Raw genomic sequence first — 113,315 nt, 5'->3', positions numbered from 1 at the left:
GCGCGGCACGGGTGGTCATCTGGGACATCGACGCGGCCAAGCTCGACGCGGCTGCCGAGGAGCTGCGCCAGCTCGGCGGCACTGTCGAGACCCATGTGGTGGACCTTGCCGACCAGAGCCAAATCCAGCGCTACGCCGCCACGGCGGTGGAGGGCGGGGGAATCGACGTGCTGGTCAACAACGCCGGGGTGGTCACCGGCACCTCCTTCGCGAAGCACAGCACCGCGCAGATCACCGCGGCCATGCAGGTGAACGCGCTCGCCCCGATGTACTTGACCCACGCCCTGCTTCCGCAGCTGGGCCGACGGGGCAAGGGCCGGGTGCTGACCATCGCCTCGGCGGCCGCGCTGGTGTCCAACCCGAATATGAGCGTCTACGCGGCCTCCAAGGCTGCGGCCCTGTCCTTCAGCGATTCGCTGCGGCTGGAGCTGGAAGGCAACGACCAGATCGCCGTGAGCACCATTTGCCCGACCTATATCAGCACCGGCATGTTCGCGGGCGCCTAGCCGATGCTGCTGACCCCGATCCTGGAGCCGGAAGTCGTGGTGGACCGGGCGTGGCGGGCGATGCTTGCCGGCACGCCGCTGGTGCTGATGCCGTGGACCAGCAAGCTGGGCCAGCTGCTGCGCGGCGTGCTGCCGCGGCCGGCCTGGGATTTCGTGGCCGGCAAGGTTATCGGCGTATACCGCTCGATGGACGAGTTCACCGGGCGAACAACGCGGGACGAGCAGATGAATCGGGGCTGAAAGTTCGCTGGCCCATCTGTTGCTGGAGGGCCCTGCGGGGTAGCTTTGGAGCATCGCCCAGCTAGGAGGACCGTCATGCAAAAGCTCACCGTCAATTTATGGATGCAAGGCACTGCAGAGGAAGCGGGGGAATTCTATGCCCGCGCCCTGCCGGAGGCAAAAACCGAAGTCGAATCGCGCTATCCCACCGAGGGCCTGCTGGAATTCCAGGAACCCTTCGCCGGCAAGGCGCTGACCGTTTCGCTGTGGGTGCGGGGAACCAAGATCACGCTGATCAACGCGGGCCAGGAATTCATGCCCAATCCGGCGATCTCGATCATCGTGGTCTTCAACGCCGGCCAGCGCGAGTCCCTCGATGCCACCTGGGCCGCGCTGCTGGAGGGCGGCACGGCGCTGATGCCGCTGGACACCTACCCGTTCAGCGCGCGCTACGGCTGGGTGAACGACAAGTACGGTGTCTCCTGGCAGCTGATGGAGTCCGATGAGCCCGTTGAGCCGCGCGCCTCGGTCTTTCCTGCGCTGATGTTCGGCGGTGCGGCCCAGAACCGCGCGGTCGAGGCCATCGAGTACTACAGCCAGGTGCTCGGCGCGAAACTGGACAGCGCCTTCCCGTACGGGGAGCCGACCGAAGCCGCTACCGCTGAAGCGCTGATGTACGCCCAATTCACGCTCGGCGAGGATTGCGTTGCGGCCATGGATTCGGCCGTGCCGCAGGACTTCACCTTCACTCCCGGCGTCTCGCTGGAATGGCCATGCGATGGCCAGGCGGAGATCGACCGCGTCTGGGAGGCGCTGTCCGCGGTGCCTGAAGCCGAGGCCTGCGGCTGGCTGACCGACAAATTCGGGGTGAGCTGGCAGATCGTGCCCTCGAACATGGGCGAGCTGATGGAGCGACCCGGCGCATTCGAGCATATGCTGAAGATGAAGAAACTGGTGATCAACGACTTCTGAGCGGGGAACGATGCAGAGCGCTGCACGGCGGGCGGTAGTGGCAGGAGCCAGCGGGTTCATTGGCGAACGGCTGATCGCGCAGCTGCGCGGGGCTGGATACCAGGTGGCGGTCATCGGCCGCGGCCGTACAGCGGATGCGCAGTGGGGCGATGGCCCGGCGCTGGCGGCACTCATCGATGGTGCAGAACTGCTGGTCAATCTGGCCGGGAAGAATGTCGGCTGCCGCTATCACGAAGCGGCGCGCAACGAGATCCTCGCCTCGCGCGTGGACACGACCCGCGCGCTGCACGAGGCAGTGTCCCAGGCAGCTGATCCGCCGGCGCTTTGGCTGAACGCGTCCACCGCGACCATCTACCGGCACAGCATGGACGCGCCGAACACCGAGGACGGCCGGATCGGCGAAGGGTTCTCGGTGGATGTGGCGCGCAACTGGGAACGCGAGTTCTTCCGCGGCGAGCTGCCCACGCGCCGGGTCGCCCTGCGCATGGCCATCGTGCTCGGCGACGGCCCGGCCACGCGCAAGCTGCTTGCCGTTGCACGGCTCGGGCTGGGCGGGGCGCAGCATGATAGCTGGTGGCCGGCGCATCGGCGCTACCGCGGCATCGGCCCGGATCCGAGCGGAGCCGAACGCAGCGGCTGGCACCGCACGCGCGGGAACCAGCGCTTCAGCTGGATCCATGTCGATGATGCGATCGGCGCGATCGGGCATATCATCGACCACCGCGAAATCACCGGCCCGGTCAACCTCAGCTCGCCGAACCCGGTTGCCAACCGGGCGCTGATGGCCTCGCTGCGCCGCGCCACCGGCGCGAAATTCGGGCTGCCCGCGTATCGTTGGATGCTGGAGCCGGCCATGTTCGTGCTGCGAGTGGAACCGGAAATGCTGCTCAAGTCCCGCTGGGCGCTGCCCGGGGTGCTGCAGGGGACCGGGTACGAGTTCCGCTGGCCGCACCTGGATGCGGCACTGGATGACGTGGCCGGGAACCTGGCTGCGAAGCAAGCACTTTAAGGACGCGCATTGGCACCGAGAATCCGACGCTTCACCCTGCCCGAACTGGCCCCTGGCTACCGTGGGGATCTGGGCGACGACTACGTTGAACTGCTGCACTTCAGGGATTTCGATGAGCCGCTGGCGGCCGATGGCGCGCGGCTGGAGGAATGCCGTTTCAGCTCCGTGCAGATCGAGGCCTTGCGCAATGCCCGGCTGATCCAGTGCGAACTGGACCAATCCGGGGCTCCCGCCCTGCAAGCCGCTGGTGCGTTCCTCAACGATGTGCGGGTGACCCACAGCCGCTTCGGGTCTGCGGATTTCGCCGAGGCCCAGCTCGATGGCGTGGTATTCGAGAACTGCAAATTCGGCTGGCTGAATTTGCGCGGTGCAACGGTGCGCGATGTGCTCTTCGTCAATTGCCAATTCGAGGAGATCGACCTGGGCGGGCAGATCCAGCGCCTGGGCTTCGTCGATTCGCGGGCCGGGCAAATTACCGCTGCCGGGGCGCAATTGCGCGAGGTCGACCTGCAGGGGCTGGACTTCGCCCAGGTTGAGGGGGTCGACGGGTTGCGCGGGGCACGGATCAGTGCGCTGCAGCTGAGCCTGCTCGCCGAGGCGATGGCCAGCCACCTGGGGATCAAGCTAGGGAGTTGATTTGCCCGTGGCCGGCGGCCAGCTGCTGCGCGGTTTCGGCCAGCAGCTGCGCCATGGCCGCGGCGGCTCGGGTCAATGAGACATCGCGCCGGTGCGCCAGCCCGATGGTGCGGGCCAGCGGTTCGCGCAAGGCAATGGAGCGCACTCCCGGAGCGTCCAGCGCCACCGTCGCCGGAACCACGGCGACTCCGAGCCCGCGCTGCACGAAGCGCAGCACCGCGTCCATCTCCCCGCCTTCCACGACGATATTGGGCACCAGGCCGGCGTTCTTGTAGGCCAGGGCGGTGCTGGCGCGCAGATCGTAGCTGTGCGAGAAGGCCAGCTGGGGCACCGGAGCCAACGCGCGCAAATCAAGCTCCTGGCCAGCTAGGTGCGGGTGCTCCAGTGCGTCGATGACCACCAATTCCTCTTCGAGCAGCGGCAGGTTCTCCAGATGGTTGTCGTTCACCGCATGCTCCGAGGTCACGATGAGCGCCAGATCCAGTGCGCCGCCGTCCAGCTGCTCCAGCAGCTTGTGCGAGCCCGCTTCGAAAATCTGCAGTTGCACCCCGGGGTAGTAGGTGCGGAAGATGGACAGCGCCTCGGCGACCAGCGACACGCACAGGGTAGGCGGGGCGCCCAGGCGCACCCGCCCGCGATGCAGCCCGGCCAGGTCGGCCATTTCGGTGCGGATGGACTCCTCGTCGGCCAGCATCCGGCGCGCACGGGGCAGCAATGCCTGCCCGGCGGCGGTAAGCGTGATGTTGCCGCGGGCCCGGTGGAACAGCTCGGAGCCCAGTTCCTGTTCCAGCGTGGCGATCTGCCGGCTGAGCGATGGCTGGGCCAGGTGCAGCTGCTCGGCGGCCCGGGTGAAGTGCCCCACTTCGGCGATGGCGGTGAAGCCGCGCAATTGCTCTAGGTTCATGGTGCATAGCCTACTGCTATCAACATCATGCCAATAATTCATTGGACGTATTCTGGGCGCGGGGCGATGCTGGAAACCATGAGAAACGAACAGCAGATATCCACCTCCGTACTGGTCATCGGCACCGGTGGTTCAGGCTTGCGCGCGGCCATCGAGCTGGCAGAATCGGGCACCGACGTGCTGGCCGTGGGCAAGCGCCCGCGCCACGACGCGCACACCGCGCTGGCCGCCGGCGGCATCAACGCCGCACTGGGCACGATGGACGCCGAGGACAGCTGGCAGCAGCACGCGGCGGACACCATCAAGGAAAGCTACTACCTGGCCGATCCGCGCACCGTGCAGGTGGTCGCCCAAGGCGCGGCCCGCGGCATCGAGGACCTGGAACGCTACGGCATGAACTTCGCCCGCGAAACCGACGGCCGGATCTCCCAGCGCTTCTTCGGTGCCCACAAATTCCGGCGCACCGCCTTCGCCGGGGACTACACCGGGCTGGAAATCCAGCGCACCCTGGTCCGCCGTGCGCAGCAGCTGCAGGTCCCGATCCTGGACTCGGTCTATATCACCGAGCTGCTGGTCGCCGAGGGGCGGATCTTCGGCGCCTACGGCTTCGACGTCAACGACGGCACCGGGTACCTGATCCATGCCGACGCGGTCATCCTGGCCGCCGGCGGCCACACCCGCATCTGGCGGCGCAGCAGCTCGCGGCGCGACGAGAACACCGGCGACGCCTTCCGCCTGGCCGTGGAGGCCGGTGCCCGGCTGCGCGATGCCGAGCTCGTACAATTCCACCCCTCGGGCATCATCGAACCCGAATCGGTGGCCGGGACTCTGGTCTCCGAGGCGGCCCGCGGCGAAGGCGGGATCCTGACCAACGCCCTGGGCGAACGCTTCATGGAGCGCTACGATCCCCAGCGCATGGAATTGTCCACCCGCGACCGGGTCGCCCTGGCCGCCTACACCGAGATCGCCGCCGGGCGCGGCACCGCCAAGGGCGGGGTCTGGCTGGATGTCTCGCACCTGCCCCGCGCCACCATCATGGAACGGCTGCCCCGGGTCTACCAGACGCTGCTCGAGGAGCAGATGCTGGACATTACCGAGCAGAAGATCGAGATCGCCCCGACGGCGCACTATTCCATGGGCGGGGTGCAGGTGGACCCGCTCACCCATGAGACGGCGGTCCCCGGCCTGTACGCGATCGGTGAAGCCTCCTCGGGCCTGCACGGGGCCAACCGGCTGGGCGGCAACTCGCTGATCGAGCTGCTGGTCTTCGGCCGGATCGTCGGGCAGGGAGCTGCCCGGTATTCGCGTGCGCTCACTTCCCAGCCGCGTTCGCAGGCGGCCATCGAGAAGGCGCGCGGGGAAGTGGACCGGCTGCTGGCCGCCGATGGGCAGGAAAATGTCCGGTCCCTGCAGCGGGCGATCCGCGACATCATGACCCAGCACGCCGGAGTCGTGCGCGAGGAGGCGGGGCTGAAGCTGGGGCTGGAGAAACTGGCAGAGGTCGAAGCGCGGATGGCGCGGGTGGGCATCCACCCGGACATCGCCGGCTACCAGGACCTGTGCCACGCCTTCGACCTGAAGTCCTCGGCTCTGGCCGCGCGCGCCACCTTGGAGTCGGCGCTGGAGCGCCGGGAAACCCGCGGCTGCCATAACCGCAGCGACTATCCGCACACCGATCCGCAGCTGCAGGTGAACCTCATCTGGTCGCCTGAGGGCATCACCCGTGAGCCGATCCCCGAAGTGCCCGCGGAAGTGGCCGCGCTGATCACCGAGGTATCGCAGGCAGGCAAGCTCGTGGAATGACGCATCGGGCCCGGTGCATGGAAACTGCTCCCGGTCGCCCTGGAGGACCGAGCGGGAGCAGTTTCCTGCCGGAGCCATGGCTGGAAACAGGCAGGGAATCCGGAATTAAATCCCCGGGGAACGTTGCATTGTGCTGGAATGGAAAGTCGTGGCTTTTCGACGCGCTGGAGAGGTTCGGGTTGTTTTCCGTGAAAACTTCTTTGACTTGGGTGGATAAATTTTGTCAATGGTTGTTTTATGGATGGATTCCGGGTCGAAAAAACCTTTTCCGAAGGTCTGCTATTCTAGCCATATCCACAGCTGTTACGGCGTTTTCTGACCGGAATTCAGCGATCTTGGTGGACACTCTTAAACACTCTTGAACGGGGAATTGTCGATGCATTTAACGCCGAGGGAGCAAGAGAAGCTGATGATCGTCGTCGCCGCCGATCTGGCACGCCGACGACAGGCGCGTGGACTGAAGCTGAACTTCCCGGAGGCCGTCGCGGTCATCACCTACGAATTGATCGAAGGGGCCCGCGACGGACGGACCGTGGCTGAATTGATGAGCTACGGGACCACGATCCTCCGCCGCGAAGACGTCATGGATGGCATTGCGGAAATGGTGGACCAAGTCCAGGTCGAAGCGACCTTCCTCGACGGGACCAAGCTGGTCACCGTCCACAACCCCATTCGCTAGTTCCCTCTGCGCAGAAAGGCACAGATCATGATCCCGGGAGAATACATCCTGCGCGATGAACCCATCGCCTGCAATGCACAGCAGCAAACCCGCATCCTGAACCTGGTGAACCGCGGGGACCGGCCGGTGCAGGTCGGCTCGCATTACCATTTCGCCGAAGTCAATTCGCAGCTGGAGTTCGATCGAGTGGCCGCGCGCGGATTCCGGCTCGATATTCCCGCCGGCACCGCAGTGCGCTTCGAGCCGGGCGATGCACGCACCGTCCACCTGGTAGAATTCTCCGGAGCCCGCGAGGTGCACGGCTTCCAGGACCGGATCAACGGGCCGCTGGGCCTGCCGGTCCCGGCCGTTGAAACGGAAGCGATCGGCGGCACCGCAGGCATCGATGCCGAGCGCGAGGCCGAGGTCGTCGAAGACTACAGCATCGACCTTCCCAACCAGGGCGATGCGGCCTCCGGGCTGGGCACCACCTTCGGCGTGGACCCGGTCGACGAGAATCTCCCGCCGCAGCCGCATGAGGCACGGCTTGCAGCAGAGGCGGAAAACGCCGGCAAGTCCTCGGCCGCCGACGAAGAGCAGGAGAACTAGGCATGGGCTTCGAGCTGACCCGCAAGCAGTACTCGGAAATGTACGGGCCGACCACGGGGGATGCCATCCGCTTGGCGGATACCGAGCTGCTGGCCGAGATCGAGCACGACTACACCACCTACGGCGAAGAAGTGGTCTTCGGCGGCGGCAAGGTCATCCGCGACGGCATGGGGCAGAACGGCCGCGTCACCCGCGACCAGGATGTGCCCGACACGGTGATCACCAATGTGGTGGTGCTGGACTACACCGGCATCTACAAGGCCGATGTCGCCCTGCGCGACGGGCATATCTTCAAGATCGGCAAGGCCGGCAACCCGGACATCTCCGACGGGGTGGATATCGTCATCGGCGCGTCCACCGACGTGATCGCCGGGGAGCACAAGATCCTCACCGCCGGAGCGATCGACACGCACATCCACTTCGTTTCCCCGGACCAGGTGCCAGTCGCCTTGGCCAACGGCACTACCACGCTGATCGGCGGCGGCGCCGGTCCTTCGGACGCGTCCAAGGCAACCAGCCTCACCCCGGGCCCATGGCACATCGCAAGGATGCTGCAGGCGGTGGAGAACCTGCCGATCAACATCGGGCTGCTGGGCAAGGGGCACGCCAGCGACCGCGCACCGCTGGCCGAGCAGATCCGCGCCGGCGCGATCGGCCTGAAGATCCACGAGGACTGGGGTGCGACCACCTCGTCCATCGACAACTCGCTGAAGGTCGCCGACGAGTTCGACGTGCAGGTGGCCATCCACGCCGATACGCTGAACGAATGCGGCTTCGTGGAGGACACCATCGAAGCGATCGCCGGCCGGGTGATCCACACCTTCCACACCGAAGGCGCCGGTGGCGGGCACGCCCCGGATATCATCCGCATGGCCGCGCTGCCCAATGTGATGCCGGCCTCGACCAATCCGACCCTGCCGTTCACCACGAACACCGTGGACGAGCACCTGGACATGCTCATGGTGGCCCACCACCTGAACCCGGACATCCCCGAGGACGTGGCCTTCGCCGATTCGCGGATCCGCCCCGAGACCATCGCCGCCGAGGACGTGCTGCACGACATGGGGGTCTTCTCCATCACCTCCTCTGACTCGCAGGCCATGGGCCGCGTGGGCGAAGTGGTGCTGCGCACCTGGCAGGTGGCCGACGCGATGAAGCGCCAGCGCGGCAAGCTGGAAGGCGACCCGGAGATCGGCGATAACCAGCGGCTGAAGCGCTATGTCGCCAAGTACACCATCAACCCGGCCATCGCCCACGGCATCGCCGACTCCATCGGCAGCGTCGAGGAAGGCAAATTTGCCGACCTGGTACTTTGGGATCCGGCCTTCTTCGGCGTCAAGCCGGAAATGGTGATCAAGGGCGGGCTGATCGTCCAGTCGCTGATGGGCGATTCCAACGGCTCGATCCCGACCCCGCAGCCGCGCACGCTGCGGCTGAACTTCGGTGCCCTGGGCAGCGCGGTCCACGCCTCCTCGATCACCTTCCTGTCCAAGGCAGCGATCGAAGAGGGCATCCCCGAGCGCCTGCGCCTGCGCAAGGTGATCCGCCCCTGCCACGGCATCCGCGATTTGGTGAAGTCCGATCTGAAGCACAACGGAGCCACCCCGGATATCCAGGTGGATGCGCAGACCTACGAGGTATTCGTCGACGGGGAACTGGCCACCTGCGAGCCCTCGGACGAGCTGCCCATGGCCCAGCGCTACTTCCTGTTCTAGCCGGCCCGCCAACCACCAAGGAGATAGATGATTATCGACGAACTCGTGGGCAACCTCCACGAGCAGCCCGAGCAGCTGGCCGGGCGGCACCACGAAAAGGTCGTGCTGCCCAGCGCCGAGCTGGTCAAGCGCATCCAGCGCGTGAAAACCGACCACGGGCGGGAGCTGGGCCTGCGCCTGGCCCCGGGCCCGGACCTGCGCGACGGGGACATCCTGTTCCTCTCGGACACCGAAGTGATCAGCGTGTCGGTGCTGCCTACCGACGTGCTGGTCATCGCCCCGCGCACGGTGCTGGAGATGGGAGCGGTCGCCCACGCGCTGGGCAACCGGCACCTGCAGGCGCAGTTCTTCGGCGCCGGCTCGGAGTACGGTGCCGAGGTGATGGTGGTGCAGTACGACCACACCGTCGAGGACTTCCTCAAGCACCACGACGCGCCCTACCAGCGCCAGGAACGGGTTATGCCCGTGCCCTTCCGCCATGCCGAGCACACCCACTAGCGCCCGGCACCTGCTCACGCTGCTCCAGCTATCGGACTCGGCGCTGCCCACCGGCGCGTTCAGCCACTCCTTCGGCATGGAGAGCTACCTGGAGTCCGGGCAGGTGCACGACGAGGCCAGCTTCGCGACGTGGCTGCACCAGTTCCTGTCCCAGGCCCTGGCCTATACCGACGGGCTGCTGCTGCGCCTGGCCTATGAGGCGCCGGACCAGGAGCGGATCGCGCAGCTCGACGCGCTGATCCATGCCTCGGCCCTGCCGCGCCAGCTGCGCGAGGCGGCCACCAAGATGGGCGCGCGGATGCTCGCCGTGGCCAACTCGGCGTTCCCCACCGGGGACGTGACGGCCTATGCGCGCAGCGTGCGCAGCGGGCAGTGCGCCGGGCACCCGGCCATCGCCTTCGCCCTGGGTGCCCGCGGGGCCGGCGCCCCGGTGGCCGACGCGCTGGGCAGCTACTTGTTCTCCACGGTGACCAGCCTGACGCAGAATGCGATCCGCGCCATCCCGCTGGGCCAGGACGCCGGCCAGCGGGTGATCCGGGCGATGCACGAACCGGTGGCGGACGCCGTCGCGGCGATCTTCACCCTGGAGGAGATGGATCTGGGTGCCGCGGCGCCCGGGCTGGAAATCGCCCAGATGCGCCACGAGCACCAGCGCGCCCGCATGTTCATGTCCTGACCCCGCCGCGCACCTGCGGCCCCAACAGATTCGAGGAAGTACCCATGGAACCCATCAAGATTGGCATCGGCGGACCGGTTGGTGCCGGCAAGACCCAGCTGATCGAACGCATCACCCGCGCCTTGGAGCACGAGATCTCCATGGCAGCGATCACCAACGACATCTACACCATCGAGGATGCCAAGATCCTGGCCGCCAACGGCGTGCTGCCGCTGGATCGGATTGTCGGCATCGAGACCGGCGGCTGCCCGCACACCGCGATCCGCGAGGACACCTCGATGAACGCCGCGGCTATCGAGGAGCTGAAAGCCAAGCACCCTGACCTGCAGGTAATCTTCGTCGAATCCGGCGGGGACAATCTCTCGGCCACGTTCTCCCCGGAGCTGGTGGACTTCTCCATCTACATCATCGATGTGGCCCAGGGCGAGAAGATCCCGCGCAAGGCCGGGCAGGGCATGATCAAGTCCGATTTGTTCATCATCAACAAGACCGACCTCGCCCCGTATGTGGGGGCGGATTTGTCGGTGATGGAGTCGGATTCCAAGCAGTTCCGCGGGGACAAGCCCTTCTGCTTCACCAACCTGAAGACCGACGAGGGGCTGGAGAAGGTCATCGCGTGGCTGAAGCACGACGTGCTGATGACGGACCTGGCGTAGTGGCCGCTTCGAGCCCGGGCTTGGGCTCCGGGCTGGAGCCCAGTCCGTTCCCGGATGGCCTGGTCGGCGAGCTGCGGCTGCACGTCGGCTCGCGGGCCGGGAAGGACATCGCGCTGCGGCAATACCACCAGGGGGCGCTGCGCGTGCTGCGCCCGCATTACCTCGATGACACCGCCCAGGTCTGCTACACCATCGTGAACCCCGGCGGCGGCTACCTGGGCGCCGACAAGTACGGCATCGAGATCCGTGTGGCCGAGGGCAGCAGCCTGCTGCTGACCACCCAGTCCGCCACCAAGGTCTACCGCACCCCGCAGGGCCCGGCGCAGCAGGACATGCGCATCAGGCTGGAACCCGGCGCGGTGCTCGAATACCTGCCGGACCAGCTGATCGCCTATAAGGACGCCAGCTACTTCCAGCGCACCGAGGTGCACATGGCCGCCGATGCCTCGCTGGTGCTGTGCGAGGTCCTCACCCCGGGCTGGAGCCCGGACGGCAGCCGGTTCAGCTACGAGCAGCTGCGCCTGCGCACCGAGGTCCACCTGGACGGGCGGCTCGGGGCGCTGGATAACCTGTGGGTGAAGCCGGGCAAGGATTCCATCGACTCGCTGCTGTACTTGCAGGAATCCACCCACGTGGGCATGCTGCTGGCCATCGACCCGCGCATCGACGCGGCAATGGTCGCTCGCCTGCGCGAACTGGCCTACGAGATCGCCGGGCAGCAGCGCGACGGAATTTCTGTGGGCATTTCCCAGGCCCCGGTGCCCGGTCTTGCGGTACGCACCTTGGGAGGCTCCACGGAATCGGCGAATGCGGTGCTGCACGCCCTCGTGAACCAGCTGCGCATCGAGCTGCGCGGACAGCAGCCGGTGAACCTGCGCAAGTACTAGCCTGTTCCGGAATAGATCCAACGGCCGCCGACGTTCCTCCCGCAGGGGATCCCGGCGGCCGTTTCGCATCCCGGCGAGGTCACAGGGCGGCGGTGCGCCGGCACAAATCGCCAATAAATGCCGTACCTGCGCCTGTCCGGAGCGCTGAGCGACGCGGGCCAACCGCAGCTTGACGCTATTGCTGATCATTTTGGTGTCCTTGACTAGCCCCGGACCCCACAAGTCAATCCGATAAACTGGCCATGGTGGTGCATCGCAAAATCCCGAGCTGATTCCACTCTTTGGCCGCCGGGTGCGCAGGCTGCATCAGGAACGGATGCTAGGGGACAACAAGCGCTCCGACCGCGATTTCATTCTGGCTTGGCTGCCAGAGGTGCAGGCTGATCTGCAGGGCCACCACGAATTCTGGCTGGAAATTCCCCAGTTGGTGGAGCCCGACGTGCCGATTACACCGCTACCTGCGCTCGACATCATCGCTTGGCATTTGGGCGGGGAGTCCAAGTAGTGCCTCTTGGTCTGGGCGCCGCAGCGCCGACAGCTGGTGGATCGAATCGCAGTGCTCGGCCAGCGAGGCATTGTCGTGGGAGGCGATGAGCACCGCCGCCCCGGCTCGAGCCCGCTCGCGCAGCACCGTGAAGATCTGCGCAGTGGTGCCGGGATCCAGGGCTGACGTCGGCTCGTCGCACACCAGCAGCGCCGGGTCCAGGGCCAACGCCCTGCCCAGCAGGGCTCGTTGCAGCTGCCCGTCGGAAACCTGCCCGGGCTTCCGCTCCAGCAGCGCCGGTTCAAGGCTCGCCTCCCGGGCCAGTTCCTCCAGCTCGCGGCGATAGCGGCCCGGACGGGGGAACGCCAGCCCGTCGCGCAGGGCTAACGGCTCGGCCATGATCGCGCCCAGGGTGAGCCGGGGGTTCGCGAAGCTGCGCGGGTTTTGCGGCAGGATGCCGATGCGCTGGCGCAGTTCGGCCGGGACGTGCCCTCGGGCAGGTACCGCTTGGCCGTCGATGCGCAGCTTGCCCTCTGTCGGGGCCAGCATCAGCGAGGCGATGGCCAGCAGGGTGGACTTCCCGGCACCCGAGGGCCCGACCAGACCGATCACCGAGCCGGACGTGACCTCCAGGTCCAGTTGATCCAGGATTCTGGGGACGTTCTTGGCATAGCGGTGGCTCACCGCAGACAATTCAAGGCTCATGGGGTGCTATCCTCCAATTCCGGGATGACCTGCCCGTCGCCGGAAGCGGATGCGAGCACTTGCCCATCACTGACCACGGTCAGCGTGTCGGCGAGTTCCGCGGCCAGTTCAGCGTCGTGGGTGACCATAACGATGGTGCACCCGGTGTCCGCCAAGCGGCGCAGGATCCGAGCGATGGCCGCCGCGGTATCCGCATCCAGGGCGCTGGTGGGCTCGTCCAGCACAACGCAACTGGCGCGGGATGCCAAGCCCAGGGCCAGCACTACACGCTGGGCCTGGCCTCCGGACAGCTCGTGCGGGTAGCGATGGAGCAGTTCGGGAACCAGTTCGAAGTCCTTGAACACCGCCGCCAGCGCGGCCGGTGAGCTGTCCAGGCCGTGGCTCCGGCGTACGCGGCGCAAGGCGGTGCCCACGCTGAGCACCGGGTTCAGCGCCGTGGCCGCCGACCCGGGAATGAAAACCAGATCTTCACCCAGCTTGGGGGCATGGCAGAGCCCGCCAGCGGTTCCCGGCACGAGGACGCTGCCGGTGGATTCCAGCGATTGAGGCAGTAGCCCGGCGGCGGCGCGCAGCAGCATGGTCTTTCCTGCGCCCGAAGCACCCATGACCACGTTGACCGCTCCGGCGGCGGCAGTGAAGCTGACGTTATCCAGCAGCACGGAGCGTTCTGGGGAATCCTTGCTCCATACCGACAATCCCCGCAAGACCAAGCCTGCGCCCCGTGGAAGCGGATGCCCATCGGCTTTTTCTGCGGCACCGCCCTTTCGTCGCGGAGCGAGAGAATCGAGGCGCCGCGCGGAGCGGCGGCGTTGCGGCTGTGGGTGCGCCAGGGCGGCAAAGGACCAGCTGAGCAGCACCAGCAGCGCGGCCGGGAACACCAGCATCCACCAAGCGCCGACCAGGATGCCTGTGCGGGCGTCCTCCAGCAGCAAACCCAGCGACGCGGATTGTGGCGGCAGCCCCACGCCTAGGAAGGACAGCGCGGATTCGTGCCAGATGGCATGGGGCAGCTGCAGGACCACGGCGATGCCCGCCTGCGGGAGCACCGCGGGAATCAGGTGCGTGCACCACAGCGCCAGCGGCCGGGCGCCGGAGGCCCGGCTGAGCTTGACGTATCCGGCCTCCCGTTCGGCCAACAGCCTGGCCCTAACGATACGCGCCACCTGGGTCCAGTGGGTCAGCGCGATGGACAGGATGATCGCCCACCCCTGCCCGGGCCACAGCGCCAGGATCACCACACCCAGCAGCAGGTGCGGGATCGCGCTGACGCTGTCTACCAGCCGGGTGGTGATCCGGTCCACCAGCCCGCCGGCGGTGGCGGACAGGGCTCCGGCCAGCACCCCCAGCAGCGTGGAGGACAGCGCCGATGCGACGGCGAGCAGCATCGACAGCCGCAGCGCGGCCGCGGCCCGCACCCACACGTCGCGCCCGAGCTGATCGGTGCCGAAGAAATGCTCGGCCCCCGGCGGCAGGTACACCGCGGCCAGGTCGATGTTCTCCACCGCCTCGGGGGAGAAGAACGGAACGAGCACCGCATAAACCACGGCCAGCAGGATGATGCCCAGCGGCAGCAAGCGGGAATCACGGATGATGCTAGACATCGCCCACCCGCGGATCAAGCAGCAGGTAGCCGGCGTCGGCCAGGGCATTGCCCAGGAACACGGCCAGCGCCGAGCAGGCGGTCACCGCGGCCAGCAGCGCGAAGTCCGCGGACACCGCGGAATCGATCACCGCCGAGGCAATCCCGGGCCAGCCGAACACCGTTTCAACCAGCAGCGCTCCGGTGATCAGTTCGCCCAGGCGGGAGCCGATCACCGTGATGAAGGGCAGCAGGGCGCCGGGCAGCACCTCGAGCACCAAGATCCGTCCGGCTCCCTCGCCGCGTCCCCGAGCCGCGAGAACCGCATCCGAGTCCAGCAGATCGAACATGGAGGCCCGCAGGTTCAGCACCAGCCAGGGCAGCAGGCTGATGGCCATCACCGTGGCCGGCAGCAGCAGGTGCACGGCCAGCGACCCGGCGGTCGGCTCCTGCCCTGGAGGCGCCACGCCGCCGGTGGGAAGCCCGAGCCGCAGCGAGAACACAGCGATGAACACCAGCGCCAGCACGAAGGGCGGGATGGCCTGGGCCAGCTGGGCGATCCAGGTGGTGGCGCGGTCGGCCAACCCGCCGCGGCACAGACCAGCGGCACAGGCCAGCAGTACCGCGAGCACCACGGCAAGCAGCAGCCCGGCAAGCATCAGCAGCAGGGTATAGGGCACGCGCTCGGCGAGCACCTCGGTGACCGGCCGGGCCAGCATGCGCGAGGTGCCCAGCTCGCCGTGCACCGCCGAGCCCAGCCAGCCGAGCCAGGCACCGAACCAGGAGTCGTCCAGGCCCAGCTCGGCGCGCAGGGCCGCGCGTTCGGCGGCGCCGGTGTGCTCGTAGCGGCTGCCCAGATAGGCAGCCAGCGGATTGAACGGGGCGACGGAAGCCAAGAAGAACACCACTGCGGTCAGCCCCGCGGTCAGCGGGATGGCCAGCAGCATCCGGCGGAGCACCAGCAGCCCGGCTCTTGGCAGCCGCGGCACGCCTCGCGGGCGCAGGACGGTCAGGCTCATTTGCCGGTCCACTGGCCGATTTTCACCCACGGGCCCCATGCGGTGCCGTGGTCATGGGGTTCGAGCAGGGTGCCGGCGGTGTTCCACGTCTCATGGACGTCGCTGCGCTGCACGTAGTTGTGGTCGGTGAAGGCCAGCAGCAGCATCGATGGCTGCTTGACGTAAAGTTCCTGGACCTTGCGGTAGGCCTGGTCGCGGGCCGTTGGGTCGGTGCTGGTCCGGCCGATGTGCAGCAGCCGGTCCATCGCCGCGTTCGCGTAGCGGCTGGGGTTGTCGTAGTAGGCGCCGTCCTCCGGGTAGCTTGAATGCAGCATCTTGTAGAGCTGGGTGTCCACATCGTAAGGGGTGTCGCCGCCGCCCAGCATCAGCGCGTCCGTGCCGATGCGCGGCTCGGCTTCGTCGAAGGTGGCGGGCACGACCTCGGCGGTGATGCCGTGCTCCTTGAGCTGGGCGGCCAAGGCCAAGGACAGGTCCCGTCGCAGCGTGTCGCCCGGGTTGTACATGATCGTGAATGCGGCGTCCTGGCCGTCCTTGGAGCGCATCGAGCCGTCCAGCGTCCACCCCGACTGCTCCAGCAGCTGCTCGGCCCGCTTGGGGTCGTGGGCGAACACGGCGTCAGAGTTGTAGGCCTTGCCGTACTGGGCCGGGACGAAGGTGTAGGCAGGGCGCCCGGAGCCCGCCAGCACCCCGTCGATCAGCGCTTGGCGGTCCACCAGCAGGTTCAGCGCCAGGCGCACGGAAGGATCGGCGGTGAACGGGTGGTCGGCGGGCAGCGAGATGCCGCGCCAGTCCGCGCTGGTTGCGGTGACCACCTCGAAGCCGTCGCGATCCGCGAAGCTGGCCGCTAGCCGCGGAGGCAGCACGGTGCCGGTGTAGCCGCCGCCTGCCAGTGCCTGCGAGCGGGCGTTGTCGTCGGCTGACTGCTCGTAGACCACCCGGGCCACGTCGGGGGCGCCGGAACGGTAGTCGGGATTGGCACCCAGCACCAGCTGGGCGGAATCGAATTTCTGCACCGTGTAGGGGCCGGTACCCACCGGGGTGCGGTTCAGGCTGGAATTGCTCACCGGCCCGTCGGCGATCAGTTCTTCAGGGGCGATGCCGATCAGCAGTGCGGTCTTGAAGGAGACCTGGGGCTCCTTGAGCGTGAATTCGACGGTGTGCTCGTCCACGGCACGCACCGTATCGAGGTTTTCCAGCACGCCGGCGATGGGCGAGGCACTGGCGGGGTCCAGGATGGCCCGGTAGCTGGCGGCCACATCCCCGGCGTCGAAGCCGCTGCCGTCGCTGAAGCTGATGCCGGGCTGCAGCGCAATGCTCCAGCGCAGCCCGTCGGCGCTGATCTGCGGTTCGCCCTCGGCCAGCAGCGGCACCAAATTCGGCAGGCTGCCAGTTTCCCCGTCCAGGGTATACAGCGATTCGTTGATCTTGCCCGTGCCGTTGTTGTCGAAACCTGCCAGCGGATTCAGGGTTTCGGGCAGCGCAGGGGTCAGCAGCAGCACGTCGTCGCTGGGGACGGCGGCCTGGCAGCCTGCGGTGGCCAGTAGGATGGGGAGCATCAGTGCGGCGCGCCGGACGTAGCTGTGCACGAACGAGGTCCTTCCGAGCGGTGCGTGGGGTAGATGTTCACAGACTACAGGTGTTTGATCACACAGATGAGGGGTTGCGTGGTGATTTTGCCAACCACTATTTCGCGGGGGCGGCATGCCTGAGTCCGAGCGCGGCCAGGTGGGCGCCAACGCCCTGGAGGAAGTGCAGGAATCGCTGCAGGACTGGATCGACGTGTTCGCCCTGTGCGCGGATGCCACCCGCATGAAAATACTGATTGCCATGCACGCCGCGCCGCTGTCCTCGGTCACCCAGCTGGCCGATGCCGCGCAGCTGGGCGCAAACACCGTGACCCAGTCGTTGGCCACGTTGCGCAAGGCCGGGGTAGTTCAGGTGCAGCGGGATGGAAAGTACCGCCGCTGGGAGCTGGTGCACCCCGGCGTGCATCAGCTGCTGCACCAGATGGACGCCCCGCATTCTCACCTGCACCCCGAGCATTAGTCCCGCGTGCAAACGCGCCGCAGAACGCAGAAGGCGCAACTGAAGGCACGGGCTTGGCATCATATTGTGCCGGACCCATGCCCGCGGGCAGTTCCCTGGGATTAGCGCTTGCGCTGCACCCGGGCCTCGTCCCAGACCGGCTCGTCGGACTCGTAGACGGTGCCGTCGGAGCCGAAGACCAGGAAACGGTCGAAGCCGCGGGCGAACCAGCGGTCGTGGGTCACCGCCAGCACGGTGCCCTCGAACGCGTCGATGGCCCGTTCCAGCGCTTCGCCCGAATGCAGGTCCAAGTTATCGGTGGGTTCATCGAGCAGCAGCAGGGTCGCCCCGGACAGCTGCAGCAGCAGGATCTGGAACCGCGCCTGCTGGCCACCGGAGAGCGATTCGAACTTCTGCTCGGACTGCGCTGCCAGCCCGTAGCCATCCAGCGCTCCGGCCGCCGCCTCGCGCGGCATTCCGGAGCGGTGCTCGTCGCCGCGGTGCAGGATTTCGAGCAGGGTGCGGCCAAACAGGTCCGGGCGGCTGTGGGTCTGGGCGAAGTAGCCCGGGCGGATGCGCGCTCCCAGCTTCACCGTGCCGGCATGCGCCACCGGGGCGATCACCACATCGGAGACCGGCAGGTGCTCGCGCTCCGGGTCGGATCCGCCGGAGGCCAGCAGGCGCAGGAAGTGCGACTTGCCCGAGCCGTTCGAACCCAGCACGCCCACCCGGTCGCCGAACCAGATTTCGGTATTGAAGGGCTTCATCAGCCCGGTCAGCTCGAGCTTTTCGGCCACGACCGCGCGCTTGGCGGTGCGCCCGCCCTTCAGCCGCATCTGCACGTTCTGCTCCAGCGGGATCGCCTGCGGCGGACCGGCCTCCAGGAACTTCTCCAGCCGGGTGGTGGCCGCCTGGTAGCGGTTGGCCATGTCGGAGCGGAACGCGGCCTTGGTCTTGTACATGTTGACCAGTTCCTTGAGCTTGGCGTGCTCCTCGTCCCAGCGCTTGCGCAGCTCCTCGAAGCGCTCGTTGCGCTCCTTGCGGGCTTCCACATAGGAGCCGAACGCGCCGCCGTGCACCCAGGCGGTGGCCCCGCCGTGGCCCGGTTCCAGGGTCACGATGCGGGTGGCGGCGTTGTCCAGCAGCTCGCGGTCGTGGCTGATGAACAGCACGGTCTTGTTGGAGCGGGACATGATCTCTTCCAGCCAGCGCTTGCCGGGCACGTCAAGGTAGTTATCCGGCTCGTCGAGCAGCAGCAGTTCGTCGTTGCCTTCGAAGAGCGCTTCGAGGACCAGGCGCTTCTGCTCGCCGCCGGACAGGGTGCGCGCCAGCCGGTCCCCGGCCTTGTCGAACCCGATGCCCAAGGCGGCCATGCAGACCTTGTCCCAGGTGGTTTCCAGCTCGTAGCCGCCGGCGTCGCCCCACTCGATGATCGCCTCGGCGTAGCGCATGTGGACTTTCTCGTCCTCGCTGGTGAGCATTTTGGCCTCGTACTCGGCGACCTTGGCGGCGGCCTGGGCCAAAGCCGGTGCGGCGGTGGACAGCAGCAGGTCCTTCACCGTGGAGTCGTCGCGCACCTGCCCGACGAACTGGCGCATGATGCCCAGGGTGCCGGTGCGGTTGATGGAGCCTTCGTCGGCCTTCAGGTCTCCTGCGATGATCTTGAACAGGGTTGTCTTGCCGGTGCCGTTGGGTCCGATCAGCGCGGTCTTGGAGCCGGCGGTGACCTTGAAGGCCGCGCCGCCCAGAAGCTGGGTGCCGTCGGAAAGGAAATACTGGATGTCTGTCACGTCTATATGGGCCACCCGGCAATCCTATCGGGTAGATTGCCGAACATGCAGATCACAGTAGAAATTTACGGAGCGCTCCATGCCTGCTGCCATTCAGCGTTTTCGGTAGGAGATCACGTGCGCTGGCAGCTGGCCCAGGTGCGCAATGGGCGCGGGGAAATTTCCTTCGAGCTCGATGACCACGGCACCTTCGATGGCACGGGGGTGCCCGTGGCAGCAGTCGCCGCCCGGGTGGTGCGCATCCAGTACCGGGATCATGAACGTGCGGCGAAGGCCGGGGGACTGGCAGGTGGCCCTGTCCCGGTGGTCGATACCCTGCATGTTCCCGAAGTCACGGATTTCGACCACAACTGGATCGTGGTGGGACTGGAAGTAGCGGATCCGAAGAGCCTTCCGCCGCTGGCCGACTGGGATGAGGGCGCGCCCCTGCCTGGTGGCGCGCCCCGCGGCGGCTAGTTGTACTTGTAGAACCCTTCGCCGGCCGCTGCGCCGAGCTTGCCCTGATCGATGTACTGGGTCTTGAGCAGCTCGGCGAACTTCTGGCTGGTTGCATCGCCTGCACGGGAAATGTTGTAGGCGGTGTTCAGCCCCACGATGTCGTAGATCTCGAACGGACCATGCGGCGCTCCGGTGCCCAGCTTCCAGGTCTTGTCGATGGTCTGCGCATCGGCGACCCCGTTGACCAGCAGGTGGCTGGCGGACTGCAGGAAGGGGACCAGCAGCGAGTTCAGCACGTAGCCCGGCTGCTCCTTGAGCACCCGGATCGCGACCAGCCCGGTACGCTCGGCGAAATCGACCACTGCTTCGTAGGCTTCGGGGGTGGTTGCTGGTGTGCCCATGACTTCGCCGGTGTTGTTGGACCAGATGCGGTTGGCATAGTGCAGGGCGAGGAATTGTCCGGGGCGGCCAGTGAACTCGGCGATATCCGAGGGCAGCAGGGTCGATGAATTGGTGGCGAATATGGCCTGTTCGGGGGCCAGCACGGCCAGCTTCCGGTAGGTCTGCGCCTTGATCTCCAGATTCTCGGGCACCGCCTCGATGACTAGGTCGGCCTCCCGCACCGCGTCGGCCAGATCGCTGGTCAGTTCGATGGACTCGCGGGCGGATTGGGCCTTCTGCGGGTTCCCGAAGTACTGGGCGTACTGCGCAACCAGGGCATCCAGCCGCTGGTTTGCGGCGGCCAGCGCTTGCTCGCTGATGTCGTAGCCGATGACGGGCAAGCCGTGGTAGGCGGTTTGGAAGATGATTTGTGCTCCGAGCACGCCAGTGCCCAGAACGGTGATGCGTTGCAGTTCCATGATTCTCCTTGGGGTACAGCTTCACTCTCCGCTTTTAGTTGCGCCATTTCAACTAAATGTGAGCGGGAGAACGCCCGACACCTGCTGGTTGGCTGCCAGTTGCCGAACATTCACTTTCTGGCTAGGTGGTGCTGGAACTCTTGGGGAGTCATCCGCAACCAGCATGGGGGAGAACTACGTGCACCGCATATCCAAGAAGGCCCCGGGAGTCCTGGCCGCCGCCGTCATCGCCGCGAGCCTGTCGCCGCTAGCCGCCGCCGCGGACCCGGGGGAGTACTTCGAACGCGAGGCCACCTACCCGGTCTACCAGAACCATCCCGAGGGCGCCGCGGCCCAGACCGCCGCAGAAATCTCCACCGTATCGGCGGACGGCAACACGCTGATCTACTCCGATGCGCTCTCGCGCAGCGTCGGCTTTCTGGACATTTCCAACCCTGCCGCGCCGAAGGGCCTGGGCCTGCTGGGCCTGCACCAGCTGGGCAGCGCCGAGGACGAGCCCACCAGCGTGGCCGCCTACGGCGACTACGTGTTCGTGGTGGTGAACACCTCGGCCAGCTACAGCGACCCCTCGGGGCGGGTGGATGTGGTGCGGATTGCCGACCGCACGCTGGTGCACAGTTTTGCGCTGCCAGGCCAGCCCGATTCCATCGCGCTGTCTGCCGACGGTGCCTACGCGGGCATCGCCATCGAGAATGAACGCGACGAGGACGCTGGCGAAGGCGCGCTGCCGCAAGCCCCGGCCGGATCGATCGCCATCATGGACCTGCAAGGCGCGGACCCGGCCGGCTGGAAGCTGCGCGAAGTCCCGCTCACCTCCGGTTCCCGCACCGAACCGATTGCGCTGCCGCTGCTGGCCGCGGCCGGTCTCGACACCCCGCAAGACCCCGAGCCCGAGTACGTCACGATCAACGAGAAGAACCAGCTGGCGGCAACCCTCCAGGAAAACAACGGCGTGGTGCTGGTGGACCTGGCCTCGGGCGGGATTACCGGCGCCTTCAGCACCGGGACCGTGGATCTGGCGGGGATCGACACCGAAAAGGACGGCGTGCTCGATCCCAGCGGGGAGCTGAAGGGCGTGCCGCGCGAGCCCGATGCCATCGGCTGGATCCAGGACCGCTATCTGGCCACGGCCAATGAGGGCGACTGGAAGGGCGGCAGCCGCGGATTCACGATCTTCGATTCCGCCACCGGCGACGTGGTGTGGGATGCCGGCAATAGCTTCGAGCACCTCGCGCTATCCCAGGGCTTGTTCCCGGAGCAGCGCGCAGGGAAGAAGGGCGTTGAGCCCGAAGGGCTGGCCATCGCCGAATTCGGCGGCGTGGACTACGGATTCATCGCGGCCGAACGCGGGAACTTCGTGGCCGTGTACGACCTGTCCGAGCCATCCAGCCCGCGCTATCTGCAAAGCTTGCCGACCACCAACGGCCCGGAAGGGATCTTGCCGATCCCCGGGCGCAACCTGCTGGCCATCGCCTCGGAAACCGATGAGGGCCAGGTGCGCTCGGCGGTGTCCCTGTACTCCTTCGGCGCCGCCGCGCCGCAGTTCCCGCAGCTGTCCTCGGATGCCGCCGATCCGGTGCCATTCGGTGCGCTCAGCGGCCTGTCGGCCAACCCGGCCGATGCTTCGCAGCTCTTCGCGGTCAGCGACAACGCGTACGAACCACGCATCTACACCCTGGGCGCCGGCACCCCGGCCACCGTGGAATCCTCGATGGCGGTGACCTCGGCCAGTACCGAACTGGACCTGGAAGGCATTGCCGCCCGCGCGGAGGGCGGTTTCTGGGCCGCCCATGAAGGGGCCACCGGGGCGGAAAACCTGCTGGTGCGCATCGACGCGGCCGGTGCGGTGCAAGAAGAAGTCGCGCTGCCTGCACTGGCGGGGCTGGGCAAGCACGGGCTGGAAGGCATTGCCGCGACCGGCTCCGGGAAACAGGAAGAAGTAGTGTTCGCCGTGCAGCGCGAACTGCCCGGCGAGGACTTCGTCCGCCTGGGCAAGTACCTGCCGTCCACCGGGGAATTCAGCTGGTACGGCTACCGGCTGGACGCGGCTGCCGAAGGTGCATGGAATGGCCTGTCGGAAATCACCGCCCTGCCCGATGGCTCCTATGCGGTGATCGAACGCGATAACCAGGTGGGTCCGAACGCCAAGCACAAGGCGGTCTACCAGTTCCGGCTTCCGCAAGCCGTAGCCGGAGAGGTGCCGCTGGTCGAGAAGAAGCTGGCGGCCGATGCGTTGCCTGCCCTGCAGGAAACCAGCGGATGGACCCAGGAAAAGCTGGAGGGGCTGGCCGTAGCCGATGGCCACCTCTACATGGTGACCGATAACGATGCGGTGGATGAGGCCACCGGCGAGACCGTCTTCGCGAACCTCGGTGCGGTGGAAGAGGTCTTCGAGCTGGCCGGCCAGGCACCAAGCGACGCGCCAGGCGAAGAACAGGGTGAAGACCAGGGCGAAGAGCTAGCCGCGGAACCAACCCGGAACCCCTCGCCGCAGCCGAGCGGGGAATCGCACGATCCTTCGCAGGTCCCGGATCCGACCCGGGAAGCTGGCCAGTCCCAGGCGCCGCAGGCCGCGGATCCAGCCCAGCCGGAAGCCAGCGAACACCTCGCCGATACCGGTGCGAACAGCTTCTGGCTGATTCCGGTGGGCGCGGTGATCGCGCTGCTCGGCGCCGCGGCGGCCCTCAAGACCGCACGGGCCCGGGCGAAGTAGGCCGAGCGGAAGGAACCAGGAAAACAGCGAAGGCGTGGCACCTATGCAGGTGCCACGCCTTCGGTATTGACAGCTAGTTCTTCTTCTGCGAAATCACGACCGCGGCCACGACGGCGATGATCAGCGAGATCACCAGGAACTTGCCGCCATTGCCGGACTTCTTGTCCTGGGCGGCGAGGTTCTTCTGCGCGGCCTGCACAGCGCTCTCCACCGAGGCGCGGGCACGCTTGGCGGCCTTGGAATTCCCGCCGACATTCTCGATCAGGTTGGCGCCGGCCTTGCTGATGGCTTCGGTGTTGACACCGGAGACGGCCTCGTTCCAGCCGCCACGGATTTCCTTCGGCAGCTCTTCCTTGGCAGCCTTGGCGAGTTTCGCCAGCGACTTTTCAACTTGCTTCAAGCTCTTGGCAGTCTTCGACATGTTGTTCCTCTCTGATGGACCTTGAGTCTGGTGGACCTTGAGGTCTCAGCTCCCAGCCTAGCCAGCCGGGGGTGGGCACTCAAGGCCGCGCCGTTGCGCTGACTGCGAACTGGGAATTTACTGGGAGGCTGCGGGCGGGCGCAGCTTGCGAATGCGGGTCCGCAGCGCGCTGAGCAGGCACAGCAGCATCAGTATCGCCGCGATCGAAAGCACCGTGGCAAACCCGGGAGAGGTGGCGTGGCCGGTGTAGCGGTCCACGATGATCCAGCCGATCACCCATAGCGCGCCGGCGTTCAGGTAGATCCCCATGGGATTCTTGAAGCTCACCGCGCTGAGGAACAGCGCCAGGAGCAGCACCGACAGGGCGCAGGCGCCCTTGAACATCAGGGAGCTGGCGTCGGCCCCGGACAGGGCGGCGAAGGCGACAGTTTCGGCCAGCACGATCACCGAAAGCCACCCGGTGAACAGCCCGAAACTGGCGCGGGTAATCCACCGGTCCACTTGCTGCAGGGCAGGGGTCTTGCCGATCATCACCACGATGCGGATCAGCAATGCCAGCAGGAGCAGGCCGAACACCAGCGAAGTGCCGATGCGGTCGCGCTCCAAGAACGCCACCCACAGCGCATTGCACAGCACCGCGCCGAGCACCCAGGGGCGCAGCCGCCGATGGAACCCGGTGCGTTCTTGCGGCAGGCATTGCCAAATCGCATAGAACGCCACTGCGGCCATCAGCCCGAACCAGGGCAGCTGCCCGATGCGCGGCACCGAGGTGACGGTGGCGTCCTGCCCCATCCACCCGCCGGCGAGTGTTTCCAGCCCGGCGGCGGAAAGCACCGCCCACGCCGCCCAGCCCAAGCCGAGCAGGATGATGGCGGCATAACCGCCGGTAACCAGCCTTCTTTTCACGATTCCGAAGGTACCACGCCGCCAAGGGTTAAAACCGTTCGCCACGGTTAGAGTGGAGCCATGACAGATCTTTGGGTACGCCGTGCCATTTCCCTGCTCGACGCTGACGCGAACCGCAGCGCCGACACCCACCTGCATCGCTTCGAACTTCCCGCCCACTGGGGGATCGAGCTCTATTTGAAGGACGAGTCGGTGCACCCCACCGGTTCGCTCAAGCACCGGCTGGCACGCTCGCTGATCCTCTACGGGCTGGTCAACGGGAAGATCGGCGAAGGCACCACGCTGGTGGAGGCCTCCAGCGGATCCACGGCCGTTTCCGAAGCCTACTTCGCGCGGATGCTGGGGCTGGACTTCATCGCGGTGGTGCCCAAATCCACCAGCGGCGAGAAGATCGAGCTGATCGAGTTCTACGGCGGGCGCTGCCACCTGGTGGACGCGGCCGGCCAGGTCGATGAGGCGGCCCGCGCGCTGGCGGCCGAAACCGGCGGCTACTACCTGGACCAGTTCACCTATGCCGAGCGGGCGACGGATTGGCGCGGGAACAATAACATTGCCGAGTCGGTGTACGCGCAGATGGCCGCCGAAACCCACCCGATCCCCAGCTGGATCGTGGTCGGTGCCGGGACCGGCGGCACCAGCGCCACCTTCGGGCGCTATGCGCGCTACAAGCGGCACGAAACCAGGATCTGCGTGGGCGATCCGGAAGGCTCCTCCTTCTACGGGGGATGGCGCACCGGGGACATGGGCTACGCGACGGGGCAGGGATCGCGCATCGAGGGGATCGGCCGGCCCAGCGTGGAACCGAGCTTCGTGCCCGGGGTAATCGACCAGATGGTGCAGGTGCCCGACGCCGCCTCGCTGGCAGCCATGCATTTCCTGCGCGCCAAGACCCGCTACTTTGCCGGCGGCTCCACCGGGACCAACCTCTACGCGGCGTTCGGGATCATCGCCCAGATGCTCGAACGCGGCGAGCAGGGCTCGGTGGTGACGCTGATCTGCGACTCCGGCGAGCGCTACGCGAACACCTACTACAACGAGCAGTGGGTGGCCGAGCAGGGCCTGGACCTGGAGCCCTACGCCGCGCAGCTGGAGCGCTTCATCCAGACCGGGGCCTGGAGCTAGCTGCCACGCAGGGCGGGCATGAGCCCGGCCCGCTTCTTGCGCTGGTGCACCGAGAAGTAGCCCAGGCCCGCTTCGCCGGCCACGAAGCGCCGTTGGGAGCGGGCGGGCAGATAGATGATGTCGCCGATGGCCAGCTCGATGGATCCGCTGGCGGTATGCAGCACCCCGGAGCCGGCGAAGACGTGCAGCACCACGTCCAGCTCCGGGCCCTGGTGCTCCCCGATCTCTCCGGACGGGGCCAGCGAGATCACGTTGGCGTCGAGGTCGCGCTGCCCGGGTTCCAGCTTCCAGATCGCTCCGTTGGTTTCTCCGGCGGCCAGCTCGGTGGTATTGGCCATGCGGCGCGGTTCGGGCATCGTCTCTCCTTGAAGTTCTCTGCTGCAGCTTCCAGCCTATCCAATGGCGGGCAACGCCCCGGTCCACCGGGCGGTGACGCGGTGCGTGCCGAACTGAGCCAGTTGGCCACGCGGCCGCTCATCCTGGCCATGGCACTGGGAGCGCTGGTCAACGGGGGCACCTTCGCGGCGTTCACCTTCATCGCGCCGGTTGCGGCTATCACCGCCGGCGTGGCCGAGGGATGGGTTTGGGCCGCGCTGGTCCTGTTCGGGCTCGGATCCTTCCTCGGCGTAACCAGCGCAGGGCGGCTATCGGATCGGCGACCGGGCCTGGTGCTCTTCTCCGGAGGACCGCTGCTGCTGGCCGGTTGGGTCGTGTTGGCTTGGACCGCGTCGCATCCCATGGCGCTGCTCTGCCTTGTCTTCATCCAGGGTTTCCTGATTTTCGGCGTCGGCAGCACCGTGATTGCGCGGGTGCTCTACGCGGCCTGGGCATTGGCGGCGGCCGCTCCCTTGGCCATGCTGCTGAGCCGGCGCATGCTGTTGGATACCACGGCTGGCTCCCATCGATGATCCGCCGCGGCGCGCTTCGCCCACAGGCCCCGGGATGCCGGGAAAGAAGGCGCGGTGGACCTGGGTGCACCGGTGCGGGGTAGCCGGCGTTGCCCGGTAGGCAGCGCTCGTTGCGTGCGCCACCTGCCGGTGTGTTGGGAGGAACCTTCGGCAGCGTCAAAAACCCATGACACAAGGTGGCTGGCGCAGTAGGGTGAAGAATAGACCTACTGGAAAATTGTGTGCAGGAGGAATGTTTTGCCTACCGTAGCCGACCACCTGATTGAACAGCTCGATACCCAGGGAGTGCGCCGGATTTACGGCCTTCCGGGGGATTCCCTGAACGGCTTGACCGATTCATTGCGGGAGAACGGGCGGATCGAATGGGTCCACCACCGCCATGAGGAAGCCGCTGCCTTCGCCGCGGCGGCCGAAGCCGGAATCACCGGAGAGCTGACGGTATGCGTCGGCTCTTGCGGTCCGGGGAACCTGCACCTGATCAACGGGCTGTACGACGCGAACCGCTCGCGCGTGCCGGTGCTGGCGATTGCAGCGCACATCCCTACCGAGGAGATCGGTTCCAACTACTTCCAGGAGACCCACCCGGTGGAAGTCTTCCGTGGCTGCTCGGTCTATGCCGAACAGGTTTCCGACCCCAAGCAGATGCCGCGCATGCTGCGCATTGCGATGCGCGAGGCCATCGAGAAGCGCGGCGTGGCAGTACTGGTGATTTCCGGCGATGTCGCGTTGGCGGAGATGGAACGCACGCCCACCCAGGAAATCACCAAGACCAACCCGCGGGTGCTGCCCAATGAAGACGAGCTCGAGCGCACCGCGGAGATCCTCGAAGGCTCGCGCAAGGTCACCATTCTGGCTGGTGCGGGCGTGGCAGGAGCCCATGATGAGGTGATCGCGCTGGCTGGCAAGCTCGGCGCGCCGATCGTGCATGCGATGCGAGGCAAGGAGCATATCGAGTACGAGAACCCCTTCGATGTGGGCATGACGGGCCTGCTGGGTTTCGCTTCGGGCGCCAAGGCGATTGCCGAATGCGACGTGCTCCTGATGCTGGGCACCGACTTCCCCTACCAGCAGTTCTACCCGCAGGACGCGACCATCATCCAGGTGGATATCCGCGGCGAGCAGATCGGCAAGCGCACCCGGGTGGACATCCCGCTGGTGGGCACCGTGAAGGACACCGCGGCGGCTCTGGATGCGCTGCTGCCGGTGCAGACCCACCGCAAGCACCTGGAGACAGCGGTGGAGCATTACCGCAAGACCCGTACGAAGCTCGACGAGCTCGCCACGCCCTCCAAGCCGGGTGCTGCAATCCATCCGCAGTATCTGGCCCGGCTGATCGACCAGCACGCAGATGAGGATGCGATTTTCACCGCCGATGTGGGATCTCCGGTGATTTGGGCAGCCCGCTACCTGACCATGACCGGCAAGCGACGGGTGCTCGGCTCCTTCAACCACGGTTCCATGGCCAACGCACTGTGCCATGCCCTGGGCGCCCAGGCAATTGACCGGCAGCGCCAGGTTATCGCGTTCGCCGGTGACGGCGGATTGGCCATGATGCTCGGTGAGCTGCTGACCGCCACGCAGAACAAGCTGCCGATCAAGATCGTGGTGTTCAACAACTCCTCGCTGAATTTCGTGGAACTGGAAATGAAGGCCGCCGGGTTCGTCACCTACGCCACCGATCTGCACAACCCCGACTTCGGGGCCGTAGCTACCGCCTCGGGGCTCAAGGGCTACCGGGTAGATGATTCGGCGCAGCTTGAAGCCACGGTGCAAGAATTCCTGGCCCATGACGGTCCTGCGCTGCTGGATGTGGTGACCGACCGCCAGGAGATGTCGATGCCACCGGAAATCAAGTTGGAACAAGCCAAGGGATTTGCCTTGTATGCCATACGCACCGTGCTCTCCGGGCGTGGCGACGAGCTGCTGAATCTGGCTAAAACCAATTGGCGGCAATTGTTCTAGTCCTTTTATGCCTATGCTTGTTGCTGGTGCCCTTGGCACCAGCAACACGTTTGTGACATCAAGAAAGTTGGCGCTTTGGCTTCGCAACCTGCCGCTACCCACGCGGCCACCATCGAGGATTTCACCCGCAACCTGGCTGCTGTCAACCAGAAGATCGCCGCGGCGGCGCTGGCTGCCGGCCGCGACGCTGGCTCGGTTCGGCTGCTGCCGGTCACCAAAACCATCGATTTCGAGCGCTTGGCATTGGCCATTGCTGCCGGTGTGGACACGCTGGGGGAAAATAAGGTCCAAGAGGCCCAAGGCAAGTACGAGCACTTCTGCGAGGATTTCCCGCACCTGCGTTATGCGATTATCGGTCCCTTGCAGACCAACAAGGCGAAGTTCGTGGCGAAGTTCGCTGATGAGTTCCATGCCTTGGACTCGCTGAAACTGGCACAGACCCTGCAACGCCGTTTGGAGGCAGAGGATCGGACGCTTGAAGTCTTCATCCAGGTCAATACCTCCGGCGAGGAAAGCAAATCAGGCATCGAAGCTGCTGGGGCAGCGGACTTGCTTGGCGGGTTGGCGCCGCTGGATCGGTTGACGCCAGTGGGCTTGATGACCATGGCCGCAAATACCAAGGACGAAGCATCTATCCGTGGCAGCTTTGCGTTGCTGCGCGAAACCCGTGACCAATTGCAGCAGGATGCTCCTGAAAGCTTCCAGCACCTGTCCATGGGCATGAGCGGAGACTACGAGCTGGCCATCGCCGAGGGGGCCACCATCGTGCGTGTAGGCCAGGGAATCTTCGGTGCCCGCACCTACCCGGACTAAGTCGCTTCTGCGTCGCCACTGAGCTTCGTTGCAAGGGCAGCTGGCAAATCGCCAGCTGCCCTTGCTGCGCGTTCTCCACAGCCGGTCGTGCGTCGGCCAAACTGTGGGTGCCAGGGGCGACACTACATGTAGTGGTGCACACCGTGTACCCCGAACTACATGGAGGGTGCAGAACACGCCGACGAACATCTCACAAGAAGAATTTTTAACCCACAGCGGACTTCTGCCAACCTGTGGACAAAGGTCTCGAGTCCGCGAGAAATCGCGGTTTAAACGGGGGTTAATATCCACAGTTCCTGTGGACGTTGCCGTGGATGAATGACATACTTGTAATACATCATGTTGTGGCCGCTTGACCCGCCAAACACAAGATGTAGTATTGAACCCGTCGGTGCGGCTCGCACCAGAAGCACCTCGAAACAGTGGTTTTGAGGCATCCGAGAGGATGGCTAGGACTTTTCCGAAAATCCGGGATCTTAGCCGAAACCAAGACTTTTTAAAGGGGATCAGGGACATGGCCATCACGGTTTACACGAAGCCTTCCTGCGTTCAGTGCAACGCTACGTACCGCGCGCTGGATAAGAAGGGTGTCGAGTACAACAAGGTAGACATCTCTCAGGATGCGGCAGCTTTGGAGCACGTTCGTGGCTTGGGCTACATGCAGGCACCTGTCGTAATCACCGATGACGATCACTGGTCGGGCTTCCGCCCAGACAAGATCGAGCTGCTGGCTCCAGCCAACTAATCAAGAATTCCATCCGCTAGCTTGTAGTGGAGGCGAAAAGCAATGTCACCTGCAGCGCTTGCCGATAGGCAAAATGCTGAGGCCCAGGAACCGCTGGAACTCACCGATTCGAAACTGATCTATTTTTCATCTGTTTCGGAGAACACCAAGCGTTTCGTGGACAAACTTGAGATGGATGCCGCACGGATTCCGGTCTATGCGACCGAACCGCAGCTGATCTCAACTGCACCGTACGTGCTGCTCATACCCACTTATGGCGGAGAGCGTGGCAAGCGCTCGATCATGCCGCAGATCATGAAGTTCCTGCGGCATGAAGCGAACCGCGTGAATCTTCGCGGCGTGATCGGTGCAGGGAACACAAACTTTGGCGAGTACTACTGCATTGCGGCAAAACGCATTGCCGAGAAATGCAACGTACCCGTGCTTTACACATTCGAAATTATGGGAACCTCAGAAGACGTTCTCAACGTCAAAGAAGGGCTTGAAACCTTTTGGACACCAGCGTCGCAGAACCGGCAGCAACGATGAATAGCTCAAAGGAGCTCCCAGCCCAGTTCCAGGGCTTGAGCTACAACGACCTCAACGCCATGCTGAACCTTTACGGACCAGATGGAAAGATCCAGTTTGAGGTGGACCGCTACGCGGCTCGCCAGTACTTCTTGGACCACGTGAACAACAACACCGTGTTCTTCCATGACCTCGATGAGAAGCTTGAATATCTGGTCAAGCACGAGTACTACGAGCGTGAAACCCTCGATCAGTACTCGATGAACTTCATCCGGGATTTGTTCAAGCACGCCTTCGGCAAGAAGTTCCGTTTCGAAACCTTCTTGGGCGCCTTCAAGTTCTACACCTCGTACACGCTGAAGACCTTCGATGGCAAGCGCTATCTGGAACGCTACGAAGACCGCGTATGCATGGTTGCCCTGCACCTGGCACGTGGCGATGAAAAGCTGGCCATGCACCTGGTCGATGAAATCATTGAAGGCCGCTTCCAGCCTGCCACCCCAACCTTCCTGAACGCCGGCAAAGCACAGCGTGGCGAACTCGTCTCCTGCTTCCTGCTGCGCATCGAAGACAACATGGAATCGATTGCCCGCGCAGTCAACTCGTCGCTTCAGCTGTCCAAGCGCGGAGGTGGCGTTGCCCTGTCGCTGACCAACCTGCGTGAGCACGGTGCGCCGATCAAGCAGATCGAGAACCAGTCTTCCGGCGTCATCCCGGTGATGAAGCTTCTTGAAGATTCCTTCTCCTATGCAAACCAGCTCGGTGCACGCCAGGGCGCAGGTGCCGTTTACCTGAACGCACACCACCCGGATATCTACCGCTTCTTGGACACCAAGCGCGAAAACGCTGATGAGAAGATCCGTATCAAGACCCTGTCCTTGGGTGTTGTTATTCCGGATGTCACCTTCGAGCTGGCTCGCAAGAACGAAGACATGTACCTGTTCAGCCCGTACGACGTCGAGCGCGTCTATGGCGTACCGTTCAGCGAAATCTCCGTCACCGAGAAGTACTACGAGATGGTAGACGACGCTCGGATCAAGAAGACGAAGATCAGCGCCCGCGAGTTCTTCCAGACCCTGGCCGAGATCCAGTTCGAGTCCGGTTACCCGTACATCATGTTCGAAGACACCGTGAACAAGGCCAACCCAATTGCCGGCCGCATCACCATGTCGAACCTGTGCTCGGAAATCCTCCAGGTTTCCTCCGCTTCGGAGTTCTCTGACGACCTGAGCTATAAGACCGTCGGCAAGGACATCTCCTGCAACCTCGGTTCGATGAACATCGCCAAGGCCATGGACGGCAAGGATCTGGCTACCTCGGTAGACATCGCCATCCGTGCCCTGAGCGCAGTCTCGGACATGTCCTACATCGCCTCGGTTCCTTCGATTGCTGACGGCAACAGCAAGTCGCACGCCATCGGCCTGGGCCAGATGAACCTGCACGGCTTCCTGGCCCGCGAGCACATCTACTACGGCTCCGAAGAAGGCATCGACTTCACCAATATCTACTTCTACACGATCCTGTTCCATGCACTGACTGCATCGAACAAGATCGCCATGGAGCGCGGCGAGACCTTCGATAACTTCGAGAACTCGAAGTACGCCTCGGGTGAATTCTTCGACAAGTACACCGAGCAGGAATGGGTTCCAGCTACCGAGCGCGTGCGCGAACTGTTCGACGGCATGCAGATTCCTACCCAGGAAGACTGGAAGGCGCTGAAGGCTTCTGTCATGGAGCACGGCATCTACAACCAGAACTTGCAGGCAGTTCCTCCCACCGGTTCGATCTCGTACATCAACAACTCGACTTCCTCGATCCACCCGGTCGCAGCGAAGATCGAGATCCGCAAGGAAGGTAAGATCGGCCGCGTTTACTACCCGGCTCCTTACATGAACAACGAGAACATCGACTTCTACGAAGACGCTTACGAAATCGGCTACGAGAAGATCATTGACACCTACGCTGCCGCAACCCAGCACGTAGACCAGGGCCTGTCGCTGACCTTGTTCTTCAAGGACACTGTCACCACCCGTGACATCAACAAGGCCCAGATCTACGCATGGCGCAAGGGCATCAAGAGCCTGTACTACATCCGCCTTCGCCAGCTTGCGCTGGAAGGCACCGAGGTTGAAGGCTGCGTTTCCTGCGCACTGTAAGACCTTGATCCATTGACCGGTTAGCCGGGCAATGGCATCACGCAACAGCTGCCGCATGGTTTCGTCCAACGGCAGCTGTTGCATATCAAAACGACCTCAGATCGTGTCAGCGATCTGACAATAACTTGGGGCCTTGCTGTACAGGCGGCGTTCGAAAGAACGGTAGAGTTGTAAGCAAAGTTCTTAATACGATTTAGCTTTTCGATGAGGGGCAATGACCGAGAAGATTCAGCTCACCAACAAGGTTGAGGCAATCAACTGGAACCGTATCCAGGACGACAAGGACGTAGAGGTCTGGAACCGCCTCGTCAATAACTTCTGGCTGCCGGAGAAGGTGCCGCTGTCCAACGACATCCAGTCGTGGGGAACCCTGACCGAAGACGAGAAGCTGCTGACCATGCGCGTCTTCACCGGTCTGACCCTGCTTGATACCTTGCAGGGCACCGTTGGCGCTGTTTCGCTGATTCCAGATGCGATCACCCCACACGAAGAAGCCGTGTACACCAACATTGCCTTCATGGAATCGGTGCACGCAAAGAGCTACTCCTCGATCTTCTCGACCTTGGCATCGACCAAGGAAATCGACGAAGCCTTCCGCTGGTCCACTGAAAATGTGAACCTGCAGAAGAAGGCTCAGATCATTGAGAGCTACTACCACGGCGAAGATCCACTGAAGCGCAAGATTGCTTCGACCCTGCTCGAATCGTTCTTGTTCTACTCGGGCTTCTACCTGCCAATGCACTGGTCCTCGCATGCGAAGCTGACCAACACTGCAGACCTGATCCGCCTGATCATCCGCGACGAAGCTGTTCACGGTTACTACATCGGATACAAGTTCCAGAAGGGTCTAGAAAACGAGACCGAGGAGCGCAAGCAGGAGCTGAAGGACTACACCTTCGAGCTGATGTATGAACTGTACGAAAATGAAGTCCAGTACACCCACGATCTCTATGATCCGGTAGGCCTGTCCGAGGACGTCAAGAAGTTCTTGCACTACAACGCCAACAAGGCGCTGATGAACCTGGGCTATGAGGCGATGTTCCCATCGACCGTGACCGACGTGTCGCCAGCGATTTTGGCTGCGTTGAGCCCGAACGCTGATGAGAACCACGACTTCTTCTCCGGCTCCGGTTCGTCGTACGTGATCGGCAAGGCAGTGAACACCGAAGACGAAGACTGGGATTTCTAATCTAGAAAATCTTCAGCCTAATTGGTGATGGCCAGCAGGACCGGACTCATGCAGAGTCCGGGCCTGCTGGCATTTAAGCTGTTCCGAAGTTGACGAATCCGGCTGGGCTAACGGTACGTCAGCGGTGGACCGAGCAAGATCTTGGGGAGCCTGTGGTGTTGGAAACGCCAATGGTTATCACGTGCGAACCCGGTGCGTGGACAAATGTCCCGTTTGCGCGGTGAGCAGCGGTTATGAAATCTGGAGTTCGTTCTCGCAGTATCCCCATCGAGACAAGGACAACCGCCAGATCGCGGGGAATTATGGCTTGGGCGGAAGCAACCTGGCCCGCAACCGCAGATGAACGCGAAATGGCGAGATTTCGCAGGTATCGTGAGCAACGGGGTTTGACTAGCATCCACGCGAGTCCAGCCTCTTAAGGCAAAAACTCCTTCGGCCACAAAAGCAGAAGAGAGAGACCTCAGCACGGCGGTCGAATAATCAGATCGCTGCATCATTATGGTTCTCTGCCAAAGCAAAATGGGGGTCCAAATGCCTAGCTTGCCAGGCAAACTGGAGCGATTGAAACACCAATTATCGGGGCTTGGCGAGGTCTTTATTGTGCCTCCTGCTGAAGATGGATACGTATTCTTGCGGTATGCCGACTCCCAAGAGCTATACGCATTCGACTGCACTTTCGAAGAAGTGCTCAATCACGCGGCTCAACCTGGTGGCGAAGAGTTCTGGCCTCAAATGGAACCATTTGAAGCTCAAGTGGCGCTCTTCGCGGTGCACGTCATGGAAACGATCGAGACTGCGCCGGACAAGGCACGTATTTTGAGCTTTGGAGGCAGTGGTCTTGAGGCAGCGAAAGGTAAGCTGCCTACGGCAGCGATTCGTGAAAACGAGTAACTTGAGTAGGCGTAATAGCAATCTCGGTATGCTTCCAGAGAAGCATGCGCCGCCGTTGCCCTATTCGAAAGGACCGATCTCACATACGGGTCCGAAATTTTGCGCCTTCGCCGACGGCTCAGCCAAACTGGGGTCTGAAGACCGCGAGATGGACTCCAATCCGGAGCCGCAGAGGTGTTCGCTGTTGATGTGAACCGTGAACTTAAAGTGGGACTGCCTGCTGACCCGGCAGAGCGATACGCCAGTATTATTCGAGCGTCGAAAGATGCGGATCCGCAATCAAGGTGAGTTACCTAGCCCATTGAATTGGAAATTCATGGGGATGCGACCACTCCGGCTATAGCCCAGCTTCGGTGGGTCCATAGTCATGCACAGCGGCGCACTCAACGCTCGGAGATAAATAGTAGATACTTAGACAGTACAGGTAGCTATAAATGCGGGGGAGTCAATGTGCAGATCGAATCCACTTCGGATGAACAGCGTTCATTGGATGACCAGCAGATTCAGCGGATTCGACGCAAGTCGATTTCCGTCCTCGCTGCGGGACAAATTCTTGGAGGTCTAGGCGGTGGCGCAACCCTGACTTTGGGGTCGCTGCTGATCGTAAGCATTTCCGGACTCGATGCATTGGCTGGCATGGCCGCGACCATGAATACTTTAGGTGCTGCCATCATGGCGTTGCCTTTGGCATTGCTTGCCCAGAAGTTCGGCCGGCGTATTTCGCTGTCGACCGGCGCATTGCTGGCAGCCAGCGGTGTTGTCGTCATCATTGCCGCAGCTTTTCTGAGATACTGGCCGTTGCTGCTGCTTGGAATGCTGGTTCTGGGAACAGGTTCGGCAATGAACCTCCAATCTCGATTCGCCGCCACCGACTTGTCCACCACGGCTACACGAGGCCGTGACCTTTCCCTGGTTGTGTGGTCAACAACTGCGGGTGCAGTCATCGGCCCGAATTTATTTGAACCTGGAGAAGAGCTAGCGCAGTTCATTAGCCTTCCACCGTTTACCGGTGGCTTTCTTATTGCGATGTGCGCCCAGCTGGTAGGGGTTCTTATTTATTGGCTGGGCTTGCGTCCCGATCCGTTGCAGATCGCACAGCGTCAGGCGGCTGCCCAAGCGAGCGAGGTTCAGCTTCGCCGCCGCGGCTGGAGCATCCTAAGAAACACTTCTGCTGCCAGGTATGCCGTGCTTACCGTCGCCTTGACTCATCTTTATATGGTGTCCATGATGTCGATGACTCCAATTCACATGCAGCATCAAGGGGCAAGCCTCACGCTCATCGGGATCACCATTTCGGTCCATGTTGCGGGGATGTATGCGCTCTCACCAGTCTTTGGCTGGCTCACAGATATGCTAGGTCCACGAACGGTCATCTTTACCGGGCAGGCGTTGCTAGTTACCGCAAGCATCTTGGTATGGAGCAATGCAGAGAACCATACCGTGACAACTTTGGCGTTGCTTAGTCTAGGCCTCGGTTGGTCGGCGTCGACGGTTGCAGGCGCAACGATGATTACTGGATCAGTTGGCCTTGCCGAACGTCCGAAGTTGCAGGGCACGTCGGACCTCTGCATGAATCTGGCTGGTGTGCTTGGCGGTCTCACCGCTGGCCCAATTTTGGCAGCTGTAGGGTTCCGCGGACTGGCCGTGGTGCTGTTGATTTTCGCGATGTTCATGATCGCTGTGAATATGAAGTCTAATAGCGCTGGAACTGTTCACGAGTAGGGTGCAAATCCAATTCGGTAATAGGCACTTCAAATGAAGGAGAGCATATTCATGGCAGGCAGAAGGCAGTGAATCAAAGTTGGGGGAGGGCCGGCTGGAATGGCCGCCGGTTTAATGCTGCTCGCAGCGGTGTGACAGTAGCGGTTCATGAAAAGCACCGTGAGTTCCTCAGGGACTTTCGCGGTGGCACCATCTGTCCGTCAACTTTGCACGTGCTCGATGAACTGGGACTGGTGGGCGAATTCTTAGAATCGGGTTCAGCAAAGTTACCCAGGCAAGTAGTCCGGTCTCCAACGGATCGCCGGCAACCGTTCCTAACCTGTCGCGAATGCAGCTCCCTTTTCGATTCATTGCCGTGGCGCCACAGTGGAGTTTCCGCAATCTACTAGCCCGTGCAGTTGATAGTCGAATTCCGAGCTGAATTCCGGCTACCGATGCCGATAGCTGCTGCTTTCCGCTTGCCCCCGAAGCAGACGGAACTGCCAGGTAGATTGCTTGGCGTTGGGGTTCTTCGCGAACGACCTCCGGTCGAAGCCTGCAGCTAAGAACCGGTTAAAAGCAACAAAGGTGCAGTTCCAACCTTGCGGGGAACTACACCTTTGAAGAAAGTCTCTTAGCGAGCCTGGATGTTGGTTGCCTGTGGGCCCTTTGGACCAGCTTCCAGGGTGTACTCAACAGTCTGGCCCTCTTCGAGGCTACGGAAACCGAAGCTCTGGATTGCGCTGTAGTGTGCGAAGACGTCAGCCGATCCATCCGAAGGAGCGATGAAGCCGAAGCCCTTTTCAGCGTTGAACCATTTCACGGTGCCAGTGGCCATAGTGTTATATCCTTATTTATTGATTGGCCACGATGTGGCCTGGTTGCCGATCCGAAGTTCCGAATCGGAAAATTTAGGGGTTACCTCGCGCAGAGCTGCCGAGAACGATTCGCCTGCCGTCGATACGGAGAATCGAATACTGATTTTGCCGGTATCGGCCAAAACGGGGGTCGCTGCACTTGCTTAAACATCGTCGGATTCCAGGCTGCTAACGGGTAATGACCCCACGCTAGCGGAGTAGAACAAGGAATCCACAGAAAAGTGACGTACGGAGTCGTCGAGATGTTTTATCTGCAGTGAAGAAGAGAAGATGAAGAATTCGTTTCGATAGGAGCTCATTCGATCTGAAGATCGATGAACCGATTTGTAAAGCACAGACGATTTGTTGGCTGTGCTACAAATCCTACTGCTAACAATTACTGGCGGGGACTCACACCTGCAACCGTTGAGGTAACAAATCAAGCGTACCATTGATCGTTGGTCCGTGGGGCGTGATGCGTGATACTTGGGCGTTTTGGCAATGCAAATCGTTGCATCGACATTCGTTATTTGCCTGTTGACTAGTGTTTTAGTAAATATTATTTTTCCGGAAAATTGATGCGGGCTATTTTCATGCTCACCCAGCGGCCCTGGCTCTACCCCGTTTGGGCCGGTGCCCGAAGGGGTAGAGCCAGCAGTTACGGATTCGCTTGCGCCTGGACCTTAGCTAGCTGATTTCCGAGCAGATCCGCATTTACGGCTGCTCCGGCGATCGTTCCGGCTGCGGCTGCTGCCATGACCATCGCGCCTAGGTTGCTGGCATTCCCTGCCGCATAAACCCCTGGCAGGGCTGTGGCACCCATTTCATTGACCTGGATGAAGGTGCCAAGCGGGTGCTCGGCAAGCTGTCCGCCGAGCTTGAGATAGAGCGAGGCTTGTGCGTTCATTCGGCTTGCAACTACCAGAGCTTGAGCGCTGATCTTCTGGCCGTCTGCCAGCGTGACTGAATCCAGAGTCCCCTGGGTGTCGAAATCGATTGCTTTCACTGGCTGCTCAACCACCGGTATTCCCAATGCGGCAAGTGTCGCGCGATTTTCATCGTTCAATGCATCCGGGGTGTGGTTGACGAAGGTGATCTTCGAGCTGAGCTGGCTGAACATCATTGCTTGGTGCGTGCTCATGGGGCCGATTCCGAGTATCAGGATCTCCTGGTCACGCACTTCCCAGCCGTGGCAGTATGCGCAATGGATCGCGGTATCACCCCATGCTTGGGCCAGCCCCGGAATCGACGGCAAATCATCAATGAGGCCCGTTGCCAGCACGATTCGTTCGGCGCTAAAGGTATTCCCTTCAGCTGAGACGTTGAATCCGGTGTCCAGTGAACCGGTGAGGTTCTCCACCTCGCCTTCGATGATCCGCGCGCCATAGCTAATCGCTTCCTGCCGTCCGCGGGCCAGGAGGTCCAGCGGGTTGATGCCTTCGTTTCCCAGAACGTTGTGGGCATGCTGCGCTGCCGCGTTCCGCGGATTTCCCTCGTCGATGACCAGGACAGTGCGCCGTGAGCGGCCCAATGCGACTGCGGCCGCGAGCCCGGCACTGCCGCCGCCGATAATGATCGCTTCGAAATGTTCCATGATTCCTCTCCCTGCTATTTGTGATGTTGTGTCCACGGTATCGACGTTTTGCGCTGTGGGGTGTACCGTTTTGCGCATGACGCAAGAATTCGAAGTTGACCAAGTTATCCGCCAGCGCATAAGAACGTTGCGGCAGAACCTCGGCTGGTCGTTGGAATCGTTGGCGAGCAAGGCTTCCCTGAGCGTTTCCACGCTCAGCAGGATTGAAACGGGAGGCCGGCGTATTGCTCTTGACCAGCTGGTTCCAATAGCCAAGGCACTGAATACCAGCTTGGATGAGCTCGTATCGACCTCTGAAGCCGAGATTATTATCCGCCCGGAGCCGATTTCGATGCCCGGGATAACCATGTGGAAGCTGTCCACCGATGACGCAGTTAACGGGGTGAATGTGTCGAAAATGCGTTTCGACCCTTCGCAGGCGCCTGCTCCCACCGAGCTGCGTATTCATCCGGGCAAGGAATGGTTCACAGTGCTCCTCGGAGAAATCCAGCTAAAGCTAGGAGATCGCACCTATCACGTGAAGGCGGGGCAATCTGCGCAGTTCGACACAATGACTCCTCATGCCCTGTGGGCGGTCAATGGCATTGCCGAGGTGCTCGGAATCATGGATAATGCAGGCCAACGAGCCCATGAGCACGACACAGCCAGCTAGTTTAGTGATTTCAATTACTCTTGGATAACCTGAGGGCAGAGTATTGAACACTGCGATGCCAGGAGGGCAACGATGACGCACCAGCTCAACGAGGAGCTTGAACAGGTCCTAGCTGATGGCGATTTCTATTTCGAAGCACTCGGTGAAGGCCGCTATCGCTCGTCGTGGCATTCCCAAGGTGCGTGGAATCCCCATGAGCAGCACATGGGTCCCGCCTCTGGAATCTTGGCCTACGCCTTGGAAAATTTCCAGCCTCGTGAAGACATGCGCATCGCACGGATCAGCTATGAGATCCATGGCCTTATTCACGCCGGAGAATTCGAGATCTCAACGCGAATGGTCCGTCCCGGCCGGACGATCGAATTGATCGAGGCCGAAATGACGGCCAAGGGCCGCACCAGCATCGTTGCGCGCGCGTGGCGGGTGATTACGGGTGACACCAGTGCTGTTGCAGGGGTTGAAGACAAGGAAATCCCAGGCCCAGAGGCCTGCGCGGTGCGCGAAATCAGTGAGCAGTGGCCCGGCGGCTACATCAAATCCATCGAGATGCGCGCCAATGATGAGCTGCGGCCGGGTCGAGGTTTTGCGTGGCTGCGTACTCCTTATGACCTCGTCGACACAGGAGACGCCACAGCGTTGTCCAGCTTGGTGGGAATGATCGACACGGCAAACGGTGTGGTGCCGCGCGTGGATCCGGGTGAAGGAACCTGGATCTACCCGAACGTGGATCTGCAGATCCACATGTACCGCAAGCCCGAGGGCAAGTGGCTGGGCCTGGATGTCCAGCAGAGCTTCGGCACAGACGGCATCGGCCTGACCTCAACGGTATTGCACGATGAAGCAGGCCCTTTCGGCCGTGCTGAACAGATCCTGACGGTCCGTTCGCGCTAGCTCGATGCGCCGGTTGAAAGCTTGGCCAGCAGCTTCTTGAGCTCTGGCTTGGACTTCAGCGTGAACTGGCGCTGGCGGTACTTTTCCCGGTCTGCACCGTGGGCCCGGAAAAGTGCATAGCCGCGCTTGACCAAGAACAGGACCGGTTTCCGGCGCTGTGCTACATCGCGCACGAACCGTCGAAGAGCAGTTACCAATGCAGGTTCGTCGACGTAATACGCTTGGACGTTAATGCCCTTGGCGCGCAGCGGATCAAGGATTTCGTAGAGGAAGATGCCTTCGGCGACAATCGGCCCGTCTGCGCAAGCGATTTCACGATGCCCGTTGTAGCTCGAGGTCGTGATCGAGTAGTTGGGGACCAGAGTGGTACCGTGGTGGAGCAAATCATCGATAGCCTGCAGTGCGGCTTCCTGATTCCAGGTAGCCGAATTGTCCCAATCGATTTCGCCGTAATCGGTACGGGGGAAATCAACGGGATTCCCGTCTTCGCTGATCTGGCGGTAGAACTCGTCAAGCGGCAGGTGGGGTCGGCCGAATTTCGACGCGAGATAGGACTTGCCGGAGCCGGACGGTCCGCCGATCAGGATGACAGGGGTAGAAGAATTTGGCACGCCTTTTATTATGGCCCAGAAACCTCGGCCATCGGCAATCGGATGCTGTGACATCTACTCCGCCTGGAGCGAATTGCTGAATTAGACTCAGATTTATGAGTTTGTGGAACCCCCAGTCAGATGCGCCGTTATCTGTGGAAATCGAAAATCCTACCGGAGACCCGGCTGCTGACCTAGAACGTGGAGTGCAACTGCTGCGCAGCGTCCAATCTGGCGAAAGCGGCGCGCTGCTACGGCTCTATCGTCCGGACCCGACCCTGGCCTTCGGCCAGCGCGATGTGCGGCTAGAGGGCTATGAGGCGGCTCGTGACGTAGCGCAGCAGCAAGGCTTTGCTCCTTTGGTGCGCAAAGCTGGAGGCCGGGCCGCCGCGTATCACCGGGGTACATTGATCGTTGATCATATTGAGCCCGAAGCCGAGGCGGTGATGCGCCAGCAGAATCGCTTCGAGGTCTTCGCGCGGGTGTATGCCAACGCTTTCCAGCGCCTTGGCGTGAATGCGCAAGTCGGGCCAATCCCGGGGGAGTATTGCCCGGGAGATCATTCGGTGCATGGCCTCCCTGATGGGAAATCGCCGCGCAACTATCCAGTGAAGCTGGCAGGCACAGCTCAGCGTGTGGTTTCCGGGGCATGGCTGTTCTCTTCGGTCTTTGTTGTCGAGGATTCCGCGCCATTGCGGCAAGTCCTCGATGGGGTCTACCAAGCAATGGGCATTCCAATGGATCCCACGACGGTAGGCGCGGCTAATGATCTGCTCGCCGCTGTCACCACCGAAGCATTTATTTCAGCGCTGCTCGACGAATATAGCGAGCACGCCACGCTGCAAGGCATCTAGCACAGCTTAAAAAAGAATCGGCACCCGATGCGGGTGCCGATTTTGGTTCGCGGCCGGATCTAGGCGCCGACTCGCTCAACAACCTCGTCAATGCGCGGGTTGGTGGCTGCGGTGCCGTCCGGGAAGATCAGGGTTGGCACGGTTTGGTTGCCGTTGTTGAACGCCTCGACGATCTCTGCGGTGCCTTCGACTTCTTCGATATTCACCTCGGTGTATGCGACACCCTTCTGGTCCATCAGGCGCTTGAGGTTGCGGCAGTAGCCGCACCAGCTGGTGGTGAACATGGTGACTCCGCCGGCAGCGGGAACGTAGTGGTCAAGGTTCAATTCGTTGCTCATACATGGTGTAACGGCAATGGTGTTTACTTTGTTCCCGGAGGGGTAGAAAAAGTTCGCTGGATTCTTTTGCTCCGCTCGCTAGACTGGGGAGCAGATTTTCCTTGATGCCGGTTCGAAGGGGTAGGCGATGTGCGGACGATATGTGATGGCCAAAGCCATCGGCGATCTGGTGGCAGAGGCCGAGGCGGAAGCGGACGCCAATCTGGAACTGCGCCAGTCCTGGAACGTTGCTCCGACTACCGACGTGCCGGTTGTGCTCGAGCGGCTGATCGACGATGAGCTGCACCGCCAGATCCATGTAGCACGGTGGGGGCTGGTGCCAGGATGGGCCAAGGAGCTCGCGGTCGGGGTGCGCGCCTTCAATGCGCGCAGCGAGACGGCCAGCACCAAGCCGACCTTCCGTTCGGCGGTGAAGAAGCGCCGTGCCGTCGTCCCGGTGGAAGGGTATTACGAATGGAAAAAGGAAGGCAGCAAAAAGCGCCCCTTCTACGTGCATCGCGAGGATGGAAAGCTGATCTTCTTCGCCGGCCTCTACGAATGGTGGAAGGACCAGGACGGGTCCTGGATTCTTTCCACCTCGATCATGACCATGGATTCGCCTTCAGCGGAAGAGCCCGGGGTGCTCGGCGAACTTGCGGGCCTGCATGATCGCCTGCCCATTCCGTTGGGCAAGGAGATGATGGGCCGGTGGATGAACCCTGCCGAGGAAGACGGTGAAGGGCTGATCGAGCAGATTCGCGCCGAAGCTTTCGATGTGGCTTCCCAATGGACCATGCATGAGGTCGATACCGCTGTTGGCAATGTGCGCAATAATTCGCCGGAGCTGATTGCGGCGCACAACAACTCGCTGTTTTAGCCGCGGATGGCTGAGCCGCTGGGCTTGGACCCGAGCCGGAACCCCAGGTAGCTGCTGGCCAGCAGGATTCCTGCCACAAGTCCCAGCTCGCCCATGACGTGGGCTGCGCTGTCAGGAACGAATGCTGCTTCGCTCAGCGGGGCATAGGCGAACCAGCCGAAGGTTCGAACCTGGTTGTAGTCCCATAGCAGTGCTCCGATGCCACCTGCTGCCAACAGCAGTCCGGCGATCAGGAACCAGGCCTTGAACCGAGCGAGCTGGCGAAGCGATAAGCCGCCGGCAACCCCCAGCGCGCCAACGCCGAGCAAAGCCAGCACCCAACCGAGAACTTCGGCGGGACCCGGGCCAAAGTAGATTTCAGAGTCTTCGACCAGCGGTACATAGGATCCAGAGTAGAAAACTACTTCTTGTTGACTGTCCCACCACAGCACGACGATGCCGACGATGATGAATACTGCTGCGCCCAGGAATAAGGCAGTGGCGGACTTGTAGCGTTTATCTGAAGGCATGTATTTAATCTTGCCATCACCAGATGTTTTGCGCATCAACTTTAAACACGAGCGGCAGCCGGCTCTAATGGCCTGCTGCCGCTCGATGCGTGGTGCTTAGTGACCGCGCTTGATCCATTCATCCAGGTTCGGCGCTTCTGCACCGATGGAGGTGGCATCGCCGTGGCCGGTATTGACCACGGTTTCAGCTGGCAGGACCAGCAGCTTGGTGCGGATCGACTCGACGATCGTCTCGAAGCTGGAGTAGCTGCGACCGGTAGCCCCCGGGCCGCCGTTGAACAGGGTATCACCGCTGAACAGTACACCGAGGTCTTCAGCGTAGAAGCAGGTTGAGCCCGGAGAGTGCCCCGGGGTGTGCAGGGCGGTCAGCGTGGTGCCGGCGATGGTGAATGAATCGCCTTCGCTGATTTCTGCGTCCACATCGCGCTCGGGGTAGACAGCTTCCCAGAGCATGCGGTCTTCCGGGTTCAAGAACAGCGGTGCATCCACGGCGTCGGCGAATTCGCCAGCCGCGCGGATGTGGTCATCGTGCCCGTGGGTAAGCAGCACGGCCATGACTTCTCGATCGCCCACAGCTTCGCGGATCTTGGCTACATCATGTGCCGGGTCGATGACCATCACCTCGGAATCATCGCCGACGATCCAGACGTTGTTATCGACATCCCACGTCCCGCCATCCAGGGAGAAGGTGCCGGAAGTGACGACGTTCTCGATGCGGGCGGCCACTAGAGCTCCACCACCGAACGAAGCACGGTGCCTTCATGCATCTTGGTGAACGCTTCTTCGATTTCATCGATCGTGATGCGTTCGGTGACAAAGGCATCCAGATCCAGGCGGCCGAGCTTGTACTGCTCGACAAGCATCGGGAAGTCGTGGCTTGGCAGGCAATCGCCGTACCACGAGCTTTTCAGCGAGCCGCCGCGGCCGAAGACATCGAGCAGCGGCAGCTCGAGCTTCATCTCCGGAGTCGGCACGCCCACCAATACGACGCGGCCAGCAAGGTCGCGGGCGTAGAAGGCCTGCTTGTAGGTTTCGGGGCGGCCCACCGCGTCGATGACGACGTCAGCGCCGAAGCCGCCGGTGAGTGCCTGGATGGCTTCCACGGCGTCGACCTTGGAGGAATCCACGGTGTGGGTGGCGCCGAACTTCTTGGCGCCTTCCAGCTTGTCCGGGTTCACGTCCACCGCGATGATGGTGGTTGCGCCGGCCAGCTGCGCGCCGGCGATGGCAGCAGCGCCGACGCCACCGCAACCGATCACTGCGACGGACTCGCCGCGCTTGATCTCGCCGGTATTGATCGCTGCCCCGATGCCGGCCATGACACCGCAACCGAGCAGGCCTACTGCGGCCGGGTCGGCTTCTTCATCCACGATGGTGCACTGGCCGGAGTGGACCAGGGTCTTTTCGGCGAAGGACCCGATGCCCAGCGCCGGGGAAAGCTCGGTGCCATCTTCCAGGGTCATCTTCTGGGTGGCATTGAAGGTGTTGAAGCAGTACTTCGGCTCGCCCTTGGCGCAAGCGCGGCACTGGCCGCAGACTGCACGCCAGTTCAGGATCACGCGGTCGCCGACCTTGACGTTGGTGACGTTCTCGCCGATCTGGCTGACTACTGCGGTGGACTCGTGGCCCAGCAGGTACGGGTACTCGTCGCCAATCCCGCCGAGCTTGTAGTGCAGGTCGGTGTGGCAGACACCGGTGGTGAGCACATCGACAACTACTTCTCCGGGACCTGGATCCGGAACGATGATATCGACGACCTCTACGGGTGCGTCCTTAGCGCGCGAAATGACGGCTTTGACCTTATGGGACATGGGATTTAGCTCCTGGAACGATTGGCTAGTGCTCTCTCGATGCTATCGGTGTCTCAGGTGCTAATCGAGCATTCGAGACACAATGACGCAGGCAGTTTCGCGCAGAGCCAATTTGTGCAGGTCGATCACGGGTTGCCCCCGGAATGGATGTGACGGGGCAGGAGTGCTGCATCCAGCTCAAACACCGCTGAGCAGGAGGACAGCGCCTAGGCCGGAACCCAGTGCTCGCGCGGCATTGGCCCTGATTCACCGTGGCTCATATTTCGCCCAAGCCAACGAATTCTGTTCCAGTCGCCGATTGAGCGGACCATTGACTCCGATAGTGAGCAGGGCACCGCTAAGCACCAGTGCCGCTCCGATCGATATGCGGATATTCTCGTGGACGATGGAGAGGGCAAGGCATCCGGTGCTGGCGAGCAAGCCGAGGAAGAACAAGCTCAGGAATGGGGGCCGTTGGGCGTATCTGTTCACGTGGACCATGAACGTGCTTGCGGAGCGATCATCCATTCGCGCTAGCGCAGGGAAGACCACGAGGGTGAAGGAAACGTAGAATCCGGCAATGATCAAGCCGGTGGCAATTGTCAGCAGCGGCAGGAAAATAGTAAGCAACGGCAGGTTCATGATTTCATTCAACAGATGTTGGGCAGGATTTTGAATGCTCAAGGCTCGACAATGCATACGCAATCGTCCAGAGTGGTGGCGTGAGACCCGATGCATTTTTCCCTTCTGGCCCACGGGCTCGTGAAGCCTTCATTCTCCGCATGTGCATGGAGGACCAGTGGAGTGTTGCTGTTCGCGATCTTTGCCCGCTGACGATTTTGGCGGTGCGCTCGGGATCCTGCAGGGTGCAACGAGGACAAAAGTCCGTGGTGGCGCGGCAAGGGGAATTGGTCGTCATTTGCGGATCAGCCTCCTATGAGGTTCGCTCGGCCAGTGCCCAGACCCTTCCGGGCGCGGCGCCTGGCAACTATGCCATTGCCCCGGGCCAGCAATGCCTGGGGCCATCGGGTCGAGCCATGGTCCAAGAGTTGCGCCATGGGGTGCGTGCATGGGGCAATTCGCCTAATGGCCCCGACCAGCTACTGGTTGGCACCTTCACTACGACCAGCGCTGTCGCTGATCTTGTCTGCGAGGGTACCGATCTGGCAGTTATCGATGACGATGCGGCGTGGCGATGGGCTGAACTGCTGGCGACCGAAGCCGAAAGTGCGGGTCCCGCCCAGCAGGTGGTATTGGACCGGCTGCTGGACATTCTGGCGATCTGCGCCTTGCAGCACTTGCCGGGAACCAGGGTGCTTCGCTCGGCGGCGCCAGGCATTGGGTTGGCGGTGGGGGCGATGTGGGCGCAACCAGCTCGAGCGTGGAGCGTGGAGGGGCTGGCCAGAACAGCTGCGATGTCCCGTTCGGCTTTTTCGCCAGCCTTCCGCCAGGCCATGGGCACCGCACCCATGGGGTACCTCACCAAATTGCGTCTGGGATTGGCTCATGATGCGCTGCTCGCCAGCGATGCACCGCTGTCGCAGATTGCCCGTGATGTCGGATACTCTTCACCCTTTGCGCTCAGCGCTGCCTTTCGCAGGGCTTATTCAACCAGTCCGTCGGCGCTGAGATCCGCTGCACTTGGCTAACCCAAACTGTCGGTCGCGCTGACTAGTGTAACTGTCATTCGAACACGTGTTCGAATAGAATGGTTCTACTAAGTAAGGAGTGCACACGTGGGGATGTTCACCGAGTCGATCGAGGTTACTCGTGCAGCTGATGGAATGCCGTTGCGCGTGAGCTGGCAAGGGCAGGACTATCGCTTGGTGGCCGAGCCTCAGCGCTGGTTCGAACGCCGCAAATGGTGGGATGAAAACCTGCGGATTCCTCGCGGAGCCGGTGCGGGGATTGCCGACTATGAGATGTGGCGCCTGCAACTGGTCGCGGTGCGCGGATCCCGGCAAGTGCACAGCGTTGATGTGAGTTTTGATGCGCAAACCGAACGGTGGCGTCTGGTGCGTGTGCATGAGTCGCTGGCCCGCAGCGCCTAATTCCCCTGCAGGGGAACATATATTCGAAGGACCTCCATGAGCTTCACCCACCTGAACGTCAGTTCTTCCTATAGCGCCCACTACGGAGTCTCGCACCCAAAGCGGCTGGCCCAAGCGGCCAAAGCGCAGGGTGCCCAGATGCTCGCGCTGACTGACCGGGATGGGCTCTATGGAACGGTCAAGCATGTGGCGGCCTGCATGGCAGAAGGGCTGCACCCGATTCTCGGGGTGAACCTTGCCGTGCTCGATAACCACGGAGAAACCCAAGGGCGGATTGTCCTGCTGGCCCGTGGGCGCTGCAATGGCGCAGGGTATGCGGCGCTGTGCCGAGCCATCACCCTCGCGCACAGCACTGCGCACGGGGTTCCGGGGCTGAAAACCGAGCAGCTGGCACACCTGGGTGCTGCCGGGAACCTGATGATCCTGCTCGGCGGCGAATCAGACGTGGCCCGCGCAATCCTCAAGGGAAGCTACGCCCAAGCCCGGGCACTGCTTGCCAGCTGGAAGAAGCGGCTGGGAAAGATGCTGCGAGTGGAAATCACCACGCACCTCTCCAGCCCTGGATCGCGCTACAGCCTCGGTGAAGCAGCCCGCTTGCTGCGCTACGCCCAGGAGCGGGGGATCAGGGCCGTGCTCACCAACGCCGTGCGCTACGTGGACCCCGATGGAGCGGTTACCGCAGACATCCTGGACTCGGCGCGCGCCCTGCATAGCCTGAAGAACCTGGACTCCTGCCAACCCAATGGCCAAGGGTGGCTGAAAACCCCGCCCCAGATGCGCCAGCTGGCCAAGGAGATCGGCCAAGCCACAGAAAGGAGCTGGGCGCAGCAGCTTTTGCGGGAAACTGAAGCGCTCGCCGAATGGGCAGCGGCGGACCCGGTAGCCGATCTTGGATGGAAGCAGCCGGTGATCCCCGAAGCGAAGATCATCGGCCTGCACCGTCCGGCCATGCAAGAACTCACCGAGCGAGTCCATGCAGCGGTGCCTGGGCTCTTGCCGCACGCCAATCCCAGCCTCATTGAAAGACAGCTGGCTCTGGAACTTGGGGTGATCGACCGGCTGGACTTCGCCGGGTATTTCCTGACCGTCGCCGAAACCGTCAAGCTGATCACCGGCATGGGAATCCGCGTGGCCGCCCGCGGCTCCGGTGCTTCCTCGCTGGTGAACTACCTGCTGGGCATCAGCCAGGTGAACCCGCTGGCCCACGACCTGGTGTTCGAACGCTTCCTCTCCGATACCCGCACCACCCTGCCGGATATCGACATCGACGTGGAATCCGCACGCCGCCACGAGATCTACCGCGAGATCTTCTCCAGCTTCGGGGAAGAGCGCGTCAGCCTGATGAGCATGCAGAACGCCTACCGTGCGCGCGGCGCGGTCCGTGATGCAGGAGCCGCCCTCGGGGTAGAGCAGGAGCAGGTGGATGAGATCGCGAAGCAGCTCTGGCGCTTCTCCGCATCCTCTTTCCGCGAAGCGCTCACCGAGAAGCCGGAGCTGGCCGCATTGGCAGAACGCATTACCGATGACACCCAGCTCGATATCCTCATCGACGCTACCGAGCGCCTGGACCGGCTGCCCCGGCATATCTCCATGCACCCCTGCGGGGTGATCCTCTCCGACGCGAGCCTGCTGGACCGCACCCCGGTCCAGCCCTCGGGCATCGGACTGCAGATGAGCCAGTTCGACAAGCATGACATGGACCTGATGGGCTTGATCAAGCTCGACGTGCTCGGTGTGCGCATGCAATCGGCCATCGCCTACACGCTCGAGGAGATCGCCCGCATGCACCCGGATAAGCAAGCGGCCGCCCGCGCCGGAGGGCACGCCGACGACAGCTATATCTCCGCTACCGGAGCGATAGACCTGTCCAGGGTGCCACTGGATGACGAACCCACTTTCGAATTGATCCGCTCCACCCATACGCTGGGCTGCTTCCAGATCGAATCCCCGGGGCAGCGCGAACTGATCGGCAAGCTCGCGCCCCGCGAATTCAACGACCTGATCATCGATATTTCCCTGTTCCGCCCGGGTCCCATGCAGTCGAATATGGTCAAGCCCTACCTGGAGCACCGCCACGGATTCGCCCCTGCCCAATACCTGCACGAGGATCTGATTCCGGCGCTCGCCGAAACCCACGGGGTGACCGTCTTCCATGAACAGGTGCTGCGCATGCTTGATGTGCTCACCGGATGCGGATTGGGCATGGCCGATGTCTACCGGCGCCTGCTGGGCAACCCGGAGAAGGAACCAGCCGTAGAGAAGTATGTGCGCGCCGAGGCGGCCAAACGCGGTTATAGCCAGGAAACCATTGACCAAGTCTGGGAGGTGCTCTCCGGCTTCGGCTCCTTCGGCTTCTGCAAGGCCCACGGGGCTGCCTTTGCCGTACCTACCTACCACTCGGCCTGGCTCAAGGCGCACCACCCCGAAGCTTTCCTTGCCGGGATCTGGGAGCACGACCCGGGCATGTACCCCAAGCGGCTGCTGGTCTCCGAAGCACGCAGAATGGGCGTTCCCATCCTCCCGCTGGATATCAACCGATCCACCGGGCACTACCGAGTCGAACGAATATTCGAATCCGCTCCAGTGAAGGTTCCTGTGGTGCCCCGCGCACCCAGCTCGCTGCGCCCTGGGCGCTATGGAATCCGCCTGGCCTTCCGCGACATCCACCAGATGAGCGAACGCGAAGTGCAACGCCTGGTCGCAGGCCAGCCCTATGAGCACCTCGCCGATGTCCGCGCCCGCGCAGGACTCTCGCGACGCACCTACCAGAACCTTGCAGCGCTCGGAGTGTTCGATTCCCTATTGTCCGGGACCTCCCGTGCCGACACGATCGCCCACACGCAATCCATGGCGCACAGCTCCCTTCCGGCCAAATACCGGCCGGGACCCGGACAACTTGCCCTGGATCTGGGGCAGATCGAATATATCGACCAGACCGGCAAAGCACTGGATCCCGCGGAAGTAGTACGTACCGAATTGGACCTCATGCATCTGGACGCCAGCGAGCATCTGATCACCTCGTACCGCCAACGGCTGGCGCACCTGCCCATTACGCAGGCAGCTGAGCTGCTGCACCTGCGCAACGGAACCGAAGTTCTGGTCGCCGGGGTACGGGTGGCCACTCAGACTCCTCCCATGCGCGGAGGCAAGCGTGTGGTCTTCATTTCCGTGGATGATGGGACTGGCTGCATCGACGCCACCTTCTTCGATGACACGCAGCAGAGCACAGCGCCCTTGCTCTTCTCCACACGCATGCTGCTCATCCACGGGGTCACACGCCGTACCGGACCGCGCGGCATCTCCCTCCAAGCGCTGAACGCCTGGGACCTGCATCAGCCGGAGACTCTGCCTGCTGCAGGCTACCTCGCGGAGCTCACCCGGCCGCAACCAAGCTATCGGCCAAACCTCGGCGAGGGAGCACGCAAGATCGAAAGTGTCGGGGAACTTGCCAAACGGATGGAAGCTGAAGGCCTGGACCAGAGAGGGGCCTGATGAGCTAGTTCGCTGACAGGGTTTACCTAACAGATACATCGGGTCCAATAGGAGAGATACCTGATGTGAGGGGAGAACGGGCGTAAGCGCAGATGATTGGTGGCTCACTGCAGGTGCACTATCCCAAACAGTTTGGAACGTGCTCGAAGGCAAAGATCCGCAAAGAGGAATTCGTGACTACGACTTCATCTACTTCGATGAAGATACGTCCTGGGAGGCCGAAGATGCGCTCATTCGTGGAGCCAAAGTCCTCTTCAAGGGCATGGACGCAGAAATCGAAGTACGCAACGGAGCATGCGTCCAACTTTGGTACGAAGAGCCCTTTGGGGCGCTGGCTATTCCATTCCTCAGCGTCACGGACGCCATCGACCATTTCGCAGCGAAGGCCTGCTGCTTTGCAGGCACTAGTGATGAGCTTGGGCAAATTAGCACCTATGAACCCTGGCCTGAACGGGAACCATCAAGGAAGATCACTGAAAACTGATAATTCTCAAACCGAGGAAACATGCCCATCGGCGTCGACGACAAATGACGGGTTGTGCACAAAATCCCAGCGGAAGCCATCCGGATCAGCCACACAGGCACTCTTGCCGCCCCACGGCTGCACCGTCGGTTCGGTGACAGAAGTCGCTCCCGCATCCAGCGCTCGCCGGTAGTGTCGGTCCACTTCTGCGTCAGAGTGCACGTTGTGTCCCAGTGAGATCGGTGGCGCCAGCTGGCTGTGCCCGACGTCGCCGTACTCGCTGGGCATCTGCTTCACATCCCAGAGGGCGAGCATCAAGCCATAGCCGGCACGGACAAAAGCGATTTCCGGGTGAGCTGGCTGGACCAGCTCAAACCCCAGGCCCTCGGTGTAGAACTTCGTGGAAGCACCGACATCGCGCACTCCGAGGGTAATAGCACTGATGGCAGGTGGGGCCAGTTTGTTCATATTACTAGGGTAGGAGGGGTTGAAAATGAAAGCCATGGGTTTGCGGATCTTCCAAGACTTTTCCTGCCTCCTTATAGATAGATCCATTGCTCGTTGAGCAGCGCTTGATACCTCGCCTGGGCAATTGCATCGTCGGCTTGGTGCGTCAATGCAGAAGCATGGCGGTATCTTTTTTCGCTGCTGAAGATTCGCTTCCGGGCTGATCGCTTGAGCCGGAAATCGCTGGGCGACGTGGGATCGGAATTCACTTTGGATACTCCTATTCGGTGGAGGCCGCTGGGGCGGGGGATTGTTGAGGGGCGGATGCGCTGGTGAGTTCGGGCGATGCCGCCATCCAATGCTCAGGACGGGGTATGCGCCGTACCTGCGGTGAGAGCCAGGCCAAGACTGCTGCTAAGGAAACGAATGCCCCGAAAAATATCAGCGTTGGTCCCATGCCGACCGATTCCAGACCAAATCCGGTAAGCAGCGGAGATAAGGGCAAAGCGGCCAGTGCCATAAAGGTGATTAGGGAATTAGCGCGCCCAGACATTTGCTTCGGAATGGAGGCCATGAAGTATCCACCCACCGCAGCGTTGAGAGCTGGAACGCTGAGGAAGCTGATCATCAGCATGGTCCCCATCCAGAGCAGGTTCGTATTAAACCCGATGAGCAGCATGGCTACACCCAAAATGGTGAGACAGGTGCAGGTCAGTAAACCACTGCGGAATTTATCGATGAGCTTCGTTGCGACCAACGATCCGAGCAGCATTCCAGCGCCCATGAAGGTAGAAGTTAACCCGATAACCCAGGGTTCTTCGGAACGCTGTTGAAGTCCGTAGATCAGCGTTGTCATCAGCCCGTTGACGCCGATGTTGACGACCGTAATCAAAATCAGCAGAGCGCGCAGCTGTGGCCGGGAAAAGCACCAGTGCATGCCTGCCAGAATTCCGTGGGCCACTTCCTCTTCGGAATCATTGCTGGTGCCATTGGAATCTTGCCCAGATAGCTTGGCTGCCCGCAATGGACGACGCAGTGCAAATCCACTGGCCGCAGCGATCAGATTCAGGACACTGACGATGAGCAGGGCAATGCCACCGCCTAATCCCAGAAGCACGCCGCCCAGGGGAGCGGAGCCGAGCATCAGCACCGAGTCGCGGCCTTGATTCGCCGCCATCGCGCGGCCGAGCTGTTTGGGGTGTACAAGATCCTTTAGGGCGGCATTAGTTGTCGACCCAAAGTACCCGCCGCGCAGTTCCATAAGGATGTGGGCAAGGCATAAGGAGGCAACCGGCAGTGAACCGACGCTGCTGCCCAGGGCCATGGCTGCCGTGATTGCAGCACCGGCGAAACTTCCTATGAGAATCATCCGAGCCTTGTCGGTACGATCCGCCATGGCTCCGCCGGCCAAAATTACGCTCGCCCGTGCTGCCATTCCCACTGCGGCCAGGGTTCCGGCCAAAACCGGGGACCCCGTAGCGGACAGCAAGATCAAAGGAAAGATGAACCCGTAAATACTGCCCGACAGCAAAGCCGTTGAGTCCGCCAGCAGCCACATCCGGTAGTTGCGCTGCACGCGCAAAGGCGGCAAAGGCTCCGTGATAATCGCTGTGGTGCCTGATGGATCGTTGGCCTGGATGCTGGTCATGGCACCAACTATAGATTCGCAAATAAAGTTGCGCAATAGAATTTGCGCAACTTTATTTGTGGGATTGCTATGCTGTGCTTATGAGCAACCATGAGCCACCGGTCACATTCACCACCCCCATGCTCAAGGCCATCGCAAACCCCTTGCGTCGGCAAATCCTTGACGCGCTTTCGGCAATGGAAACCGCACGCGCGGCAGACCTCGCGCAGGCTCTTGGCGTACCCGCGAACAAGGTCAGTTTCCATCTGCGTGAGCTGGCCAAAGCCGACATGATCGTTGAAGTTCCGGAACTGGCGCGCGATAGGCGTGACCGCGTATGGAAACCTGCGGCTCGCGGCTATACGACCGGCAAAGTGGGAGAGCGCCCGGAGGACCAGACCGGGACGGCCATGGATGCCTACCTCAGCCAAGTGGTCCATGACGAGCAACGCCGCCTGCAAGCGACGCTTCGGCATGCAGAAAGGCACTATCGCGGCGAAGAGCCCGGGGAGATTAAAGCGCAGATGCAAACGAGCAACCTGATGCTTACCCAAGATGAATGCGACGAACTCATGCGCCGCATGGAAGAAGTGATTCCGGCTTTCCGCGAGGATCTGAAAAACGGCAAAGTCACCAGTTCGCAGCCCGCGGGCGATCGTGAAATCTGGCATGTCATGAGCCTGTTCAACGCAGATTCGCTGTTGAACGAGTCACAAGAGGGCGATCAATCTTCGTAAAACCCGAGGTAAACGCACGCTGAGGTGGGGTCCTGAACTAAACTGGATTCTGGCTGGCTGTGGCCAAGGTATGCCACAAGCTATGAAGCCATCACAGATTGAAAGGTAGAACCCGATCTCATGAGCGAGCAGCTGACTCTCACCATTGACGGCGAGCAGGTACAGGTGGACGCGGGAACGACCGGTCTGCAGCATTTTGCCAACGATAAAGACGTGGTTGTCATGCACGTCGATGGCGTATTGCGCGACCTGGCCCGCGAACTGGAAGCCGGAACCACTGTCACCCGCGTAACCATCAATGATCCAGAAGGATTGGAGGTGCTGCGCCACTCGACCGCCCACGTGATGGCCCAGGCTGTGCAGCAGCTGCGCCCGGACTCCAAGCTGGGAATCGGCCCCTACATCACCGACGGTTTCTACTTCGACTTCGATGTCGAGGACCCATTCACCCCAGAAGACTTGAAGCAGCTGGAAAAGATGATGCAGAAGATCATCAACCAGAACCAGCTCTTTGTCCGCCGCGAAGTTTCCCCGGAGGAAGCCAAGGCTGAAATGGCCAACGAGCCATACAAGTGCGAGCTGTTGGCCAAGGCCGACTCCGCCGACACTTCCGGCGAAGGCGTCACCGTTGAGGTGGCCGCTGGCGAAACCACCATCTACGACAACGTGGACCGCAAGTCCGGCGACACTGTCTGGAAGGACCTGTGCCGCGGACCGCACCTGCCGAACACCAAGCTGATCAAGAACGCCTACGCGCTGACTCGCTCGGCTGCCGCCTACTGGCTGGGCAGCGAGAAGAACAAGCAGCTGCAGCGCATCTACGGCACCGCATGGCCAACCAAGGACGACCTGAAGGCCTACCAGGAGCGCCTGGCCGAAGCCGAGCGCCGCGACCACCGCAAGCTCGGTGCCGAACTGGACCTGTTCTCGTTCCCCGATGAGCTGGGCTCGGGCCTGCCGGTGTTCCACCCCAAGGGCGGCATCATCAAGCGCGAAATGGAAGACTACGTGCGCGACCGCCACGTCGAAGAAGGCTTCCAGTACGTGGGCACCCCGCACATCTCCAAGGATGGGCTGTTCCACACCTCGGGCCACCTGCCGTACTACGCGGACACCATGTTCCCGGCGCTGCACATCGATGAAGAGCGCGATGAAGATGGCAACATCACCAAGCAGGGCCAGGAATACCGCCTGAAGGCCATGAACTGCCCGATGCACAACCTGATCTTCCGCGGCCGCGGACGTTCATACCGTGAATTGCCGCTGCGCCTATTCGAATTCGGCCACGTCTACCGCTACGAGAAGTCCGGCGTGGTCCACGGCCTGACCCGCGTGCGAGGTTTCTCCCAGGATGACAGCCACTCCTACGTCACCAAGGAGCAGGCACCGGCCGAGGTTGAGCACCTGCTGAACTTCATGCTCTCGCTGTTGCGCGACTTCGGCATGGACGACTTCTACCTGGAGCTGTCCACCCGTGATCCGGAGTCGGACAAGTTCATCGGCTCGGATGAGCAGTGGGATGAAGCTACCGCCGTGCTGGAGCGCGTCGCCACCGAATCCGGCGTCGAACTGGTTGCCGACCCAGGCGGAGCCGCATTCTACGGTCCGAAGATCTCGGTCCAGGCCAAGGATGCCATCGGCCGTACCTGGCAGATGGGCACCGTGCAGTACGACTTCAACCAGCCAGCGCGCTTCGGTTTGGAGTACCAGGCTGCCGACGGTTCCCGCCAGGAACCAGTGATGATCCACGCTGCGAAGTTCGGTTCCATCGAGCGCTTCCTGGGCGTGCTCACCGAGCACTACGCAGGTGCCTTCCCCGCATGGCTCTCGCCGGTACAGGTTCGCGCGATCCCAGTGGCCGAGGCTTTCAACGACTACCTCGGTGAAGTTGTTGCCAAGCTCAAGGCGCAGGGTGTCCGCGTGGAACTGGATGACTCGACGGATCGCTTCCCGAAGAAGATCCGCAACGCGTCCAAGGACAAGGTTCCATTCGTGCTCATCGCCGGTGGCGAAGATGCCGATGCAAACGCCGTGTCCTTCCGCTTCCGCGATGGCAGCCAGGAGAACCAGGTTCCAGTCGACGATGCGGTAGCCCGCATCGTTGAAGCCATCAAGAGCCGCGACAACAACAACTAGTTCGGATAGGGAGTCCACCAAGCATGCAGGAACAAGCAGACCGGTCCGTCACCGACGACTTTGAACTCGCCGGAGTGCCGGATTCGTTCCAGCGCCTGTGGACTCCCTACCGGATGGCTTATATCAAGGGCGGACAGGACCAGGTCAAGGATGAGGCCAGTTGCCCATTCTGCGCCGGTCCTGGGCGTACCGACGAAGAAGCGCTGATCGTGCACCGTGGCAAAACCTGCTACGTGATCCTGAATCTGTTCCCGTACAACCCGGGCCACCTGCTCGTGTGCCCGTACCGCCATGTGCCCAACTACACCGATATCACGGTGGAGGAAACGGCCGAAATGGCAGCGTTGGCGCAGCAGTCAATGCGCGTGCTGCGCAAGGTCTCCAACCCCGCCGGTTTCAACCTGGGCATGAACCAGGGCGAAGCCGGGGGAGCAGGCATCGCCGCGCACCTGCATCAGCACATCGTGCCGCGCTGGAACGGGGATGGGAACTTCTTCCCTATCATCGCGCAGACCAAGGCAATCCCGCAGACCTTGTCCGAGGTTCGCAGTGCCATTGCCGAAGCGTGGGACAGCGAAACCCCGAACTAGGCAATAGCTGGTACTTGGGCCCGGCAGAACATGGAAATGTTCTGTCGGGCCCAACGTCATTTAATGCAAAAGCCACGATGTTGGCCTGCTGCAATGCAAGACCAAATAGACTGTTGCGGCATGTTGGAGCAACTTCTTCCTGAAATGAGCATCGTTGAATATTCCCAGGTCCCCTGAACCAATCGGCACCATCGAAGAAATCCGCGACTGGATTATTAGTGGATCCGAGCATGAAATGCGTTTCGCCATCCAAGGTGCAGCCCGCTACTCAATCGGCATGATTGATCAGCTGCTTGAAGACCTGAGCTACGAGCATGATGCAAACTGCGACAGGTTCCTGCGCGGTTGGCTCGATACCCTGGATCCGCTGGAACGGCTCGCGGCGGCTGTGGCCACCGAGCACCACTACCAATTGAGCCTAGTTGCGATCTCGCAAGCGGCGGACCGGGCATTGGTGCAGGTGATGGAGTCAGTTAAACCGGCAATCGAGGACCTTGCCAAAAATTTTGAATCCGTCCATCAGCGTGCCAGCGACCCGGACCCCTCCTACACCAAACACTTCACTCCGCGATTGCTGGCATATGCGCAGCAATTGCGCTCCGTAGCCGAAGATATCAACGGCGACGTTCCGCTGGTGCAATTTATGTCTGAGGAAGTGGCGCGCATTGAAGCAGCTAATCCTGAAGGCTACGGTCAGCCAGCAAAATATCAAGTGTCGGATGCAATAGCGTCACGCCAAATATTCACCGGCAAAAAGCACTCTGACTAGTTGTTTAGTAGAGATTGCCAATGTTACGCACTAACTCGTAACTGGTGGATAAATCTACTATCTGCCAATTATGACGCAACACGCGAGGTAATAAAGCAAAGCGATCCTACGATTACTGGCGTACCACCTCGCTTATATCCCCGAAATTCTGGGGCAAAAACGAGTCACCGCAGTGTCGAAAGGAACCCCTCCTCACCATGTCTACGAACAACCAGAACTCCGTCGTCGGTTCGGACCGCGTCAAGCGCGGCATGGCCGAAATGCTCAAGGGCGGCGTCATCATGGACGTAGTCACCCCAGAGCAGGCACGCATCGCTGAAGATGCAGGTGCCGTGGCCGTCATGGCTCTGGAGCGCGTTCCTGCGGACATCCGTGCCCAGGGCGGCGTCTCGCGCATGAGCGACCCGGACATGATCGACGGCATCATCGCCGAGGTCTCCATCCCGGTAATGGCCAAGGCGCGCATCGGCCACTTTGTCGAGGCGCAGATCCTGCAGTCCCTCGGCGTCGACTACATCGACGAGTCCGAGGTCCTTTCGCCAGCAGACTACGAGAACCACATCGATAAGTGGCCTTTTACCGTTCCATTCGTTTGCGGTGCCACTAACCTCGGTGAGGCATTGCGCCGAATCAACGAAGGTGCCGCAATGATCCGCTCGAAGGGCGAAGCCGGCACCGGCGATGTTTCGAACGCCACCGGGCACATGCGCAAGATCCGTGCAGAGATCGCCAAGCTGGCCGCATTGCCGGAAGATGAGCTGTACGTGGCCGCTAAGGAGCTGCAGGCACCGTATGAGCTGGTCAAGGAAATCGCGCAGACCGGCAAGCTGCCGGTAGTGCTGTTCACCGCTGGCGGCATCGCCACCCCGGCCGACGCTGCGATGATGATGCAGCTGGGCGCCGACGGCGTGTTCGTCGGCTCGGGTATCTTCAAGTCCGGCAACCCAGTGCAGCGCGCCGAGGCCATCGTGAAGGCAACCACCTTCTTCGACAACCCGGACGAGCTGGCTAAGATCTCCCGCGGTCTGGGCGAAGCAATGGTCGGCATCAACGTCGCCGATGTGCCGGTACCGCACCGCCTCTCGGAGCGCGGCTGGTAAGCGCCGACGTTCCCAGCATTGCAGGCCCACGCCACCGAATTCCCGGTGGCGTGGGCTTGACGTTCCCAGAGCAGTGAGTCGGGTGGAAACCGTAGTCTAAACGGCGTATCCGTCGATAAAGTTGTCTACAGTTGCATCTTGACAAGCAGTCACATACTAACGCTCCCACCGAGCCAATAAACGTCTGCTGAACATCCATCTCATGTGAGCAGATCGAGTGGGTCATTCCGCATTTTGGACTGAAACAAGGTGTATTGTCCGAGATTCATCGCTGTGTCGTGGAACCTCAGGCCAACCAAGGTCCACTGTCTTGATCTGTGTCGATCCAAAAATGAGTGGGCGTTTGTTCCACACTTTGCGAGTCATCTCGGAGAGACATCCAATTGCTGTTTCTATGAATGGACCAGCCTTCGTCTGGTATGTCTGAGGTGTCACTTGGACAGTCCAACTGATGGGTTCGCTTCATCTGTCGTATATGTTTTCCATGGCACCGTTACTCAAAGTGGCGCTTCGATTGCTTCCGCGATTGCTCGTAGACCTAATGCCGAGGAGCGAGGGCTACCAAGCTCGAAACTAGAAAATTTGGGATCGTTGTTCTCGTTTGTCTTCCGGACCGCACCCGGTGCGAGTTCTTGCAAGGTACTAAGGGCCGAGAGAACTTCACTAACCGAAGGCTTGACTTCACTTCGGCGGCCATCTCTAGATATGTCGCGAGGCGTGATCGGGTCACCTGATTCCTTTGCCTCTTCGGCAAGCTGCCCGACCACGTATGTGAGGACTGCGAGCTCACGTTGTTTGTCGGCAATCGCCTTCATAGTTGCGTCGACACCGCCGTTGGACTCAAATAACGCTCCCGATAATTCAGGTCCGATACCTAGCGCTAGCGCCTTGTCCGCGATGGCTCCAAGCATTGATGCGTCGATGAGAGTCCAGTTACGTGCCCGCGCCATATTCTTGATCGTGTCGCCGACAAACGCTGGGGCAATTACCGCAACGTGATCAGCATGATGTTGAACTTTATGTGATTCAAGTGCAACATCACTGACATCCGTGTGCGAGATGCTACCGCTGGAACGCGATTTGGCTTCGACAATTGAGGTACGTTTTGCACCCTTGTGGTCTCGCCATTTTACGAGTACGTCTGTGGTGCCTGAACCACTAAGTACGCGGGCATCGAATCCCATGAGAGTGAAGGCGTCACTGATTGCCCGTTCAAAGGCCTTCCCAGCCCCTCGTTCTTTCGCCATAGGCGTGCGGGAAAGTTCGTCTAATGACTCGGATAGGCTCGAAGAACAGAAAGCTGACTTGTTGTCTGATGCAGGAATATTTTCTGGATCAGAATCGGGCTGAACTTCTGGTTCTGCCAGGGGTAGCTCTTCGAGAAGAGCTACCCCTGTGGGAGTCGTCCGCAGGCTGCCATATTTCGGTGGCACTATGAGCCCCGTGTCCATAAGGAATGCCGCGATCCAGCGGGACTTATCCACATTTAGACCATGGCGTTTTGCTTCAGCATAGACATCGGCTCGAGTCGCGCCGCCCTCCGCCGCAAGGATCATCTCACCGACGAAACGCATATTGGCGTGAAGAATCCGGATGAAGTTAATGTTGCTGCCTGACTGGAGCCATGCACGAGCCGTAGGGGATGCTTGATATATACCTAGACCCACCTCGACGATGAGTCCCGAAGCTCGTAGGAAGGGCAACATTGAGTCCACGCTGGAACGTCGAAGACTGAATGTGTTGGCGATGAATCCGAGGAGTTCGGAACGACTGAGTGGATCGATCAACGCATTCACGATGACACGTAGATTTTCCACCTTGTTTGAATGAGTAGCCGGGCTCGGCACCCAGATATTGTAAGTGCTCCGAGACGACTGCAAACGAGTTCCATCGCTCAGTTCAGCCAGCAAGTTTTTAATCTGTATTGGCGCGGGCTCTATTGTTTCAACTGGAGCTGCTTCGATTTCAAGTGCTTCCGGGGTGACCAAGCGACAAGCCATCAACATCTCTTGGCCAATAGAAGTGATCATCCACCGTCGACCCGCGGTCGCCTCAATTGCACCGAGGGCATCGAGCCAATCTAGGCGCGCACGAACGCCACCAAGGCTTTTCCAGTCGGTGTGGTAAGCAGCTTTGAGGAATTCATCAACTTCCTCCACGGTTTCTGGTGAACTTGCAATAAAATTCAGTGATTCTGAGAGTAGCCGGAAACATCTTGCTAGTGACGTACCCAGAACGGATGGTGAACCGGTGATTAGATACTCATGGCCGACACCGGTGAGCACTAGTTTGGCGTCTTCCGCTCGAACGAGGCCTGCAGCCTTGAGGAATCTGCTGTACTCGCCCCACGTCAATGGCTCTCGTACGGCTGATGCTCCTGATCGTGATTCGGAATCCTTGAATACTGTGTCAGGTATATTCGGACGGGCATTCATCATGATATCCGCACCCGCTGCTTGCACTTGTGATACCAGCTCGAAAATAAGCTTTAGCCATGCGCGCTTCCCACCATGGAGCGAAGGTAAGCTCGCAGACTGTCTACGCCATAGGGCCCGTTGGTCTTCCACGGGAAAGTTCGCTTCGGTGATTGTCGATGACATGGATCAAGTCTATGGGAAATGATCACAATAATTATGGAAGTCATTTATGTAATCTCGAAATTGATTTGTGAATCTCGAAATGCGCATGAATAGATTGGATTTTGAAGATTGTTTACATGCCTGTTGAACCATAACCGCATGTCGGGAAAGGCATCAAAAGATTTGGGTAAGGCACCAGACCAATCTGTCTAGTTACGATTGGATCGCTGGGAACCGCTGAAGATCTGTTCATTGAACCGATCAGCGCCACGGCAACCGAATGGGCCCCTCGATTAGTCGGTGCCTACATTGCTGCTGTGGGAACAGCTAGGCCTGTTAGTCTCACGGGGCCGCTCGGCAGCGAATGGAGTGAGTCTACGAATTCTTCGAGTTCAACCTCCCGCTATCGGTTTGCCTGGCCCCTACACGACCTAAGAATCTGCCTAGATCGTTGGTCGCTTGTAGCCTTTCGCTTCCCACCCAGAAGCGTACCGTGGCCTGCCGCCGAAGTTTGACCAGGGAAATCAATTGGAGAGCGGATCGCCAGATGCTCGAATTAATTCGTAGTATTGGATCATGCCAACCTATGACTGGCCGCTGATTCAGCAGCGAAGTGGCGACTCGATCGAGTCCCTTATTGCAACCCTCCTGCGCCGCGAATTCGTCGACGCGCGGCAGATTAATCCTTCGCAGGGGGATGGCGGGATCGACATCCTCCGCACATTACCCGACGGAGTTGAGATTTGGCAGGTCAAAGGCTTCACGACGTCGATTTCCAGTAATCAATTCGGCCAGGTCAAGAACTCTTGGAAACGATTCCTTGAGGAGCATGTCAGACCCGGTGGGAAGCCAATTATCCGCTATCACCTGGTCACGCCGTGGACCCCTACTGAGGAACGAGTCGCGGACTTCGACAAGCTCACTGCGGGCGTTGCATTCCCCTGTCAGTGGGCCGGTGATGCCTTCATTTCGGGGTTGGCAGACCGCTTTCCCGAGACTATGCAGCGGTTTACTTACGGTGAGGCGGTGTTGGAACAGTTCATTAGCCAGAAAGCCATGCTCGCTGCCTCGCCAGTTGAAAGGGGAGAGCCGTTGAAGATGCTTGATGCCATAGAGACCCGACAGGACGCACTCGATGCCCTCCGCAACACTATCCACGACAACTATCGGATGGAGCACGGCACCCGCACCGTATCCAGCAATCAGGAAATACCACTGCCTCACGAAGGCGATCCAGCGGTCTTTCACAGGATGACTTACCTTGGAGATTGCCGCTGGAAATACGAATCCGTTGTGCCTCGCACGCCCGAGGCCTCGAAAATTGACCCGATCTTCATGGACGTTGAGTTCCTGACGATTCCCGGGACACCCGAGCATGCCGCAGTCCAGGCTTGGGAAGCGTGGGGTACTGCGTTCAAAGACGTGCGGGTCCGGATAACAACCACAGGTGGTCCATTCGCTCATGAGGAAGCGGTGGAGTCCACAGTCTCCATTTTCGAAAGAAGTCATGCCAACATCCCCTTGCTATATCTGCGGTGTACAGAGAGCAACGGGCAACGCCGGTTCAGGATGCCACTGGAAGTTACCTCCCAAACTGTCGGTTCACAAACGGGCTGGCTGCGTCTGGTTCTCGATACGCCAGAGCGGTCGCTGAACTTAGAGCTGCGTTTCAAACCGGGAGATAACGCAGAAGCGAAAGTTCAAATGGGAAACGTCGATGGGCGTAATCCGGAGTCGGTCTGTGATGAGCTCGAGGAGTTATTTGGCATTCGCGAGAGCGACGTCATGTCCGTGGAAACTGAGGCAGGGAGCGCACTTCTCAGAGCGCATGGTGCTGTCCTCCCCTCTGCACTGGAAGCGATCTATCTTCCCGTCGCCCGTCACCGGACCCTGCTTCAAACACATACGTCTCCTGCACTTGTCATGCCTTCGGTCGTTGAGATCACCGACCGTCAATTCCGGCATCTCTCGCTCCTTGCCACTACGTACGGGGGCATTCCTCATCGCTGGAATTGGACGGAACTTACGTTCCAAGTTCCCGAGGGCGGTTTAGAGGTAGCATCCATTAAGAACGTAGTAACCAACGCTATCGCCGGCCGTGGCACCATCGTGCAGGTGGAAGCGCCCGTCTTCGCTCTCGGGAACCGGACTTACACCGTTGATCATCCCCTCGCGAGTAGTGTGCATTCAGTTCAGCTCGAACAAGGTGTTGACCTTGCAAGGCTAAAATCGGGGGACACGTTCCGGCTCGTGCCCGGAGCGGATGACTCGGTCACAACGGCGAAGGTTGTCGATTGGACTCCTGGAAGCATCCAGTTCGGCTAATTCTCTGCGAACTATTTCGTGAACAGGATGGCCGGGTCTGAGTTCAGCGTGTCCGCAGCCCACCCGTGCTCCAGTGCCAGCATGGGCCTTCGAGTGGCCATTCTGCTGTGGCGGCCCAGGCCAGGATGCACGGCGAACGTACCGAACACCGGCCAATGTCCATCGAGTCTGGCAACGGCGGAATCTGGCACGATGCAAACGGCCCAGGCCGGAATTGTCGGTGGATGCCGCCGGGCGTAGGTTGGTGGAACCCGGAATTTGCGCCGACCACAAGAAGCTGACATGTGCCGCTGGCTTCCTATCGGGGTTCCCCGATCGCCATCGCCGATATTCTCGTGCGTCCCACGCATTCGCTGATCGACCAGAGGCTGCATGCCCGCCAGCTCTACCTTCCCCTGGATGAGCTCGACTCCGGCTTCGCGGACCATGCCTTCCCGACCAACGGCGACGGGCTCGGCATGGCCTGGGCAGGGTACTCGGGAATGCTCGGACAGTACCGGCAGATCGGACCGGCCTCGGACAGCCAGAATCTGCGGCACCTGGCGGCGCAGATCGCCTTAGAATGCATCCTGGCCCATGTGTGCGCGGCGCCGGGCGGGACCATCACCGAGCAGAACTGCCAACCTTTCGTCGATAAGGGCTGGATTTTCCAGCACAACGGGTCAATTCCGGACTTCGACAGGCTCAAGCGCGAACCGACCTTCGACGTGGACCCGGTGCGCTATCCGGGAATACTGGGCAACGCCGATACCGAAGTGTGCTTCTATTCGGCATTGAGCTACGGGCTTGCCGATGATCCGATAGCTGGCCTGTCGCGCATGGTAGCCCGGGTGGAGCAGGCGCGCGCTGAGCATGCGATAGCAGAACCCTTCCGCGCGACCATCTGCGCCTCGGATGGCCATCAGCTGGTCGTGTTGCCCTGGGTTAGTCCGGACGCCGAAGACTCAATCGCGCCCTCGCTCTACCACGCCGACGGGCCGACCATGCTGCTTACCGAAGACGGGCAGGAAGACCGATTGCCGGAAAACGCCCAACTAGTGGTGTCCGAGCCATTGGAACTGCACTGGAGCCGCAATACCTGGCATGAAGTTCCTCCGGGAACCATCGGGGTCATGCGTACCGGAAGAGACCCGGTATTCGCACCCGTGGACCTTGGTATGTAGGTGCATTCCTGTGGCAAACTAAATGCCATGAGCCAGATTATTTTCGACGCGGCAGTAACCCTCAACGGCTATCTGGCAGATGAGAACCACAGCCTGCAGTGGCTCTTTGACGTGCCCGGGGCCCACGAACCCGACCCGGACCTGCTGCCCAAGAACGTCGGCGTTCATATCGAAGGCGCGAATACCTATAAGTGGCTGATCGAGAATGAGCAGTTCATCGAGAACCCGCAGAAGTGGCAGGAATACTATCAGGGGATCACCACCTACGTCTTTACCTCGCGGGACTTGCCGATTCCTGATGGTGCAGACGTGCGCCTGGTTAATGGCCCGGTCAATGAGTTCTTGCCCGAAATCCGCGAGACCGCGGGGGAGAAGAACATCTGGGTGCTCGGCGGAGGGGAGCTTCTTGGGCAATTCCTGGACATCGATGCGCTCGATTCCTTGGCATTGACCATTGCTCCAGCAGCGCTGCCAGCGGGTGCCGCCTTGCTGCCGCGAAGAATTGGCAGCGATCGATTGGAACTGGCTGAAGCAAGGCAGGCCGGGCCGTTCGCTCGACTTGTCTATAGAGTTCTTCCGAACCGGTGAGCAAGCCTTAATGAACTCAACCGGCCACGGGAAATCCCGGGGCCGGTTGGGGTCCTGCCGTATTAGATGATCCCTACTGCTTCCAGGAGCGCAAGATCATGTGGCGTCCACGACCAAGGAGCTTGAGCCCATTGGCGCTGAAGAAGTCGGCGCTCGACGGCGTGGCGGCAGCGAGCAGCTCCTGCGGTACCTCATCGTCTGGCGGCGACAGCGGATTGATCATTGATCGCGACAGGCCATGGAGCAAGGCAGTGCCAACGCCATGGCGGCGATGTTCCTTGCCTACGGCCAAGGAATGCACCATGAGCTGGCCGTTCAGGCCCTGCTGGGCAAAGCCCCGGCCCACGATCTCTCCCTCGTCGGTACGAGCCAAGGCATGCTCGACGCGGCGCAATGCCGGATGCCCGCTGGAGAGCTGGGTGCTGGTCTCGCGCCAAAGGTTCGTCACATTCAGCTCGGCCGCATCAGCTCCCGTGGCCTCAGGCACGTTATTGCCCAAGCGGATCTTGCCGGTCCAACGATCCATTGGAATGGCCAATGGGCCGGCATGCCAGGAAACCTGGGCATTATCGGAGAAGCCGGTCGCCCTCAGCTCATCCGCGTGGGCGCCTGAGTTAACCCAAGCTTCCACACGCCGGGCGCCGAGCCGATGGCCTTCGGCTAGCGCCGGACGCAGGCCCGCCTGTTCTGGCTGTTCGGGGAACAGCAGGATCAGCCGCTTGCGTACTGGCTGCCATGCCCATGAGCATCCGTGGGTGGTAAAGATCTTGCCGCCGGTGGCGACTGCAAGTGCCTGATGCCAGTGGCTTAGTGCTTCCTGTGCGGAGGCAATAGTGGTCATTATTCTGCGTTCACCAATCCTCGACGGCGCAACAACGGTTCAACCAATGCGGTGCGGCCGCGGAATAATTCGTAGGACTCAAGGGGATCGCGCGTATTTCCGCGCGAAAGCAGTTCCTCACGGAACCGATTACCATTTTCGCGCATTAAGCCCCCATTTTCCTCGAACCACTGCACAGTGTCGGCATCGAGCACCTCACTCCAGATGTAGGAGTAGTAGCCAGCGGAGTATCCATTGGCGAAAATGTGCTGGAAATAACCGGTGCGGTAGCGAGGCGGAATCATTGCGGAGTCGAAGCCGGCGCCCTGAAGCACGTCCTGTTCGAACTGCAGCGGATCCTCGATAACAGTCCCGGCGCTGATGGTGTGCCAGGCCCAATCAAGGACACTGGCGGCAAGGTACTCAGTGGTTGCAAAACCCTGGCCCCATAGCGAAGCCGCGCGGATCTTCTCGATCAGCGCATCGTCCAATACTTCGCCGCTCTGGTGGTGGATAGCATAACCGGATACGACATCCTCGTGGAGCATCCACATCTCGTTGACCTGCGATGGGAACTCCACGAAATCGCGGGGGACCGAGGTGCCAGAAAGCGAAGCGTACTTTCCGCTGGAGAACATCCCGTGCAGCGCATGGCCGAACTCGTGAAACAGCGTATTTGCCTCATCCATGGACAGCAGAACCGGATCACCCGGCGCAGACGGGGTGATGTTCAAGGTGTTGGTGACGATTGGCCGCTCGTCCAGGAACGAAGCGGCATCGCGCAGGCTGGTCATCCATGCACCGCCCTTCTTGGTATTCCTGGTCAGGTAGTCGCCGGTGTAGAGCGCCAGCGGCTTGCCATCGGCGTCGAAAACTTCGAAGACGCGAACATCCTGGTGGTAGGTGGGAAGGTCGAACCGCTCGCTGAAGGTAATGCCAAACAGCTTGGTAGCGGTCGCGAAGACCCCATCGACCAGGACCCGGTCTAATTCGAAGTAGTTGCGCAGTGCCTCGGAATCCACCGAGTACTCCTCACGCAAGACCTGGTTGGAGAAGTATTTCCAATCCCACGCGTTGATTTCGGCACCGGCGATCTTGCCCAGCACCTGGGCTTCCTGGCGGGCATTTGCGGTGGCGGCCTTGGTTAGCTCGGCCAGCCGTTCTTCCACCGCAGCGGTGGAAGGTGCAGTGGCCTGGTCGAGCACGGTTTCTGCATGGTTGGCGAATCCGAGCAGAGCGGCGCGTTCAGCGCGAAGCTGTGCCATTTCGGCGGCCACATGGATGGTCGCGTTTTCCTCGGTGCCACGGCTGATCGAGGCATTGAACACCTTGCGGCGGGACTGGCTTGACGCGAGCGACTCCAGGACCGGTTGCTGGGTAGGCGAAACCAGCGTCAGCAAGTATCCCGATGCGTGGCCTGCTTGCTTGGCGGCTTGCGCAGCGGACTCGATCGCTTGGCTGGAAAGACCTGCGAGTTCCTCAGCATCGTCGAAGTGCACAGCGTGGGCATTCTGATTTTCCAGGACGAGGTCAGCGAACTGCGTGGAAAGCTCAGCGAGTTTGGCGTTCAGTGCCTTCAACTGGTCCTTTTCGGCGTCGCCCAAGCCTGCGCCGGCCAACTGGAAATTCTTCAGTGTTTGCTCGGCTAGACGGGCATCTTCACCCTGGAGACCCTCATAATTCAAAGCTTGTAGACGCAAGTACAAGGTTTGGTTTAGGTAAATCTCATCTTCTTGCCTAGTCCAGATCGAAGAAATCTCCGACTGAATCGCCCGCAGCTCTTCGGTGCCGTGGGCGGAAATCACCGAGAAATACGTCATGAGCGCACGGCGCAGGGTCTGCCCGCTGGCTTCCAGCGCCAAGAAAGTGTTCTCAAAAGTGGGAGCCTGGGCATCGTCGATGATGCGCTGCAGCTCCTCACGCTGTTCGGCTGCGCCGAGCCGGACTGCCTCCAGGTAATGCTCAGCGGTGAGCTGGTCGAAGGCTGGCCATTGGTAGGGCCTGGTACTGGGAGTCAGAAGCGGGTTTTGCATAGGCCTAGGTTTTCATGGAAAACGTGATTTAGCTTGCATTTACACCCCAGATGCCCAGCTGAGCTAGGCTCGATGCATGCCCCAACGTGCACTGCCTGCATTTCTTCCGCTGAGCTCAACGCTGCTGGCCGCATTGCTGATTGGCGGTTGCTCTGCAGTCCCAAGCGATCACGCAGAACCAGCAACCCCGCAGCCTTCCGTCCAGGCCAGCGTTCCTGCCTCGCCGGAACCGGCTCCGAGTTCAGCCATAGCGGATGCCTCGGCCGCACCTTCGGCACCCGAAGAGCTATCGCTGATGGTTACCGGCGATGTACTGCTGCATCCGCAGCTATTGGATGAAGCGAAGCAAGCGGCTGGAGCGGAAACGGGCAACGGCGGCGACTACGATTTCAGCCCCTTGCTTGCGGGCCTGGCACCCTATGTCCAGGACGCAGATGTGGCGCTATGCAATCTGGAAACACCGATTGGTGTCCCTCCGTATTCGGGGTATCCGCGGTTCACGGTCCCAGATCGAATCCTGGCCGACCTCGGCGCTATTGGCTACGACGGATGCACCACTGCCACCAATCACACGGTAGATGCCGGGACGGCCGGAGTAGAGCGAACGCTGGACGCTCTGGAAGCGAATGGGCTTTTCGCGACCGGCTCCTACCGCAGTGAAAAAGAATCCGAGAAGCCATCGATCCTGGACATGGAAGGCGTGAAGCTCGGTGTAGTAACCAGCACCTATTCGCTCAATGGCTTGCCGGAAGAAGCTGACTGGCAAGTCGATACCGGGGTGGATGCGCAGCAACTGATCGCCAGGGGCAAGGCAACGCGCAAGGCGGGAGCGGACATCGTCGTGGCTGCCGTGCACGATGGGGCTGAATACAGCACCGAACCGACAGCGTCCCAGAAAAGGCTCGGTCGAGCCTTGGCAGAGTCCGGTGTCTTCGATTTCATCTACATGCACCACACCCACTCGGTATTGCCCATTGAGAAGCACGACGGAACCTGGATCGTCTACGGTTTGGGCAATTCCGTGGCAAAACACGCCACACCAACCATTCTCAACCGCGAAGGCATCAGCGTAAAGGCAACGTTTACCCAGGGAGCGCCCGGCGAATGGGATGTCAGCGAATTGCGGTGGGTACCGCACCAGCTCTCAAATGAACCTGTGGCCTGGTGCCAAGTCTTCGATGCTGCTGGATGCATACGGGAAGATGAAGCAAAAGCCTCCTTGAAGCGCAGCGAGGCCACAGTGAATGCCTATGGCGCATTCGACGACGGACTTCGAGAGTGGACGCTGGACTGACCTAGCGCAATGGCCAAGGTGCCCACACGCGGCTTGAGGGAAGAATTGCGCGTGCTCTGGCTAGCCGTGCCGGCGATATGTCTTCGAGGCCGCGGGACTGCTCGCCGAATCCTGTCCGGTCAACGTCGAAACAGTGCACGAGGCGGTCCATGCCTCGATCCAGGAACTCGCCGAATCCTCCGGACGCGGCGGCACTCACCTGGATCTCGAGTTCCTCAAGGATTTCTGGGACAACTTCGTCGCATCCATCGCAGCCGCACGGCGGAAATGTCGCGCGGTACAACGCGCCGAGCTCCAGGTGCACCGCGGGAAACGTGGTGAAGACCATGCCCAGTGGCGCGCAGCGCGAATCCATCGGAAATACGCGAACAGAGCGCACCACATGGCCCGGTTGAATCCGCATTTGCCTGGCCAGCCCGGGATCTTCGAAGCAACGCACCTCGAACTGCTCGCGCAGGCAATCCAGCAACGCCTGGGCTACCTGCGGCACCGGGGCAAAGCGTTGCACATGGGAGGTCAGCGAATAGCTCTCCGCTGGAGGCTGCTCATCCCAGCGCTGGCCATAGGGGATCAGCGCACCGTGCTCGTCGAAGTAATCCGCCACTTCGATATCTGGGCGCTGGTAGCCGTGAAGCATGTTTGGGTTCTCCGTTTCTGCCGCATGCAGGTATTGCGGGAATTCAGTGCCCGAACTCATCCGAATCGGTGAAGGGGCCAGCACCGGTATCCATGGCATTGATGGCGGCCATTTCCGCCTGGGTGAGCTGGAAGTCGAAAATGTCCAGGTTCTCGCTCTGCCGCCGCTGGTCTGCCGATTTCGGTGCCGCTGCCCGCCCGGACTGGACATGCCAGCGCAAGGTCACCTGCGCGCTGCTCTTCCCATGCGCTTGGGCGATCCGGACCAGGGCAGGATGTGAAAGGAGTCCAGATTTCTTGCGTCCCAGCGGGGAATAGGATTCGGTCCGAACGCCATGCTCGGTGTTGAAACCTTGCCAATCGACGCTTTGCCGTTCAGGATCAACCTGGATCTGGTTCAGCGCCGGCACGAGCCCCGAATCCAGGACGTTCTGCAGCTGGTAGGGCTTGAAGTTCGAGACTCCCGCAGCCCGGATCTTGCCCTCGTCTACTAGTTTGCCCAGCTCAGTGAAGGCTTCGACATAGGTGTTCTGCGGGGGGTTGGGCCAGTGGATCAAGAACAGATCCACATACTCAAGACCCAAGCGGTCCAGGGAGTTCTCCAACGCCTGGCGCACGCCTTGGGTCGAATGCCATTGCTTGTTGAATTTGGTGGTTACGAAAATTTCATCGCGATGAAGCCGGCTCTGTGCCAGGGCCTTGCCCACGGCGTCCTCATTCTCGTAGTTCTCCGCTGTATCAATGCGGCGGTAGCCCACGTCGAGGGCGGACAGCACCGCTGCGGCCGCCTCGTATCCACGCATGGGCCACGTGCCCAAACCGATCGAGGGCATGCTCACGCCACCGGCAAGTTCGAGGGAAGAAATATCAGCAATCATGTCCTTGAACCTACCAAGTTCCACCACTTGCCGGGAGGCGGCGTCGAAGAATCCGCGACACACCGGGAAACAAAACAGGCGCACGGCGTCTCTGGGTTTAACGTTATTTCGGCGCATTTTTCGTGCTGCCAACCACTGAACACCATGAAGGTTAGAACCATGCCGAAAATAGGCGTCCTCGCTCTGCAAGGGGATTTCCGCGAACATCTGGCCTCTTTGGAACGGCTCGGGCAGCGCACGCACATGGTGCGCACCGTCGTCGATTTGGAGCAGGTTGACGCGCTGGTGATTCCCGGCGGCGAGTCCTCGGTGATTGACCGGCTGTCCCGCAACTACGGGCTAGCTGGTCCCATCAAGGAGCGCATCGCAGCAGGCATGCCAGCCTACGGCTCCTGCGCCGGAATGATCATGCTGGCCGATCGCATCGAGAACCCTGCAATCTCGCGAGATGGCGCGGTACAGCAAAGCTTCGGCGGCATCGACATGACGGTCAAGCGCAACGCGTTCGGGCGCCAGATCGACTCATTCGAGCACCAGCTGGACTTCAACGGGCAAAATCTCGAAGCGGTGTTCATCCGCGCACCGGAAGCCGTGCAAATTGGCCCGGACGTGCAAGTGATCAGCACCGTTCAAGCGGGGACGGATCACGAACAGGGTAGAATTGTTGCAGTACGCCAGGGAAAATTGTTGGCAACCAGCTTTCACCCGGAAGTCACCGGCAGCACCGCTATCCACCAATTTTTCATCAATCTCACGCGAGGAGACGCTTAAAGCATGTCAGGCCACTCCAAATGGGCAACTACCAAGCACAAGAAGGCCGCGATCGACGCCAAGCGCGCCAAGGCCTTCGCAAAATTCATCAAGGGCATTGAAGTTGCCGCCCGTGCCGGCGGCGCCGACATGGCCGGCAACCCGGCACTGGAACTTGCTGTCAGCAAGGCCAAGAAGAACTCCGTGCCGATCAACAACATCGACCGCGCCGTCAAGCGCGGCGCAGGCCTGACCGGCGAGGTCGTCGACTACACCGAGATCATCTATGAAGCACGCGGCCCGCAGGGCTCGGCCCTGCTGATCGAGTGCCTGACCGACAACAAGAACCGTGCAGCCTCCGAGGTGCGCGTGGGCATCACCCGCAACGGCGGCACCATCGCCGACCCGGGTTCGGTCGCCTACCTGTTCAACCGCCAGGGCGTTGTCCGCCTGCCCAAGGGCGAGCTGACCGAAGACGACCTGCTGATGGTCGTGCTGGACGCCGGTGCCGACGAGATCATGGACGAGGACGAGAACTTCGCCATCGTCTGCGACCCTTCGGACCTGCGCGCTGTGGCCGCTGCGCTGGATGAAGCGGACATCGCCTACGAGTCCGACGAAATGGAATTCATTCCATCGATGAAGGTCGACCTGGACGTTGAAGGAGCTCGCAAGTTCCTCAAGCTCTACGACGCGCTGGAAGAACTGGATGATGTCCAGGGCATCTACACCAACGCTGATCTGTCCGACGAGGTTCGCGCCGCGCTGGACGAAGAGCAGTAAGGCTTGGCCTTACGTGTTGTTGGCGTCGATCCCGGCCTGACCCGTTGCGGTCTTGCCGTGGTCGACGTCGCCGCAAACAGGCAAGTTTCGCTGGTCGACGTCACCGTCGCCGGCACCCCTCCGGGCACTCCGCTCGATGCCCGGCTCTTGAAGATCGCCAACGCCATCGACGAATGGCTGGATCTGCATCAGCCCGATGTGCTCGCCTTGGAACGCGTGTTCGCATCGGCGAACGTCTCCACGGTCATCGGCACCGCGCAGGTCACCGGCGTTGTCATCACCGCGGCAGCGCGACGCGGAATACCCGTGGCCCTGCACACGCCGACCGAGGTCAAGGCGGCGGTTACCGGTTCGGGACAGGCCACCAAGGCGGCGATCGGCAAGATGGTTGCCAAGATCTGCCGGCTCGATGAACCGCCTAAGCCTGCCGACGCCGCTGATGCGGTGGCCTTGGCGATTACCCACGGCTGGCGCGGTGCGGCCACCGGCTCGAATGCCTCGGCCTCCGCGGCTAATGCCGGTGGTTCGTCGCAGCTGACCGGTGCGCAGCAGGCGTGGATTGCCGCCGAGGCGTCGGCCAAGCGCCGTGCAGTGCGCCGCTAGCCGGCCAGCACGGCAGCGGCCCCGACCCACCGGGGAACGCGGCGGATCGATATTCGTAGGTATCTTCGATAAACTGGGTTCGATCGAACATATATCCCAAGGAGTGGCATGATCAGCTCATTGACCGGCACCGTGCAGGCGGTAGCCCTGAATACCGCGGTAATTGACGTTAACGGCTTCGGGATGCTGGTCAATGCCACCCCCGGGACGCTGTCCACCCTGCAGGCAGGACGCGAGGCAACGGTATTCACCTCCATGGTGGTCCGCGAGGATTCGATGACCCTCTTCGGCTTCGCTACCGCTGAGGAACGCGATGTCTTCGAGGTCCTGGTTTCCGTATCGGGCATCGGGCCGCGCACAGGCTTGGCCATCTTGGCGGTGCACTCTCCGGAGGAAGTCCGCATCGCGGCGAACACCAAGGACACCGCCGCTTTCACCAAGGTATCGGGCATTGGCCCCAAGGGCGCGAGCCGCATCGTGCTGGAACTGAACGGCAAGCTGATCCCGACTGGCGCGCCAGTGGCTCCGGTTTCCGGCGGCGGCAACGCGAGCGTCTGGGAACCGCAGGTGATCGAGGCGCTGACCGGCCTGGGCTGGAGCGAAAAGGATGCAACCAGCACCCTGAAATCGCTGTCCAAGGCTGATCCAGATGTCGTTGCCACCGGCAACGTCGCAGAAATCTTGCGTGCTGCACTGCGCAGCATGTCCAGCGGAACCCGCGCCTAAGCGGTCTGCGAGAGGATCAACTGATCATGAATGACTCCACCGGGCTCACGAATGCCGGCAGCGAACCCGAGGAACGGGTAATCGAAGCGGCCCTGCGCCCGCGGAACCTCGACGACTTCGTGGGCCAGTCCCGAGTGCGCCAGCAGCTCTCGCTGGTGCTTGAAGCAGCGAAAATCCGCGAACGCACCGCGGACCACGTTCTGCTCTCTGGCCCGCCGGGCCTGGGCAAGACCACCTTGTCGATGATTATCGCCGCCGAGATGAACGCGCCATTGCGCATTTCCTCCGGCCCAGCGATCCAGCATGCCGGTGACTTGGCCGCGATCCTCTCGTCGCTGACCGAAGGCGAGGTGCTGTTCCTCGATGAAATCCACCGCATGTCCCGGCCGGCCGAGGAAATGCTCTACATGGCCATGGAAGACTTCCGCGTAGATATCATCGTCGGAAAGGGCGCCGGCGCCACGGCCATTCCGCTGGAGCTTCCGCCCTTCACTCTCGTTGGCGCAACCACGCGCGCCGGACTATTGCCCGGCCCGTTGCGTGACCGCTTCGGCTTCACTGGCCATCTGGAGTTCTACGCGGTCAAGGAGCTTGAACTGGTTTTGCGCCGTTCGGCCATGATGCTTGATCTGAGCGTCACTTCGGCCGCGTTCACCGAGATCGCCGGACGCTCCCGCGGTACGCCCCGTATCGCCAACCGCCTGCTGCGCCGCGTGCGTGACTGGGCGCTGGTGCATAAGCTCGAAGAGATCGATGCCCAAGCGGCCGAGGCCGCCTTGGACATGTACGAGGTCGATGCACGTGGCCTTGATCGCCTGGACCGGGGTGTGCTCGAAGCCTTGTGCACCAAATTCGGCGGGGGACCGGTGGGGCTATCGACCCTGGCCATCGCCGTGGGTGAAGAAACCGAAACCGTCGAAACTGTCGCAGAGCCATACCTGGTGCGTGAAGGGCTGATGGGCCGGACCCCGCGCGGTCGTATTGCCATGCCCGGAGCCTGGGCGCATTTGGGCTTGGCGATGCCAAAGGATGCCATCTTCGCCAGTGCGCAAAGCTATGAAAACGATGAGGATTAGGCAAGCATTACTTCACTGCCCGCGTAAATGGTCTGCCGGTTCACCGTGACGCATTAGACTAAAGACGCCCGACCTATGCCCGTTTCGGGGCGAGGTGGGGCGTCTTTGCTGTATTACGCCAGAAATAGCCGCAACAGCATCCCAGAACTTCAGATCAAATCGCAACAATTCGTTAGCAGGTAAATACGTGAATCCCCTCGTAATCGCTCAGGCCGCTGGTGGCGGCTTCAACCCTTCGCTGATCCTGATGGTCGCGCTGTTCGCAGTGCTGATCTTCATGATGTTCCGTGGCCGCAAGAAGCAGTCCGCCCAGCAGGAGAAGCTGAAGAACAACACCGTGCCAGGCGCCAAGGTGATGACCAACTCGGGTATCTTCGGCACCGTCGTCGGCGTTGACGCAGAGGATCGCGTCCAGGTCGAGGTCGCGCCGGGCGTAGTGCTGAACCTGCACCGCCAGGCCATTGCCACCTTCCTGGACAAGGATGCAGCAACCCCGGCCGTGGCCGACGGCGCTGCAGAATCCACCAGCACCACCGAAACCCCGGAAGAGTCCCTGCGTCGCCTGAACGATGAGGGCAAGGACGAGCGCAACGCCTAAGTCCCGGGCAGCATAGCGGTGGCCTGAAGGCCAAGCCACTCAAACGAGAAAGCACATTAGATGTCATCAATCAGACCTGTTAAGCAGGCGCGCAAGGCGTTGCTGTGGTTGCTGATCGTCTTCATCATCGCAGCCGGCGTGTTGGTGGGTGGTGCAGCGAACGGTAAAACCGGATGGGGACCGAAGCTGGCCCTCGACCTCGAAGGCGGCACCGAGATGATCCTGGCCCCTCGGGTCCAGGGCGACGAAGCGATCAACCAAGAGCAGCTGGACCAAGCGGTGGAGATCATCCGCCAGCGTGTGGACGGTTCCGGTGTAACCGAATCGGAAATCACCACCCAGTCCGGTCGCAACGTTGTGGTCTCGATGCCCGGCACCCCGGACCAGACCACTCGCGATTTGATCCAGGCTTCGGCCAACATGGAGTTCCGCCCGGTGCTGATCACCGGCGGCTACGCAGCCACCCCTGAGGAAGATCGCACTCCCAAGGAAGACCTGCCAAAGCCTGAGGGCAAGCCAGAGAACCCATCGGACACCAACTGGATCACCGCAGAGCTCTTCCAGGAGTTTGAAGGCTACGACTGCGAAACCGAGCTCAAGGACCGCGGCGGGGACGCTGCGGACCCAGCCAAGCCAATGATCTCCTGCGATACGGACATGGGCGTCAAGTACATCCTTGGCCCACAGGAAATCTCCGGCGACAAGATCAAGGACGCATACGCGCAGCTCGCTCGCGGCGTCAATGGTTCGGTCACCGGCGAATGGGTTGTCGTGATCGAGTTCAATGCCGAAGGCACCAAGATCTTCGCCGACACCACGCAGCGTCTGATTGCCCTGCAGGGTTCGCAGAACCAGTTCGCGATCGTGCTTGATGGCGAGACCATCTCGGCGCCAACCACCAATGCGGTGATCTCCGATGGCCGTCCGCAGATTTCCGGCGGGTTCACCCAGGACACCTCGCAGGCGCTGGCGGAGCAGCTGAAGTACGGCGCACTGCCAATCAGCTTCGACATCCAGTCAGAGCGCCAGGTTTCTGCAACGCTGGGTGCTGACCAGCTGACCGCGGGCCTCATTGCCGGTGTTATCGGCCTGGTCCTGGTATTCATCTACTCGCTGTTCCAGTACCGCGCTCTGGGCTTGGTGACCATCGCTTCGCTGCTCGTCGCCGGTGTGCTGACCTACCTCTGCCTGGTCCTGCTTGGCTGGGGCATGAACTACCGCCTGTCGCTGGCGGGCGTGGCTGGCTTGATCGTGGCCATCGGCCTGATTGCGGACTCGTTCATCGTGTACTTCGAGCGTGTTCGAGATGAGTTGCGCGAAGGCCGGCCATTGGCAAGCGCCGTGGATATCGGCTGGAAGCGTGCCAAGCGCACCATTCTGGCTTCCAAGGCCGTGAACGTGTTGGCTGCAGTAGTGCTCTACATCGTTGCCGTGGGCAACGTGCGAGGCTTCGCCTTCACCCTGGGCCTGACCGCAATCGTTGACCTCGTGGTCGTGTACGGACTGACCCATCCAACCCTGGTCCTGCTGGCACGCACCAAGTTCTTCGCCAACGGCCACCCGCTCTCGGGCATGGATCCATCGTTGCTTGGCGTCAAGCCGCTGTACCAAGGTGCAGGCAAGGTTCGCCGCTTCGATGAAAACGTTGAGGCAAACCGCGGCAAGAAGAATGCCAAGGCTTCGGTTGAAGCCGCCAAGCGCATGACAATTGCCGAGCGTCGCCGTGCACAGGCCGAGCAGCCTGCCAGCCCGCAGGCCAAGGCCCAGGAGGAGAACAATGAATAAGCTAGTCACTTGGGGCAACGAGCTCTACACCGGCAAGCGTTCCTACCCGTTCACCTCCAAGCACCGCTTGTGGTTCCTGATCGCCGGTATTCTGGTGATCCTGTCAATCCTGGTTCCAGTGGTCAAGGGCGGATTCAACCTGGGTATCGACTTCCGCGGTGGTTCTGAATTCACCGTTTCGGATGTGCAGGAAACCGATATCTCCATTGGTGAAAAGGCTGTTGCCTCGGTGGCTTCGGGCGCTGCGGCAACGGTCACCAACATTGCGCCGGGAACCATGCGCGTGCAGACCGAGCGCTTGAGCGATGACCAGACCTTGGCCATCGCCAGCCAGCTCGCGGAGAACTACGGTGTCTCCAGCGATGAAGTTACCAGTAACTTCATCGGCCCAACCTGGGGCGAAGACGTTTCGCGCCAGGCACTGGTTGGCCTGGTTGCCTTCGTGGTCCTGGTGGGCTTGCTGATGGCTGCCTACTTCCGAACCTGGAAGATGTCACTGGCCGCGATTGCCGGTCTGATCGCCGTGGTCATCGTCACTGCGGGCATCTACTCGCTGTCCGGTTTCGAAATCACGCCCAGCGCGATCATCGGCTTCCTGACCATTCTGAGCTACTCGCTGTATGACACCGTGGTGGTCTTCGACAAGGTCCGCGAAAACACCAAGGACTACACCCAGCAGTCCAAGCGCACCTTCGAACAGCTGGTGAACCTCGCTGTGAACCAGACCCTGGTTCGCTCGATCAACACCTCGGTCGTTGCCGTGCTTCCAGTGGCCGCGATCCTGTTCATCGGTTCCTATTTGCTGGGTGCCGGTACGCTCAAGGACCTGTCCTTGGCGCTGTTCGTCGGTATCATCGTCTCGGCCCTGTCGACCTTGTTCGTCCAGGCGCCCATGTTCCATTGGCTCCGCCACAAGGACGACGACGTGGTAGCGCACAATCAGAAGATGGCTGCTGCCTAAGCCGATCCGAAGATCTGAATTTGGTGCTCCCAGCATTTGCTGGGGGCACCATTTCGCTTAAGCGGGAAGATGCGTAATTAGTTGTCACCGCCCGAACGTGCTATAACGTTTGAACTAAAGAAGGTGTTTTTTCAGTGCACGGCCACCAGTGATCTGGTGGCCCGGAACTACCGTTGGATTCCTTCGGGCTTCACGCAGGCTCGGGAAAGAATCCAGCGGCAACGGGAAGGAGCGGGGCATGGCGAATACGCCTAACCTGAACAATTCGAAACGACGCTCTATCTCTCGTTTGGTGCGCTTTGCCGGCCGGGGGAGCACCCCGAGCACATCGCCGACCCTTGAACCGCTATTGCGTACGGTCAAGTCCAAGCATCCGAAGGCCGATCTGGACCTGCTGGTCCACGCCTATGAGGTCGCCGAAAAGTACCATGAAGGCCAGAAGCGCAAGAGCGGCGACCCGTACATAACGCACCCGGTCGCCGTCGCCACGATCCTGGCGGAGATGGGGATGACCGGCTCGATTCTTGCCGCCGCCTTGCTGCACGACACCGTTGAAGACACCGACTACTCCCTGGAGTCCGTTAAGAAGGAATTCTCCGAGGAAATCGCCATGCTGGTCGATGGCGTGACCAAGCTGGACAAGGTCACCTATGGCGACGCGGCCCCGGCAGAGACCGTGCGCAAAATGGTCGTGGCCATGTCCCGTGACATCCGCGTGCTGCTGATCAAGCTGGCCGACCGCCTGCATAATGCCCGTACCTGGCGCTACGTGTCCCCTGAATCTTCCTCGCGCAAGGCGAAGGAAACCCTGGAGATCTTCGCACCGCTGGCGCACCGTCTGGGCATGAACACCGTCAAGTGGGAGCTGGAGGACCTGTCCTTCGCTGCCTTGCACCCCAAGGTGTACCAGGAGATCGTCCGCATGGTGGGCGATCGCACTCCGGAACGTGAAAAGTACCTCTCCGCGATCCGCCAGACCCTTTCGGGTGATCTCGACGATGTAGCCATCCATGCCTCGGTGTCCGGCCGGCCAAAGCACTACTACTCGATCTACCAGAAGATGATCGTGCGCGGCAAGGACTTCGACGATATCCATGACCTCATGGGCGTGCGCATCCTGGTGGATACCGTCAAGGACTGCTACGGCGCCCTGGGCGTCGTGCACGCAGAGTGGAATCCACTGCCTAACCGCTTCAAGGACTACATTGCGATCCCGAAGCTGAACCTCTACCAGTCGCTCCACACCACGGTGATGGGTCCTGAAGGCAAGCCGGTAGAGATCCAGATCCGCACCCACGATATGCACGTACGCGCCGAATACGGTGTAGCCGCGCACTTCCAGTACAAGCATGGGCAGACCGATAACTCCATGCTTTCGCCGGAGCAGAATATGGATTGGCTGCGTTCCTTGATGGAGTGGCAGGCGGATACCGCTGACTCCGAGGAGTTCCTGGACGGCCTTCGCTACACGATCAGCTCCGCTGAAGTCTATGTGTTCACCCCCAAGGGCGACATCATGTCCTTGCCGGTTGGTGCCACACCGGTGGATTTCGCCTACTCGATCCACACCGACGTTGGCCACCGCACCATCGGCTCCCGCGTCAATGGCAAGCTCGTTCCATTGCATACCGAGCTCAAGCAGGGCGATGTGGTGGAGGTCTTCACCTCGAAGGCCGAAGGCGCTGGCCCATCCCAGGATTGGCAGAACTTTGTCCGCTCGCCTCGTGCCAAGGCAAAGATCCGCGGTTACTTCTCCAAGGAACGCCGCGAGGAGGCCATCGAAAAGGGCAAGGAGCTGCTGACCAAGGAACTGCGTCGCAACCAGCTGCCATTGCAGAAATTGATGACTCACGACCTGCTCACGGCGGTAGCCAACGAACTGCACCACACGGACATTTCGGCCCTGTACCAGTCCGTTGGCGACGGCCATACCAGTGCACAGAACGTCATTGAGCATTTAACGGCCCTGATTGGCCCTCCAGAAGCCGAACAGGTCGATGAGGAAGCGGTAGTCCGCCCAATGGCTCCCAGCCCGGCTACGGGCAACGACGCCGGCGTGATCGTCGAGGGCCTGGGGGATGTGCTGGTGAAGCTGGCGCGTTGCTGCACCCCAGTGCCGCCAGATGAAATCCAGGGTTTCGTAACCCGTGGCGCCGGAGTCTCGGTGCACCGCACCGACTGCCTGAATCTGACGCAGCTCGCCGAGCAGCCGGATCGACTGGTCAATGTCACGTGGGCCACCAAGCACCATGGCGTGTTCCTGGTGGAGATCCAGGTCGAAGCATTGGACCGCAAGTCGCTGCTCTCCGACGTCACCCGGATCCTCTCCGAAAGCCACTTGAACATCCTTTCGGCCAGTGTGCAGACAAGCAAGGACCGTGTGGCAATCTCCCGTTTCTCCTTCGAAATGGGCGATCCCAAGTTCCTGAGCCACGTGCTGAACCAAGTACGCCGCATCGATGGCGTCTACGATGTCTACCGCACCACCGCAGGGTCCCGCCGCTAATTGCGCGCTGCACCCCGCGGTCCAGCCTAGGCCGCTTGCGCCGTATCGGAGAAGGACTGGACTAGGCGCAGGGCCCGGGAGCGCTCGGGTGAGGGAACCTCCGATGCCAGGGCTTGTTTGATGGCGTCCAAAGTCAGGTAGGGATCTGCCAGGGCCGCGACTGTGCCCAGCACGCGGCTGGCAATGGGCAAAGGATCGTATTTCGCGCAGTCGCAGGCGCTGCGCAATGCGGTGGTCACCCTGATGCGGCTGCGGAACACCATATCCGTATCCGGCACCTGGATTTGGGCGAATTCGGCTCTCAGCCCGTGCCCGGGGTAGAACGGCCGATGGTAGCTCTTGGCGTAGATGCACAATGTGAACACTGACGGCAAGAGCCCATGGATCCAGGCTGCAGTTTGGCGAGCTAGCACCGCATCGCGGGCCAGCTCGCGGCCACAGGCGAAACCTGCAATCCGTGCCCGCACCGACGCGTTGACTCGGATGCTGCTGGGCAAAAAATAATCACCGAGGACCTCGAGCAGCAGGCCGTTGTGGGCCATGGCGTGCAGCTCGTTGCGGGTGAACATCTCACCAGCGATCCACAGGTCCCCGGGAATGCGCAACGCGGCGGCGCGAGGTCCGGTAGCTGGGGAATTTCTCGTTTCCATAGAGCTACTGAACCAGTTCGCGCCGCCGCGTTGGCGGTGTGCAAGCGATCTGTGGATTACTTACTGGAAGTCGGCAGCCGACTTCTCCAAGGTGCTCAGCCACATGCGGCGTGCATCCAGGGCTTCCTGGGCTGTCGCGATCTGCTTGGCGTTGCCCTTGGCCTGTGCTGCTGCCAGATCATCTTCCAAGGCGGAGATGGTGTCCTGCAGCTGCGAGAGCATCGAGTTGGAGCGGGCCTTGGTCTCCGGGTTGGAACGGCGCCACTGTTCGTCCTCGGCACCCTTGACCGCGTCCTCGACCTGGCGCAGGGCCGATTCAATGCGCTGCAGGTCGTTGCGCGGCACCTTGCCGGCAGCTTCCCAACGGGTGCGGATCGAATCCAGCTTGTTCTTGGCAACAGCCAGATCCTTGATGGGAAGCAGCGCGCGCGCTTCTTCCAGCAGGGCTTCCTTCACCACGAGGTTCTGGGAGTACTCTTCATCGATCTTGGCGTTGGCCGCGGCGCGGGCCTGGAAGAAGACATCCTGGGCGGCGCGGAAGCGGCTCCAGAGCTGGTCGTCGTCCTTGCGCGAGGCACGGCGCGACTTCTTCCACTCGTCCATGAGCTTGCGGTACTCGGCGGCGGTAGCGGTCCAGTCGGTGGACCCCTGCAGCACCTCGGCGCGAGCGATCAGCTCTTCCTTCACTTCCTTGGCGGCCGCGTTGGTCGAATCCAGCTGCGAGAAGTAGGCCCGGCGATGGCGGTCGAAGGTGGTGCGGGCGGAGCGGAATCGCTTCCACAGCGCGTCTTCCGTGGACCGTGGCAGGCGCACCGAGGACCGCTGCGAACCCTTCCAGGCGTCGAACAGCTCGTTCATCGCCGCCGAAGCGGTCTTCCACTGGATCTGCTCCGGGCGCTTGCCGGCCAGCTCTTCAGCCTGTTCGACGATGGCTTCGCGGGCAGCGAGCTGTTCCGCGCGAGCTTCATCGTTGGCCTTGCGCTGTTCGCTGGTCAATGCCTCGACGGCTACGCGGGCATTCTCGAGGCGCGTTTCAAGCGCCGGGATGTCGCCGACCATATGGCGTTCGGCAACGGTGGCCGAGAGCGCCTGCACAGCCTTGCTGAGCTCGCCGGCCGGGGCCTTGGCAACGACGCGCTGCTCCAGGAGCATCAGCTGCGAGAGCGCGTCGTCGTATTTGCGCACGAAGTAGCCCAGGGCTTCGTCCTGGGTTGCGTCGGGGTATTGGCCCACTGGGAATTCGGCGCCGTCAATGATCACGAAGACGTGGCCGTCCTCGGTCACACGGGCGAACTTTGCCGCTTCGTCGAGGGGAGTGGTATGTGCGACGCTTGGCGCTACAACCGGCTTTGCGGCAGGCTTCTGGGCCTGTGGCAATGGGGTCTTCTGGCTGTCGTCGGATTGCTGACTGGTGGTCACCGCTGAAACTCTTTCACTTTACGAGCACTTGCTTTAGCCAACTCTACCTGTGACCTCCGCTTCTTAGTAAGCCGACGTGCACAGGTTTCTCGGGTTTCGGGCTATAAGATGGGTAGGTAGCCCAATTTGCACTAAGGAGTTTCATGGCACGCAAGGCCTCACTATCAGGTTTCCCGGAATGGCTTCCCGCCGAACGGGCAGTTGAACAGCATGTGCTCGATACCTTGCGCCACGTCTTCGAACTGCATGGATTCGCCAACATCGAGACCCGTGCGGTGGAAACCCGAGCGCAACTTCTGCGCAAGGGCGAAATCGACAAAGAAGTCTACGGACTGTCCCGGCTGGCCGCGGAGGATGAGAAGAACGATCCCAACGCGTTGGCCCTGCACTTCGACCTCACCGTGCCTTTCGCACGCTACGTGGTGGAGAACGCAGGCCACCTGGCCTTCCCCTTCCGCCGCTACCAGATGCAGAAGGTCTGGCGTGGCGAACGCCCGCAGGATGGCCGCTTCCGCGAATTCACCCAGGCCGACATCGATGTCGTGGGCGATGGCACCTTGCCCTTCAGCTACGACGTGGAGCTGGCGCTGACCATTGCCGACGCGCTGTCCGCCCTGCCGATCGGCGATTTCCGCCTGCGGGTGAATAACCGCAAGCTGGCCGAGGGCTTCTACCGCGGCCTGGGCCTGGAAGATCCGGATGCAGTCCTGCGCGCCATCGACAAGCTGGAAAAGATCGGCGATGATGCCGTCGCCAAGATCCTGGTCGAAGAAGTCGGCGCCACCGCGCAGCAGGCCGCCGCCGCCCTGGCCCTGGCCAAGATCCGCACCATGGACACGTCCTTCGTGGAGCAGGTCCGCGCACTGGGCGTCAGCCACGAACTGCTGGATACCGGCTTGGATGAGCTCTCGCAGGTCATCGATGCCGCATCCAAGCGCGCACCGGGCAAGGTCATGGCCGATTTGTCCATCGCCCGCGGGCTGGACTACTACACCGGCACCGTGTACGAAACCGTGCTGGTGGGCCACGAATCCCTGGGTTCGATCTGCTCGGGCGGGCGCTACGAATCGCTGGCTTCCAAGGGCAAGAAGAACTACCCAGGTGTGGGCTTGTCCATCGGCGTCACCCGCCTGGTCTCGCGCATCCTTGCAGAAGAGTCCGTGACCGCAAGCCGTTCGGTGCCTTCGGTGGTATATGTCACCTTGGCCAACGACGAGTCCTGGCACGAAGCGCAGGATGTAGCCTCGCAGCTGCGCGAGCGCGGCATCGCCTGCGAGGTAGCAGCCAGCGCGGAGAAGTTCGGCAAGCAGATCAAATTCGCTGATCGACGCGGGATTCCGTTCGTCTGGTTCACCCATGCCGATGGCGCCCACGAGGTCAAGGACATCCGTTCCGGCGAGCAGGTCGCCGCGGATCCGTCCACCTGGATGCCGGCCGAAGCGGACCTGAAGATCGCCATCAGCTAGTTCTCGGGCAGGATCGCCCGCCCGCGCACCAATCACGGTGCACTAAACTTCATGGGAAGAAACTTTCCCAACCGACCGAAAGGATCGTAGTGCTACGCACTCATCAGCTGGGCGTCTTGAACGCCGAGCACATTGGACAGCAGGTCACACTCACCGGTTGGGTCGCGCGTCGCCGCGACCACGGTGGTGTCGCCTTCCTGGATTTGCGTGATGCTTCGGGCGTGGCCCAGGTCGTCGTGCGCGATGAAGAGGACTTCCATCCGCTGCGCAATGAGTTCGTGCTGCAGATTCTCGGCACCGTCGAGCGCCGCCCGGAGGGCAACGAGAACCCGAATCTGCCTACCGGGCAGATCGAGGTCATCGCTGAGACCGTGACCGTGCTGAACACCGCGGCCCCGCTGCCATTCCAGGTCGACGAGCACGTCGAGGTCGGCGAGGAAGCGCGCCTGCGCCACCGCTACCTGGACCTGCGCCGCCCGACCCCGGCCCGCAACATCCGCCTGCGCTCCGAGGCCAACCGCGTGGCACGCAACCTGCTGCACGACCAGGGCTACATCGAGATCGAAACCCCGACGCTGACCCGCTCCACACCGGAAGGCGCCCGCGACTTCGTCGTGCCGGCCCGCCTGACCCCGGGCAGCTGGTACGCCTTGCCCCAGTCCCCGCAGCTGTTCAAGCAGCTGCTGCAGGTCGGCGGCTTCGAGAAGTACTACCAGATCGCCCGCTGCTACCGCGATGAGGACTTCCGCGCGGACCGCCAGCCGGAGTTCACCCAGCTGGACATCGAAGCATCGTTCGTCGAGGAAGATGACATCATCGAGCTCGGCGAAAAGCTGGTCACCGAACTGTGGAACCTGATCGACGTGCAGGTCCCGACCCCGATCCGCCGCATGGCGTACTCGGAGGCCATGGCCAAGTACGGTTCGGACAAGCCGGACCTGCGCTTCGGCCTGGAACTGACCGAAATGACCGAGTACTTCGCGAACACCTCCTTCAAGGTCTTCCAGTCCGAGTACGTCGGCGCCGTGGTCATGCCTGGCGGCGCATCGCAGCCGCGCCGCACCCTGGATGCCTGGCAGGAATTCGCCAAGCAGCGCGGTGCCAAGGGACTTGCCTACGTGCTGATCAAGGAAGATGGCGAGCTGGCTGGCCCAGTGGCCAAGAACCTGTCCGAGGAAGAGAAGGCCGGACTGGCCGCAGCTACCGGCGCAGCCGCCGGAGACTGCATCTTCTTCTCCGCCGGCAAGAAGAACGAATCCCGCGCACTGCTCGGTTCGGTCCGTGTCGAGATCGGCCACCGCACCGGACTGATCAAGGAAGGCGACTGGGCCTTCGTCTGGATCGTCGACGCACCGATGTTCGAAGCTGCCTCCGACGCTGTCGCCTCGGGCGACGTAGCCGTGGGCGCTGGCGCTTGGACTGCTGTGCACCACGCGTTCACCAGCCCCAAGCCGGAGTTCATGGAAACCTTCGACACCGATCCTGCATCGGCCCTGTCCTACGCCTACGACATTGTCTGCAACGGCAACGAAATCGGAGGCGGTTCGATCCGTATCCACCAGCGCGACGTCCAGGAGCGCGTCTTCAAGCTCATGGGCGTAACCCAGGAGCAGGCTGACACCCAGTTCGGCTTCCTGCTCGAGGGCTTCAAGTACGGCGCGCCACCGCATGGCGGCATCGCCCTGGGTTGGGACCGCGTGCTGCAGCTGCTGACCAACTCGGAGTCCATCCGCGACGTCATCGCCTTCCCGAAGACCGGTGGCGGTTTCGATCCGCTGACCGCGGCTCCTGCGCCAATCACCCCGCAGCAGCGCAAGGAAGCAGGCATCGACTTCAAGCCTGAGAAGAAGAAGGCCGAAGAGACCGAAGCCAAGGCCGAAGCCAAGTAGGTTCACGCAGCTTCGTAACGCCGGATGGAACGCTTGAATGCGTTCCATCCGGCTTCTTTTTAACCTGGAATTAGCTCTTTTGGTGGACTATGAGTATTTTTAATACTAGGTTTGTTTTTGACTTAGTTTGCAGAACCAGTTCTCACGACCACTTTGGAGCGATACGTGCCAGCAGAAGAACCACACGATATCATCGAACGTTACCCAGAAGCGGACCAGGAATGGGCTAAAACCTTTTTCGCTTCAATGGTGTGGAACGACCTCACCAATGCGCAGGTGGCGCTCGAACTGGACCGCACCCTGAGCATGGTTCGCGATAGCGGGCAGCGGGCCGAGGAACTCTTTGGCCATTCGGGCGAATATGGTGCGACGCGGGCTCAATGTCTATTGACGCCAGAGCAGCGCGCGGACGCGGAACTTCCCGTCGAATCAAGTACTGCGCTATTGGCGGTTGTTGGGATGCTTGTTGGCCTGCTGTGCACTGGATTTGGAATCTGGATCGGGTTCCGCGATGGGTGGACCTCGAGTTCGTGGCACTACTGGCAGCTTTCTGCTCTAACTGCCGGGGCAGGGATCGCACTATCGGGATACCTGTGGTGGTTTAACCGATTGAAGGGGAAATTCGGCCTGTCCTGGATACTGGGACCGGTAGGTATCCTCGTGTCGGTTGGAGCTGCCGCTCTAATCGTGCAGATAGGAGGAAGCAATAATCTGCTGCCCCTGCCAAATTGGTTAGCTCCAATTCTTGGCGCAGGGCTGGTGGTTGCTTGCTTCTATCTGATGCCTGCCTATAAAGCGCAGAAAGCCGCTGGCGGGCAACAAATCCTTCTCGGCACCGACGAGTGGTTCGCGGAAACCACCAGACTGCTGCGCGGACGCTACGGCATGAGTCACAAGGAAGCCAATGAGTCGCTGAGTACTGCGCGAGAACATCTCGATGATGCGGCGACCCGAGGCGAAAAAGCTGACCCAAACCTTGAATTCGGAACGCCCAATGAATTCGTGATTGGGCTGGCAGTGAACACCGAAAAGGCGCTCAAGCGTCGTTGGCTTCTACGCCGCATGGCCACCTTGACCGTAGTCGCTTTATTCGCGGTCGGCGCGGTCGCTGGCCTGATGGATCCAGCGCGAAATGGCGGGGATATTTTCTTTGGGGTCGCAGTGCTGGTGTTTGCCGCGGTGAGTGTTTACGAGCTGCGTCCGGCTGACCGCAAGGCCTACGTCCAAGAGAAGCTCAAGGAACGAGCAGCCAATGCCCGGGCACTGCAGGAGCGCGACGATGACTAAGCCCGAAGGCTTTCCGGGTAGCTGGCAACGCGCCATGTTGCCGATGCTCTTACTCGCCGAACTCTCGGCTGGCCAGGCCCACGGTTATGCACTGGCGAAATCCCTGCAGGAACGCGGTTTCGGGCCGATCAAGGGAGCCACGCTCTACCCCGCATTGGCCAAACTCGAGGCCTCGGGTTTTGTTGAAACCCGCTGGGAAGAAGGCCAAGGTGGCCCGGGGCGAAAGGTCTACGAACTCTCCGCCACCGGACGGGTGGAACTAGCCGAGCAACGAGCCAGCTTCGACCAACTGACCCAACTGGTACAGAGCACCGGCCGCTAGGGGAGGTCTGCCGAGTCTACGATCATCGTGAACGGTCCGGTATTCGTCAGCGAGACATTCATCATCGCGCCAAATACACCGGTCTGAACGCTCGCACCCAATTCGCGCAGGTGCTCCACGAAGTAGTCGTACAACGGTTCGCTGATAGGACCGGGCGCCGCATTGGACCAGGATGGGCGGCGGCCCTTGCGCACCGAACCGTACAGGGTGAACTGGCTGATCACTAGCAGTGGTGCATTCACCCCGGCTGCGGAGGTTTCATCCTCCATGATCCGCAGCTGCCAGATCTTTTCGGCCACCTTGCGTGCGATCGCCTGATCATCCTCATGGGTCACCCCAAGTAGGATCACCAAACCGGGGGAGTCGAGCTGGCCGGTAATCTGCCCTTCAACCTCAACATGGGCGGTGGAAGCGACCTGGACGACAGCGCGCATATGGCGGACCTTTCAAAAGACGGTGGGGCTTCCAGAATATCGGTAGGCTTAGGGGGTGAGCGATTTGTTCGATTCCCTGTCCGATGAGCCACGCGATGCGCGTGAGCCCCAAGTCAACCGGCCCCGTCCGCCACTGGCGGTGCGCATGCGCCCGAAGACCTTGGATGAGCTCGTCGGCCAACAACACCTGCTAGGCCCGGGTTCACCCTTGCGACAGCTGGCCGAAAACCCTGAAACCGGGTTGGCTGGACCTGCCAGTGTGATCCTCTATGGCCCTCCGGGAATTGGCAAAACCACCATCGCGCACGTGATCGCCCGCGCCACCGACCGTAAATTCGTGGAACTTTCGGCCATCACCGCCGGTGTCAAAGATGTCCGGCGAGTCATCGAACAGGCCAAGGATGACCGCGATCTGCGCGGGATTACCACCGTGCTCTTCCTCGACGAGATCCACCGCTTCAACAAGGCCCAGCAGGACGCACTGCTGCCCGGCGTGGAAAACCGTGTCGTCGTCCTGGTAGCTGCGACGACGGAGAATCCCTCCTTCTCGGTGATCTCGCCGCTGCTTTCGCGCTCTTTGCTGCTGACCTTGCGTCCGCTGACCGACGGCGACCTGTCCACCTTGCTCGAGCGCGCTGTGGCCGACGAGCGGGGTTTCGACGGCCAGGTGCTCCTCAAGGAGGAGCAGCGCGACGCCATTGTCCGCCTGGCCCAGGGCGATGCCCGACGCTCGCTGACCGTGCTGGAAGCAGCCGGCGCGGTGGCTTGGAACGCCGCGGGCGCCGGCATCGATCCGCCGGTGCTGATTACGGACGACCATGTGCAGCTGGCCATGGACCAGGCGGTCCAGCGCTACGACAAGGATGGCGACCAGCACTACGACATCATCTCCGCGTTCATCAAGTCCATTCGTGGCTCTGATGTGGACGCGGCCCTGCATTACCTGGCGCGCATGCTCTCTGCGGGGGAGGACCCCCGCTTCATTGCCCGCCGCCTGATGATCTCGGCCTCGGAGGATATCGGCATGGCCGATCCCACCGCACTTCCCGTTGCCGTAGCAGCCGCTCAATCGGTGCAGCTCACCGGCATGCCGGAAGCACGGATCATGCTCGGGCAGGCAACGGTTCATCTGGCTACGGCCCCGAAGTCCAACGCTTCATACAATGCGATCAACGCCGCCCTGGCCGACGTATCCGAAGGCAAGGGTTCGCTGGTTCCCGACCACCTGCGTGACGCGCACTATCCCGGCGCCAAGCAGCTGGGCCATGGCGTGGGCTACATCTACGCCCATGATGCTCCGCACTCCATCGCAACCCAGCAGTACCTGCCCGATGATCTGGTGGGCACCGACTACTACACGCCGACCAATAACGGTGCGGAAAAAACCATAGGGTCCCGCCTGTCCCGTTTGCGTGAAATCATCCGGGGCAAGGATCCGCAGCGCTCCAAGGGCAAGCGCTGATTGTGCGCTAAGCCTCAGCGAAAGCTGCTGCCGTTTCGTGTAAACTTGATCTTTGGCTGGCAAGCCTTGTCCCGCATTCGAGTCATCGAGCGTGGAGGCAGGGTTGAAGTGAAGCAGGGACGCGACGCCCACACACTCTCCCACCTGGAGGCCAGTAGATACCGTCGCTAATCGAAAGGGACACATTATGGCTAACGCCCGTGCCCGCCGCACCGTACGCCTTTCGCGTGCGCTCGGCCTTGCATTGACTCCAAAAGCTGAAAAGTACATGGAGCGCCGTCCATACGGTCCAGGCCAGCACGGCCGCGCCCGTAAGAAGCAGGACAGCGACTACGCAGTACGTCTGCGCGAAAAGCAGCGTTTGCGTGCCCAGTACGGCATCCGCGAAGCTCAGATGCTGAGCGCCTTCAAGGAAGCTAAGCGCCTCGGCGGCGAAACCGGCGGTAACCTGCTGGCTCTGCTCGAGTCCCGTCTGGATGCCCTGGTTCTGCGTGCAGGCTTCGCCCGCACCATCCAGCAGGCCCGCCAGATGGTTGTTCACCGCCACATCCTGGTCAACGGCCAGCGTGTAGACCGTCCGTCCTTCAAGGTACAGCCGGGTCAGCTGATCCACGTACACGAGAAGAGCGAGAAGATGGTTCCATTCCAGATGGCTGCAGCAGGTGAGCACTCGAAGGTGCTGCCAGCCGCTCCTGCTTACCTGGACGTAAAGCTGGAAGCCCTCCAGGCTACCTTCGTGCGCACCCCAGAGCGCACCGAAATCCCAGTGACCTGCGAAGAGAACCTCGTGGTCGAGTACTACGCACGCTAAATCCGTGCGCTAGTTCCAAGCCCGCAACCGGAAACGGTTGCGGGCTTGTCGCTTAACTACCTATCTGGGCTCTGACTTCGATAAGGTGGACTGGCACCAAAAACCCAAAGCAGAAGAGGAAGCACATGTCGGGTTCGGATATTGCAGGGCTCATCGCCGCCGGCGCGTTTGTTGTACTAGTTGTGCTGCTGGCAGTGCCGATCATGAAGTTGGGCAAGGTGTTCGACGAGCTGCGCAAATCGATCAAGGACCTGGCCGACGGAACCACTCCGCTGATCGGCGAAGTCGCCAACACCGTGGCGACCACCAACGACCAGCTCAAGAAGGTCGATGCCATCACCAGCAACGTTTCTGACACCACCGCCAATGTGTCCGCGCTGTCCTCGCTGGTAGCAGCCACCGTTGGCAAACCGCTGATCAAGGTTGCCGCGTTCACCGAAGGCGTGAAGGTCGCGATGAACACCAAGCCAAGCGGCAAGGCTCGCCGCAGCCGCTAAGCAAGCAACGCTGTTTGATCGAACACGTATCGGCGCGCTGAATAGGATACGGCCAACTGGTGGCCGCCAAGGAGACTAGAATGAAAAAGCTCTTGTGGGTTTCGATTGGAGTGGGCGTTGGCGTGCTCGCGTCCAAGAAATACGCTGAAGTTTCATCCGGGGCGGCGCTAAACCGCCAGGTCGGCAAGTACACCGACCGCGCCTCGGAATATTGGGAAGCCTTCCGCCAAGGAATGAGCTCCCGCGAAGAAGAATTACGTTCCGCCTTGGGCGTGGACGCCGCTAAGTGAAGGGATCATCCGTAACACGATGAAAACGCAGGAAATTGCCCGTCGTTGGGTCGACTTTTTCGTCTCGAAGGGCCATACGGCGGTACCTAGTGCCTCGCTGGTCTCGGCCGACCCTTCGCTGTTGTTCACGGTGGCCGGCATGGTCCCGTTCATCCCTTACCTCACCGCGCGCGAAGAGCCCCCGTACTCCCGTGCGACCTCCGTGCAGAAGTGCATCCGCACCGGCGATATCGAAGAAGTGGGCAAGACCGCGCGTCACGGCACCTTCTTCCAGATGTGCGGCAACTTCTCCTTCGGCGACTACTTCAAGAACGAAGCCATCCACTTCGCCTGGGAGCTGCTGACCAGCTCCGTCGAAGACGGAGGCTACGGCCTGGACAAGGAACGCCTGTGGGTCACCGTCTACGAAGACGGAGACGAGAAGGACCTTGAAGCCCGCCGCATCTGGGAAGAAGAGATCGGCATGCCTACCGAGCGCGTTGTAGGCACCGGCAAGGAAGACAACTACTGGAATACCGGCCAGCCCGGCCCCGGCGGTCCATGCTCCGAGATCTACTACGACCGCGGCCCCGCCTACGGTGTCGAGGGCGGCCCAGCGGTCGACGAGACCCGCTACGTGGAAATCTGGAACCTCGTGTTCATGCAGTACCGACTCTCCGCGGTACGTTCCAAGACCGACTTCGATGTGGCCGGCGAACTGCCCAAGCGCAACATCGATACCGGCCTGGGCCTGGAACGACTAGCCATGATCCTGCAGGGCGTCGAGAATATGTACGAGACCGACCAGGTCCGTCCGGTGCTCGACAAGGCCGCCGAGCTTGCCGGCGTCACCTACACCTCCACCGAGGATCCAGCCGACCCGAACCACGCCACCGACGTGCGCCTGCGCATGATCGCTGACCACATCCGCTCCTCGCTGATGCTGATCTCCGACCAGGTCACCCCGGGCAATGAAGGCCGCGGCTATGTGCTGCGCCGGCTGATCCGCCGCGCTGTGCGCGCAATGCGCCTGATGGGCGTGGACACCGAGGTGCTCCCTGAGCTGCTCCCGGTATCGCGCGACGCCATGAAGGGCGTCTACCCCGAGGTGGAGGCCGATTTCGAGCGCATTGCCCGCATCGCCTACGCCGAAGAGCGCGCTTTCCGCCGCACCATCGCTTCGGGCACCACCCGCCTGGACGAGGCACTGGGCCACGCCAAGGAGGAAGGCAAGAACCTCTCCGGCGATGACGCCTTCACCCTGCACGACACCTTCGGCTTCCCGATCGACCTCACCTTGGAGATCGCCGCCGAAGCAGGCCTGTCCGTAGACGAGTCGCGTTTCCGCGAACTGATGAACGAGCAGCGCACCCGCGCCCAGAAGGACGCCAAGGCCAAGAAGGCCGGCCACGCCGACCTGTCGGTGTACACCCAGCTGGCCGAGGCCGGCAACGTGCACTTCACCGGCTATGACACCCTCGAAGGCGAATCCTCCATCCGCGGCATCATCCGCGATGGCCAGGTTGTGCCATTCGCCGAGCAGGGCCAGGAAATCGACCTGGTGCTCAACGAAACCCCGTTCTATGCCGAGTCCGGCGGCCAGGCAGGCGACAGCGGCCTGATCACCGGCGACGGCTTCGTGCTGGAAGTCACCGACGTGCAGGCCCCGGTCAAGGGCCTGAACGTGCACAAGGTCATCGTGCGCGAAGGCGAATTGCCAGCCGAAGCACTGGTTCGCACCCAGGTCGACGCGGTGCGCCGCCGCTCCGGCGAGCAGGCGCACTCCGCCACCCACCTGGTGCACGCCGCGCTGCGCGAGCTGCTTGGCCCAACGGCCACCCAGGCCGGTTCCTTCAACAAGGCCGGCTACCTGCGCTTCGACTTCTCCTGGGCCGAGGCGCTCTCCGCCGCGGCACGCAGCGAAGTCGAGGAGGTAGTGAACCTGGCCATCGCCTCGAACTACCAGGTCGTCACCAATGAGATGGCGCTGTCCGAGGCGAAGAAGCTGGGCGCCATGAGCCTGTTCGGGGAGAAGTACTCCAACGACGTGCGCGTGGTCGAGATGAACGGCGACTGGTCGCGCGAGCTGTGCGGCGGTACCCACGTGGACACCACCGCGCGCATCGGCCAGCTGACCTTGCTCTCGGAGGCTTCGGTCGGTTCGGGCAATCGCCGCGTCGAGGCTCTGGTCGGCATGGAAGCCTTCCGCCACGGAGCCGCCGAGCGCGCCCTGGTTTCCGAGCTCTCGGGCCTGTTCCGCGTTCCATCCAGCCAGGTGTCCGAGCGTGTCAACGACACCGTTGCCAAGCTGAAGGCCGCCGAGAAGCAGATCGCCGAGCTCAAGAGCCAGGCAATGCTGGCCCAGTCCGCGGCGCTGCTGCAGAAGGTCGCCACCATCGGCAGCACCCGACTGCTGGCCCACAACGCCGGGCAGATCGACTCGGCTGACGCCCTGCGCACCATGGCACTGGACCTGCGCGCCAAGCTGGGTTCCGAAGCCGCAGTCATCGTGCTGATCGGCGTGGCCAACGGCCGCCCGCTGGTGCTGGCTGTGACCAACGACGAGGCCCGCGCCAACGGCTTCAAGGCCGGCGCGCTGGTGCGCACCGCTACCGGTGTGCTCGGCGGCGGAGGCGGCGGCAAGGACGATATGGCACAGGGCGGTGGCCAGGACGCATCGAAGATCGATGACGCACTGGCTGCAATCCAGGCGGCACTGGCCAATGGCTAATGCCGCTCTCGGCGTCGACGTGGGCCTGGCCCGCGTCGGCGTCGCCGCATCTGATCCCTCCGGAATCCTCGCCACCCCGGTGATGACCCTGCGCCGGGATGCGAAGAAGAACTCGGATCTGCGGATGCTTCTGCGCATCATTGCCGATCGCGGCGTCACCGAGGTATTCATCGGGGAGCCGAAATCGCTGGCTGGCAACGCGACCGAATCCACTAAAATGGCACGTGACTACGCGATTGCCTTGGCTCAGGAAGCTGCAAGCGCTAATATCGAGCTTGAGGTTTTCATGGTCGACGAACGCCTGAGCACCGTGAACGCGCATCGCTCGTTGCACGCCTCGGGCAAGAAGATGGAAGATCACCGCAAGGTGGTCGACCAGGTCGCGGCCACTGAGATCTTGCAGCAAGTGCTGGAAATGCGACGCAACAATGTGCGCGTACAAGCCAGCCGGATTGTGCTGCGCTAGCCCACAACCGCTAGGGCACCACAACGACCCGAGAGATGAGAGTTGATGCGAGAAGAAGCCCGCCATGAACGGCAACGCGAAACGCATCGCGCGCTATACGAACGCTTTGCCGCCGGCACTGGCTTGCCGATCGAACAACCCTCAGAACCGGAACTGACCGGCACCGGGCATTACCGCCAATCGCTGGCGGCGGCCGAGGACAGCTGGCAGGAGCCCGCAGACCAGGAAGCCCCGGACGGGGAAGGAACCGACACCAGGTTCCTCCCCGCCCAGGCAGCCGCCGCCTCCGATGCGCCAGCATTTGCCGGGCACGAAGATGCCGCCCAGGAGCACTACTCGCACGAGCCCGAAGCCGCGCAGCAGGCCGCGGTGCTCAGCAGCGATCCCCACGATGACCAAGCTGCCCAGGCCGCCGCCGGCAAGGCCCAGCGGCGCAAGCGCACCAAGCGCAAGCGCAACCTGGTCATGCTGGCCACCGTGCTGATCTTCGCACTGGTGGTCGCCGGCTCGGTCTACTTCGTCAAGTCCGTGCTCAAGCAGTTCAACCCGGACGACTATCCAGGCCCAGGCGGCGCCGCGGTGGAATTCACCGTGGAAGATGGCTGGGGCTTGAAGATCATTTCGCGCAAGCTCGAGGAGCTCGATGTCGTCTCCAGCGACGGCCTGTTCACCGACGCCGTCGCGGACTCCGAAGCGCAGAGCAAGCTGATCCACCCCGGCACCTACCTGCTCAAGAAGCAGATGCCAGCGGCCGACGCGGCAGATATCCTCGTGAACCAGCGTCCGGACAAGGTCTTCTACATCGGGCTGAAGGCCAATATGCGCCTGGACGCGGCGATCAAGGAGATTGCCAAGGGCTCGGGCCTGGCGGAAAAGGATCTGCAGGAGCTGGCCAAGAAGCCGCAGCAATTCGGCCTGCCTGCCTCGGTGCCGAGCCTCGAAGGCTGGCTGCACCCGGGGGAGTACCGCTTCCCGCTGAACGCCGACGCCGAAGAAGTCCTGGGCGAACTGGTCAAGGCCACCAAGGCTTCCCTGGAGCAGGCCGGCATCACCGACCTCGAAGAGGGCTACCGCACCCTGAAGGTCGCCTCGATCCTGCAGGCCGAGGCACGCACCCCGGACTACGCCACGGTCGCCGGCGCGATCGAGAACCGCCTGGACCCGGGCAACCGCGAAACCCACGGGCTGCTGCAGGTCGACTCCTCGGTGATCTACGGGCTGGACCGCTACTCGCTGCAGTTCAGCGCCCAGGAGAAGCAGGACGCGTCGAACAAGTACAACACTTATGTGCACACTGGCCTGCCGCCAACCCCCTTGGGCTCGCCGGCGAATTCTGCGATTGAGGCTGCTGCCCATCCGGAAAGCAACGGCTACTACTACTGGGTGACGGTCAACATCGAAACCGGTGAAACCAAGTTCGCCTCGACCTACGCTGAGCACCGGCAGAACCAGGCGGAATTCCGCGCCTGGTGCAACCAGAATCCAGGAGTCTGCTAGCGCGGATTCCCGTGCTTGCCAGTCGCGCTGTTGCCGCTGTGCGGGCAGCCACAAGCAGAAAGTCCATGAAGCCATGAAGCAGGCAGCCGTTCTCGGCCACCCCATCAGCCACTCCAAGTCGCCGGTGCTGCACCGCGCCGCCTACCAGCTGCTCGGCGTGCCGATCAGCTACAGCGCGATCGATCTGGAACCGGGGGATGCTGCCGGGCACGCGGCCGAGCTGCGCGCAGGAAACTGGGCGGGCTGCTCGGTCACCATGCCGCTGAAGGATGCGTTCGTGCCGCAGATGGATGAGCTGTCCGCCCGCGTGCAACGCCTTGGTGCGCTGAACACCGTGGTGGTCCGCGAAGACGGCACCCTCTACGGGGAAAACACCGACATCGACGGCCTGGTCCAGGCCCTGGCGGATTTCGGGCTCGCCCGCAGCGCGCAAGCGATGGTCCTGGGTTCGGGCAACACCGCGCTGGCCGCCATCGAGGCCGCCGCAGAAGTCGGCGCCCGGCAGCTGACGCTGGTGGTGCGCGCAGCCTCCCGTGCCACCCGCGCTGTCGAATTGGCCCGCGAGCTCGGGATGGAAACGTCCGTCCACGAGATTTCGGGCATCGGCCAGGAGCTGGCCGCCACGCTCAACGAGATTCCGCTGGTCTTCTCCACCCTGCCGCCGCACGCGGCCGATGACTGGGTGCCGGCGATCGGCGCAGGCACCGGAATCCTGCTGGATGTCGCCTACGATCCGTGGCCTTCGGCCTTGGCCCGGGCCTGGCAGGGAACCGTGATCAGCGGGCTGCATATGCTGGTGCACCAGGCGGTGGAACAAGTGCGGCTCTTCAGCGCCGGTGCATGGGAGGAATCGCGTCGCATGGACGTCACAAATGCGATGTATGACTCTTTGGGTCTGGCCCGACACCAGTAATCAGTTCGTGCCATGGCAAAATAGATGACATGTTGCGTTGGTTGACCGCGGGCGAATCGCATGGCCCGGCACTTGTTGGAATTCTCGAAGGACTACCCGCCGGAGTATCGGTGGATAGCGAAGCAGTGCGAGAGGCACTGGCGCGCCGACGCCTCGGCTATGGCCGCGGCGCGCGCATGAAGTTTGAAAAGGACCAGGTCACCTTCCTTGGCGGTGTCCGCCATGGCAAGACCCAGGGCGGCCCGGTAGCCATTGAAATCGGCAACACCGAATGGCCCAAGTGGGAACGCGTGATGAACGCGGATCCGGTGGACCTGGATGAACTGGCCTCGATGGCGCGCAATGCGCCACTGACCCGGCCGCGTCCGGGGCACGCCGATTTCACCGGCATGCAGAAGTACGGCTTCGAGGACGCCCGCCCGATCCTGGAGCGCGCCAGCGCCCGCGAAACCGCGGCCCGTGTCGCCTTGGGCACCGTGGCTTCCCGTTTCCTGAACGACTTGGGCATCCAGCTCGTTTCGCACACCACCGCCGTCGGCTCCGTGGCTGCTCCAGCCGATGCGCCGCTTCCCACGGCCGCCGACGTTCCGGCGCTGGATAACGACCCGCTGCGCTGCTTCCACCAGGAAACCAGCGAGGCGATGGTCGCCGAAGTCGATGACGCGCACAAGGCAGGGGAGACCCTGGGCGGCATCGTCGAGGTTCTGGCCTACAACCTGCCTCCGGGCATCGGCTCCTACGTGCACTGGGACCGCCGCCTGGACGCACGCCTGGCCGCGGCCCTGATGGGCATCCAGGCAATCAAGGGCGTGGAGGTCGGCGACGGCTTCGCCACGGCCGCCCGCCGCGGCTCGGCCGCCCACGACGAGATCGTGCACGCCGAAGACGGCAGCATCAAGCGCGACTCGAACCGCGCCGGCGGCATCGAGGGCGGCATGAGCATTGGCGAGGTGCTGCGCGTGCGCGCCGGCATGAAGCCGATCGCCACCGTGCCCCGCGCCCTGCGCACCGTGGACACCGCCACCGGCGAGGACACCACCGCGCACCACCAGCGTTCGGATGTCTGTGCGGTGCCGGCAGCCGGCGTCGTGGCAGAAGCAATGGTCGCCCTGGTGCTCGCCCAGTCCCTGCTGGAGAAGTTCGGCGGCGACTCGGTGGCCGAAACCAAGCGCAATATCGAGTCCTACCTGGCGAACATCCCGGGCAACCTGGGTTCGACCGGCGTCTAGGAAGCGCGCTTCAATGATCTACCTCATTGGTCCGATGGCCAGTGGCAAGTCCACCGTGGGCAAGTCACTGGCCACGGCCCTTTCTACGAGCTTTGCGGATTCGGACGCGGCCATCGTCGCCCACCATGGAACCATCGCGCAGATCTTCGCCGAGCACGGCGAGGCGCATTTCCGCGACCTGGAAGTCCAGGCGCTGTGCCGGCTGCGCACCGGCGTGGTCGCCACCGGGGGAGGCGCAGTGCTGCGCGAAGAGAACCAGCAGCTGCTTTCGCGCGGGACGGTGATCTACCTGGAGCTGGGTGAACAGGCCGCAGCCGAGCGCATCAAGGGCGACGGGCACCGCCCGCTGCTGGCTGGTGACCAAGCCCTCAACAGCTGGATCTCCGTTTACGAAAAACGCCGCCCCATCTACGAAATGCTCGCTGACGTGCACGTTCTGGTGGATGGAAAGTCCGTTCCGCAAATTATCGACGAGCTTTTGCCGCAGCTGGACGCCCTGTGATTAGCCTCACGAGATGCAACTTCTGGCCGAACGCACGCGTACGCTAGAAAAATCACCACCATCAGGAGGAACTAGACTGATGCCTATCGCACCGACCACTCTGAAGGTCACCGGAAGCACCCCAGGGGAGTCATACCCTGTCATGGTCGGCAACGGCCTGCTGGGCCACTTGCCCGAACTGCTTGGCCCCGCGGTCAAGAAGGTCCTGGTCATCCACCCGCGGGCCCTGCGCGCCACCGGCGACGTCGTGCGCGACGAACTGGCGAAGTCCGGCCTGGAAGCATTGACCGCAGAGATTCCGGACGCCGAAGAAGGCAAGCACATCCAAGTCGCCTCCTTCTGCTGGGAAGTGCTGGGCAAGAACGATTTCACCCGTTCCGATGCCGTGATCTCCGTGGGCGGCGGCGCCGTCACCGACGTCGCAGGTTTTGTCGCAGCCACCTGGCTGCGCGGCGTGAAGGTCATCCATATCCCTACCTCGCTGCTGGCCATGGTCGACGCTGCCGTGGGCGGCAAGACCGGGATCAACACCGCCGAAGGCAAGAACCTGGTTGGCGCCTTCCACCCGCCAGCAGGCGTGCTCGCCGATCTGGACGCGCTGGCCACCTTGCCTGAGAACGAGCTGGTGACCGGCATGGCCGAGATCGTCAAGTGCGGATTCATCGCCGACGAGCGCATCCTGGAACTGATCGAAGAAGATCCGGCCGATGCCATCGACCCGGCCAGCGACCGCTTGCGCGAACTGGTCGAGCGCACCATCGCGGTGAAGGTCGACGTGGTTTCCCGCGACCTGAAGGAAGCCGGCGACCGCGAATTCCTGAACTACGGCCACACCCTGGCCCACGCCATCGAGCTGTCCGAACGCTACCAGATGCGCCATGGTGCCGCCGTGTCCATCGGGCTGGCCTTCGCCGCCGAATTGGGCCGCTCGGTAGGGTACACCTCCGACGCGGTGGCCGATCGCCACGTCGCGATCCTCAAGTCCCTTGGCCTGCCGACCACCTACCGCAATGACCGCTGGGCTGCACTGCTCGATGGCATGAAGCGCGACAAGAAGGCCCGCGGCAGCCAGCTGCGCTTCGTCGTGCTGGAAGAAATCGGCAAGCCGCGCATCTACGAAGTCCCCGATAACTCGCTGCTCTTCGCCGCCTACCAGGAAATCGGGGAGTAACTACATGGTCGACTACACCGCATACGCCATTGACGTCGCATCGGTAAACCGCGAAGGTGTCGGCACCGCCGTAGAGGGCGTGCTGATCGACCCCCAAACGCTGAAGCCCTACATCGCCGACGAGGCCGCGGCCGAGCAGCAGCTGCTGGTCGGTTCCCCTACCGACCAGGTCATGGTGCTGCTGGCGCGTGGCGAGCTGGTGAAAGCCGGCGAGCTGATCGCTGAATCGCGTTTCGTGGATCCAACCAACGCCCACCTGCGCGTGCTGGACACCGAGCTGACCCGCATGCAGGGCGACTTCGATCGCGCGATCAACCGCCTGCGCAAGCTGGCCGAGGAATTCGCCGGCACCGCATACGAGCCGCTGATCCACCACCACGCTGGCCTGTCCTTCTTCGCGAAGGGCGATTTCAAGGCGGCGGCAACCCGTTTCCGCAAGGCCCTGGATCTGCGCATCGCGCTGGACGACGATGCGTACCTGGTCAACGCCGCAAGCACCTGCATGCAAATTGCCGAGGAGCGCGCCGCGCAGTAATGCGCGCCACCGTGTGAAACCCTTTGTACCGCATGGTGCGTAGGGTAAACTTGGAGATGGATTTTTGATAATGCCGGCGCTAGCTGGCGAAAATAGAGGATTGAGGAACCGTGGCGGATACAACTGACATCAAGAATGGACAGGTCATCAAGATCGATGGCCAGCTTTGGACCATCATTGACTTCCAGCACGTCAAGCCAGGCAAGGGCGGCGCATTCGTTCGCACCAAGATGCGCAACGTCATGTCCGGGAAGGTCTTGGACAAGACCTACAACGCTGGCACCAAGATCGAGCTGGCCACCGTCGACCGCCGCGACTACCAGTACCTCTACCAGGATGGCGAAGACTACGTCTTCATGAACCTGGAAGATTACGACCAGATCACCGTGTCCGGCACCACCGTTGGCGATGCAGCAGGCTTCCTGCTGGAGAACCAGGAACTGACCATCGCCATGTACGATGGCAGCCCGCTGTACCTGGAACTGCCAGCTTCGGTCATCCTGGAAATCACCTACACCGAGCCAGGCCTGCAGGGCGACCGCTCGTCGGCTGGCACCAAGCCGGCAACCCTGGAAACCGGCAAGGAAATCCAGGTTCCGCTGTTCGTTGAGCAGAACACCAAGGTCAAGGTCGACACCCGCACCGGCGACTACCTGGGTCGTGTCAACTAGTGAGAGCCCGCGCCAAAGCCCGTCGCCGAGCTCTTGAGTTCCTGTTCGAAGCCGAAGCCCGCGATGTCAATCCGCTGGCCGTAGCCATCGCACGACGGGAAAACTCGGATATCGTACTCAACGAGTACTCGCTGACGATCATCGAAGGCGTTACCGCACACCTGGACCGCATTGACGAAGTTCTCGAGAGCTACGTCAAGGACTGGACCATCGAGCGCATGCCAGCGGTTGACCGCAGCGCACTGCGCATCGGTGTGTGGGAGCTGCTTTACAACGATGACGTTCCCGATGCAGTAGCCGTGGCTGAAGCCGTGGTGAACGTCCGGGAATTGTCCACCGATGAATCGCCGGAGTTCGTCAATGGCGTTTTGGGTCGCATCCAGAGCGTCAAGGACACCCTGGTCGACTAATTCGATCCTCATCATTCCGAGCCCGGGCCGGAACCCCTTTCATGGGGTTCCGGCCCGGGCTTTTTTGCGTTAAGCCGTTGCCTGTCGCGGCTCGGCCCCGGGCAGGATCACGGCGAAGCAGGCGGAGCGGGCGACCTGCACGTCGACCTGCTGTCCACGGGCTCGAATGCCGGGGGCTGGATGCTTTGCTGCTGTCCACGCGTTCGGTTCTGCTTTCCACGCTCGGACTGCTTGTCCTGCCGCACCATCTAGGTGAAGCGGAGCGGAACTGGGACCTGGATATCCCGGGCTGATCCGGCGGGCAGGAACTCGGGTCCGCCGGGATCCGAGTTCGACGGAGCGGCGCAAATCCTGCACGAGCAGTACGCGCGGCATAGCGGGCCTGCAGATCTGCTGCGCGAATGCCTTGCCCGGGCGTGCGGGCCGATCATGCACGAGGAATCCCGGGCCCACGCCACTTCGCGGGTGTGTCGATCGCAACACATCTGCGCGCGGGGCCAAGGCCAAGCGCAGGGATCTGCGTGGTTCTGCCGGTCGCACGAAGCCGCCGGCCGATCGCTGTGACCGATCCCATGCCCTATTCAGTGTCATGCATAGGTTTCCGCTAGGGAATCAGCTCCCGCTCGTGATAATTTGAGTTAGCAATATTCCTTTAAATCCCGTCCCGTGAGGCGGAGAAGGGAGAGGTGCACAGCATGAATGAAAATTCAGTGCCAGATGCTGCCCGCACGGTATTAACCGGCGACGACATCGAACGTGTACTCACTCGCGTAGCCTTCGAGATCATCGAGGCCAACAAGGGCACGGACGACCTGGTGCTCCTAGGCATTCCCAGCCGGGGTTTCCCGCTGGCACAGCGGCTGGCAGCGCGAATCGCGGCTACCGCCCCGGGCAACCTGGACCCGGCATCCCTGGTAGGCCAGCTCGACATCACCATGTACCGTGATGATCTGCGCCACTCCACCACCCGTACCCCGTCGCCGACGCGCCTGCCAGCAGGCGGCATCGAAGGCAAGGTCGTGGTCCTGGTTGACGACGTCCTGTACTCCGGACGCACCATCCGCGCCGCCCTGGATGCCCTGGCAGACTGGGGCCGCCCCCGCATCGTGCGGCTGGCCGTCCTGGTTGACCGCGGACATCGGGAACTGCCGATCCGCGCCGATCATGTGGGCAAGAACCTGCCGACAGCCAAGAGCGAAAAGGTGCGCGTGCACTTGGCGGAAATCGATGGGAAAAACGAAGTCGTGATCGAGGGCGCCGCGTGAAACACCTGCTATCCACCGCGGACCTGACCCGCGAAGAAGCCATCGCCATCCTTGATATTGCCGAAGAGATGCGCGAGTCCTCGACCCGTGCCATCAAGAAGCTTCCGGCCCTGCGCGGTCGCACCGTGGTGAACCTCTTCTTCGAGGACTCCACCCGCACCCGGATTTCCTTCGAAGCCGCCGCCAAGCGATTGAGCGCCGACGTCATCAATTTCTCGGCCAAGGGCTCGAGCGTTTCCAAGGGCGAGTCCCTGAAGGATACCGCCCAGACCCTGCTGGCCATTGGCGCCGACGCAGTGGTCATCCGCCACCCGGATTCCGGCGCCCCGGCCCGGCTAGCGGCCACGGACTGGATTGGCCTGCCCATCGTCAATGCAGGCGACGGCACGCACGAGCATCCCACCCAGGCGCTGCTGGACGCATTCACCCTGCGCCGCCAGGTGGCATTGCGCGATGGCACCAGCCCGGCAGGCCGCGGCCTGGACGGACTGAAGGTCGCGATCGTCGGGGATATCCTGCATTCGCGCGTGGCCCGCTCCAACCTGTGGCTGCTGAACACCCTCGGTGCCGAAGTGACGATGGTGGCCCCTCCGACCCTGCTGCCTTTCGGCGCCGGCTCCTGGCCCTGCGCCATCAGCTACGACCTGGACGCAGTGATCGCCTCGGGCGTTGACGCGCTGATGATGCTGCGCGTGCAGGGCGAGCGGATGAACGCCGCCTACTTCCCGAACCCCCGCGAATACTCGCGCTACTGGGGACTGGACGATGCGCGCCTGGCGCAATTGGACGCCTCGGGCGCCGAAACCCTGATCATGCACCCGGGCCCGATGAACCGCGGCCTGGAAATCTCCTCGGCCGCCGCGGATTCGCCGCGCTCCACCGTGCTCGACCAGGTCACCAATGGCGTGGCCGTGCGCATGGCCAGCCTCTACATGCTCCTCTCCGGCGACCTGATCTGAAGGAAGAACCCATGAACTACTTGATCCAGCAGGCCTCCATCCTCGGCGGCGAACCGGTCGACGTGCTGATTGCCGACGGCAAGATCGCCCAGCTGGGCAGCATTGCTGCCGCCGGTGATGCCCAGGTCATCGACGCGCGGAATCTCGTGCTCCTGCCCGGGCTCGTCGACACCCACACGCACCTGCGCGAACCAGGCCGCGAAGACGCCGAAACCGTGGAAACCGGTTCGCAGGCAGCGGCCCGCGGCGGCTACACCGCCGTGCACGCCATGGCCAACTCCACCCCGGTAGCCGATACCGCCGGCGTCGTCGAGCAGGTCTACGAATTGGGCCGCAAGGCAGGCTGGGTGGATGTCCGCCCGGTCGGCGCGGTGACCGTCGGTTTGGCCGGCAAGCAGCTGAGCGAAATCGGCGCAATGGCCGACTCCCGTGCCCAGGTGAAGATGTTCTCCGATGACGGCATCTGCGTCTGGGACCCGCTGCTGATGCGCCGCGCCCTGGAATACGTGAAGGCCTTCGACGGGGTCATCGCCCAGCACGCCCAGGAACCGCGCCTGACCGAAGGCGCCCAGATGAACGAGGGCGAAGTCTCCGCCATCCTGGGCATGCCCGGCTGGCCAGCGGTCGCCGAGGAATCGATCATCGCCCGCGATGTGCTCTTGGCCGAGCACGTCGGCGCCCGCCTGCACGTGTGCCACGTGTCCACGGCCGGCTCGGTGGAGATCATCCGCTGGGCCAAGGCCCGCGGCATCCAGGTCACCGCGGAGGTCACCCCGCACCACCTGCTGCTCACCGATGAGAAGGTGCGCACCTACGACCCGGTCTTCAAGGTCAACCCGCCGCTGCGCCGCGAAGAAGACGTGATGGCGCTGCGCGCGGGCGTTGCCGACGGCACCATCGACGTGATCGGCACCGACCACGCCCCGCACCCCTCCGAGGCCAAGGACTGCGAGTGGGGCGCGGCCGCCATGGGCATGACCGGCCTGGAGACCGCGCTGTCCATCGTGCAGCACACGCTGGTGGACACCGGGCTGATGGGCTGGGAGGGCGTGGCCCGCATTACCTCGCAGGTGCCCGCGCAGATCGGCCGCGTTGCCGACCAGGGCCGACCGATCGCCATCGGCGAGCCTGCCAACCTGGTGCTGGTCGATCCGGCAGCCCGCTGGATCGTCGACCCGGCCGCCATGGCCACCAAGGGGCGCAACTCGCCGTTCGCCGGCATGGAGCTGCCAGGATCGGTGCGCGCCACCTTCTTCCACGGCCATGCCACCGTGCTCGATGGCCAGCTGGCTACCCCGAGGACGGCCAATGCCTGAGGGAGCCCTGACCCCGTTGATCTGGACGATTGTCGCGATCGTCGCAGGCGTGGGCCTGATCCTTTTCGGCTGGCGGAACCTCAAGGCCCGGCAGTCAGCGATTCCCGAGCCCTTCGAGGACTTCGCCGATGAGGTGGAGCACCATTTCGCAGGCATGTACGTGGTCACCACCCGGTTCGACGACTGGCTGGCGCGCATCGCGGTCCATGAGCTCGGGGTGCGCACCAACGCCACCTTGGAACTGGGACGCGAAGGGCTGCACCTGATCCGTTCCGGAGCGCGCGACGTGCACATCCCGTGGGAGCACTACGAGGACGTGAAGCGCAGCAACGGGATGATCGGCAAGGTCGTGGAGAAGAACGGCCTGATCGTCATCACCTGGAACAAGGACGGCTTCACCTTCGACACCGGATTCCGTCCCCGCTACCACGAGGACACCCCAAAGATCTATCAGTTGCTGGCGTCGCACAACGACGTAAGCCGAGCAGGAGACAAATAAGTGAATTCCCTGAGCAACCTACCAGCCGTGTTGGTACTTGAAGATGGCCGCATCTTCCGCGGGCGCAGCTATGGCGCCGTGGGCACCACCCTGGGTGAAGCAGTGTTCACCACCGGCATGACCGGCTACCAGGAAACCCTGACTGACCCGTCCTACGCGCACCAGATCATCGTGCAGACCTTCCCGCACATCGGCAACACCGGCGTGAACTCGCAAGATCCGGAATCCACCCGCATGTGGGCTGCCGGCTACGTGGTGCGCGACGCCGCCCGCCGGCCAAGCAACTGGCGCAGCGAGCGCACCCTTGATGCAGATCTGGTCGAGTACGGCATCGTGGGCATCCAGGGCGTGGACACCCGCGCGCTGACCCGCCACCTGCGCGACGCCGGCGCGATGAAGTCCGGCATCTTCTCCGGCGATGACGCCGCGAAGACCGACGCCGAGCTGGTGGCCCTGGTCAAGGCGCAGCCGTCGATGGCCGGCCGCAACATCTCCGCCGAGGTTTCGGTGGACGCCGCCTACATCGTCGAGCCAGCGGACCACGGCTACGACGGCGAGGCCAAGCACACCGTGGCCGCGATCGACCTGGGCATGAAGTCGATGACCCCGCACCGCCTGGCCGAGCGCGGCCTGCGCGTGCACGTGCTGCCGTACAACGCCACCCTGGAAGATATCAAGGCCACCGGTGCTAACGGCGTGTTCTTCTCCAACGGCCCCGGTGACCCTGCCACCGCCACCGCCCAGGTGGAACTGGTCCGTTCGGTGCTCGATGCCGGCATCCCGTACTTCGGCATCTGCTTCGGCAACCAGATCCTGGGCCGCGCGCTGGGCTTCGACACCTACAAGCTGCGCTTCGGCCACCGCGGAATCAACCAGCCGGTGATGGACAAGGCCACCGGCCGCGTGGAAATCACCAGCCAGAACCACGGCTTCGCCGTCGACGCGCCCATCGAGGGCGCCGTCACCGCTCCGGTCGAACGCTTCGGCAAGGTCGAAGTCTCGCACTATTCACTGAACGACCACGTGGTCGAAGGCCTGAGCTGCCTGGACATCCCGGCCTTCTCCGTGCAGTACCACCCAGAGGCAGCATCCGGCCCCCACGATGCCGCCTACCTCTTTGACCGCTTCATGACCGCGTTGGATTCCGCCGCAGAAAAGGACAGCAAGTAATGCCTAAGCGCACCGATCTGAAATCAGTTCTCGTCATCGGTTCGGGTCCGATCGTCATCGGCCAGGCCGCTGAGTTCGACTACTCCGGCACCCAGGCACTGCGTGTGCTCAAGGAGGAAGGCCTGCGGGTCATCCTGGTCAACTCCAACCCGGCCACCATCATGACCGACCCGGAATTCGCCGACGCCACCTACGTGGAGCCGATCACCCCCGAGGTCGTCGAGAAGATCATTGCCAAGGAACGCCCGGATGCGATCCTGCCGACCCTGGGCGGGCAGACCGCGCTGAACACCGCCATCGCCCTGGACAAGTCCGGTGCCTTGGAGAAGTACGACGTCGAGCTGATCGGCGCGAACATCGAAGCCATCGAGCTGGGCGAGGACCGCGAGAAGTTCAAGGGCGTCGTGGAGCGCTGCGGCGCCGAATCGGCCCGCTCGGTCATCGTGCACACCCTGGACGAGGCCTTCGCCGCCGTCGAGGAACTGAACTACCCGGTGGTCGTCCGCCCGTCGTTCACCATGGGCGGCTTGGGTTCGGGCATGGCCTACAACCCGGAGGACCTGCGCCGCATCGCGGGCGCCGGCCTGCAGTACTCGCCAACCACCGAGGTGCTCCTGGAGGAGTCCATCCTGGGCTGGAAGGAATACGAGCTGGAGATGATGCGCGACAAGAACGACAACGTCGTGGTCGTCTGCTCCATCGAGAACTTCGATCCGGTCGGCGTGCACACCGGCGACTCGATCACCGTGGCCCCGGCCATGACCCTGACCGACCGCGAATACCAGAAGCTGCGCGACATCTCGATCGCGGTCATCCGCGAAGTCGGCGTGGACACTGGCGGCTGCAACATCCAGTTCGCCATCGAGCCTGACACCGGCCGCGTCGTGGTCATCGAGATGAACCCGCGCGTCTCGCGCTCCTCGGCACTGGCCTCCAAGGCCACCGGCTTCGCGATCGCGAAGATCGCCACCAAGCTGGCCGTGGGCTACACCCTGGATGAGATCCCGAACGACATCACCCAGAAGACCCCGGCTTCCTTCGAACCGGCCCTGGACTACGTGGTCGTGAAGGTCCCGCGCTTCGCCTTCGAGAAGTTCCCGGCAGCGGACAAGACCCTGACCACCACCATGAAGTCGGTCGGCGAAGCGATGGCCCTGGGCCGCAACTTCACCGAAGCGCTGCAAAAGGCGCTGCGCTCCCTGGAGCAGAAGGGCTCCGAGCTGTCCTTCGAGCCGATCCCGGAATCCGAGCACGAGGCCGTGCTGGCCTCGATCGTCAAGGGCTCGACCGAGCGCCTGTCGCTGGTCCAGCGCCTGCTGTTCTCCGGCGTGTCCATCGAGAAGCTGTTCGAGACCACTGCGATCGACCCTTGGTACCTGGACCAGCTGCAGCTGATCAACGAGGTCGCGCAGCTGGTGGCCGCGAACAAGCACCTGCCGGAGCACGTGCTGCGCGAGGCCAAGCGCCACGGCTTCTCCGATGTCCAGCTCGCCCAGCTCACCGGCAAGGCCGAATCGGTCATCCGCGGCATCCGCCATGCCCTGGGCGTGCGCCCGGTCTACAAGACCGTGGACACCTGCGCCGCCGAATTCGAGGCCTTCACCCCGTACATGTACTCCTCGTACGACGAAGAGACCGAGCTGGAGCGCCACGAGAAGAAGTCGGTCATCATCCTGGGCTCGGGCCCGAACCGCATCGGCCAGGGCATCGAGTTCGACTACTCCTGCGTCCACGCGGTGATGGCGCTGCGCGCCGAGGGCTACGAGACCGTCATGGTCAACTGCAACCCCGAGACCGTCTCCACCGACTACGACATCTCCGACCGCCTCTACTTCGAGCCGCTGACCTTGGAAGATGTCCTGGAGGTCATCCACGCTGAAGAGGAAACCGGCGGCGTGCTGGGCGTGTTCGTCCAGCTTGGCGGCCAGACTCCGCTGAAGCTCGCCGCCGAGCTGAAGGCTGCCGGCGTGCCGATCCTGGGCACCTCGCCCGAGGCCATCGACCTGGCCGAGCACCGCGGCGCCTTCCAGCAGGTACTGGATAACGCCGGGCTGGTAGCGCCGAAGAACGGCACCGCGGTGTCCTTCGCCGATGCCAAGACCATCGCCGACTCCATCGGCTACCCGGTACTGGTTCGCCCTTCCTACGTGCTGGGCGGGCGTGGCATGGAGATCGTGTACGACGAGGCCAACCTCGAGCGCTACATCACCAACGCGACCGAAATCACCGTGGACCACCCGGTACTGGTGGACCGCTTCCTGGAAGACGCCATCGAGATCGATGTCGACGCCCTGTTCGACGGCACCGACCTGTACGTCGGCGGCATCATGGAGCACATCGAGGAAGCCGGCATCCACTCCGGGGACTCGGCCTGCACCCTGCCTCCGATCACCCTGGGCGCCGACGTGCGCGACCGCGTTGCCGCGGCAACCCGTGCGATCGCCGAAGGCGTGGGCGTGCGTGGCCTGATCAACATCCAGTTCGCCCTGGCCAGCGACATCCTGTACGTGATCGAAGCGAATCCGCGTGCATCGCGCACCGTGCCATTCACCTCGAAGGCTACCGGCGTGCAGCTGTCCAAGGTCGCCGCGCTGATCGGCGTGGGCCGTACCCTGGCCGAAATGCGCGGCAGCTACCTGCCAGCATCCGGCGATGGCGCGCACCTGCCGGAATCGGCGGCGATCGCCGTCAAGGAAGCAGTTATGCCGTTCGCCCGCTTCCGCACCCCGGAGGGCAAGGTCGTCGACTCGCTGCTCGGCCCCGAAATGCGTTCCACCGGCGAAGTCATGGGCATCGACAAGTACTTCGACACCGCTTTCGCCAAGTCGCAGGCCGCAGCGAACAACCCGCTGCCAACCGGCGGCAAGGTCTTCGTCTCGGTCACCAACCGCGACAAGCGCTCGATCGTCCTGCCGGTCAAGCACCTTGCTGACCAGGGCTTCGAGATCATCTCCACCGGCGGCACCGCAGAAGTGCTGCGCCGCAACGGCATCCCGACCCAGGTGGTCGGCAAGCTGCACGAAGGCGGGGAGTCCATTGTCGATTTGATCGTAGCCGGCCAGATCGGCCTGATCCTGAACACCCCGTCGGGCTCGGATGCACGTGGCGATGGCTACGAGATCCGCGCCGCCGCGACGTCTGTCGGCACCCCGGTCATCACCACCGTGGCGGAGTTCAACGCTTCGGTCCAGGCGATCGATGCCCTGCGCGAGTACGAGTGGGATGTCACCAGCTTGCAGGTGCACGACGCCAACCTGAACGCAGCGCGCAATGCCTGAGCCGACCCCATTCGGTCAGCGGCTTCGTTCAGCCATGCAGGCTTCCGGCCCGCTGTGCGTGGGGATTGATCCCCACCCGGCGCTGCTGGAAGCCTGGGGGCTGGAAAATACGGCCGAGGGCGTGCGATCTTTCTCACTGACCGTCGTGGAAGCGATGGCCGGTGCGGCGGCAATCCTCAAGCCCCAGGTGGCTCTGTACGAGCGTTTCGGGTCCAAGGGATTTGCCGCATTGGAAGAAACCTTGAGTGCTGCGAAGTCCGCTGGACTGCTCACGCTGGCCGACGCCAAGCGCGGGGATATCGGTTCGACCATGGCAGCGTACGCGAGCGCATGGCTCGATGATGCTTCTCCGCTGGCCGCTGATGCCGTGACTCTGAGCCCGTACCTGGGTTATGAATCGCTGCGTCCGGCATTGGATTTGGCTGCTGGAACCGGCAGGGGAGTGTTCGTTCTCGGACTGACTTCCAACCCCGAGGGGCCATCGGTACAGCACGTAGGCGGGGAAAACTCGGTTGCTAAATCAATTATTGACCAAGTCACTGCGGATAATGCATACGCAGGAGATTTAGGACATGTCGGGCTGGTTGTTGGTGCGACCATCGGGGATGCACCGTCCAAGCTCGGAATCGATCTGGCAGCTTCCAAGGCTCCGCTGCTCACACCAGGGCTCGGCGCCCAGGGTGCAACGGCCGCGGATATTGCCAAGTCATTCGCCTCAAGCTACGGCCAGGTACTGGGCACGAGCAGCAGGGACATCCTGAAAGAGGGGCCGACTAAGGCCGCTCTCAGGGAAAAAGCCCTGCGGGTTAGGGACGAATTGCTGGCAGCTCGCTAGCAAAAAATTCGAATAAGTGACATAGGCGCGTTGTGGCTATTAGAGTTTCTAGTAGCCACAACGCGTTTAGTCTTGCAAAAGCAGCGTTAGCTCGCTATGTTTCTCAACATAAGCCTTAGTCCACTACAACTGAAGGATGGCTGAACGATGGTACTGCGAGAACTCTCTGACGAAGATCGTATCCGCGCCCGCGCCAAGGCACTCGCCGCACGCACTCGTCGTGCAGAAATCAAGGCCGAGTTCAGTGCCGGCAAAATTTCCATCACCGAGGTACTAGACTTGGTATACGAAGATGAAGCCGTGGGACGCATGCGTGTCATGGACCTTCTGGAATCGGTACCGGGCGTAGGTGAAGTACGCGCGGCAAATTTGCTGGAGCGACTTGGCATTTCCCCTTCCCGCCGTCTGCGCGGACTGGGACGCAAGCAGCGCACCGCAATCACCGAGCACTTCAAGCAAAGCCCGCCAAAAACGAAAGTGTAGTCAATGACCGCTGCGTCGGTAACTGTTCTAGCCGGCCCCACGGCAGTAGGCAAGGGCACCGTCTCTACCTACATCCGCGATAACTATCCAGATGTCTGGCTTTCGGTGTCCGCAACGACCCGCAACGCCCGGCCAGGGGAGCAGGATGGAGTCCACTACTTCTTCGTGGGCCCCGAACGCTTCCAATCCCTGGTCGAGGAAGGCCAGATGCTGGAATGGGCTGTTGTCCATGGCCAGAACAGCTACGGCACGATTCGATCGACGGTTGAAGATGCAGTGGCAGATGGCAAGAAGGTTCTGCTGGAAATCGATCTGCAAGGTGCGCGCCAGGTCAAGGAGTCGATGCCCGAGGCAAAATTCGTCTTCTTGGCACCGCCATCATGGGAGGAATTGGTGCGCCGCCTTGTGGGACGCGGCACTGAAACGGCCGAGGAACAGCAGCGCCGCCTAGAAACCGCTAAACTAGAACTTGCAGCGGAATCTGAATTCGACGTGACCATCGTCAACGACGATGTCGCACGTGCCGCCGAAGAGCTTGTAGCCCTCATGGGGCTAAAGAACGACAAATAGGGAGTCCTGTGTCCAACCCAGAGGGAATCATTAACCCATCGATCGACTCGTTGCTTGAGACCAACGACTCGAAGTACGCCATTGTGCTGAACTCGGCCAAGCGTGCACGCCAGATCAACGCCTACTACGCGCAGCTGAACGAAGGCCTGTTCGAGTACGTAGGCCCACTGGTGGAAACCAAGCTGAACGAGAAGCCGCTGACCATCGCTTTGCGCGAGCTGGACGATAACCTGCTGAAGGTAACCGCAGCCGAGGTCATCGAAGACTAATCGAAAAGTCGGCGCCCCTGAGCGGGCGCCTTCTTTTTCGTTAAGCTCCTTTTTCTCCCGCACCCACCTCATTGCCGCACCAAATCCTCGAGGAAGTACTTCGTGAAGCGAATTGTCCTAGGCGTTTCCGCTGGTATCGCCGCCTACAAGTCCGTACTCCTGCTGCGCTTGCTGCGCGAAGCCGGGCACCACGTCGACGTGATCCCTACCCGGAACGTCACCAACTTCGTGGGCAACGCCACCTGGGAGGCCCTGTCCGGAAATCCGGTCACCTCGAACGTGTTCGACGCGGTGGATTCGGTCAATCACGTGCGCCTGGGCCAGCAGGCCGATCTGGTGATGGTAGTCCCGGCCACCGCGGACGTCTTAGCCAAGGCCGCTGCGGGATTGGCTGACGACCTGCTCACCGGAACCCTGCTGGCCACGCGGGCGCCGGTAGTGATGGCCCCGGCCATGCACACCGAAATGTGGCAGCATCCGGCCACTGCCGCGAATGTGCAGACCCTGCGGGATCGCGGCGTGCGGGTGATCGAACCCGCTTCCGGGCGGCTGACCGGCAAGGACTCGGGACCGGGCCGGCTTCCAGAACCCGATGAAATTTTCGCCGCAATCCAGGACCTGCTCGCCGAACCGGTGCTGGCCGGAGCCAAGGTGCTGATCACCGCCGGCGGCACCCGTGAACCGCTGGACCCGGTGCGCTTCCTGGGTAACCGCTCCTCGGGCCGCCAGGGTGTCGCGCTGGCACAGGCCGCCAGAGATGCCGGTGCCGAGGTCACGCTGATCGCCACCCATCTGGAAGTGCCCGCGCCGCATGGCGTGCGGCTGGTGCACGCCTCCAGCGCACTGGAGCTGCGCGAGGCGGTCTTCGACTGCGCCGAGGGCCAAGACGTGCTGATCATGAATGCCGCGGT

109 protein-coding genes and 2 pseudogenes (2 of these 111 only partly in view) are annotated in these 113,315 nt (G+C 62.1%); 83 read left to right on the top strand and 28 right to left on the bottom strand.

Annotation, left to right across the window (positions count from 1 at the left end; all coding sequences use genetic code 11):
• The 5 genes from ACFVHU_RS02090 to ACFVHU_RS02070 form a co-directional block, all read left to right on the top strand.
• Positions 1-506 carry the 3' portion of an SDR family NAD(P)-dependent oxidoreductase gene (locus ACFVHU_RS02090; protein WP_388022181.1) on the top strand. 103 nt of this gene lie to the left of the window's left edge, so 506 of the gene's 609 nt are visible here — the last part of the coding sequence; the start codon falls outside the window, past its left edge; the stop codon is at positions 504-506.
• 3 nt (positions 507-509) lie between these two features.
• Positions 510-746 (top strand): hypothetical protein, encoded by a 237-nt coding sequence (locus ACFVHU_RS02085; protein ID WP_388022179.1) that lies wholly within the window; start codon positions 510-512, stop codon positions 744-746.
• Positions 747-821: 75 nt separating this feature from the next.
• Positions 822-1,697: a VOC family protein gene (locus ACFVHU_RS02080; protein ID WP_105661415.1), complete on the top strand. Its 876-nt coding sequence runs from the start codon at positions 822-824 to the stop codon at positions 1,695-1,697.
• Positions 1,698-1,707: 10 nt separating this feature from the next.
• Positions 1,708-2,706, top strand: a complete 999-nt coding sequence (locus ACFVHU_RS02075; protein WP_105661414.1) for an epimerase — start codon at positions 1,708-1,710, stop codon at positions 2,704-2,706.
• Between the two features lie 9 nt (positions 2,707-2,715).
• Entirely contained in the window at positions 2,716-3,342 is a 627-nt protein-coding gene (locus tag ACFVHU_RS02070; protein WP_105661413.1) for a pentapeptide repeat-containing protein, read from the top strand.
• Here ACFVHU_RS02070 and ACFVHU_RS02065 read toward each other — a convergent pair.
• A complete protein-coding gene (locus tag ACFVHU_RS02065; RefSeq protein ID WP_105661412.1) occupies positions 3,326-4,246 on the bottom strand; it encodes a LysR family transcriptional regulator in 921 nt (306 codons plus the stop codon). The two genes, ACFVHU_RS02070 and ACFVHU_RS02065, sit on opposite strands and share 17 nt — an antisense overlap.
• A gap of 78 nt (positions 4,247-4,324) precedes the next feature.
• Between ACFVHU_RS02065 and ACFVHU_RS02060 the strand changes: the two genes are divergently transcribed.
• The 9 genes from ACFVHU_RS02060 (at position 4,325) to ACFVHU_RS02020 (ending at position 12,253) form a co-directional block, all read left to right on the top strand.
• A complete protein-coding gene (locus ACFVHU_RS02060) occupies positions 4,325-6,049 on the top strand; it encodes an FAD-dependent oxidoreductase (RefSeq protein ID WP_105658536.1) in 1,725 nt (574 codons plus the stop codon).
• 376 nt (positions 6,050-6,425) lie between these two features.
• Complete coding sequence (locus ACFVHU_RS02055) at positions 6,426-6,728, top strand: urease subunit gamma (protein ID WP_105658537.1); 303 nt, start codon at positions 6,426-6,428, stop codon at positions 6,726-6,728.
• Between the two features lie 27 nt (positions 6,729-6,755).
• On the top strand, positions 6,756-7,316 hold the full coding sequence (locus ACFVHU_RS02050; protein WP_388022175.1) for an urease subunit beta: 561 nt from the start codon (positions 6,756-6,758) through the stop codon (positions 7,314-7,316).
• A gap of 2 nt (positions 7,317-7,318) precedes the next feature.
• Positions 7,319-9,031, top strand: coding sequence for an urease subunit alpha (gene ureC / locus ACFVHU_RS02045; RefSeq protein WP_332488784.1), 1,713 nt, complete (start codon positions 7,319-7,321; stop codon positions 9,029-9,031).
• A gap of 27 nt (positions 9,032-9,058) precedes the next feature.
• Positions 9,059-9,529, top strand: a complete 471-nt coding sequence (gene ureE, locus ACFVHU_RS02040; RefSeq protein ID WP_388022173.1) for an urease accessory protein UreE — start codon at positions 9,059-9,061, stop codon at positions 9,527-9,529.
• A complete protein-coding gene (locus ACFVHU_RS02035; RefSeq protein ID WP_388022171.1) occupies positions 9,510-10,205 on the top strand; it encodes an urease accessory protein UreF in 696 nt (231 codons plus the stop codon). The genes ureE and ACFVHU_RS02035 overlap by 20 nt, the downstream gene beginning before the upstream one ends.
• A 44-nt stretch (positions 10,206-10,249) precedes the next feature.
• A complete protein-coding gene (gene ureG / locus ACFVHU_RS02030; protein ID WP_105658515.1) occupies positions 10,250-10,861 on the top strand; it encodes an urease accessory protein UreG in 612 nt (203 codons plus the stop codon).
• Positions 10,822-11,748: an urease accessory protein UreD gene (locus tag ACFVHU_RS02025; RefSeq protein WP_286134328.1), complete on the top strand. Its 927-nt coding sequence runs from the start codon at positions 10,822-10,824 to the stop codon at positions 11,746-11,748. The genes ureG and ACFVHU_RS02025 overlap by 40 nt, the downstream gene beginning before the upstream one ends.
• Positions 11,749-12,064: 316 nt before the next feature.
• The gene (locus tag ACFVHU_RS02020) at positions 12,065-12,253 is read left to right on the top strand and encodes a hypothetical protein (protein WP_388022168.1); all 189 of its coding nucleotides are present in this window, start codon (positions 12,065-12,067) and stop codon (positions 12,251-12,253) included.
• Here ACFVHU_RS02020 and ACFVHU_RS02015 read toward each other — a convergent pair.
• From ACFVHU_RS02015 to ACFVHU_RS02000, 4 genes are read right to left on the bottom strand one after another with little or no spacing between them, the layout of a single operon-like run.
• Complete coding sequence (locus ACFVHU_RS02015; protein WP_388022166.1) at positions 12,203-12,937, bottom strand: ABC transporter ATP-binding protein; 735 nt, start codon at positions 12,935-12,937, stop codon at positions 12,203-12,205. The two genes, ACFVHU_RS02020 and ACFVHU_RS02015, sit on opposite strands and share 51 nt — an antisense overlap.
• Positions 12,934-14,538, bottom strand: coding sequence for an ABC transporter permease subunit (locus tag ACFVHU_RS02010; protein WP_388022164.1), 1,605 nt, complete (start codon positions 14,536-14,538; stop codon positions 12,934-12,936). Before ACFVHU_RS02010 ends, ACFVHU_RS02015 begins: the two co-directional genes overlap by 4 nt.
• Positions 14,531-15,535 (bottom strand): ABC transporter permease, encoded by a 1,005-nt coding sequence (locus ACFVHU_RS02005; RefSeq protein WP_105661406.1) that lies wholly within the window; start codon positions 15,533-15,535, stop codon positions 14,531-14,533. Before ACFVHU_RS02005 ends, ACFVHU_RS02010 begins: the two co-directional genes overlap by 8 nt.
• Positions 15,532-17,121, bottom strand: coding sequence for an ABC transporter substrate-binding protein (locus ACFVHU_RS02000; RefSeq protein WP_388022162.1), 1,590 nt, complete (start codon positions 17,119-17,121; stop codon positions 15,532-15,534). The genes ACFVHU_RS02005 and ACFVHU_RS02000 overlap by 4 nt, the downstream gene beginning before the upstream one ends.
• A 115-nt stretch (positions 17,122-17,236) precedes the next feature.
• Between ACFVHU_RS02000 and ACFVHU_RS01995 the strand changes: the two genes are divergently transcribed.
• Complete coding sequence (locus ACFVHU_RS01995) at positions 17,237-17,581, top strand: helix-turn-helix transcriptional regulator (protein WP_105658520.1); 345 nt, start codon at positions 17,237-17,239, stop codon at positions 17,579-17,581.
• Positions 17,582-17,682: 101 nt separating this feature from the next.
• On the opposite strand, the gene ACFVHU_RS01990 is transcribed toward ACFVHU_RS01995, so the two are convergent.
• Complete coding sequence (locus tag ACFVHU_RS01990) at positions 17,683-19,365, bottom strand: ABC-F family ATP-binding cassette domain-containing protein (protein ID WP_105661405.1); 1,683 nt, start codon at positions 19,363-19,365, stop codon at positions 17,683-17,685.
• Between the two features lie 30 nt (positions 19,366-19,395).
• Here ACFVHU_RS01990 and ACFVHU_RS01985 point away from each other — a divergent pair, with 30 nt between their 5' ends.
• Entirely contained in the window at positions 19,396-19,806 is a 411-nt protein-coding gene (locus tag ACFVHU_RS01985) for a hypothetical protein (protein ID WP_388022159.1), read from the top strand.
• Here ACFVHU_RS01985 and ACFVHU_RS01980 read toward each other — a convergent pair.
• On the bottom strand, positions 19,803-20,648 hold the full coding sequence (locus ACFVHU_RS01980) for a 3-hydroxyacyl-CoA dehydrogenase (protein WP_219844345.1): 846 nt from the start codon (positions 20,646-20,648) through the stop codon (positions 19,803-19,805). The two genes, ACFVHU_RS01985 and ACFVHU_RS01980, sit on opposite strands and share 4 nt — an antisense overlap.
• Positions 20,649-20,826: 178 nt before the next feature.
• Here ACFVHU_RS01980 and ACFVHU_RS01975 point away from each other — a divergent pair, with 178 nt between their 5' ends.
• Complete coding sequence (locus ACFVHU_RS01975) at positions 20,827-23,361, top strand: esterase-like activity of phytase family protein (RefSeq protein ID WP_388022157.1); 2,535 nt, start codon at positions 20,827-20,829, stop codon at positions 23,359-23,361.
• Positions 23,362-23,434: 73 nt separating this feature from the next.
• On the opposite strand, the gene ACFVHU_RS01970 is transcribed toward ACFVHU_RS01975, so the two are convergent.
• The gene (locus tag ACFVHU_RS01970; RefSeq protein ID WP_105658525.1) at positions 23,435-23,782 is read right to left on the bottom strand and encodes a hypothetical protein; all 348 of its coding nucleotides are present in this window, start codon (positions 23,780-23,782) and stop codon (positions 23,435-23,437) included.
• Between the two features lie 117 nt (positions 23,783-23,899).
• Positions 23,900-24,688 (bottom strand): hypothetical protein, encoded by a 789-nt coding sequence (locus tag ACFVHU_RS01965; protein WP_105661401.1) that lies wholly within the window; start codon positions 24,686-24,688, stop codon positions 23,900-23,902.
• A gap of 60 nt (positions 24,689-24,748) precedes the next feature.
• Here ACFVHU_RS01965 and ACFVHU_RS01960 point away from each other — a divergent pair, with 60 nt between their 5' ends.
• The gene (locus ACFVHU_RS01960) at positions 24,749-25,810 is read left to right on the top strand and encodes a PLP-dependent cysteine synthase family protein (protein ID WP_388022155.1); all 1,062 of its coding nucleotides are present in this window, start codon (positions 24,749-24,751) and stop codon (positions 25,808-25,810) included.
• Here the strand turns inward: ACFVHU_RS01960 and ACFVHU_RS01955 are convergent.
• A complete protein-coding gene (locus ACFVHU_RS01955) occupies positions 25,807-26,166 on the bottom strand; it encodes a cupin domain-containing protein (protein ID WP_332488756.1) in 360 nt (119 codons plus the stop codon). The genes ACFVHU_RS01960 and ACFVHU_RS01955 overlap by 4 nt on opposite strands.
• Before the next feature lie 84 nt (positions 26,167-26,250).
• Between ACFVHU_RS01955 and ACFVHU_RS01950 the strand changes: the two are divergent.
• The 10 genes and pseudogenes from ACFVHU_RS01950 to ACFVHU_RS01905 form a co-directional block, all read left to right on the top strand.
• A pseudogene (locus ACFVHU_RS01950) lies at positions 26,251-26,634 on the top strand (Cmx/CmrA family chloramphenicol efflux MFS transporter); the annotation flags it as partial.
• A gap of 321 nt (positions 26,635-26,955) precedes the next feature.
• A complete protein-coding gene (gene poxB, locus ACFVHU_RS01945) occupies positions 26,956-28,680 on the top strand; it encodes a ubiquinone-dependent pyruvate dehydrogenase (RefSeq protein WP_105658529.1) in 1,725 nt (574 codons plus the stop codon).
• Between the two features lie 75 nt (positions 28,681-28,755).
• Positions 28,756-29,493: a YggS family pyridoxal phosphate-dependent enzyme gene (locus ACFVHU_RS01940; RefSeq protein ID WP_332488753.1), complete on the top strand. Its 738-nt coding sequence runs from the start codon at positions 28,756-28,758 to the stop codon at positions 29,491-29,493.
• A gap of 514 nt (positions 29,494-30,007) precedes the next feature.
• The gene (gene nrdH, locus ACFVHU_RS01935) at positions 30,008-30,238 is read left to right on the top strand and encodes a glutaredoxin-like protein NrdH (protein ID WP_013349130.1); all 231 of its coding nucleotides are present in this window, start codon (positions 30,008-30,010) and stop codon (positions 30,236-30,238) included.
• Positions 30,239-30,280: 42 nt separating this feature from the next.
• Positions 30,281-30,766, top strand: a complete 486-nt coding sequence (nrdI, locus tag ACFVHU_RS01930; RefSeq protein ID WP_105658531.1) for a class Ib ribonucleoside-diphosphate reductase assembly flavoprotein NrdI — start codon at positions 30,281-30,283, stop codon at positions 30,764-30,766.
• A complete protein-coding gene (gene nrdE, locus ACFVHU_RS01925) occupies positions 30,763-32,901 on the top strand; it encodes a class 1b ribonucleoside-diphosphate reductase subunit alpha (RefSeq protein WP_105661397.1) in 2,139 nt (712 codons plus the stop codon). Before nrdI ends, nrdE begins: the two co-directional genes overlap by 4 nt.
• A gap of 214 nt (positions 32,902-33,115) precedes the next feature.
• On the top strand, positions 33,116-34,090 hold the full coding sequence (nrdF, locus tag ACFVHU_RS01920; protein WP_105658533.1) for a class 1b ribonucleoside-diphosphate reductase subunit beta: 975 nt from the start codon (positions 33,116-33,118) through the stop codon (positions 34,088-34,090).
• A gap of 531 nt (positions 34,091-34,621) precedes the next feature.
• Positions 34,622-34,981 carry a hypothetical protein gene (locus ACFVHU_RS01915; RefSeq protein ID WP_388022151.1) on the top strand — a complete coding sequence of 120 codons (360 nt, stop codon included), beginning with the start codon at positions 34,622-34,624 and terminating at the stop codon, positions 34,979-34,981.
• Between the two features lie 450 nt (positions 34,982-35,431).
• Positions 35,432-36,703, top strand: coding sequence for an MFS transporter (locus ACFVHU_RS01910; RefSeq protein ID WP_388022149.1), 1,272 nt, complete (start codon positions 35,432-35,434; stop codon positions 36,701-36,703).
• Between the two features lie 68 nt (positions 36,704-36,771).
• Positions 36,772-37,092 carry an FAD-dependent monooxygenase gene (locus tag ACFVHU_RS01905; RefSeq protein WP_388022147.1) on the top strand — a complete coding sequence of 107 codons (321 nt, stop codon included), beginning with the start codon at positions 36,772-36,774 and terminating at the stop codon, positions 37,090-37,092.
• Positions 37,093-37,316: 224 nt separating this feature from the next.
• Here ACFVHU_RS01905 and ACFVHU_RS01900 read toward each other — a convergent pair whose 3' ends face one another.
• Entirely contained in the window at positions 37,317-37,520 is a 204-nt protein-coding gene (locus ACFVHU_RS01900; protein ID WP_013349123.1) for a cold-shock protein, read from the bottom strand.
• A gap of 677 nt (positions 37,521-38,197) precedes the next feature.
• Complete coding sequence (locus ACFVHU_RS01895) at positions 38,198-39,133, bottom strand: NAD(P)/FAD-dependent oxidoreductase (protein ID WP_388022145.1); 936 nt, start codon at positions 39,131-39,133, stop codon at positions 38,198-38,200.
• Between ACFVHU_RS01895 and ACFVHU_RS01890 the strand changes: the two genes are divergently transcribed.
• Together ACFVHU_RS01890 and ACFVHU_RS01885 are read left to right on the top strand one after the other, a co-directional pair.
• Positions 39,132-39,785, top strand: a complete 654-nt coding sequence (locus ACFVHU_RS01890) for a helix-turn-helix domain-containing protein (RefSeq protein WP_353616139.1) — start codon at positions 39,132-39,134, stop codon at positions 39,783-39,785. The genes ACFVHU_RS01895 and ACFVHU_RS01890 overlap by 2 nt on opposite strands.
• Before the next feature lie 72 nt (positions 39,786-39,857).
• A complete protein-coding gene (locus ACFVHU_RS01885; protein ID WP_332595148.1) occupies positions 39,858-40,676 on the top strand; it encodes a thioesterase family protein in 819 nt (272 codons plus the stop codon).
• On the opposite strand, the gene ACFVHU_RS01880 is transcribed toward ACFVHU_RS01885, so the two are convergent.
• Positions 40,673-41,287 carry a uridine kinase gene (locus ACFVHU_RS01880; RefSeq protein ID WP_105661392.1) on the bottom strand — a complete coding sequence of 205 codons (615 nt, stop codon included), beginning with the start codon at positions 41,285-41,287 and terminating at the stop codon, positions 40,673-40,675. The genes ACFVHU_RS01885 and ACFVHU_RS01880 overlap by 4 nt on opposite strands.
• Positions 41,288-41,382: 95 nt before the next feature.
• Here ACFVHU_RS01880 and ACFVHU_RS01875 point away from each other — a divergent pair, with 95 nt between their 5' ends.
• On the top strand, positions 41,383-42,120 hold the full coding sequence (locus ACFVHU_RS01875; RefSeq protein ID WP_105661391.1) for a lipoate--protein ligase: 738 nt from the start codon (positions 41,383-41,385) through the stop codon (positions 42,118-42,120).
• A gap of 59 nt (positions 42,121-42,179) precedes the next feature.
• On the opposite strand, the gene ACFVHU_RS01870 is transcribed toward ACFVHU_RS01875, so the two are convergent.
• Positions 42,180-42,458, bottom strand: a complete 279-nt coding sequence (locus ACFVHU_RS01870; protein WP_388022142.1) for a glutaredoxin domain-containing protein — start codon at positions 42,456-42,458, stop codon at positions 42,180-42,182.
• Positions 42,459-42,585: 127 nt separating this feature from the next.
• Here ACFVHU_RS01870 and ACFVHU_RS01865 point away from each other — a divergent pair, with 127 nt between their 5' ends.
• Complete coding sequence (locus ACFVHU_RS01865) at positions 42,586-43,314, top strand: SOS response-associated peptidase (RefSeq protein WP_332499405.1); 729 nt, start codon at positions 42,586-42,588, stop codon at positions 43,312-43,314.
• Here the strand turns inward: ACFVHU_RS01865 and ACFVHU_RS01860 are convergent.
• The 4 genes from ACFVHU_RS01860 to ACFVHU_RS01845 form a co-directional block, all read right to left on the bottom strand.
• The gene (locus ACFVHU_RS01860) at positions 43,311-43,823 is read right to left on the bottom strand and encodes a hypothetical protein (protein WP_332489398.1); all 513 of its coding nucleotides are present in this window, start codon (positions 43,821-43,823) and stop codon (positions 43,311-43,313) included. The genes ACFVHU_RS01865 and ACFVHU_RS01860 overlap by 4 nt on opposite strands.
• A 96-nt stretch (positions 43,824-43,919) precedes the next feature.
• Entirely contained in the window at positions 43,920-44,549 is a 630-nt protein-coding gene (locus tag ACFVHU_RS01855; protein ID WP_105658255.1) for an MBL fold metallo-hydrolase, read from the bottom strand.
• On the bottom strand, positions 44,549-45,634 hold the full coding sequence (locus ACFVHU_RS01850) for an S-(hydroxymethyl)mycothiol dehydrogenase (protein ID WP_388022139.1): 1,086 nt from the start codon (positions 45,632-45,634) through the stop codon (positions 44,549-44,551). The genes ACFVHU_RS01855 and ACFVHU_RS01850 overlap by 1 nt, the downstream gene beginning before the upstream one ends.
• A gap of 246 nt (positions 45,635-45,880) precedes the next feature.
• The gene (locus ACFVHU_RS01845) at positions 45,881-46,267 is read right to left on the bottom strand and encodes a hypothetical protein (RefSeq protein WP_388022137.1); all 387 of its coding nucleotides are present in this window, start codon (positions 46,265-46,267) and stop codon (positions 45,881-45,883) included.
• 68 nt (positions 46,268-46,335) lie between these two features.
• On the opposite strand from ACFVHU_RS01845, the gene ACFVHU_RS01840 reads away from it, so the two are divergent.
• From ACFVHU_RS01840 to ACFVHU_RS01825, 4 genes and pseudogenes are all read left to right on the top strand, one after another.
• On the top strand, positions 46,336-47,262 hold the full coding sequence (locus ACFVHU_RS01840; protein ID WP_388022135.1) for an AraC family transcriptional regulator: 927 nt from the start codon (positions 46,336-46,338) through the stop codon (positions 47,260-47,262).
• A gap of 93 nt (positions 47,263-47,355) precedes the next feature.
• Positions 47,356-47,664, top strand: a complete 309-nt coding sequence (locus ACFVHU_RS01835; RefSeq protein ID WP_286172116.1) for a DUF6504 family protein — start codon at positions 47,356-47,358, stop codon at positions 47,662-47,664.
• A 36-nt stretch (positions 47,665-47,700) separates the two neighbouring features.
• Positions 47,701-51,156: a DNA polymerase III subunit alpha gene (locus ACFVHU_RS01830; protein WP_388022133.1), complete on the top strand. Its 3,456-nt coding sequence runs from the start codon at positions 47,701-47,703 to the stop codon at positions 51,154-51,156.
• A 103-nt stretch (positions 51,157-51,259) separates the two neighbouring features.
• Positions 51,260-51,640, top strand: a pseudogene (locus ACFVHU_RS01825) (nucleotidyltransferase family protein); the annotation flags it as partial.
• A gap of 6 nt (positions 51,641-51,646) precedes the next feature.
• Here ACFVHU_RS01825 and ACFVHU_RS01820 read toward each other — a convergent pair.
• Positions 51,647-52,087 carry a VOC family protein gene (locus tag ACFVHU_RS01820; protein ID WP_388022131.1) on the bottom strand — a complete coding sequence of 147 codons (441 nt, stop codon included), beginning with the start codon at positions 52,085-52,087 and terminating at the stop codon, positions 51,647-51,649.
• A 259-nt stretch (positions 52,088-52,346) separates the two neighbouring features.
• Complete coding sequence (locus tag ACFVHU_RS01815) at positions 52,347-53,714, bottom strand: MFS transporter (protein ID WP_133833313.1); 1,368 nt, start codon at positions 53,712-53,714, stop codon at positions 52,347-52,349.
• 80 nt (positions 53,715-53,794) lie between these two features.
• Here ACFVHU_RS01815 and ACFVHU_RS01810 point away from each other — a divergent pair, with 80 nt between their 5' ends.
• The 5 genes from ACFVHU_RS01810 to pdxS all read left to right on the top strand — a co-directional run bounded on the left by ACFVHU_RS01810 (position 53,795) and on the right by pdxS (position 59,025).
• On the top strand, positions 53,795-54,430 hold the full coding sequence (locus ACFVHU_RS01810; protein WP_105658263.1) for a helix-turn-helix domain-containing protein: 636 nt from the start codon (positions 53,795-53,797) through the stop codon (positions 54,428-54,430).
• 120 nt (positions 54,431-54,550) lie between these two features.
• The gene (thrS, locus tag ACFVHU_RS01805) at positions 54,551-56,566 is read left to right on the top strand and encodes a threonine--tRNA ligase (protein ID WP_105658264.1); all 2,016 of its coding nucleotides are present in this window, start codon (positions 54,551-54,553) and stop codon (positions 56,564-56,566) included.
• 23 nt (positions 56,567-56,589) lie between these two features.
• Positions 56,590-57,156, top strand: coding sequence for an HIT domain-containing protein (locus tag ACFVHU_RS01800; RefSeq protein WP_105661379.1), 567 nt, complete (start codon positions 56,590-56,592; stop codon positions 57,154-57,156).
• A gap of 154 nt (positions 57,157-57,310) precedes the next feature.
• Entirely contained in the window at positions 57,311-57,925 is a 615-nt protein-coding gene (locus tag ACFVHU_RS01795) for a hypothetical protein (protein WP_105658266.1), read from the top strand.
• A gap of 197 nt (positions 57,926-58,122) precedes the next feature.
• Positions 58,123-59,025, top strand: a complete 903-nt coding sequence (pdxS, locus tag ACFVHU_RS01790) for a pyridoxal 5'-phosphate synthase lyase subunit PdxS (RefSeq protein WP_105658267.1) — start codon at positions 58,123-58,125, stop codon at positions 59,023-59,025.
• Positions 59,026-59,522: 497 nt separating this feature from the next.
• Here the strand turns inward: pdxS and ACFVHU_RS01785 are convergent, their stop codons facing one another.
• Positions 59,523-61,625, bottom strand: a complete 2,103-nt coding sequence (locus tag ACFVHU_RS01785) for a restriction endonuclease (RefSeq protein WP_388022128.1) — start codon at positions 61,623-61,625, stop codon at positions 59,523-59,525.
• Positions 61,626-62,180: 555 nt separating this feature from the next.
• Here ACFVHU_RS01785 and ACFVHU_RS01780 point away from each other — a divergent pair.
• The 3 genes from ACFVHU_RS01780 to ACFVHU_RS01770 all read left to right on the top strand — a co-directional run bounded on the left by ACFVHU_RS01780 (position 62,181) and on the right by ACFVHU_RS01770 (position 65,680).
• Positions 62,181-63,929, top strand: a complete 1,749-nt coding sequence (locus tag ACFVHU_RS01780) for a hypothetical protein (protein WP_388022126.1) — start codon at positions 62,181-62,183, stop codon at positions 63,927-63,929.
• A 284-nt stretch (positions 63,930-64,213) separates the two neighbouring features.
• Positions 64,214-65,092: a class II glutamine amidotransferase gene (locus tag ACFVHU_RS01775; RefSeq protein ID WP_388022124.1), complete on the top strand. Its 879-nt coding sequence runs from the start codon at positions 64,214-64,216 to the stop codon at positions 65,090-65,092.
• Between the two features lie 27 nt (positions 65,093-65,119).
• Positions 65,120-65,680: a dihydrofolate reductase family protein gene (locus ACFVHU_RS01770; RefSeq protein WP_388022122.1), complete on the top strand. Its 561-nt coding sequence runs from the start codon at positions 65,120-65,122 to the stop codon at positions 65,678-65,680.
• Between the two features lie 73 nt (positions 65,681-65,753).
• On the opposite strand, the gene ACFVHU_RS01765 is transcribed toward ACFVHU_RS01770, so the two are convergent.
• Both ACFVHU_RS01765 and ACFVHU_RS01760 read right to left on the bottom strand, forming a co-directional pair.
• Entirely contained in the window at positions 65,754-66,521 is a 768-nt protein-coding gene (locus ACFVHU_RS01765) for a GNAT family N-acetyltransferase (RefSeq protein ID WP_388022120.1), read from the bottom strand.
• The gene (locus tag ACFVHU_RS01760; protein ID WP_388022118.1) at positions 66,521-68,533 is read right to left on the bottom strand and encodes a M3 family metallopeptidase; all 2,013 of its coding nucleotides are present in this window, start codon (positions 68,531-68,533) and stop codon (positions 66,521-66,523) included. The genes ACFVHU_RS01765 and ACFVHU_RS01760 overlap by 1 nt, the downstream gene beginning before the upstream one ends.
• 76 nt (positions 68,534-68,609) lie before the next feature.
• On the opposite strand from ACFVHU_RS01760, the gene ACFVHU_RS01755 reads away from it, so the two are divergent.
• A complete protein-coding gene (locus ACFVHU_RS01755) occupies positions 68,610-69,827 on the top strand; it encodes a CapA family protein (protein ID WP_332727545.1) in 1,218 nt (405 codons plus the stop codon).
• Position 69,828: 1 nt separating this feature from the next.
• On the opposite strand, the gene ACFVHU_RS01750 is transcribed toward ACFVHU_RS01755, so the two are convergent.
• Complete coding sequence (locus ACFVHU_RS01750) at positions 69,829-70,464, bottom strand: DUF6226 family protein (protein WP_332595181.1); 636 nt, start codon at positions 70,462-70,464, stop codon at positions 69,829-69,831.
• 43 nt (positions 70,465-70,507) lie between these two features.
• Positions 70,508-71,341 carry an aldo/keto reductase gene (locus tag ACFVHU_RS01745; RefSeq protein ID WP_332486101.1) on the bottom strand — a complete coding sequence of 278 codons (834 nt, stop codon included), beginning with the start codon at positions 71,339-71,341 and terminating at the stop codon, positions 70,508-70,510.
• A 159-nt stretch (positions 71,342-71,500) separates the two neighbouring features.
• Between ACFVHU_RS01745 and pdxT the strand changes: the two genes are divergently transcribed.
• The 9 genes from pdxT (at position 71,501) to ACFVHU_RS01700 (ending at position 81,129) form a co-directional block, all read left to right on the top strand.
• The gene (gene pdxT / locus ACFVHU_RS01740) at positions 71,501-72,112 is read left to right on the top strand and encodes a pyridoxal 5'-phosphate synthase glutaminase subunit PdxT (protein WP_105661372.1); all 612 of its coding nucleotides are present in this window, start codon (positions 71,501-71,503) and stop codon (positions 72,110-72,112) included.
• Between the two features lie 3 nt (positions 72,113-72,115).
• On the top strand, positions 72,116-72,874 hold the full coding sequence (locus ACFVHU_RS01735) for a YebC/PmpR family DNA-binding transcriptional regulator (RefSeq protein ID WP_105658275.1): 759 nt from the start codon (positions 72,116-72,118) through the stop codon (positions 72,872-72,874).
• Positions 72,875-72,877: 3 nt separating this feature from the next.
• Positions 72,878-73,477: a crossover junction endodeoxyribonuclease RuvC gene (gene ruvC / locus ACFVHU_RS01730; RefSeq protein ID WP_105658276.1), complete on the top strand. Its 600-nt coding sequence runs from the start codon at positions 72,878-72,880 to the stop codon at positions 73,475-73,477.
• 108 nt (positions 73,478-73,585) lie between these two features.
• Positions 73,586-74,203 (top strand): Holliday junction branch migration protein RuvA, encoded by a 618-nt coding sequence (gene ruvA / locus ACFVHU_RS01725; RefSeq protein ID WP_105661371.1) that lies wholly within the window; start codon positions 73,586-73,588, stop codon positions 74,201-74,203.
• A gap of 26 nt (positions 74,204-74,229) precedes the next feature.
• Positions 74,230-75,279 (top strand): Holliday junction branch migration DNA helicase RuvB, encoded by a 1,050-nt coding sequence (ruvB, locus tag ACFVHU_RS01720; protein WP_105661370.1) that lies wholly within the window; start codon positions 74,230-74,232, stop codon positions 75,277-75,279.
• A gap of 187 nt (positions 75,280-75,466) precedes the next feature.
• Positions 75,467-75,877 (top strand): preprotein translocase subunit YajC, encoded by a 411-nt coding sequence (gene yajC, locus ACFVHU_RS01715; protein ID WP_105661369.1) that lies wholly within the window; start codon positions 75,467-75,469, stop codon positions 75,875-75,877.
• Positions 75,878-75,937: 60 nt separating this feature from the next.
• Positions 75,938-77,662 (top strand): protein translocase subunit SecD, encoded by a 1,725-nt coding sequence (secD, locus tag ACFVHU_RS01710; RefSeq protein WP_388022113.1) that lies wholly within the window; start codon positions 75,938-75,940, stop codon positions 77,660-77,662.
• Positions 77,655-78,623: a protein translocase subunit SecF gene (secF, locus tag ACFVHU_RS01705; RefSeq protein WP_388022111.1), complete on the top strand. Its 969-nt coding sequence runs from the start codon at positions 77,655-77,657 to the stop codon at positions 78,621-78,623. Before secD ends, secF begins: the two co-directional genes overlap by 8 nt.
• A gap of 238 nt (positions 78,624-78,861) precedes the next feature.
• Positions 78,862-81,129, top strand: coding sequence for a bifunctional (p)ppGpp synthetase/guanosine-3',5'-bis(diphosphate) 3'-pyrophosphohydrolase (locus ACFVHU_RS01700; RefSeq protein WP_332728108.1), 2,268 nt, complete (start codon positions 78,862-78,864; stop codon positions 81,127-81,129).
• A gap of 26 nt (positions 81,130-81,155) precedes the next feature.
• Here ACFVHU_RS01700 and ACFVHU_RS01695 read toward each other — a convergent pair whose 3' ends face one another.
• Both ACFVHU_RS01695 and ACFVHU_RS01690 read right to left on the bottom strand, forming a co-directional pair.
• On the bottom strand, positions 81,156-81,779 hold the full coding sequence (locus tag ACFVHU_RS01695) for a hypothetical protein (RefSeq protein ID WP_388022109.1): 624 nt from the start codon (positions 81,777-81,779) through the stop codon (positions 81,156-81,158).
• A gap of 60 nt (positions 81,780-81,839) precedes the next feature.
• Positions 81,840-83,198: a DUF349 domain-containing protein gene (locus ACFVHU_RS01690; protein WP_133833327.1), complete on the bottom strand. Its 1,359-nt coding sequence runs from the start codon at positions 83,196-83,198 to the stop codon at positions 81,840-81,842.
• A gap of 143 nt (positions 83,199-83,341) precedes the next feature.
• Here ACFVHU_RS01690 and hisS point away from each other — a divergent pair, with 143 nt between their 5' ends.
• The 4 genes from hisS (at position 83,342) to ACFVHU_RS01670 (ending at position 88,162) form a co-directional block, all read left to right on the top strand.
• Positions 83,342-84,664: a histidine--tRNA ligase gene (hisS, locus tag ACFVHU_RS01685; protein WP_133833328.1), complete on the top strand. Its 1,323-nt coding sequence runs from the start codon at positions 83,342-83,344 to the stop codon at positions 84,662-84,664.
• Between the two features lie 89 nt (positions 84,665-84,753).
• Entirely contained in the window at positions 84,754-86,553 is a 1,800-nt protein-coding gene (gene aspS / locus ACFVHU_RS01680) for an aspartate--tRNA ligase (protein WP_388022106.1), read from the top strand.
• Positions 86,554-86,718: 165 nt separating this feature from the next.
• Positions 86,719-87,840 (top strand): hypothetical protein, encoded by a 1,122-nt coding sequence (locus ACFVHU_RS01675; protein ID WP_146112899.1) that lies wholly within the window; start codon positions 86,719-86,721, stop codon positions 87,838-87,840.
• Entirely contained in the window at positions 87,833-88,162 is a 330-nt protein-coding gene (locus ACFVHU_RS01670; protein ID WP_105661361.1) for a PadR family transcriptional regulator, read from the top strand. The genes ACFVHU_RS01675 and ACFVHU_RS01670 overlap by 8 nt, the downstream gene beginning before the upstream one ends.
• Here the strand turns inward: ACFVHU_RS01670 and dtd are convergent.
• Entirely contained in the window at positions 88,159-88,596 is a 438-nt protein-coding gene (gene dtd / locus ACFVHU_RS01665) for a D-aminoacyl-tRNA deacylase (RefSeq protein ID WP_105658289.1), read from the bottom strand. The two genes, ACFVHU_RS01670 and dtd, sit on opposite strands and share 4 nt — an antisense overlap.
• A gap of 55 nt (positions 88,597-88,651) precedes the next feature.
• Here dtd and ACFVHU_RS01660 point away from each other — a divergent pair, with 55 nt between their 5' ends.
• From ACFVHU_RS01660 to coaBC, 25 genes are all read left to right on the top strand, one after another.
• Positions 88,652-90,058, top strand: a complete 1,407-nt coding sequence (locus ACFVHU_RS01660) for a replication-associated recombination protein A (protein ID WP_105661360.1) — start codon at positions 88,652-88,654, stop codon at positions 90,056-90,058.
• A gap of 184 nt (positions 90,059-90,242) precedes the next feature.
• On the top strand, positions 90,243-90,869 hold the full coding sequence (rpsD, locus tag ACFVHU_RS01655; protein WP_105658291.1) for a 30S ribosomal protein S4: 627 nt from the start codon (positions 90,243-90,245) through the stop codon (positions 90,867-90,869).
• Between the two features lie 125 nt (positions 90,870-90,994).
• Entirely contained in the window at positions 90,995-91,366 is a 372-nt protein-coding gene (locus tag ACFVHU_RS01650) for a DUF948 domain-containing protein (RefSeq protein ID WP_105658292.1), read from the top strand.
• 80 nt (positions 91,367-91,446) lie between these two features.
• The gene (locus tag ACFVHU_RS01645; RefSeq protein WP_105658293.1) at positions 91,447-91,656 is read left to right on the top strand and encodes a hypothetical protein; all 210 of its coding nucleotides are present in this window, start codon (positions 91,447-91,449) and stop codon (positions 91,654-91,656) included.
• A gap of 19 nt (positions 91,657-91,675) precedes the next feature.
• The gene (alaS, locus tag ACFVHU_RS01640) at positions 91,676-94,366 is read left to right on the top strand and encodes an alanine--tRNA ligase (RefSeq protein WP_388022102.1); all 2,691 of its coding nucleotides are present in this window, start codon (positions 91,676-91,678) and stop codon (positions 94,364-94,366) included.
• The gene (gene ruvX, locus ACFVHU_RS01635; RefSeq protein ID WP_219844133.1) at positions 94,359-94,832 is read left to right on the top strand and encodes a Holliday junction resolvase RuvX; all 474 of its coding nucleotides are present in this window, start codon (positions 94,359-94,361) and stop codon (positions 94,830-94,832) included. Before alaS ends, ruvX begins: the two co-directional genes overlap by 8 nt.
• 45 nt (positions 94,833-94,877) lie before the next feature.
• Positions 94,878-96,329: an endolytic transglycosylase MltG gene (gene mltG / locus ACFVHU_RS01630; protein ID WP_388022100.1), complete on the top strand. Its 1,452-nt coding sequence runs from the start codon at positions 94,878-94,880 to the stop codon at positions 96,327-96,329.
• A 73-nt stretch (positions 96,330-96,402) separates the two neighbouring features.
• Entirely contained in the window at positions 96,403-97,242 is an 840-nt protein-coding gene (locus tag ACFVHU_RS01625) for a shikimate dehydrogenase family protein (protein WP_388022098.1), read from the top strand.
• 29 nt (positions 97,243-97,271) lie between these two features.
• Entirely contained in the window at positions 97,272-98,471 is a 1,200-nt protein-coding gene (gene aroC / locus ACFVHU_RS01620; protein ID WP_388022096.1) for a chorismate synthase, read from the top strand.
• Positions 98,472-98,484: 13 nt separating this feature from the next.
• The gene (locus ACFVHU_RS01615; protein ID WP_105658299.1) at positions 98,485-98,973 is read left to right on the top strand and encodes a shikimate kinase; all 489 of its coding nucleotides are present in this window, start codon (positions 98,485-98,487) and stop codon (positions 98,971-98,973) included.
• A 79-nt stretch (positions 98,974-99,052) separates the two neighbouring features.
• Positions 99,053-100,144, top strand: coding sequence for a 3-dehydroquinate synthase (gene aroB, locus ACFVHU_RS01610; protein ID WP_388022094.1), 1,092 nt, complete (start codon positions 99,053-99,055; stop codon positions 100,142-100,144).
• 4 nt (positions 100,145-100,148) lie between these two features.
• Positions 100,149-100,679: a tol-pal system YbgF family protein gene (locus tag ACFVHU_RS01605; protein ID WP_105658301.1), complete on the top strand. Its 531-nt coding sequence runs from the start codon at positions 100,149-100,151 to the stop codon at positions 100,677-100,679.
• A gap of 110 nt (positions 100,680-100,789) precedes the next feature.
• Complete coding sequence (efp, locus tag ACFVHU_RS01600; protein WP_013349066.1) at positions 100,790-101,350, top strand: elongation factor P; 561 nt, start codon at positions 100,790-100,792, stop codon at positions 101,348-101,350.
• A complete protein-coding gene (nusB, locus tag ACFVHU_RS01595) occupies positions 101,350-101,760 on the top strand; it encodes a transcription antitermination factor NusB (RefSeq protein WP_105658302.1) in 411 nt (136 codons plus the stop codon). The genes efp and nusB overlap by 1 nt, the downstream gene beginning before the upstream one ends.
• A gap of 695 nt (positions 101,761-102,455) precedes the next feature.
• Entirely contained in the window at positions 102,456-103,025 is a 570-nt protein-coding gene (gene pyrR, locus ACFVHU_RS01590) for a bifunctional pyr operon transcriptional regulator/uracil phosphoribosyltransferase PyrR (RefSeq protein ID WP_105658359.1), read from the top strand.
• The gene (locus ACFVHU_RS01585) at positions 103,022-103,984 is read left to right on the top strand and encodes an aspartate carbamoyltransferase catalytic subunit (protein WP_105658303.1); all 963 of its coding nucleotides are present in this window, start codon (positions 103,022-103,024) and stop codon (positions 103,982-103,984) included. Before pyrR ends, ACFVHU_RS01585 begins: the two co-directional genes overlap by 4 nt.
• Positions 103,985-103,995: 11 nt before the next feature.
• Positions 103,996-105,300 carry a dihydroorotase gene (locus ACFVHU_RS01580; protein ID WP_105658304.1) on the top strand — a complete coding sequence of 435 codons (1,305 nt, stop codon included), beginning with the start codon at positions 103,996-103,998 and terminating at the stop codon, positions 105,298-105,300.
• Positions 105,293-105,799 carry a hypothetical protein gene (locus tag ACFVHU_RS01575; RefSeq protein ID WP_105658305.1) on the top strand — a complete coding sequence of 169 codons (507 nt, stop codon included), beginning with the start codon at positions 105,293-105,295 and terminating at the stop codon, positions 105,797-105,799. Before ACFVHU_RS01580 ends, ACFVHU_RS01575 begins: the two co-directional genes overlap by 8 nt.
• The gene (gene carA, locus ACFVHU_RS01570) at positions 105,800-106,969 is read left to right on the top strand and encodes a glutamine-hydrolyzing carbamoyl-phosphate synthase small subunit (protein WP_105658306.1); all 1,170 of its coding nucleotides are present in this window, start codon (positions 105,800-105,802) and stop codon (positions 106,967-106,969) included.
• The gene (gene carB / locus ACFVHU_RS01565) at positions 106,969-110,247 is read left to right on the top strand and encodes a carbamoyl-phosphate synthase large subunit (protein ID WP_133833340.1); all 3,279 of its coding nucleotides are present in this window, start codon (positions 106,969-106,971) and stop codon (positions 110,245-110,247) included. The genes carA and carB overlap by 1 nt, the downstream gene beginning before the upstream one ends.
• On the top strand, positions 110,240-111,082 hold the full coding sequence (pyrF, locus tag ACFVHU_RS01560; RefSeq protein WP_388022089.1) for an orotidine-5'-phosphate decarboxylase: 843 nt from the start codon (positions 110,240-110,242) through the stop codon (positions 111,080-111,082). Before carB ends, pyrF begins: the two co-directional genes overlap by 8 nt.
• A 147-nt stretch (positions 111,083-111,229) precedes the next feature.
• Positions 111,230-111,565 (top strand): integration host factor, actinobacterial type, encoded by a 336-nt coding sequence (mihF, locus tag ACFVHU_RS01555; RefSeq protein WP_013349055.1) that lies wholly within the window; start codon positions 111,230-111,232, stop codon positions 111,563-111,565.
• Positions 111,566-111,568: 3 nt separating this feature from the next.
• Positions 111,569-112,135: a guanylate kinase gene (gmk, locus tag ACFVHU_RS01550; RefSeq protein WP_105658309.1), complete on the top strand. Its 567-nt coding sequence runs from the start codon at positions 111,569-111,571 to the stop codon at positions 112,133-112,135.
• 8 nt (positions 112,136-112,143) lie between these two features.
• Positions 112,144-112,404, top strand: a complete 261-nt coding sequence (gene rpoZ, locus ACFVHU_RS01545; RefSeq protein WP_286134300.1) for a DNA-directed RNA polymerase subunit omega — start codon at positions 112,144-112,146, stop codon at positions 112,402-112,404.
• Positions 112,405-112,506: 102 nt separating this feature from the next.
• Positions 112,507-113,315: the 5' portion of a bifunctional phosphopantothenoylcysteine decarboxylase/phosphopantothenate--cysteine ligase CoaBC gene (coaBC, locus tag ACFVHU_RS01540; RefSeq protein ID WP_388022086.1), read on the top strand. Its footprint extends 418 nt past the window's final position; the window shows 809 of its 1,227 coding nt (coding positions 1-809); its start codon is at positions 112,507-112,509; its stop codon lies beyond the right edge, outside the window.

This window comes from Glutamicibacter sp. NPDC127525, from assembly GCF_042672105.1.
Classification (GTDB): Bacteria; Actinomycetota; Actinomycetes; order Actinomycetales; family Micrococcaceae; genus Glutamicibacter.
This window is presented reverse-complemented; position numbering and strand designations above follow the sequence as displayed.

Excerpts from the sequence above, each read along its gene's own strand:
- ACFVHU_RS02085 (WP_388022179.1), top strand. The coding sequence starts at position 510 with ATGCTGCTGACCCCGATCCTGGAGCCGGAAGTCGTGGTGGACCGGGCG.
- ACFVHU_RS02080 (WP_105661415.1), top strand. The coding sequence starts at position 822 with ATGCAAAAGCTCACCGTCAATTTATGGATGCAAGGCACTGCAGAGGAA.
- ACFVHU_RS02075 (WP_105661414.1), top strand. The coding sequence starts at position 1,708 with ATGCAGAGCGCTGCACGGCGGGCGGTAGTGGCAGGAGCCAGCGGGTTC.
- ACFVHU_RS02065 (WP_105661412.1), bottom strand. The coding sequence starts at position 4,246 with ATGAACCTAGAGCAATTGCGCGGCTTCACCGCCATCGCCGAAGTGGGG.
- ACFVHU_RS02060 (WP_105658536.1), top strand. The coding sequence starts at position 4,325 with ATGAGAAACGAACAGCAGATATCCACCTCCGTACTGGTCATCGGCACC.
- ACFVHU_RS02055 (WP_105658537.1), top strand. The coding sequence starts at position 6,426 with ATGCATTTAACGCCGAGGGAGCAAGAGAAGCTGATGATCGTCGTCGCC.
- ACFVHU_RS02050 (WP_388022175.1), top strand. The coding sequence starts at position 6,756 with ATGATCCCGGGAGAATACATCCTGCGCGATGAACCCATCGCCTGCAAT.
- ureC (WP_332488784.1), top strand. The coding sequence starts at position 7,319 with ATGGGCTTCGAGCTGACCCGCAAGCAGTACTCGGAAATGTACGGGCCG.
- ureE (WP_388022173.1), top strand. The coding sequence starts at position 9,059 with ATGATTATCGACGAACTCGTGGGCAACCTCCACGAGCAGCCCGAGCAG.
- ACFVHU_RS02035 (WP_388022171.1), top strand. The coding sequence starts at position 9,510 with ATGCCGAGCACACCCACTAGCGCCCGGCACCTGCTCACGCTGCTCCAG.
- ureG (WP_105658515.1), top strand. The coding sequence starts at position 10,250 with ATGGAACCCATCAAGATTGGCATCGGCGGACCGGTTGGTGCCGGCAAG.
- ACFVHU_RS02020 (WP_388022168.1), top strand. The coding sequence starts at position 12,065 with ATGCTAGGGGACAACAAGCGCTCCGACCGCGATTTCATTCTGGCTTGG.
- ACFVHU_RS02015 (WP_388022166.1), bottom strand. The coding sequence starts at position 12,937 with ATGAGCCTTGAATTGTCTGCGGTGAGCCACCGCTATGCCAAGAACGTC.
- ACFVHU_RS02010 (WP_388022164.1), bottom strand. The coding sequence starts at position 14,538 with ATGTCTAGCATCATCCGTGATTCCCGCTTGCTGCCGCTGGGCATCATC.
- ACFVHU_RS02005 (WP_105661406.1), bottom strand. The coding sequence starts at position 15,535 with ATGAGCCTGACCGTCCTGCGCCCGCGAGGCGTGCCGCGGCTGCCAAGA.
- ACFVHU_RS01995 (WP_105658520.1), top strand. The coding sequence starts at position 17,237 with ATGCCTGAGTCCGAGCGCGGCCAGGTGGGCGCCAACGCCCTGGAGGAA.
- ACFVHU_RS01985 (WP_388022159.1), top strand. The coding sequence starts at position 19,396 with ATGCAGATCACAGTAGAAATTTACGGAGCGCTCCATGCCTGCTGCCAT.
- ACFVHU_RS01980 (WP_219844345.1), bottom strand. The coding sequence starts at position 20,648 with ATGGAACTGCAACGCATCACCGTTCTGGGCACTGGCGTGCTCGGAGCA.
- ACFVHU_RS01970 (WP_105658525.1), bottom strand. The coding sequence starts at position 23,782 with ATGTCGAAGACTGCCAAGAGCTTGAAGCAAGTTGAAAAGTCGCTGGCG.
- ACFVHU_RS01960 (WP_388022155.1), top strand. The coding sequence starts at position 24,749 with ATGACAGATCTTTGGGTACGCCGTGCCATTTCCCTGCTCGACGCTGAC.
- ACFVHU_RS01955 (WP_332488756.1), bottom strand. The coding sequence starts at position 26,166 with ATGCCCGAACCGCGCCGCATGGCCAATACCACCGAGCTGGCCGCCGGA.
- nrdH (WP_013349130.1), top strand. The coding sequence starts at position 30,008 with ATGGCCATCACGGTTTACACGAAGCCTTCCTGCGTTCAGTGCAACGCT.
- nrdI (WP_105658531.1), top strand. The coding sequence starts at position 30,281 with ATGTCACCTGCAGCGCTTGCCGATAGGCAAAATGCTGAGGCCCAGGAA.
- nrdE (WP_105661397.1), top strand. The coding sequence starts at position 30,763 with ATGAATAGCTCAAAGGAGCTCCCAGCCCAGTTCCAGGGCTTGAGCTAC.
- nrdF (WP_105658533.1), top strand. The coding sequence starts at position 33,116 with ATGACCGAGAAGATTCAGCTCACCAACAAGGTTGAGGCAATCAACTGG.
- ACFVHU_RS01915 (WP_388022151.1), top strand. The coding sequence starts at position 34,622 with ATGCCTAGCTTGCCAGGCAAACTGGAGCGATTGAAACACCAATTATCG.
- ACFVHU_RS01900 (WP_013349123.1), bottom strand. The coding sequence starts at position 37,520 with ATGGCCACTGGCACCGTGAAATGGTTCAACGCTGAAAAGGGCTTCGGC.
- ACFVHU_RS01890 (WP_353616139.1), top strand. The coding sequence starts at position 39,132 with ATGATTCCTCTCCCTGCTATTTGTGATGTTGTGTCCACGGTATCGACG.
- ACFVHU_RS01895 (WP_388022145.1), bottom strand. The coding sequence starts at position 39,133 with ATGGAACATTTCGAAGCGATCATTATCGGCGGCGGCAGTGCCGGGCTC.
- ACFVHU_RS01885 (WP_332595148.1), top strand. The coding sequence starts at position 39,858 with ATGACGCACCAGCTCAACGAGGAGCTTGAACAGGTCCTAGCTGATGGC.
- ACFVHU_RS01875 (WP_105661391.1), top strand. The coding sequence starts at position 41,383 with ATGAGTTTGTGGAACCCCCAGTCAGATGCGCCGTTATCTGTGGAAATC.
- ACFVHU_RS01870 (WP_388022142.1), bottom strand. The coding sequence starts at position 42,458 with ATGAGCAACGAATTGAACCTTGACCACTACGTTCCCGCTGCCGGCGGA.
- ACFVHU_RS01865 (WP_332499405.1), top strand. The coding sequence starts at position 42,586 with ATGTGCGGACGATATGTGATGGCCAAAGCCATCGGCGATCTGGTGGCA.
- ACFVHU_RS01860 (WP_332489398.1), bottom strand. The coding sequence starts at position 43,823 with ATGCCTTCAGATAAACGCTACAAGTCCGCCACTGCCTTATTCCTGGGC.
- ACFVHU_RS01850 (WP_388022139.1), bottom strand. The coding sequence starts at position 45,634 with ATGTCCCATAAGGTCAAAGCCGTCATTTCGCGCGCTAAGGACGCACCC.
- ACFVHU_RS01835 (WP_286172116.1), top strand. The coding sequence starts at position 47,356 with ATGTTCACCGAGTCGATCGAGGTTACTCGTGCAGCTGATGGAATGCCG.
- ACFVHU_RS01830 (WP_388022133.1), top strand. The coding sequence starts at position 47,701 with ATGAGCTTCACCCACCTGAACGTCAGTTCTTCCTATAGCGCCCACTAC.
- ACFVHU_RS01820 (WP_388022131.1), bottom strand. The coding sequence starts at position 52,087 with ATGAACAAACTGGCCCCACCTGCCATCAGTGCTATTACCCTCGGAGTG.
- ACFVHU_RS01815 (WP_133833313.1), bottom strand. The coding sequence starts at position 53,714 with ATGACCAGCATCCAGGCCAACGATCCATCAGGCACCACAGCGATTATC.
- ACFVHU_RS01810 (WP_105658263.1), top strand. The coding sequence starts at position 53,795 with ATGAGCAACCATGAGCCACCGGTCACATTCACCACCCCCATGCTCAAG.
- thrS (WP_105658264.1), top strand. The coding sequence starts at position 54,551 with ATGAGCGAGCAGCTGACTCTCACCATTGACGGCGAGCAGGTACAGGTG.
- ACFVHU_RS01800 (WP_105661379.1), top strand. The coding sequence starts at position 56,590 with ATGCAGGAACAAGCAGACCGGTCCGTCACCGACGACTTTGAACTCGCC.
- pdxS (WP_105658267.1), top strand. The coding sequence starts at position 58,123 with ATGTCTACGAACAACCAGAACTCCGTCGTCGGTTCGGACCGCGTCAAG.
- ACFVHU_RS01785 (WP_388022128.1), bottom strand. The coding sequence starts at position 61,625 with ATGTCATCGACAATCACCGAAGCGAACTTTCCCGTGGAAGACCAACGG.
- ACFVHU_RS01780 (WP_388022126.1), top strand. The coding sequence starts at position 62,181 with ATGCCAACCTATGACTGGCCGCTGATTCAGCAGCGAAGTGGCGACTCG.
- ACFVHU_RS01770 (WP_388022122.1), top strand. The coding sequence starts at position 65,120 with ATGAGCCAGATTATTTTCGACGCGGCAGTAACCCTCAACGGCTATCTG.
- ACFVHU_RS01765 (WP_388022120.1), bottom strand. The coding sequence starts at position 66,521 with ATGACCACTATTGCCTCCGCACAGGAAGCACTAAGCCACTGGCATCAG.
- ACFVHU_RS01760 (WP_388022118.1), bottom strand. The coding sequence starts at position 68,533 with ATGCAAAACCCGCTTCTGACTCCCAGTACCAGGCCCTACCAATGGCCA.
- ACFVHU_RS01755 (WP_332727545.1), top strand. The coding sequence starts at position 68,610 with ATGCCCCAACGTGCACTGCCTGCATTTCTTCCGCTGAGCTCAACGCTG.
- ACFVHU_RS01750 (WP_332595181.1), bottom strand. The coding sequence starts at position 70,464 with ATGCTTCACGGCTACCAGCGCCCAGATATCGAAGTGGCGGATTACTTC.
- ACFVHU_RS01745 (WP_332486101.1), bottom strand. The coding sequence starts at position 71,341 with ATGATTGCTGATATTTCTTCCCTCGAACTTGCCGGTGGCGTGAGCATG.
- pdxT (WP_105661372.1), top strand. The coding sequence starts at position 71,501 with ATGCCGAAAATAGGCGTCCTCGCTCTGCAAGGGGATTTCCGCGAACAT.
- ACFVHU_RS01735 (WP_105658275.1), top strand. The coding sequence starts at position 72,116 with ATGTCAGGCCACTCCAAATGGGCAACTACCAAGCACAAGAAGGCCGCG.
- ruvA (WP_105661371.1), top strand. The coding sequence starts at position 73,586 with ATGATCAGCTCATTGACCGGCACCGTGCAGGCGGTAGCCCTGAATACC.
- ruvB (WP_105661370.1), top strand. The coding sequence starts at position 74,230 with ATGAATGACTCCACCGGGCTCACGAATGCCGGCAGCGAACCCGAGGAA.
- secD (WP_388022113.1), top strand. The coding sequence starts at position 75,938 with ATGTCATCAATCAGACCTGTTAAGCAGGCGCGCAAGGCGTTGCTGTGG.
- secF (WP_388022111.1), top strand. The coding sequence starts at position 77,655 with ATGAATAAGCTAGTCACTTGGGGCAACGAGCTCTACACCGGCAAGCGT.
- ACFVHU_RS01700 (WP_332728108.1), top strand. The coding sequence starts at position 78,862 with ATGGCGAATACGCCTAACCTGAACAATTCGAAACGACGCTCTATCTCT.
- ACFVHU_RS01695 (WP_388022109.1), bottom strand. The coding sequence starts at position 81,779 with ATGGAAACGAGAAATTCCCCAGCTACCGGACCTCGCGCCGCCGCGTTG.
- hisS (WP_133833328.1), top strand. The coding sequence starts at position 83,342 with ATGGCACGCAAGGCCTCACTATCAGGTTTCCCGGAATGGCTTCCCGCC.
- ACFVHU_RS01670 (WP_105661361.1), top strand. The coding sequence starts at position 87,833 with ATGACTAAGCCCGAAGGCTTTCCGGGTAGCTGGCAACGCGCCATGTTG.
- dtd (WP_105658289.1), bottom strand. The coding sequence starts at position 88,596 with ATGCGCGCTGTCGTCCAGGTCGCTTCCACCGCCCATGTTGAGGTTGAA.
- ACFVHU_RS01650 (WP_105658292.1), top strand. The coding sequence starts at position 90,995 with ATGTCGGGTTCGGATATTGCAGGGCTCATCGCCGCCGGCGCGTTTGTT.
- ACFVHU_RS01645 (WP_105658293.1), top strand. The coding sequence starts at position 91,447 with ATGAAAAAGCTCTTGTGGGTTTCGATTGGAGTGGGCGTTGGCGTGCTC.
- alaS (WP_388022102.1), top strand. The coding sequence starts at position 91,676 with ATGAAAACGCAGGAAATTGCCCGTCGTTGGGTCGACTTTTTCGTCTCG.
- ruvX (WP_219844133.1), top strand. The coding sequence starts at position 94,359 with ATGGCTAATGCCGCTCTCGGCGTCGACGTGGGCCTGGCCCGCGTCGGC.
- mltG (WP_388022100.1), top strand. The coding sequence starts at position 94,878 with ATGCGAGAAGAAGCCCGCCATGAACGGCAACGCGAAACGCATCGCGCG.
- ACFVHU_RS01625 (WP_388022098.1), top strand. The coding sequence starts at position 96,403 with ATGAAGCAGGCAGCCGTTCTCGGCCACCCCATCAGCCACTCCAAGTCG.
- aroC (WP_388022096.1), top strand. The coding sequence starts at position 97,272 with ATGTTGCGTTGGTTGACCGCGGGCGAATCGCATGGCCCGGCACTTGTT.
- ACFVHU_RS01615 (WP_105658299.1), top strand. The coding sequence starts at position 98,485 with ATGATCTACCTCATTGGTCCGATGGCCAGTGGCAAGTCCACCGTGGGC.
- aroB (WP_388022094.1), top strand. The coding sequence starts at position 99,053 with ATGCCTATCGCACCGACCACTCTGAAGGTCACCGGAAGCACCCCAGGG.
- ACFVHU_RS01605 (WP_105658301.1), top strand. The coding sequence starts at position 100,149 with ATGGTCGACTACACCGCATACGCCATTGACGTCGCATCGGTAAACCGC.
- pyrR (WP_105658359.1), top strand. The coding sequence starts at position 102,456 with ATGAATGAAAATTCAGTGCCAGATGCTGCCCGCACGGTATTAACCGGC.
- ACFVHU_RS01580 (WP_105658304.1), top strand. The coding sequence starts at position 103,996 with ATGAACTACTTGATCCAGCAGGCCTCCATCCTCGGCGGCGAACCGGTC.
- ACFVHU_RS01575 (WP_105658305.1), top strand. The coding sequence starts at position 105,293 with ATGCCTGAGGGAGCCCTGACCCCGTTGATCTGGACGATTGTCGCGATC.
- carB (WP_133833340.1), top strand. The coding sequence starts at position 106,969 with ATGCCTAAGCGCACCGATCTGAAATCAGTTCTCGTCATCGGTTCGGGT.
- pyrF (WP_388022089.1), top strand. The coding sequence starts at position 110,240 with ATGCCTGAGCCGACCCCATTCGGTCAGCGGCTTCGTTCAGCCATGCAG.
- mihF (WP_013349055.1), top strand. The coding sequence starts at position 111,230 with ATGGTACTGCGAGAACTCTCTGACGAAGATCGTATCCGCGCCCGCGCC.
- gmk (WP_105658309.1), top strand. The coding sequence starts at position 111,569 with ATGACCGCTGCGTCGGTAACTGTTCTAGCCGGCCCCACGGCAGTAGGC.